The organism is Bradyrhizobium roseum, from assembly GCF_030413175.1.
Lineage (GTDB): Bacteria > Pseudomonadota > Alphaproteobacteria > Rhizobiales > Xanthobacteraceae > Bradyrhizobium > Bradyrhizobium roseum.
The window spans coordinates 3,677,624-3,788,922 of record NZ_CP129212.1; the positions used below are offsets into that span (position 1 = coordinate 3,677,624).

A 111,299-nucleotide genomic window follows, 5' to 3' on the forward strand; every position below is an offset into this window, starting at 1 on the left:
ATCGTCAAATCGAGTCAAATTCGAAAGCTCGGCGGCACGCGCTTCGAGCGCAACCATTAACGATCTGTTGTCGATGTTGTAGCCGAACTGGTCGAGGCCGATCTCGTCGGAGGTAAAGCGCACTTCGGGCGCGCGGATTAGCCGGCCGGTATCGTCGACCAGCCGCATGGTCCGCAGGGCGGCGGCCTTGTCGTGGCAGAGGGGCCAGACGTCGAGGCGTTCCAGCAGATCGGTCGAGGCGCCCAGCAGCGCCGTGGTGCGGTTGTCGGCATAGGGGGCGCGGCGGGCGAGCAGGGCGGTTTTCGCGCCGGTCACAGCCAGCGCGACAGCAGCGGTCAGCCCAGCCGGGCCGCCACCGATCACGGCGGCGTCATAAATCTGCGATGCATTGTCCATACCGGACAATTGACGGTTAGGCCGGCATTTTCAAGCCATTAACCGGCCAAAAAGTTTCCACGCAATCGCGCGGCCGAACGCCGCAAGCGGCGGTATGCAAATCGCGGCGATTCCTGATAGCAAAGCCGGAGCAATGGACCAGACCACCGCACCAGAATCTCTCCCGGCGACCATCCGCGCGCGGACCGCCGCCTTCGCCGTCCATATCTTCACGGCGATGGGGGCCGGCATCGCGCTGCTGGCGATGCTGGAGGCGGTGCGCGAGCACTGGGCCAGCATGTTCGGCTGGCTCGGCATCGCCCTGATCGTGGATGCAATCGACGGTCCGCTGGCACGCCGGCTGGACGTCGTGCGGCTGCAGCCGAACTGGTCCGGCGATACGCTCGATCTCGTCGTTGATTTCCTGACCTATGTGTTCGTTCCGGCCTATGCGATTACCGCCAGCGGGCTGTTGCTGCCGCTGGCGGCGCCGCTGCTCGGCATCGGCATCATGGTATCGGGCGCGCTGTATTTTGCCGACCGGCGCATGAAGGCGTCCGACAATCATTTCCGCGGGTTTCCTGCGCTGTGGAACGCCGCCGCGTTCTATCTGTTCCTGCTGCACCTGCCGCCGGTTCTGTCGACGCTCGGCATCGCCGTCCTGATTGCGCTGACGTTTGCGCCGTTTCATGTGCTACATCCGATCCGGGTGGTGCGTCTGCGCTGGCTGACGCTGTGGCTGATGGCCGTTGGCGCCGGGCTGGCGGTCTATACGCTGGTCCGCGACTTCAACGTCGGCGCGCCCGTGGTTGCCGGGCTTTGCGCGATTGCGCTTTATGTGATCGGAAGTGACGCGGTGATTCGCCAAATGAAGTCGTTCAGAGCATGATGGAATTATTGACAAGCCCCGAAGCCTGGGCGGCGCTGCTGACATTGACGGCGCTGGAAATCGTCCTCGGCATCGACAATGTGATCTTCATTTCGGTGATCGTCTCGCGCATCCCGCCGGAGCAGGCCAAGCGCGCGCGCCAGATCGGATTGCTGCTGGCGCTGGTGTTCCGCATCGTCTTGCTCAGCATGCTGGTGTGGCTGATTGGACTGACCGAGCCCGTCATCACCGTGAAGAACGTTGCGTTGTCATGGAGGGACATCATCCTGATCGGCGGCGGCGCGTTCCTGATCGCCAAGGCAACGCATGAAATTCATGGCGAGGTGGAAGCGCGTGAAGCTGGAACCGATTCCGGGACCGGCGCGGGGTCCAAGGCATTCTTCTGGGTGATCGTCCAGATCATCATCGTCGATCTGGTGTTTTCGCTGGACTCGATCATCACCGCGATCGGCATGGCGCAGGAGATCGAGATCATGGTCGCGGCCGTCGTGATCGCCTGTATCGTCATGTACGTCTCGTCGGGCCCGGTGGCCGCGTTCGTCGCCGATCACCCTACCACCAAGATGCTGGCGCTGGCCTTCCTGGTGCTGATCGGCATGGCGCTGGTGGCGGACGGATTCCAATTCCACATCCCGCGCGCCTATATCTACTTTGCCATGTTGTTTGCGGCGGCCGTCGAACTGTTCAATGTGCTCGCCGGGCGCAACCGCCGGAAGGCGGCCAAGTAGCCGGCTTCCGCCGATCAGTTGACAAGGCGGCGGCGATGGCTTTCGTTCGCAGCCAGATTGGGCGCCTGCAATACCAAGGGAGAGACTGTCATGACCAAGGCCGTGCGCGTGCACAAGGTGGGGGGTCCGGAAGCCCTGGTGTATGAGGATGTCGAGGTGGCCGCGCCGGGCCCGGGGGAGGTCCGCCTCCGCCAGCACGCCGTCGGCCTGAATTTCATCGACGTCTATTTCCGCACCGGCCTCTACAAGGCGCCGGGCCTGCCGTTCATCGCCGGCAATGAAGCCGCCGGGGAGGTCGTGGCCGTCGGCCCGGGCGTCACCAATTTCCATCCCGGCGACCGCGTCGCCTATTACTTCAACCTTGGCGGCTACGCCAGCGAGCGGGTGATCCCGGCCGACAAGCTGGTCAAGCTGCCCGACCACATCACCTACGAGCAGGGCGCCGTGCTGATGCTCAAGGGGCTGACGGTCTGGTACCTGCTGCACAAGACCTTCAAGGTCGAACCCGGCCACCGCGTGCTGATCCACGCCGCCGCCGGCGGCATCGGGCTGCTGGCCTGCCAGTGGGCCAAGGCGCTCGGCGCGCATGTCATCGGCACCGTAGGCTCCAAGGCCAAGGCCGATCTCGCGCTCTCCAACGGCTGCGACCACGTCATCCTCTACAACGAGGAAGACTTTGTCGCGCGGGTGAAACAGATCAGCCGCAATGAACTCTGCGACGTGGTCTATGACGGCGTCGGCAAGACCACGTTCCCGGGCTCGCTGTCGTGCCTGCGGCCCCGTGGCCTGTTCGTCAGTTTCGGCAACGCCTCCGGCCCGGTGCCGCCGTTTCCGCTCGCCGAACTCAACAACCACGGCTCGCTGTTCGCGACCCGGCCCAAGCTCAACGACTATGTGTCCACCCGCAAGGAACTGCTCGAAGGCGCCGACACGTTGTTTGCGGCTGTCATCAACGGCAAGCTGCACGTGCCGATCAACCACGCCTACGCGCTGAAGGATGCGGCGAAGGCGCATACGGAGCTGGAGAGCCGGATGACGACGGGGGCGGCGATCTTGCGGCCGTAGAGGCCTCTCCGTCATTCCGGGGCACGCGAAGCGTGAACCTCAGATGTGTAATTGTACATCGGGGAATCCATCGTGCGACTGGCCATGCCGGTAGTTGGATTCCGGGCCTGCGCCTATCGGCGCATCCCGGAATGACGACGAGAGAGGTTACGCCACCCGTCTTGCCGCACCGGCTTTTGCGGCAGTTCATTCGTTGTCCGCGTGTTCGCATCTCCTACACGAAACCGGTTCGGGCGCTTGAATGCGCGAGGCCGGTTGTCGAAGAATGCCCTTGCCATTCAAGCGGGGCCACCGCACTCTAGGGACACTTGGAAACCGAGAAACTTGGAAACCGAGAAACTTGGAAATCGAGAAACCTGGAAATCCGAGGACATCTGGAAAATGAATCAGCGCTAATCAACGGTCAGAGCACGGGCTTTCGGCCTTGTCACTGACCACTCTTCGGCCTGCTCTCGCAGAGCCCGCGTTGATTGATCGCGTCGATTTTTCCTCCTTCGGAGCTTCCCGTGTCTCACCCGCTGCTGACCGCGCCGATTGGCCGGAGCCTGCTGTTGTTGGCTGGCCCGACCACGGCGCTCATGCTCACGCAAGTCCTCGTTGCCATCGCCGACGGCATTTTTGTCGGCCGTTTGGGCACGGACGCACTGGCCGGCATGGCGTTGGTCATCCCGTTCGTCACCCTGATGTTCAACATCGCCAATGGCGGCATGGGCGGTGGGGTCGCCTCGGCGATCGCGCGCGCCCTTGGCGCGGGCCGGTCGGACGATGCGCAAGCGATCGTGCTGCACGCCTTGTTCCTGGCGGCCGCTTTGGGTGCGAGCTTTGCTGTGCTCGACTGGGTCTGCGCTGCGTGGCTGTTTCAACTGCTCGGCGGCAGCGGAGCTGCACTGGAGCGCGCGCTGTGCTTCAGTCACGTCATCTTCACCGGCGCGGCGGCGATCTGGGCAAGCGCGTTCAGTGCTGCGCTGTTGCGTGGCAGCGGTGACACGGCCACGCCGGCCCGCGTCGGCTTGCTCGCGTCGATCGCCTATGTTCCGCTATCGGGAATACTGACGCTCGGTATGGCCGGATGGCCGGGGTTGGGCGTCGCAGGTTCTGCTGTAGCGGCGCTTTGCGCGGCCACGGGAACGACCGTCTTCCAGGTCCGCGCCATCCGCGGTGGCCGGCTGGGCTTCGTTCCGAAGTGGGACGGCCTTCGTCTTCAATGGCGGATCTTCCGGGAAATATTGCGCGTCGGGGTATTGGGTTCGATGACGACGCTGATGGCTAACCTCACGGCGGTCTTGATGGTCGGATTTGCAGGACGCTTCGGCGTGGCTGCGCTTGCGGGTTATGGCATCGGCGCCCGGATGGAATATATGATTGCGCCGGTCGCATTCGGTATCGGCTCCGGCCTCACCACGCTGGTCGGCGTGGCAGGCGGCGCGGGAGCATGGCAACGCGCCATGAGGGTGGCCTGGATCGGAGGGCTGACCGCTTTCGCAGCCGTCGGTTTGATCGGCTGGTTGGTCGCCCTGTTTCCTGAGGCGTGGTCGAGGCTCTTCACCTCCGACGATCAGGTTGCCGAAGCCAGCATATCCTATATCCGTCACGTCGCACCATTTTATTGCCTGTTCGGCCTCGGCATCAGCCTCAACTTCGCAAGCCAGGGGGCGGGACGAATGACGGCACCGTTGATGGCGAGCTTCGCACGGATGATGACGGCAACGATCGTCGGCTGGATCGTGGTTGAGAAAACCGATCTTGGTCTCGACGGACTGTTCGGCGCCATTGCGCTTGGCATTGTCGTCTACGGTTGCTGGTTTGCTGCTTCTCTTCTCATCAGACCGTGGCGCGAGAAACCGCCGTCGAAACCCTCGAATGGCTGATCGTCGTAGCACGAGGTGGAGCTTTGATGGCCGTATGGACGGGCATCACGCCGATCAATCACGCCCATGCGCTGAAGGACGCGGCGAATACGCATACGGAGCGGGAGAGCCGGATGCCATTGGCGCGGCAATCTTGCGGCCGTAGAGGCCTCTCCGTCATTCCGGGGCACGCGAAGCGTGAACCTCAGATGTGCAGTTGCACATCGGGGGAACCATCGTGCGACTGGCTACGCCGCTAGTTGGATTCCGGGCCTGCGCCTATCGGCGCATCCCGGAATGACGACGAGAGAGGTTACGCCACCCGTCTTGCCGCACCCGCTTTCGCGGTAGCTCCGTCTCGGGCGGAACGATACCGGGACCGGCGCAGTCTTAAGCGGCAGCGGTTCCTCGCAATGCGCATAACCTCGCAAGCCGCGTCAAAAGCGCGTGCGTCAATGCGCGCGACAACAAAATCGCACCACGCGCGTAGAGTTTCGAGACTTGGAAGCCTCTGTTCCGCAATGCAATGAGGTGCATCATGAGCAGAGAGGCCGCGTTCAATATTTTCGCATGGGTGGTCGGGGCGGCGCTCCCCATCGCGCTCGCGATTGTTGCATTTTTTCTGAGCTAAGAGGGCTCCGCCGAGCCCTCCGTAGCAACACGATCACCGCACTCGAAAGCGCTGCCACAATCGTGGCGACGATCACGTCGAGCCATCCCGTGCCGGTACCGAACACGCCCACTAGACGTGATCGGGCATGAACTCCAACGGCTCCAATCCGTCATGACTTTCGTCATGGTCCCCGGCGTCATCCGCACCAGCCGCCAGTTGTAACGAAGCCGCGTATCCGGCCTCCGTCAGCTCAATCAGGCTGGTGTTACCACGTTGCGCGCATTCGATTATTTTGTTGGCGATCATCCGACGGGCACTGTGTTCTCCGCCTGTCGGAAGAAGCAAACACGCGCGCTCAAGAGCCTCTTGCATCCTCGCCATGGTCCGGCTGTCAAAGGCTTGGGTGATCATTTTCCTCCCCCTAACTATTCATCCTCCCGTCAAACCGCTGTCATGCTTGCGATCAAATGCGCCTTTTCTGAGCCTGGCTCTCTCCAACTTGAAAATAGATTCGATGCGGTCGATGACGCGCTCGGTTCGGAAAAATATTTCGCAGGCGCGAGAGGGAGCGCGCCTTCTTCGTGGTTGTCATCACATCTGATTCCTCAGACTTTACGGCCCGAGGAATTTCACCATCAGGATGTCGTCGTAGTAGCGACCGCCGTGTTTGAGCGCGTTGATCTGATGGCCGTACTCGATGAACCCTGCCTTGGCGTAGAGCCGGCGCGCGGCCTCGTTCTCGGTGACGACGGCGAGTTGAATTTGTTCGACATCATTTGAGGCGTGCGCGACGGCGGCCTCGATGAGGCGTTGGCCGATGCCGTACTGGCGGGCTTCACGTCGCACATACATGCCCCAGATCACGGCCTTGTGGCGCAGCTTGACTTCGGCATGCGCGCGCAGCCCGACGACGCCGACCAGCCTTTGCTCCAGCGATGCGCCGAAAATCCGCGACTGTACGATCAACTCCTTGAAACGATCCAGCGGGCTGTCTCGTTCATCCTCGAATGCCGAGGCGAATGCTTCCGGATGACAGCGCAGACCCTCAAGGCGGATGTCCCTGTAGGCCACGGCATCGGCGCTTGTAAGTCGTCTGATCTCTGGCTCAAGTCTGGTCACGTCCATCACTCCGTATGCGCGGGAAGGTTGCGATGACGCAGCCGATCCGGGGCGCGCGCACCGTGAGCCCGGAATCCATCGTGCGACAGGCTATGTGGTTAGTTGGATTCCGGGCCTGCGCCTGTCGGCGCATCCCGGAATGACGACGGAGGGACTACGCCACCCGTCTCGCCGCACCTGCCTTGACCAGGATTGCATCGAGGCAATCGATCATCAGCGAGATCTCCTCGCGCGTGACGTTGAGCGCGGGCATGAAGCGCAACGCGTCGGGCTGCGGCGCGTTGATGAGTACGCCGTCCGCCAGCGCTTCGGCCACGATCGCGGCGCCGATCGGCAGTTTGATGTCGAGCGCCAGCAACAGCCCGCGTCCGCGGACTTCGCCAAGGCCGTGCCGCGCCGACAGTTTCTGCAGCTCGCTTTCGAGGAACAGTCCGGTGTCGGCGACCGACTTCAGAAATTCCGGCTTCGCAATTTCGTCGAGCACGGCCAGTCCCGCCGCGCACATCAACGGATTGCCGTTGAACGTGCCGCCCTGGTCGCCGTGCTCGAAGCACGACGCCGCTTTGGTCGCTAGCAGGGCGGCCAGCGGCACGCCGCCGCCGATGCCCTTGCCGAGCGTCATGATGTCGGGCGCGATGCCGGCGTGTTCGTAAGCGAACAGCTTTCCGGTCCGGCCCATGCCGGTCTGGATCTCGTCGACGATCAGCAGCAGGCCGTGCTCTTTCGTCAGCGCGCGCAGCTCTTGCAGGAACGGATCGGTCGCGGGCCAGACGCCGGCTTCGCCCTGGATCGGCTCGAGCATCACCGCGACCGTGTTGCCCGAGATCAGCGCCTTCACCGAGTCCAGATCGTTCAGCCTGGCCTTCTTGAAGCCGGAGACTTTTGGCTCGAACAGCGGCTCGAACGCCTTCTTACCCGACGCGGCCATGGTGGCGAGCGTGCGGCCGTGAAAGCCGCCTTCGAAGGTGATGATTTCGAACGCGCCGTTCTTGAACTTCGCGCCGTATTTTCGCGCGAGCTTGATGGCGCCTTCATTGGCCTCCGCGCCGGAATTGGCGAAGAACACCTGGTCGAAGCAAGAGTTCTCGACCAGCGCTTGCGCCAGCTTGAGGCTGGGGCCGTTGTAGAAAGCGGGGCTCGGCGTCAGCAGCAGTTTCGACTGCGCGGCGAGCGCTTCGGCGACCACCGGGGGCGAATGGCCGAGCGCGTTGACGGCCCAGCCCTGCACGAAGTCGAGATAGCGCTTTCGCGTATCATCCCAAAGGTAGGAGCCGGCGCCGCGCACGAACACCACCGGCGGGCGGGCGGTGATCTCCATCAGCGCATTGAACGGATGGGTGGTGTCAGTCATGTCGATCTCCTCTGGTGGTGCTGGGTGAAAAGGGCAGGCCGAAACGCAAGAAGGCCGCACTTTTGAGGGTGCGGCCTTCTCGAAAACCTGGCTGAAACTTAAGCGATCAGCGTAGTCGTCGGACACGGCGCAGCCCATCGTCGCTGGTGCGACGACGCTGGCAGGCGCGGCGGATGGTCCGGTTCAGTTTCATGGCGGAGGGCCATACAGCCGAATGGCCGGCGGTGTCAAGCGGCAGCTCGAGAGAGGATTGCGCCATCACGCGACGCGGTGGCGCCGGAATTCTTCGGCGATGATCAAAACCCCGCGACGCTGCCGTGCAGGTCGTACTGATCCGCGCGCTCGATCTTCGCGGTGACGATCTCGCCGACCTTGAGCGGGCGGCGGCTGGAGAGATAGACCGCGCCGTCGATCTGCGGCGCGTCGGCCTTGGAGCGGCCTTTTGCGACTGTCGGCCCGACTTCGTCGACGATGACCTGCTGCCGCGTGCCGACCTTGCGCTTCAGGCGGCGCGCCGAGATTTTCTGCTGCCGCGCCATCAGCGCGTTCCAGCGTTCCTGCTTGACCTCGTCGGGCACGGGATTGCCGATCGCGTTCGATGACGCGCCGGCCACCGGCTCGTATTTGAAGCAGCCGAGGCGGTCAATCTCGGCTTCTTCAAGCCAGTCGAGCAGATAGGCAAAATCGGAGTCGGTTTCGCCGGGGAAGCCGACGATGAAAGTTGAGCGCAACGTGAGGTCCGGGCACTGCTCGCGCCACTGCTTGATGCGGCCCAGCGTCTTTTCCTGCGCAGCCGGACGCTTCATCGCCTTCAGCACGTCGGGGCTGGCGTGCTGGAAGGGGATGTCGAGATAGGGCAAAACCTTGCCTTCGGTCATCAGTCCGATGACTTCGTCGACATGCGGGTAGGGGTAGACATACTGCAGCCGCACCCATGCGCCGAGATCGCCGAGTTCTTTCGCGAGATCGTAGAACTTGGCGCGGACCTGGCGATCCTTCCACGGGCTGTCGGCATATTTGATGTCGACGCCATAGGCCGAGGTGTCCTGCGAAATGACAAGCAATTCCTTGACGCCGGCGGCGACCAGTTTTTCCGCCTCGCGCAGCACGTCGTTGGCCGGGCGCGAGACGAGATCGCCGCGCAGCGTTGGAATGATGCAGAAACTGCAGCGGTTGTTGCAGCCTTCGGAAATCTTCAAATAGGCATAGTGCCGCGGCGTCAGCTTGATGCCCTGCGGCGGCACCAGGTCGAGGTGCGGATTGTGCACCGGCGGCAGCGCGCGGTGCACGGCTTCCAGTACGCTCTCATATTGCTGCGGGCCCGTGATCGACAACACGCCGGGATAGGCCGCCTCGATCTGCTCGGGCTCCGCGCCCATGCAGCCAGTGACGATGACCTTGCCGTTCTCGGCCATCGCCTCGCCGATGGCGCCGAGCGATTCCTGCTTGGCGCTGTCGAGGAAGCCGCAGGTGTTGACGATGACGATATCGGCGCCGTCATGCTTGCGCGCCAACTCATACCCCTCGGCACGCAGCCGCGTGATGATGCGCTCGGAATCCACCAGCGCCTTGGGGCAGCCGAGGGATGTGAATGATATGCGCGGCGCTCGTTCCATGAATCTTTGCGTCTGAATTGAGGGGATATGCGATCCAAGGCCAAATAAGCCGACGTTGAGCACTGCGGCCTGTTCTGCCGGATTGATGCGCACGAACTAGTCCCAATTGCCCACAATTACAAGGCTTTGCCGGGGCTCCCGACGTGCTATGGATGCCGGGCTGGGCCAAGAGTTGATCGATGAGCGCTGAGTCGCCGAAAATCGTGATTGTCGACGAAAGCCCGATCCGGGCCGCCATCCTAGAAGAGGGGTTGCGGGAGGCGGGCTTTACCGGCGTCGTGCATATCAGCGAAATGCAGAACCTGTTGGCGCGGATTTACGCGCTCGATCCCGATGTGATCCTGATCGACCTGGAAAACCCCAGCCGCGACGTGCTGGAGCAGATGTTCCAGGTCAGCCGCGCGGTGCGGCGGCCGATCGCCATGTTCGTCGATCAGAGCGATGCGGCTTCGATCCAGGCCTCCGTCGAAGCCGGCGTCTCCGCCTATATCGTCGACGGGCTGAAGAAGGAGCGGATCAAGCCGATCCTCGACCTCTGCATCTCGCGCTTCAATGCGTTTTCGAAGCTGCAGGACGAGCTCGACCGCACCAAATCGGCGCTGGAGGAGCGCAAGGTGATCGACCGCGCCAAGGGAATTTTGATGAAGGCGAAGGGCTTCACCGAAGACGAGGCCTATGTCCTGATGCGCTCCACGGCGATGCGCGAGAAAAAGAAGATCGGCGAGATCGCGCAGTCGATTTTGACCGCGTCGGAGTTGCTGAAATGAGTACACCCTTACGTATCGGTTTCATCCCGCTGGTCGACGCCGCCGCGTTGATCGTCGCCGTCGACAAGGGGTTTACGCGCGCCGAAGGGCTCGACGTCACGCTGGTGCGCGAAGTGTCGTGGTCCAACGTGCGCGACAAGCTCAATATCGGCATGTTCGATGCGGCGCATCTGCTGGCACCGGTGGCGATCGCCTCCAGCCTCGGGCTCGGGCACGTCAAGGTGCCGATCGTGGCGCCGTTCAATCTGGGGCTCAATGGCAACGCGATCACGGTGTCGCCGGCGCTGCATGCGGCCATCATGTCCGAGATCGAGGGCGACGCGGTCGATCCGATGGCGACCGCGCTGGCGCTGGCGCGCGTCGTCGCCAACAGGAAAAAAGCGGGCGCCGAGCCGCTGACGTTCGGCATGACGTTCCCGTTCTCCACCCACAATTATCAGCTCCGGTTCTGGATGGCGGCGGGCGGGGTCGATCCGGACGAGGACGTGCGGCTCGTCGTGCTGCCGCCGCCCTACATGGTGGACAGCCTCGCCAACGGCCATGTCGATGCGTTCTGCGTCGGCGCGCCCTGGAATTCGGTCGCGGTCGATCTCGGCGTCGGCCACATCCTGCACTTTGTTTCGGACATCCTGGTGCGTGCGGCGGAGAAGGTGTTGGCGGTCCGGCAGAACTGGGCAGAGAAGAACGCGGACGTGGTGGCGGCGCTGGTGCGGGCGGCGTCCCATGCCGCCGACTATATCGAGGACCCGGCCAACCGCGCCGAGGCCGCGCAGGTGCTGGCGCGGCCGGACCGGATCGGCGTCGACGCCGAGGTGATCCAGCGGACGCTCGACGGCCGGCTGAAGGTGTCGCCCGACGGCCAGCGGCGCGAGAGCAACCGCTATCTCCTGGTCGGGCGCGAGGGCGCGGCGCGGCCTGATCCCGCCCAGGCCGCCTGGCTGTACGCCCAGATGGTGCGCTGGGGGCAGACGGCGATGCGGCCGGAGGCGCTCAAGACGGCGATGGGCGTGTTCCGGCCCGACCTCTACGATGCCGCCATGGGGCAGCAGGGCACTGCCGCCGGCGCTTCCGACGCCATCGGGGCCTTTGCCGGGCCGGCGTTCGATCCCGGCGATATCGAAGGCCATCTCGCGGCATTTGAGATCGGGCGCTGGAAGCCCTGAACGTTCGCGTGCCTAAATGTTGGGCGTGATGCTCTGGGTTCGCCTTGGAGCCAGCTTCGCAATTGCGAGGCATCTCTTTTAATCATTTGAAATAATTCGATAATTTGTCAAATCCGGCATGGCACGCAACTTGTATGTTGCAGTGCGGCTGGCCGTCATTGATGCCTGCTGGCCGCGATCCCTGATGGATTTCCGCAGCAACGAAGCTGTCCCCCGATTTCGTTGAAGCCACTCACGTGGCTGCAGGAGCTTCGTCGCGCCATGATGATCGAAACACTCAAAGTCGATTTTACCGACGAACAGAAGCGCTACCTCGAAGGGTTTACCACCGGCCTGCAGATCAGCCGGGTGGGGCGGGGACTCGGCGGTACCGGAAAGGCGAGCGCCGAACCGAGCGGGCCTGATGCCGCGCACATCAAGGCGCAGGACAAGGTCACGGCGTCAGGCAAGAAACTCGCCGACCAGGAAAAGTTCAAGCGCGAGGAGCATCCGTTCGATGCCTATGCGCGGCTGAAGCAGCAGGCGCTCGACAATGCGCCGCCGACCCCGGCCGACAATTTCCGCTGGCGCTACTACGGACTGTTCTACGTGGCGCCGGCGCAGGATTCCTACATGTGCCGGCTGCGCATCCCGAACGGCATTTTGAAGCACTGGCAGTTTTCGGGCCTCGCCGACCTCATCGACAAACTCTGCGGACCGTTCTGCCACGTCACCACGCGGGCGAATTTGCAGGTGCGGGAGATTCCACCGAAGCATGCGGTGGCGCTGATCGAGGGCATCCAGGATCTCGGCCTGTGCTCGCGCGGCGCCGGCGCCGACAACATCCGCAATGTCACGGGCACGCCGACGGCCGGGATCGATCCGCAGGAATTGCTGGATACCCGCGACTATGCGCGGGAGTGGCACCATCACATCCTCAATGATCGCTCGCTGACCGGGCTGCCGCGAAAATTCAACGTCGCCTTCGACGGCGCCGGCAAGATCGCGGTGCTGGAAGACACCAACGACATCGCGTTTTCCGCGGTCGAAGTGAAGGACGGGTTTGGCGCGGAGCCCGGCGTCTGGTTCCGCCTCGGCCTCGGCGGCATCACCGGCCACCGGGATTTTGCCAGATACGGCGACATCATCGTCAGGCCGGCGGACGCGACAAAAGTGTCGGACGCCATCGTCCGCGTCTTCATCGATCTCGGCGACCGCACCAACCGCAACAAGGCCCGGCTCAAATATGTGCTCGACGGCATGGGCCACGACAAATTCCTGGCGCTGGTCGAGGAGCGGCTCGGCAAACCTTTTACGCGCGTGCCGCCGGAAGCGTTTGCGCCGCGGCCGGCGTTCGACCGGATGGCGCATATCGGGGTGCACCAGCAGAAGCAGCCGGGATTGAACTGGATCGGCGTCTCGCTGCCGCTCGGCAAGGTGACCTGCGACCAGATGCGCGGACTCGCCAGGATCGCGCAGGATCTTGGTGACGGCGAACTCCGCCTGACGGTGTGGCAGAACCTGCTGATCCCCGGCGTGCGGGACGGCAACGTCGAACTGGCGATTGCTGCGATCCGGAAGATCGGGCTCGCGGTCGAGGCCTCGCAAATCCGCGCCGGCCTGATCGCCTGCACCGGCAACGCCGGCTGCCGCTTCGCGGCGTCGAATACAAAACTTCATGCGGCGCAGATCGGCGACTGGTGCGAGCCGCGCGTCGACATGGACACGCCGCTCAACATCCACGTCACCGGCTGTCACCATTCCTGCGCGCAGCACTATATCAGCGATATCGGCCTGATCGCGGCGAAGGTGGATGTCGGCGAGGATGTCGATCCGGTCGAGGGCTATCATCTGTTCACCGGCGGCGGTTTTGGGCCGGACGCGGATGTCGGGCAGGAGGTCTATCACGACCTCAAGGCGGAAGACGCGCCGCGGACGGTCGAGAAGCTGCTGAAAGCCTATCTCGCGCATCGCGTTTCGCCCGACGAAACCTTTTTGACCTTTGCGCGCCGCCATGATGGCGAGACCCTGCGCCGGCTCGCCGACAAGCAGATTTCGGAAGATCGGACGTCATCATGAACCAGATCACGCCGTCATCGAAGATCGAGATCATCCCTTCGAGCGCGCCATTTTCCGAGGCGCAGCGTTCCTGGCTGAACGGGTTCTTTGCCGGATTGCTGTCGGATGCGCCGACACCGCTGTCGGCGGAGCAGGGCGCCGCGGTCATGCAGGGCGCCGGCGATAGCGATGACGGCGAAGCGCCGTGGCATGACCAGACGATGCCGATCGCCGACCGCATGAAGCTTGCCGAAGGCCGCCCGTTGCGGCGGCGAATGATGGCGGCGATGGCGCAGCAGGATTGCGGCCAGTGCGGCTACGACTGCCACAACTATTCCGAAGCGATCGCCAGCAAGAGCGAGGCGCGGCTGAACCTGTGCGTTCCCGGCGGCAAGGAAACCGCGCGGATGCTGAAGTCGCTCTATGAGGAGATCGACAAGGCGCCGGCCGCACCGTCGTCGACGCCGGCCGCAACGCCGGCGCCGCCCGCCGTCGTGGCCGAGCCGGGCCGCTCGCGCGACAACCCGATCGCGGCAACCTTCCTGTCGCGCCGGCTGCTCAACAAGTCGGGTTCGGAAAAGGAGACCTGGCACATCGAGTTCGACCTGTCCGGCTGCGGGCTCGACTATGTCGTCGGCGATTCCTTCGGCATTTTTGCGCGTAACGATATCGGCCTGGTCGACCAGATCATCGCGCTGCTCGGCGCCTCCCACACCACCAGGGTGAACGGCAAGACGCTTCGCGAGGTCTTGATTGACGACGTCTCGCTGTCGCCGGCGCCGGACTCTCTGTTCGAGCTGATCTCCTTCATCACCGGCGGCGCCCAGCGTGAGAAGGCGAGGGCGCTGGCGCAGGGCGAGGATCCCGATGGCGACGCGGCGACGCTCGACGTGATGGCGGTACTGCAAAAATTCCCCGGCGCGCGTCCGCACCCGGAGGCGTTTGTCGAGGCGCTGGAGCCCTTGCAGCCGCGGCTCTATTCGATCTCGTCGTCGCACAACGCGACGCCCGGGCAACTGTCGTTGACGGTCGACTGCGTCCGCTATGTCGTCAACAAGCGCAAGCGATTAGGTTTGGCCTCCACCTTCCTTGCCGAACGCATCAAGCCCGGCGACGAACTGAAGGTCTATGTGCAGAAGGCGCACGGCTTCGCGCTGCCGGCCGACCCGAAAACGCCGATCATCATGATCGGGCCGGGCACCGGCATCGCGCCGTTCCGCGCCTTCCTGCTCGACCGCCGCGCCACCGGCGCGCCCGGCAAGAACTGGCTGTTCTTCGGCCATCAGCGCAGCGATTGCGATTTCTTCTATGCGGATGAACTGAACGCCATGAAGACGTCGGGCCTGCTGACGCGGCTGTCGCTGGCGTGGTCGCGCGACGGCGACAAGAAGTTCTACGTGCAGGACCGCATGCGCGAGGTCGGCCGCGAAGTGTGGACCTGGCTCGCCGAAGGCGCCAACCTCTACATCTGCGGCGACGCCAAGCGGATGGCCAAAGACGTCGAGCGTGCGCTGGTCGACATCGTCGCCAAGTTCGGCGCGCGATCGACCGACGAGGCGGTCAGTTTTGTGGCGGAACTGAAGAAGAAGGGCCGGTTCCAGCAGGACGTTTATTAGGCGGCGTGCCGCGGTGTACTTATGACCGCGGGCGGCGTCCTGTGACTGGTGACGACGTCCGCGCGCCATCGCGACCAAATTCGCGCGGCAGCGCCGTTTGATGCGATGGGCCTCAGCGGACTGTTGACCCCCATTCCAACTCACGCGTTTTCAACGCCTCAAAATATGCCTCCGACGGCGGGCGCGGCCCGGTCCGCAATGCCGCCACAAAGACGTCAGGCGGCTTGTAGGAATGCTTGTCGATGTAGTGATAGATCAGGCTCGGCGCAGCATAAGATTGTCCTGAAGGGCCGATCACTCTGATTTCCGAGTAGCCGAGCACTATCGTCTCGCCATTGCGCATCACGCGAAATCCTTCCGAGCTCCAATCTGAGCAAAACTCACAGGAGTGCAGACCCCGCGTCGCGTGTATCGCTACCTTGCAGTGCGCCCAAAGCAGATCGAGATCGCTCTGTAGAGCCTGTCCAGTTTGAAACGTGTGGCCGAGGGCCAACCAACCAACGTTTTGTGCGCCACGCACTACATCCCAATGTCCATATTGGTATGGAGAGAGATCGCGAAAGTAGGCCATCTAACGATGAGAACCACGCGGAGGCGACGTCGGCAAGGGCTCACAGGGACGGACATCAGTCAGTTAGTCGCGATGCTGAGTTGAGACCCACACGATGTTGTCTAGACTGCCCTTTAGGTTGTGCACCTATGAGCGCGGGCGGCGTCATGTGACGGGTGACGACGTCCGACTTGGCCCCATCGCGACCAAATTCGTGCGGCAGCGCCGATTGATGCGATGGACCAAAATGCGATATTGCCGTTCGCGCCGATGCGAAGGCCACCCGGCAGAACAATCGCTAGCTGGTCGTGCGCGAATAGCAGTTCTGCTTCCGATACTCGGCACGAGACATTTTCGGCCAATTTTCGTCGCGCGACGTGGGCATCGGGATGCACTCGGGTTGTCGCGAAGCTGGAAAAAATTGAAGCGTGGGGCCGGCAATATCAAACGCGCCGATGTATTTCCAGCCGACGCTTGATGCGTACGGAGATAGACTGTTCAGCTCGACCTTGCGCGGATCAATAACGTAGTCGGTTTCCATAGGACCTAGGACTGCGATATTGCGTTCAGCTGTTACATAGACGCTTGTTCGAGCGTTATGCACCCAATCAGATCCGCCTATCTGACTTCGTACAGACCTCTGTTGGGTTGAAACCGTCAGATATCTGCCGCTCTCCTGCGTTTCATCCCACACCCAATAGAAGTCTAGTTTGATAGTCGTGTTGAGTTCGGGAATAACAACGCTTGCCGAATAGGCTGGTGGACTAAATATGATTGAGAGGTGCAGGTAGGCGACCACGAACAGAGGAAGAGCAAGCAACCCAAGTGGAACGGCCAGCAACGCCAGGAATTTGCCTGACGTGACGAAATCGCGCTTGTAGACAATGGCCATCAGATGCCCCAATTTGCCAGCCGAAACGAAAAACTCTGGATTGCATAGCCCAACATACTCAACTTATGGCTTGGCAGATAGTGACAGTTAAGAAGCCTTTCGCCAGTCCACTATTCGCTCGCGATGTCGGGAGCTCTGACCTTATAGAATCGAAAGAGGGTGTTGACGCGGTCAAGCCTCATCGAAAGCCTGCACTGTGCAAGAATGGTCTTTTCACCACTTCCACCCAGCATGTCGGCGGATGCATGGGAGCATTCTGCTTCACGGTAAGTGATCCACGCACGTTCTGACGCCACTAACCGCCTTAGTAGCTCTTTGCGGTCCTCGATGTCATGTTCAGGATCTTCGGCCTTTTTGAGCTTCGCGACGATCTTGCCATACAGCGCGTTAAGCAGAGTATCAACGGCGCTATCGGCTTCGATCGCGCAAAGCATCTCGTTGATATTGCCGGGTTGAAGTTCCTTGCAATGATCGAGATGGGCTTGAATACGAGCAAGCGCCGGGTGTGGCGGGGTCCAGTCGGTCGTCAGCTTGTGCAGCAAGCGGTGCAAAACCGAGCAGGAACACAAGAGTAAAAAGGCCCATTCTTGGAGCAGAGCTGACCGCTGTGCTCATGGCAAGCAGCGATGCAGCAATCACGACCTCCCAGAAATTAATTGCGTACCCAAGCTGAGTATCGAGACTTTCGTTTGGTGTGGCAGCTTCAGCATCAACGGCCGCTCCGATGATCCAAAGCGACGCTGCAAATAGCCCGCCAATGGTCAATAGAGCGCCAAACAACCATTTGTAATCCGGCATCAACGCGACGAAGAAGGGTGATAGCAGCCCAATAACTAATGCTGCATTCGCAGCAACATTCGCAGACGGCATTCTGACTACCTCGTGAGCCCCGTATCCACGGCGGCAGCTTAAATGGACGCGCAGCGGTCGGTGCAAGTGCCTTTTCCGACAAAAATAGGCCAGTCGACCATTGGCGGAGTACGGCCTCGTCCTCCTTTGTGCGCATTTGTGCGGGGCGCAGTCGATCACGCGTCGTTCAAGTTTCTGCGTGTCAATGAGGTCCGCTGAGGGGCTAAAGCAGGCCCTAGTAGTCTGGAGTGAGCCGCATTATTTTCGAAGATCACAGTCGTTTTCCTAGTGAACACTTGCTGCTGATCCGCACCGACCGTTCAATGGATGCCGTGACATGAGAATGATCAAGGACTTCATCATAGTAACGTTCTTCGCGCTCTCGCCGATGGCTGCGCACGCAAGCGAATGCGATAAATTCAAAGCGATAATGATTCAAGATGCCGCCGAACGTCAGGAGCCATTGCCGAAATTTCAACCGACACGCGTGAAATCTCTGGAAGATGCCAGTAGTCAATCCTTTGAAATCGTGATGTTCGATGACGTGCGGGCGACATTCACATGCTGGTCTTATGACTGGCCAATGACGTTTATTGCCGAAGCGACAACCGCGGATCCGGAATCGATCTCACATGCAGCGTTGCTTGCTACAATGGGCTTTCGCAGTTTTTTTCCTGGAAGAGGTCGTCCAGCTTGGCAGGAAGCTATTGCGACGCGTGATCGACTTATTGAAGCAGCACGGTCATCTGATTCGAAAGCGTCAGAAATTCGTATCGCAGACGGTTGGGCGTCCTGTGCAATCAGTTCTGACGGAACGATGAAGTTTAAGATTTGGAGCGTAGGCTGAGCGCAGCCGAAAAGCGGCAACTGTCCGCTAAAGAGTCATAGCATAACCGGATGCTAACGTGTCCTGCCGTGAGTCCGCTTTGGCCCCAAGAGCCGGCATCATGACACCCATCTGCTTCTCGCCGATGCTGACCAGCATCATGTTCACCGAACGTCGAATATCGCCTCCACTTCGGCGGCCGCGTTTCTCGGCAGCAGGCACCCGATGGTCATCCGGGCGTGTCGGCCCTTGTCTCCCAGCGCCAGCACGAGAAGGTCCGATGCGCCATTCATGACCAGCGAGACGGAAGGAAATGGCGATGCCGCATTGACGCATCCGAACAGGCGCAGGCACTGCTCGATCCGCTCAAGACTTCCCAGGGCTAACTTGGCCTGAGCCAGAATATTCAGCGCGCAACAGCGGGCGGCGATCGTCGCATTCTCGACCGACACGTCCACGCCGACTTGACCGATATGCTGGCTCGCCACCTGGCCATCCGGCCCGTAGCAGAGCTGGCCGGCAATGAACAGCTGGTTGCCGCTGCGCGTGAAGGGAGCGTAATTGCCGGCCGGGACAATGGGTGGAGGCAGGACAAGACCGGCTGCATGCAAGCGTTGTTCGACGATATCCATCGCTGGTAGGGTCCTTTGTTGAGTCTCGATCGTCAGATGACTCCTGCGCTCGAAGATCGCAAACGATGTGTCGTCGGCCTACCGGTAGGAAAACTCATGCTAAGTCCGGCAAAACGGAAACTCCCACCCCTCAACGCCCTCCGCTTTTTTGAGGCGGCCGCGCGCCGCTGCAGCTTTGCAAGCGCAGCGGTCGAGCTTTGCGTCACGCCTGGTGCGGTGAGCCGACAGGTCCGGTCGCTGGAAGCCCATCTGGGTGTCAATTTATTCCGCAGGCACCCGCAGCATCTGGAGATCACGCCGGCAGGGGCAAAGCTGGCTGCGATTGCGCGCACGGCGCTTGATGCGATTGAGCGGGAGGCCCGGCGGTTCGAGAAGGAGCAGAACGAGGTACGTATCGGCGTATCGCCGAATTTGGCACGCGGTGGATGAGCTCTCGCCTTCGCGAATTTCGAGCCGATCAGCCGGCCATCCGTCTGGTCATCGAGGCCAGGGAGGAGCTATCCGATCTTTCTGCAGGCGATGTCGATTTCGTTGTGAGGTTTGGCGACGGCAACTGGCCCAGCGCGGCCACGGATCTGCTTTTTGGCGGGCCACTTGTTGCGGTGGTCAGCCCGCAGCTGGTTCGAGAGCATCGGCTCAATGGATCAAAGATCGTCCGCGAACTTCCTCTGATCCACGTCGAACGAACGGATGATTGGACCTCGTGGCTGGGCGCTGCCGGGATGCGAGCGGCAGGCGAACGCGCGGAGACCATTGTGAGCCACGCGCATCTCGCGGTGGAGGCTGCGATTCACGGCGCCGGCGTTGCACTGGTCCATTCGGCGCTCGTCGTCAGGGAATTATCCCAACGACACCTGCAGCTCGCATCGCCCTGCACGCTTTCCAGCGAGAAAGGCTATTGGTTGGCGAGATCGGCTCATCAGAAGCCCACGAAGGCCGCAAAGATCGTGATGGACTGGTTCCGCAAGCGTGCACAGCTCGAAGGCGTGACCCTGGGGCAGGCCGTGCCTTCCGCGAGGTAGTGGTGCAGTGCGTGGTTGGGATCGGACGTGCGACCGGCACCGAAACGGCGCGAATAAAATTCTCGCCTCTGTCGGCTGGAGAGAAATTTTTCTCTCAAAACCGTGCGACCGGAAGCGTCCGCATCGCTATTTTACCAGCCGCCTTGAATCCCGCCACAAACGATCTTCCATATGCAGCCCATGACGCGTTGGAGATCGATAATGCGCGAACTATCGGCGGAAGCCCGCCTGCACCTTCTTGCACGTTCGCGCCGCGCGAGCACGGGTTTTCACACCGCGGCGCTCTACAGCGCGTTCGCGCTCATTGCTGCCATCGTGTTCGGGACGCTCTCGGTTCATCCGTTTTAGGGGCTGATAGGGCGGGCAAAGGCGCAACGCGCCGTGCCCGCCATCTCGCAGCGAATTCGATGATGGATGGTGGGCACGTCGCTTCGCTCCTTTGCCCGCCTACCGATCAGATCTTCGTCTTGAATGGCGCCACCGTAATCCCTGCATCCCTCAGCGCCTCACGCACCTTACGCCCGATCTCGACCGCGCCCGGCGTATCGCCGTGAATGCAGACGGTATCCGTTCGCATCTTGATCACCTTGCCGGTCACGGACACCACCGCGCCGTCCTGTACCATCCGCACGACTCGGTCGGCGATCTCGCTGGCGTCGTGCAGCACGGCGCCCGGCTTCTTCCGCGACACCAGCAAGCCATCGTCGCCATAGGCGCGGTCGGCGAACACCTCGTGCACCATCGGCAGATTGGCGGCTTCGCCGGCCTGCACCAGTTTTGAATTGGCGAGCACGACAAAGATCAGGTTGGGATCGACGGCCTTGATGCCGTTGGCGATCGCGCGCGCGGTCACGTCGTCCTCGCAGGCGACATTGGAGATCGCGCCGTGCGCCTTGACATGGGTGACCTTGTAGCCGGCCGCGGTCGCAATCGCCTGCAGCGCGCCGATCTGGTAGGCGATCAAATTCTCGATCTCGGACGATGTGAGGCCCGGCATCGGCCGCCGGCCGAAGCCGTGGAGGTCGCGGTAGCCGGGATGCGCGCCGACGCTGACGCCGCGCGCCTTTGCCAGTTCGACCGTGTGGCGCATGATGTCGGGGTCGCCGGCATGAAAGCCGCAGGCGACGTTCACCGACGTCGCCAGTTCGATCATCGCGGCGTCATTGCCCATCTCCCACGCGCCAAATCCTTCGCCGAGATCGCAATTGAGGTCGATGGTTGCCATGTTGTTGGTCCGCTTCTCGTGGGTGGATCGACGTAATCAGTCCGGGCCGGCCAGCGCTTCGGCGTGCCAGGTTCCGGCATCGACGGCGCTGACGGCGTGGCCCGCGACATTGGCATCGTGCAGCGCATCGATATTGAGATCAACGCTTTCGATGGCGCGCAGCCGTTCGGGCAGGGTGCGCAGCAGCTCCGCAAATTTGCGCGCCTCTGCCTGGGCTTCCGCCATGCTGACGGCCGTGAAACGAAACGGCTGGCCGGCGGGGGTCTGCGCGAACCGGCCGAAATCGGCCGATATCACCGTTGCGATTTTTGGATAGCCGCCGCTGGTGCCGCGGTCCCGCATCAGCACGATCGGCTGGCCGTTGCCGGGCACCTGCAGGCTGCCGTCGACGGTGCCGTCGGATACGATGTTGTGGCCGTGCAGATGCTTGATCATGGGGCCTTCGAGCCGGTAGCCCATGCGGTCGCTGGTGGGCGAGATCTTCCATTCGCTGTCGACGAACAGCTTTTTGGTGTCCCCGGCGAACTCGTCGTCCTGCGGTCCCCAGACGATGCGGATCGGCGCCTCGCTCGCGGCCGGCAGTTCGATCCGCCGTTCCGGCGCGCCGCTGGCCGCCTTTACCTGCAACGCGTCACCGGATTGCAGCGGCCGCGGGTAGGGGCTGCCGAGCCCGGCGCGGGCATTGACGGCGAGGCTGCCGAACTTCGGCTCGCCTTCGATGCCGCCTTCAATCGCGAGATAGCTGAACGAGCCGCCGCGGGCGAAGCCGAGGGTGAGCGTCTCGCCCTCGGCCAGGGTTGCCGACATATCGGATGCTACGGTGCGGCCGGCGATATCGGCATTGCGCGACGCTCCCGCCATCGCGACGCGCACCGTGCCGCCGCGCGCGGTGAACTTTGCGCCGAACGGTCCGACTTCGACGACCGCCGTGAAGGGTTCATTGCCGACCAGCGTGTTGGCGGCCGCCAGCGCCAGCCGGTCCATCGCGCCGCTCGGCACCAGGCCGTAACGCTGCGAGCCCGGGCGTCCGCCGTCCTGCACCGAACTCGCCGGCCCGATCGAGTCAATGACGAGGGAACTCATGAGGCGATCTGCTCGGCGATGAATTCGCCCGCTTCGGCCGCGCGATCCTGGTCGGCGAAGGTCTTGGCATCGACCGGGGTGAAGGTGATGTTGTCGCCGGGCTCCAGCAGGAAGATCGGATCGCGATGAAGCTGATAGGTGCGGACGGCGGTTCGTCCCAGCAGGTGCCAGCCGCTCGGACCCGCGAGGCACTGGACGCCGGTCTGGACGCCGCCGATCGAAACCGTGCCGGCGGGCGTCAGCAATCGCGGGTTCTGCCGCCGCGGCATGTGCAGGGTTTCGGTCAGCCCGCTGAGGTAGGACCAGCCGGGGGTAAAGCCGATCATGGCGACCCGGTAGTCGCCGGCGACATGGCGCGCTACGATCTCTTCCGGCGTGATGTTGAGCGTCTTGGCGACGTCCTCGAGGTCGATGCCGTGCTCGCCGCCATAGCACACCGGAATCCGCCAGCGTCGTGTGTTGGTTGCTGCAGGCACCGGCCGCTGCGCGAGTGTGAGGATCTGACCGCCCAGCCGGTCGAAGTCGACTTGTACCGGATCGTAGTGAACCAACAGCGAGCGATAGGTCGGCACCGTCTCGGTGACGCCGGTCACCGGCTCGGCGGCCATGGCGCGGTCGAGCGCCAGCACCCGCCGGTTGGCGACATCGTCGATATTGCGACTGAATTCCACCGTGATGGCACTGTCGCCACTCGGCAAGAGGCGGGGCGGGGGGAACGTCGAGGTCATGGTTTCCGAACGGTCTCGTCGCTTTCGCTTTTGAGCATGATCTCACCGGAAAACCGGTGCCCACTTTTCCGGATCATGCTCGCCTGAAGCTGTAGCGTGTTTCGGCTGCGAGTGGAATTCGCCAGATGCGAAATTAATCAGCAAGTTCAATAAATTAATATGCATGCCCGCGATAAGGCATTGTGATCGAACGCCTTTCCGAGAGCCCTTGACGGACCACCCGCGCTTCGCAAGATGCGCGACTTCATCGATCATCCCTCCGGAGCCTGCATCCCAGATGTCCCTTTCCCCCGAAGCCGTCGCAACCCTGTCCGGCGTGTCCACCGCCACCATCACCACCGTTCTGCTCAAGAAGGGCCTGCGAAACGTCTGGATGCGCGGCACCAAGCCGCTGCGGCCGGGGCAGCCCAGGCTGGTCGGACCGGCTTTTACGCTGCGCTTCGTGCCGGCGCGCGAGGATCTCGCGACGCCGGAATCCTGGTCGTCGCCGATCTCGACCCGCACCGCGATCGAAGCCATGCCGAAGGGCTGCATCGCCGTGGTCGACGCCATGGGCGTCGCCGATGCCGGCATTTTCGGCGACATTCTCTGTGCGCGGATGGTCAAGCGCGGGGTGGCTGCGCTGATCTCTGACGGCGTCGTGCGCGACATCGAAGGCGTGCTCGGCACCCATCTTCCCGTCTGGTGCGATGGTTTTGCCGCCCCGCCCTCGGTGGCCGGGCTGACTTTCGTCGGTTGGGGCGAGCCGATCGGCTGCGGCGGGGTCGCGGTATTTCCGAACGACATCGTGGTCGCGGACCAGGATGGCGCCGTGCTGATCCCGCAGGCGATGCTCGATCACGTGCTGGCGGAAGGGCCGGAGCAGGAGCGGATGGAAGCCTGGATCGTCAACGAGGTGAACAACGGCGCAGCGTTGCCCGGCCTCTATCCGATGAACGCCGAGACCAAGGCGCGTTACGCGGCGACGAAGAAATAAGATCAGAAAAAGGAGACAACTCCATGGACATCCATCTCGCAGGCTCCCGGCCGACGCTTCGGGCGCCGGCTGAATATTTTACCGGCACGGTGCTGCAGGATCCGATCATCCAGACCGAGGCGCCGGCGCGGCTGGCCTCGACGCGCGTCTCCTTTGAGCCCGGTGCACGCACGGCCTGGCACACGCATCCGCTCGGCCAGACGCTCTACGTGATCTCGGGCGTCGGACGGGTGCAGACCAAGGGCGGCCCGATCAGGGAAATTCGCCCCGGTGACGTCGTCTGGATACCGCCCGGTGAAAAGCACTGGCATGGCGCGTCGCCGACCAATGCCATGACCCACATCGCCATGCAGGAGGCGGCCGACGGCAGCTATGTCACCTGGATGGAGCACGTGACAGACGCGGAATATTCGTCGAAGGTGGGTTAGGCCCGAACTCGTTTAGCCGCTTGTATGAAGCGCGTATCGACACGTGCCTCATTCATTCGCGGGTTACCGCATGCGCCAAGCGGCGGATCGCTGGGGCTGCAAAAATCACCACCGGCAGCATCAAGAGCCAGGAGACCAGCCAAGCCTGCAGCCAGTGCACGGTGAAGGAACCTGTTGCGCTGAAAGGCAGGCTGGCTATCGCGGCCGCGATGGCCGACGTCAGGCCGGACTGAATAACGCCAAAGACGAAGTGACTGTAGCGACGAGGTATTCCCAGCATCCTGCTCTTCCACGCTGCCTTACCGAGGCAGTGCAATTCACGTGCCCGTCTCGGTTCGGCTGCGGGTAAATTGCAGACGATCGTCGGGCCACAGCTAATTTAGATCCGCTGCGCCGTCCAGGTGCCCGAGCAAAGCGCGGCGCGCCAGGTGCCCGAACCGGAAGTGCCCGAGAGGCGGCCGGTGCCGACCGCACGCTTGACGCCGTTTGCCAGCGTGACGCTGATGTTGCCGGCGTCGGCGACGCGGCCGGATGCGGTGACGGCCACGCTGTTCGAGGCGACCTGACCATTGTTGATTTCGATCGAGACCGACGCGCCGCTGGGGCAGGCCGCGTTCGAGGAGACGATCTGGACATTCCAGTCACCGTCGAACGTCGCGGCGGCGGACGGTGCAGCGAAGCCCAGTGCGGCGGCAAACAGCGAAGCGGCGATCAGAGATTTTGAAGACGTGATCATGACGAGCCCCTTTTGGTTTGGACACGAACACGATCTCACAGCGGCGGCCGGGTCACCGTGACTGTTGTCACGCAAAAAAAGCCCCGCGTTTCCGCAGGGCTTTTGTTGAGCTCCCGGGAGTGCCCGGCGTCACACGCCGGTCAGTTGACGCGGGTCCAGGTCTGGCCGCCGCAGAACATGCCGCCAAAGGCGCAGCCCTGCACGCGCAGCGTATCGGTATTCTTCAGGGCGATCGTCGAATCGTAGGTGCTGCCGCTGTTCGGATCGAAGATCCGGCCGCTCCACTTGTCCTTGCCGGGCTTCATGTTGATCAGCACCTGCTCGCCGTTCTGGTTCGACTTCTTGTCGACCGCGTAGCCGCAGAGGTTGGAGCCGCATTCTTCGATTCTGACCTTGCCCTCCTTCTCTTCCGTCAGCCAGACGCCGAGCGGCGAGTTCGACGGCGAAACGGCTGAACTTGCGGGAGCGGCAGCCTGTTTCTGTGGCGGCGGAAGTGGCGCCGGCGCAGGTGCGGCGACGGCAGCTGGCGGCGGCGGGGCAGCCGGAACGGCTTGAGCAGGTGCAGGCGCCGGCGCCGGGGGTGGCGGCGCGATCACAATCGTTGTGGTGGGCTCGGGCGGAGCGGGGGCGGGAGGCGGCGGTGCCGGTGGGACAGCCGCCTGCTCGGCCGGTGCGGGAGCAGGAGCAGCTGGTGCAAGCGCTGCCGGCGCAGGGGCTGGCGCAGGCGGTGCGGCAGCCGGAGCTGCCGGCTCTGGCACGGCCTGCGGCGTGGACTTCGCCTGCTGCGGCGTCTTCCGGGCCGGACGATCGAGATCGCCTTCCTCGCCGCGCGGGCGTTTCGGTTTCTTGCCGGTGTTGTCGTAGACGCCGGGAATCTGAACCGTGCCGCGATCCGGATCGATCGTAATGGTGTGGCCACCATATTCGAACTTGTATTGCGCCTGCGCGGCGGTGAGGCTGCTCGCCAGCAACAGCACAGCGATAGCGAGACTCTTCTTCATTGCGACCTCCTGAGCAGGGAACCCCGGAAAGCTATTACGCAGCGATAGCTTCGCCCAACGTGATCCGGATCACTTTCAAAGTATGAGTCGTGTACTAGCGGCTCTGGGTTCAAACCCGATCGCGGCAGTTTAAATAGCACGCGCGGAGCGGTCAATTTACGGCGAAAACAGATGAAACTGCGAACTCAAGGCGCAGATCTTGGCGGTGCTTGATTTCGTGCTGGGGCTGCCGCGCGCCGACATCGATACCGGTGTCGATATCGCCAAGAAGGATTTGTTCGGGCCGCCGCGATAATGCGTCGGAGCGCGGCTACGCCGCTGCGCCGCGGCCGCTCATCTCGCTCTTCAGTTGCTCGAAGCGTCGGCGTGCGTCGCGTTCGCAATCGTCGACCATCTGGATCGCGGCCTCGCGCGACATCGGGCCTGAGACGACAGGCGCGGAATTTTCACCAATCGTCTCGTCGACATAATAGTCGCCATGGTCGAGGCGGACCGTCCATTTGAAACGGATCGCGGCCATCGGACCGGGACCATGCTTCGAGTAACCGTGTGCCTCGACCGGGGCAGGTGCTGTGGGAAGCGGCGGGGGGACCGCAGGCCGTTGCTCTGCAATCGCGGCTTTCTCGGAGTCGCGGCGGTTTTCCGGCGGCTCCAGAATGCTGGCGATGGTCGCCAGGGCATGGTCGGTCGGGTCGCCATAAGTCACGGTTCAGCCTCCGGATCGAGTTATGTCTTCCGGAATCGGTGTCCCACTTCCGCCCGGTGCACATTCTTCAGTGCCGATCCGGCCGCGCTTTGTCAAATCTTGGCGTTTTTGCGGCAGACGTTACGCACAGACCGGAGGTAATATGTTCCGCCAAGGGCGCTGCTGTTCGAGCTGGCCGGCGAGCCGGAACAGCGTCGCCTCATCGCCGAACCGGGCCGAGAACATCATGCCGAGCGGCAAGCCCGCCTTGTTCCAGGCCAGCGGCACCGACATCGCCGGCTGCCCGGACATGTTGAACATGGACGTCCCCGGCATGTAGCGGCGCAGGATCGGGGCGATGTGCGACAGGTCTTCCGACATGGTGTCGAGCTCGCCAATTCGCAGCGGCGGCGCGCACAAGGTCGGACACAGGAAAACGTCGCAGCTTTCGAAGAACGTCGCCAGCGCGCGCGAAATCTGGAACGCGGCGAGCTGGGCGGCGACATAGTCGGTCGCGCTGGTCTTTGCCGCGTTGTGCGCGCTCGCCAGCGTCAGTCTTTCGAAATCGTTCTGGGTCGCGGCGCGGCCGAGCCGCTGTTCGATCAGCCGCACCGTGAGCGCCGTGTTGGCGCCGACGATGGTGGCCATGACTGCGGCCGGGTCGGCGGCAAGCACTGGCGCCCGTTCCTCGACGTGATGGCCGAGCTCCGCCAGCAGGCCTGCGATCTCGCGCACGGCCGCCGCGATTTCCGGATCGATGGCGTCGCCATAGGGCGATTTGTCGGTGAAGGCGATGCGGAGTTTTCCGGGGTCGCGGCTGACTTCCTGCGCAAACGGCCGTTGCGGCGGCGGCGCCACATAGGGGCTCGACGGCTCCGGGCCGTGGATCGCGTCCATCATGACGGCGCTGTCGCGCACGCTGATGCTGACAACATGGCCGCAGGAGAAGCCGCCCCAGCCTTCGCCGCGATCGGGGCCGAGCGGATTGCGCGCCCGGGTCGGCTTCAGGCCGAACACGCCGCAGGCGGAGGCAGGGATCCGGATCGAGCCGCCGCCGTCGCTGGCATGTGCGACGGGAAGGATGCGGGCGGCCACCGCCGCGGCCGCGCCGCCCGATGACCCGCCGGAAGAATGCGCGAGATTCCAGGGATTGCGGGTCGGCCCGTGCAGCCGAGACTCCGTCGTCGGCATCAGGCCGAATTCCGGACTGGCGCTCTTGCCGAAGATCGCGAGACCTGCGTCGAGGAAGCGTTGCGAGAGCGTGCCGGTGTGGTCGGCGACAAAATCCTTCAGGACGCTAGCGCCCGACGTCGTGCGCGTGCCCTCCAGGAGATCGAGGTCCTTCAGCAGGAACGGCACGCCGCTGAAGGGGCCGTCGGGCAGGCCGCGCGCAACCTGGCGTTCGGCATGGTCGTAATGCTTGACGACGACCGCGTTGATCTGCGGATCGACCTTTGCGGTGCGGGCGATGGCCTCGTCGAGCAGCTCTTTGGCGGTGATGTCCTTGTTCCGAACCAGCTCCGCCAGGCCGACCGCGTCATAGTTGCCGTATTCCCTGAAGGCCATGCGGATACCTCATTTGCCGGCCGGTCCGTGGACCGGCCGCGCAGGGTCGTGACAGACCGATTTTAGCCGAGCACGTCCTGGTTGATCACGTTCTGCCGCAGCGGATCGCCATCGAGCACGCTGAGAATATTGCGGGCGGTCTGCTCGCTCATGCGGTCCACGGCTTCCACCGTGACACCGGCCACATGCGGCGCCGTGATGACGTTGGGGAGCGAGAGCAGCGCCTGGCCGGCCGGCGGGGGTTCCTGCTCGAAGACGTCGAGGCCGGCGCCGGCGAGCTTGCCCGAGGTCAGCGCCGTGTACAACGCGGCTTCGTCAACGATGCCGCCGCGCGCGGTGTTGACCAGGAAGGCTTTCGGCTTCATGCGCTTGAGCCTGTCGGCATTGAACATGCCGATCGTCTCCGGATTTTTCGGGCAGTGGATGCTGACGAAGTCGGCGCGCGGCAGGGCAGCATCGAGGTCAGCGACCGGCTCGCAGCCGGCAGCCTTGATGTCGGCGGCCGGCTTGTAGGGGTCGAAGATCAGCACGTTCATTTCCATCGCCAGGCAGCGCTTGGCAGTGCGGCTGCCGATGCGGCCGAAGCCCACGATCAAAATCGTCTTGCCGTAGAGGTCGAAGGGCAGCATGCCGAGCCGCTCGGGCCAGCGGTTGTCGCGGACCAGCGCATGCATTTCAGTGGCGCGCTTGGCGAGCGTCAGCATCATGAACAGCGCGCATTCGGCCACTGACGGCGAGTTGGCCGTGCCCGCGACCATCAGCGGCACCTTGCGGCGGCTGAGCGCCGGGACGTCGACGGCGTCGAAGCCGACGCCGATCCGGGTTACCACCTGCATGTCCTGGGAGGACTCAAGCTCGGGATCGCCAAAACGGGTGCCGCCGAGGGCGACGCCGTGCACCGGCGCATGTTCCTTGAGCTTGGCGTTGAAATCCGCCTGCGAGATCATGTTGGGAAATTCGATCAGGTCGATGTCGTCCCGCGCGTTGAGCAGCGCGCGGCCCTGCTGCGACATCGATTCCGTGATGAAGATTTTCTTCTTGTTGGTAGCCATTTCCTGCCCTTGGGTCTCACAATGGCGCCGTCAAAGGACGGCGCCCGAGGCCTCATTTAGCAGGTGCATGTTATTGAGGTCCACAGCCAATCGGAGCGGGCCGCCATCCTGCGCGCCGGCATTGGGATTGACCCGGCCGCATACCTGCGTGCCCTCCATGGTGAAATAGATCAGCGTCTCCATTCCCATCGGCTCGGTGACGTCGAGCACGGTGTCGAAGGTCTCCACGCCGGGCTCCGCATGCTGCTTGGCCTCGGTGATATGCTCCGGCCGCAGCCCGAGCAGCAGCTTGTCGGATCGCGGGACGTTCTGGTAGCGGGCGGCGCGGGCCGGCGGCAACGGGAAGACGATGCGGTCGGTCAGGCGGACATGCAGCTTGCCGGCAATTTCCTCCAGCCGGCACGGGATGAAATTCATCGCCGGCGAGCCGATGAAGCTGGCGACGAATTTCGTCGCGGGCTTGTGGTAAAGCTCGTTCGGCGTGCCGATCTGCTCGATCCGGCCGTGGTTCATCACCACCACGCGGTCGGCCAGCGTCATCGCCTCGACCTGGTCGTGGGTGACGTAGACCGTCGTGGTGCGGACCTTCTGGTGAACCTTCTTGATCTCGATCCGCATCTGCACGCGCAGCTTGGCGTCGAGGTTGGACAGCGGCTCGTCGAACAGAAACACTTTCGGGTTGCGCACGATGGCGCGGCCCATCGCGACGCGCTGGCGCTGGCCGCCGGACAACTGCTTCGGCTTGCGGTCGATCAGCTCGACGATATCGAGCATGCGCGCAGCTTCGTCGACGCGGCTCTTGATCTCGGCCTTGGGGTAGCGCTTCAGACGCAGTCCGAACGACATGTTCTCGGCGACCGTCATGTGCGGATAGAGCGCGTAGTTCTGGAACACCATCGCGATATCGCGATCCTTCGGCGGCACGTCGTTGATGACGTCGCCGCCGATCATGATGTCGCCGTCGGAAATGTCCTCCAGGCCGGCGATCATCCGCAGCGTGGTCGACTTGCCGCAACCCGACGGCCCGACCAGCACGACGAACTCATGGTCGGCGATGTCGAGATCGATGCCGCGCACCGCCTCGACCTCGTCATAACGCTTCACCACCTTGCGCAACGTCACGTCAGCCATGAGATCAACCCTTTGTCGCGCCGGCGGTCAGGCCGGCAATGTAATAATCCATCAGGAAAGCGTAGATGATGAGGGGCGGCGCCGCGCCGAGCAGGGCGCCGGTCATGATCTGACCCCAGGCAAACACGTCGCCCTTGATGAGGGTCGTGATGATGCCGACCGGCAGCACCAGCTGGTCGATCGACGTCGTGAACACCAGCGGATAGAGGAATTGCGCCCACGACACCGTGAAGGCGAAGATGGTCGCGGCGATGATGCCGGGGAAGGCGACCGGAATGAATATCCGCGTCAGCGTCTGGAACCATGAAGCGCCGTCGATTACGGCGGCTTCATCGAGCTCCTTCGGGATGGAGGCGAAATAGCCGATCATGATCCAGGTGCAGAACGGCACCGTCAGCGTCGGGTAGACAATCAGCAACACATACCATCGGTTGATCAGCTGAATTCCGGTGAACTCGCCGAAGGCCGCGAACATCTTGAACAGCGGCAGGAACAGCAGCGTCTCCGGGATCAGGTAGGTCAGGAAAACGCCGGTGGCGAGGGTCGCCGACCCCCAGAACCGCATCCGAGCCAGCGCGAAAGCCGCGGGGACGCTGATCAGCATCGTGATCGTCACGACGAAGATCGAGACCATCGCCGAGTTGAAGAAGAACCGCTGGAACTGGTTCGACGTGAGAATTTCGATGTAGTTCGAAAGCGTCGGGTTGAACACCCACCACGGATTGGTCGCCGCCGAGATTTCGGCACTGCTCTTGAGCGACGTGATCAGCATGTAGAGTGGCGGCAGCAGCGAAAACATCGCGAAGATGGTCAGGAAGAAATACGACCATTTCAGCGCCCAGGCGCGGTCGCGGCTCATGCTGCCGTACTTCACCTTGCGGGTCGGCGCGGCCTTGTCGATCGTCACGGTGCTCATCAGGCTTCGTTCCCGCGCTTGTTGATGTCCCGCAGAATGAAGACCGCGGCGATGGCCAGGATCGGTACCATGAACAGCGATACGCTGGCGCCCAGCGGAATGTCGCTGCCTTCGATGCCGACGCGGAACGCCCAGGTTGCGAAGATGTGCGTGTGGTCGAGCGGGCCGCCGGCGGTGAGAATGCGAACAATGTCGAAGTTCGCAAACGTGACGATCAGCGAGAACAGCGTGGTGATCGCGATGATGTTGCGCATCATCGGCAGCGTCACGTACCAGATTCGCTGCCACCAGTTGGCGCCGTCGATCGCGGCGGCTTCGTAGAGCTGGTCAGGCACGGATTTGAGCGCCGCCAGATACATGATCATGAAGAACGGCGCGCCGACCCAGATGTTGACCAGGATGACGGAGAACCGCGCCCAGGCGGCGTCACCGGTCCACGGGATCGGTCCGACGCCGAAGAACGACAGCGTATAGTTGAAGGCGCTGTAGGACGGATCGAACAGCCACAGCCAGGCCAGCGTGCTCATGGCGGGTGGGATGACCCACGGCACCAGCAGCATCCCGCGCCATTTACGCTGGCCCTTGGCCGGGATGTTGTGAACGAAATGCGCGACGACGAAGCCGATCAGCGCCTTGAACAGGACCGCCGTGATCGCGAAGATGCACGACTGCTTGACGACCAGCCAGAACGTCTCGCGCTTGAACAGGAACTCGAAATTGCCGAAGCCGACAAAGCGCGCCATCGATTTGTTGAGCGATGCCAAATGCAGCGAATAGAACGCCGGATAGACCACCAGAACTCCGACCAGGATGATCAGCGGCAGCGTCATCAGGAACGCCGCGGTCGATTTGCGCTTTAGCGCGCTCCGCAGGCTGGAGCGTTTGCGCCCTCCTGCAACCCCGACAACCCTGTTCGACTGAACTGCCACGTCGGCCATAGTGCTTCTTCCCTGCGAGTTTCATTTGTTCCGGGAAAGCAGGCGCTGCGCCGGCGACCCGGTGATCGGCATGAAAGCGGATAGCGCCGCCGCGGCCCTGCTTCCGGGCCGCGGCGGCGCGTATCCTCAGCTCCGCATGAAGCCTTCGAGCTCGCCCTCGGCCCAGGCCAACGTCTTCTCCATGGGCTCGCCCTGGTAGAAGCGCACGCACATCTTGGTCAGCGTGGCCTGCGTGTAGATCTGCTGGGCCACCTTCGGCGGAGCGGGCGACGCGGAGATCGACAGCACCTGGTGCTTGTGCGGGTTGGGGTAGTGATACAGCGTCCCCTTCGGCGGGCCTTCCTCGGCCCAGACCTTGAGCGTGGTGAGCTTCTCGAACGCCGGCAGGTCGTAGCCGCCGCTGGCCTTGACCATCTTCTCGACGGCATCGGGCTGCGACAGATGCATCAGCAGGCTCTTGGCCGCCTCCTTGTTCTTGGCGAACTTCCAGATGCTCCAGTAGTAGGGAAGGAAGGGGGCAAACCGTCCCTTCGGACCGACCGGGAAGCCGTGGGTCCAGCATTGCTCGGCGACTTGCGGCGCGTCGCGCTTGGCGACCGCCCAGGCGCTCGGCGGATTCATGATCAGGGCGCCACGACCCGACACCAGCCACTTGTTGTTGGAGGCGTCGTCCCAGGCCGGCGCGTCCGGCGGCAGGAACGCCATCAGCTTCTTGTAGTATTCGAGAACGGCACGGACATTGTCGTTCTTGACGACGACCTTGCCCTTGGCATCGACGACTTCGGCGCCGAAGGCGAGGAAGAACGCGCCGACGGTATCGACGTTATCGCTGGTCTCACCGAGACCGATGCCGAAAGGAACCCCGGCTTTGTGGCAGGCTTCCGCCGCCTTGAGGAAGGCGTCCGTGGTCCACGCGTCCGCCTTCGGAGCCTCTCCTGCCGGATACATCGCCTGCACATCGATGCCCGCATGTTTCTTCATCAGATCGATGCGCGAGCAGGGGCCCTTGATCTGGCTGCCGACGCAGGCGGGAACTCCCAGCCACTTGCCGTCGGCGACGCCGAGATACTTCACGGTGCCGTTGACGTCGCCGTTTTGCTTGATGATGGCTTCGACGATTTCGGTTACGGGCTCGATACTTTCGGCGAGTGAATGGGGCAACCACGTGTTCATCGCAATGATGTCGTGTCCCGACTTCGCCTGGGCCTCAGCCTGCGTCGTGAGCAAGAGCTTGTTGCCCTGGCTCGGGATGTAGTCGATCGAAACCTCGACCTTCTCCTTGGCGGCCCATTCATTGACGAGGTCGGTGGAGGCCTTGTTGGCGCCGGGCACCCAATGGTCCCAGAAGCCGATCGAGAGCTTGCCTGCAGCGTGGGCGCCGCGCACGTAAGGTGCGGTAACGAGCGCTGCGGAGGTCAGCGCAGTAGCAGCAACGAATTGTCGGCGAGAAAGATTCTTGCGTGACATATGGTGTTCCCTCTTTGCTTGCTTCTTGTTGTCGTCTTGGCGTTCCTCGTTTTATTTTTCTTGCTCTTGTTGGCGTTCACGTGATCGCGCAGATGTGGATGGCGCGCGTCCGCGAAGATTTGGTTGCGCAATCAGAACAGAATTGGATGCGTCTGTCGAGGAAGGACGCGTGCGACATTCTAGGACTAACGTTGCGTCGAAATTTCCAGCGCTCGGAATACAATGGTGCCTATCGATGCCGCATATTGCGTTGCACACGACACCGTCAACGCGAAGGGGCAGGGGATCGCTATCGTGACGCGCGTGTTCCTGGCCCACTGCCTTGAGGTTCTGGCCCGCGGCCACGCAGGGCACCGCGGCTGGACTTGCTCGTTGCGAAAACGATAGGATTCAGATTCGAGGACATCAATCCTAGCTGGCCAACACGGAGACCGACAATGACTAGCCCGACGTCCAAACTGCGCACGCATTGGAAAGTGTGCGCGGCCATGGGGTTGGCCGCCATCGTGCTTCTCAATGCGCCGCCTGCGAAAGCGCAGCTTGTTCAGGGCGTCGAGAAGGGCGTCCGTGAAGGCAACAAGGCCGCGGGCCCGGTCGGCGGCGTACTCGGCGGGGCGATCGGCGGCGTGGTGGGTGTCGTGACCGGCGTTACCGGCGTCTTCACCGGCGGCAACAATGACAACAGCAAGAGCGGCCAGGCGCCGGCGGCAAAGGACGCCAAACAGGGCGACGCTCCCAAACAGGGTGAGGCTTCCAAGCAGGGCGACACGGCGAAAGCGGCGAAGGGCAGCAAGGCGACCAAGACCGCCAAGCAGCAGCCACCGCCGCAGCCGGCTGTCCTCACCCAGCCCGGCGCTCCGCAGATGACGGCCGAGCAGATCGTCGCCACCAGCGATGCCAATATCGAGCGGATCAAGAAGGAGCTGAACCTCACGCCCGAGCAGGAGAAGCATTGGGCCGGGTTCAACAGTGCGATGCACTATCTCGGTCACAATGGCGCCGATCGCCTCAATCTGCGGGTGGCGCGCGCCAAGCGCGATCCCCCCGACGACATCATCGAGCAGATGCGCAATGAGGCACAATTTCTGAATGATCGCGCCGTCGATCAGCGCAATGTGGCGGACGCGGCCGAGCCGTTATTTGCGAGCCTGGACGACAAGCAAAAGGCCGTCTTCATTCAGGAAATGGTCAATCTGAGCCACGAGCGCGGGCTCGATTAGCGGCGCAACCTGGGGACGAATAGCCGGGTACGCATGCCCTGGGGTAGGTTGAAAGGCGTGGCACCCGGCTACTCTGCCGCAGCGGCGCGGCTGTTCCCAATCTCACTTGAATGATGATGAAACCCTGACGAACTCGCGCCTTACTGATGGCCGACTCGCGGCGTTGTCGGGAACTTCAATCTTTGATGGGTGGTGTTGCAGCTGCACATCAGGTGCGGGCAGACAAACGCCAAACGACAATCTGGCCAACAGGATGCGGCCGGATTCTCTGTGAACTCCGGGGGCGGCTGTCAGCTTTTCGGGAAGTTCAACTCGACGCCGACGCCATCCGGATCGTAGAGAAAAAACTGCGTATCGCCGGTGCGCGGCACGATGCTTTCGCGGAATTTGACGCCTTTCAAGTGCAGGCGCTTGCGCATGCCGTCGACATCGCTCGCGGCAAAGGCGATGTGGTCGAGCCGGCCGGTATCCTCGTACTTCTTCTCGGTGCCGCGGACCACGATGCCCTCGCGCGGCTTGCGTGTGCCCATCAGATGCACCGTGGCGGTGCCGCCCGAATAGAGCCAGTAGCCGGGGAAATCGAGCGGCGGGCGGTCGCCGTTTTCCAACCCGAGCACGTCGCAGTAGAAATCCTTGGTGCGCTCGAGGTCGGATGGTTCGATGGTGTAGTGCTGCAGCCCGCCAAGTGCCATGGTCGTTCTCTCCCTAGACAAAACTGAGATCGGCATCGACGCCCATCATCCAGGCGCCGACGGTTTCGAAATGCCTGAGCTGGCCCTGCAGTTGCTGCGTGACCGTGTGGATGTCGCGGAAACGGCGCTCCAGCGGGTGGTTCTCGAAGATCGCGGTGGCGCCGGCGGCGTTGTAGGCGAAGTCGACCGCCTCGCGCGCCTTGTGAATGGCGTGGGTCGACGCCATGCGGATATTCATGCGCTGCGCCACCGTGATGGTCGCGCCGGCGCGGAGGTCCTTCCAGATGTCGGCCATCGACTGCAGCATGTAGCAGCGCGCGGCGCGGAGGTTGACTTCCGCCTGCGCGAGGTTGGACTGAACCACGGCGTTGTCCCTCAGCGACTGTCGTGCGCCGCGCGGCACCTTGGTGCGCATGGTCTCGACGAAATTATCCAGCGCGGTGCGGGCGATGCCGCAGGCGACGCCGGCAAAACCCATCTGGTAGCAGGTGTGGTTGCTCATGCGGTAGAGCGGGCCGTGCTCGCGGCACTCGCGGTCGAACTCGCGGGTGATCGAATGGTCGGCGCGCACGAAGAAATCGTCGAGCGCGAACTGGTCGCTGGCGGTGCCGCGCAAGCCGACGGTGTTCCAGATGTCGGTCCACGCGACGTCCTCGGAACGCACCAGCATGGTGCGTTCGAGCGGAACGCCGCTGGCATCGCATTTGGGTGAACCGTCGGCTGCAAAAATCGGGCAGTGCGCGCCGAGCCAGGTGGCATGCCGGCCGCCGGAGGCAAAGGACCATACGCCGGTGACCCGGTAGCCGCCCTCGCATTCGACCGCGCGGACCCGGGGGCCGGGCCCCCATGCCAGCACCGCTCGCGGATCGCCGAAAATCGCCTGCGCCACCGGGAGGTCGAGATAGGCTGCCGACATCGCACATCCGCCGGCCTGGCTGAGGCACCAGGCGGTGGACGCATCTGCCTTGGCGATGGTCTCGATGACATGGAAAAAGGTGATGGGATCGGTTTCGATGCCGCTGGCCGAGCGCGGCAGCAACAAGCGAAACAATTGCGCATCGTGCAGCTTGTCGAGGAGATCGGGCGGCAGGCGGCGCGTGGTCTCGATGTCGCCGGAAGCGATGGCGACATCGGGAGAAATAGCCTCAGCCCGGGCGATCACCGCCCGGTCGCCGGCAAGATCGGCTGAATTTGCCATCGGAGTATTCAAGACCATGCCCACCGGTCCGTCCCGCCCCTGTGTTGTTCATTGGTAGAAAGGCTATCGCGCCATCGCGGGGATCGGCAAGTCCATGATGGCGCGGAGCACATCTGCGAACAAGCGAGCGGGACCGCCTCCGGGCGCGCCTATTGCGCTTTTCCCGCGCGTGAACTGACTTTGTTTAAGATTTTGTCTTAGCTTCGCGGCCCTGTCGGGGTGGGGCGAGTATGCAAGAAAAGCGAAAATATCCGCGAACGGAAATTGACGAGCCCGGCTTTGTCTCGTCGGGCGGTTCCGTCATGTCCTGCATGATCCGGAATATTTCACCTGAAGGCGCGGCGATCGACGTCGACAATCCGGCCTTTGTTCCGCAGCGCTTCCGCCTGGTCATGGCCAAAGACCGTTCTGTCGTGCACGAGTGCCGGGTCGCCTGGATCCAGAAAAGTCGTATTGGCTTGACCTTCGTGCAGACCGCGGATGCGCCCGAGAGCCCGCCGGCATCATAACCCGGAGGTCGTCACTCGATCCGCAGCTTGGCGTCGCGCACGACCTTGCCCCACTTGTCGATCTCCAGCGCGATACGCGCGCCGTATTGTTCCGGCGTGTTGGCCACCGGTTTGAAGCCGAGAACGGTGAGACGCTCCTTCACTTCCGGCTGGGCAACGATTTTGGCGATCTCGCGATAGAGCAGATCGACGATTTCCTTCGGCGTTCCGGCAGGCGCGACGATGCCCGTCAGCGTGTCGGCGTCCTGGTCCTTCACGCCCTGTTCGGTATAGGTCGGCACATCGGGCAGGCTGGCGGATCGTTCCGCCGACGCCAGGCCGAGGGCACGCAGTTGCCCGCTCTGCACGGCCGAAAGGGAAGATGGCAGGGCGGTGAATGCGATCGGCGTGTGGCCGCCGACCGTGGCCTGGACCGCCGGCCCGGCGCCCGTGAAAGGCACGTGCACCAGATCGAGTTTGAAGGCGAGGCGGAACAGCTCGCCGCCCAGATGCGGCGTCGATCCAACCCCCGGGCCGGCAAAGCTGTATTTGCCGGGGTTGTCCCTGATCAGCTGGACCAGCTCCGGCAGCGTCCTGGCCGGCACTTGCGGATTCACCACCACGATATTCGGCGAAGCCGCCACCAGCGTCACCGGCGCGAAATCCTTGACCGGATCGTACGGCACCTTGGCGTAGAGGCTGGGGTTGACGACGAAGCCGGTGCTGATCGCCATGATCGTGTAACCGTCGGGCGTCACGCGCGCGACCTGGCCGGCCGCGGTGTTGCCGCCGGCCCCGCCGATGTTTTCGACAAAGAATTGTTGTCCGAGATTATCGGTCAGCTTCTGGGCGACGATGCGGGCGATGGCGTCGGTCGGTCCGCCGGCGGGGAACCCGACCACGACACGCACCGGCCGGGCGGGGTAGTTTTCCGCCGCCGACGGCACCACACCGGACAGCAGCCATGCCGCTGCGAAGACCACGCGCAAAGCTGCGACCACGGCGCTCTCCCCATTATGTTTGTTGGGGTCATCATCGGCGAGGTGGCGGCGGCAGACAAGGGGTGATCGGAAGGGGCTGCGGCCGCTATTTCGCGAGCAACGGCAACAACCGCTCTTCCAGTTCCTCGAACGGCATCGAGCCCTGCAACCTCACGCCGTTGAGAAAGAAGGTCGGCGTCGACGTGACCTTCAATTGCTGGACGGCGTATTGCTGGTCGGCGGTCAACTTGTCGAACTGCGACTGGTCCTGTTCGCAGGTCGTGACATCCTGTTCGCTCATGCCATTTTGCCTGCCCACATAGAGCAGCGTATCCTTGGTCTGCGCCATCAAGCGATCCTGCAGCTTGAAGAGAAGCTCGACCGCGCCGAGGTATTTTTCGGGATCGCCATTGCCGATGCAGCGCGCCAGGATCGAGGCAGCGGCGGCCTTGATGTCGAGCGGAAATTCGCGAAACACGAAACGCACCTTGCCGGTGTCGATATATTTCGACCGCAACATCGGAAATACATTCTGGGCGAAGGCTGCGCAATGCGGGCAGCTCATCGACGAATATTCGGTGATCGTGACCGGCGCGTCCGGCGAGCCGATGGCGATGTCCGGCATCGACACCGGTTTGACGACGGCGGCGGGGCGATCGCACTTTGGGCGACGGCTGTGCGCGAAAAACCCGGCACTGCAAGGGCGAGCAAGACGGCGAAAGCAATACGGCGACGAACGTTCAACGGTTACTCCGAAATGAACTGGCGAGGGGCAAGGGGTAAGCGGGCCAGGGCACGCAAGTCATACTACCGATTTTACGAGCCAGAGGCTACCTGACCGGGTCACAACCGGAATTGGCCGCACGGCGTTGGCGAGCTGTGCTCGATCGATGCCAGTCGCCGCTGACGAAACGCGCCGTCAGCAAAAAATGCCCCGCGACGCGGTCATTGCGACCGGCGATGGCGGGGCAGTCTTAGGAGAAAACGGCGAGATCGCCGAATAATGATGCGGACATCGTCGTCCCACATCATGTGTATTCACGATCTCACCTGTTCGGCGTATCCGCATTGAGCTGGATCAAACAGAAAAACGCCGGACCTTGCCGCCATCCCATACGTACAGCCAGCGGTTCGCGTCCGGATCAGGACGCCACGCGGCTCCACGTATGCTTGCAGGGGGCGGCCGACTGGTCCGCCGGGTGTTCGAACTCGTGATGCCCGCTCAGGTGCATCACCTCGACGCAATCGGCATTCAGGCGCTCATTGTCGACCAATCGTTCTGCCAACACCAGCGCCTGCGATGGTCCGGTCGACTGGACGTCGATCTGGCGCTGCAGGCATTTAAAGCTGTGGCCATCGGAGTTGCAGAGATCCTTGTAGAAGGAGACGCGATAGTTGTTCATCTGGCCCTCCGTGCGTCCGGTGTTGCGGTCCAGTCTACCCTCAGGCGTCCATGTCCGCCAGCCGCTGGCGGTTGCGCAGCACGATTTGACGGGCGCTTGAGAATGCCAGAACGCCCTCGTCGCTGAGCAGGGAAAGCGCGCGCGAAACGGTCTCCAGCGTCAGGCCGAGATAGTCGCCGATGTCGCGGCGGCACATCGGGAGCGCCATCAGGCCTGCCTTGGTGAGCCGGCGGTCCATTTCCAGCAGGAAGGTCGCGACTTTTTCGATCGCGGTCTTGCGACCCAGAAGCAACATGTGGTCTTCGGCGTGCCGCAGGCCGCCGGCGGTCAAGGTCCAGAGGTTGTGGGCGACCTGGACGTTCGATGTCGCGGCGGCTTCGAGGCTGCGGCGTTTCACGAGGCGAACAGTCGTGTCGGCGATCGCTTCGGCGGTCAGGCGATGGGTTGCGCCTGCGTCGAGGCCGAACACGTCGCCGGGCAGATGGAATGCACCGATCTGACGCCGTCCGTCGTTGAGGAGCTTGTAGGTGCGGACCGCGCCGCGGACCACCTGGTAGACATACTCGCAAGGCTCGCCGTCACCGTAGATCTCCTCGTCCTTGCTGTAGGAGAACTCGCTGGCCACGACTCCCGCGCAGGCTGCGATCACGCTGAACTGGTCGACGGCCGGAACGGGCTCGGCGCGCGGCGCGCGAAAAGCCTGAGACGACGGAACTAGTGGGGAGGTGATCGTCTGGGCGAGCATTTTGCCATCTCCGTGGGTGCAGGATGGCTTCGATGTAGCCCGGGTTTTTGCGGCCCGATATCTGGGTCGATATCCTAAGGGCTGGCCCTTACGGGGTTTTACGGAGGTGACGTGCCGATATGTTTCAGGACGGAATTGTCGAATCGATCGCCTGTCGGACGCACTCGGTCAGCTTGTTTTCCAGATTGGGCTTCAAAAGCACCTGGCGCACGCCAATCGATCCTGCCTTGGCGGCGATTCTTTCGTCCGGATAGCCGGTGATCAGGATGATCGGGGTCGAAACCTCCAGCCTCCGCAGCCGGATGCTCAGTTCCAGACCGTCGAGTTCCGCCATCTTGTAATCAATGACCAGACAATCGGCGCTGTTTCGGGCGGAAGATCCCAGCAATGCGGCCCCGTTGCGGAACGTCCGAACCTCGAAGCCCTCGGTTTCCAGCAGAAAATGCAACGATGTGCGCACGTCGTGATCGTCATCGACGACGTAAACCATCGGCTTCCTCGGCGGTCCGATGCAGGCTTCATCGCAGGCGTAGGTTCGAGCGTGGGTCATCGCGACAAGGTATAAGCATATCGAGCCACCGAATTGACTTGGCTCAATCTTCGACGATGCCGGCCCTGATCGCAAACCGTACCAGTTCGGAAAGGTTGTCGGCCTGCATCTTGGTCATCACGTTGGCCCGGTAGACCTCCACCGTGCGGGGGCTGATATCGTATTCCCGGGCGATCGCCTTGTTCGACTGGCCCGTTACAAGCCCCTGCATCACCTGGCGTTCGCGCTGGGTCAGGCTGGCGACGCGAGCGGCCATATCGGCCGATAGCGCTTCGCTTTTCGCGCCGCTGTCGCGCTCCGCGAGCGCGGTCTCGATCATGCCGATCAGCCGGTCGTCCTCGAACGGCTTTTCGAGAAAATCGAGCGCGCCGAGCTTCATCGCCTCGACGGCGAGCGGCACGTCGCCATGTCCGGTCATGACGATCACCGGAAGCTTTCGCGGGCCGGAACGCAACTGCCGCAACAGTTCCATGCCGTCGATACCGGGCATGCGTACATCCGTGACGACACAGCCGGCTTGCAGGTTAGCCAGTTCGTCGAGGAATGCCTGGGCGGAATCGAACAGGCGCACGTCGAATCCGGCCGAGCCCAGCAGGAAATCCAGCGAGTCGCGCATCGCCGCGTCGTCGTCGATGACATAGACTTTAGCGCTCGGCATCGGTCATATCCTTGGCGGGAGCGGCGGCGGGCAGGGTGAAATGAAAGGTCGCGCCACCGGCGCCATTGGTTTCAGCCCACATCCGGCCGCCGTGGGATTCGATGATGGTGCGGCTGATGGAAAGGCCGACGCCCATGCCGGTTTCCTTGGTCGTGAAGAAGGGCTGGAACAGGTTCGCATGCGCATCGCCGGCAAAGCCGCTACCGGTGTCGGAAATTGCGATTTCGATCATGTCGTCGGTGGCCTTGGTGTTCGATGCGATCAACTCGCGGTGGGGCGAGACGGCCATGGCCTCCAGCGCATTGCGGAACAGGTTGACCAGCACCTGCTGGATCTGGACCCTGTCGGCCAGCACGAGGTCCGCTGCCGGGTCGAGGTTGAAGCGCAGAAACACGCCCTGCTCGCGGGCGCCGCTGAGCCCGAGCGCGCCGGCTTCCTCGATCATCTTCGACAGGCTTTCCACACGCTTCTCGGAGACGTCGCGGGCGACGAAGTCGCGCAATCGGCGGATGATGTCGCCGGCGCGGATCGCCTGCTCGGCGGCGCGATCGAGCGCCGCTTCGATCTTCGGCGCGTTGGCATCGGTTGAACTGGCCAGCAGGCGGCGCGATCCCTTCATGTAGTTGCTGATGGCCGACAGCGGCTGGTTGAGTTCGTGGGCCAGCGCCGAAGCCATCTCGCCCATAGCGGTCAAACGCGAGACGTGGACCAGTTCGGACTGTAGCTCCTGCAGCCGGGCCTGGGTTTGCTGCTGCTCGGTGAGATCGCGGACGAAGCCGGTGAAGAAGGGTTTTCCGTCTGAACTCATCTCGCCGATGGTGAGGTGCATCGGAAATGTCGTGCCGTCCCTGCGCATGCCGGTGACGATGCGCCCGATGCCGATGATGCGCCGTTCGCCTGTCTTCAGATAGCGAGCGATGTAGCCGTCATGACGGCTGCGATCCGGCTCCGGCATCAGTTCGCTGATGTTCTTCCCGATCGCCTCCGCTTCGGAGTAGCCGAACTGCCGTTCGGCGGCGCTGGAGAAGAACTGCATGCTGCCATGCTCGTCGATGACGATCATCGCGTCCGGGATGGTGTCCAGGATCGAGCGAAAGTGCCGCTCGCGCGTCCTCACCGTGTCCTCGAGCCGCTTCTCGCGATTGATGTCGATCACGATGCCGCCGAGCCGGGCGGGGACGCCGTCGGGGCCGTTGATGGTGGTACCCACCGCACGCAGCCAGTGCCCTTCGTCCGAACCCCGGCGTACCCGGTACTGAGCGTCGTAGTTGCACCCGGTATCGATCGATTGCTGGATGGCCCGTGCCGTACGGTCGCGATCCTGCGGATCGAGCAGGGAGAGAAACAGATCGTAGTCGACGGATGTGTCCTGCCCGACGCCGAAGAGCTCCCGTGCGCCGTTGGACCAGTTCAATTTTCCGGTCGACAGCTCGAGATCCCAGGCACCGACGCCCGACCCCTCGGCACCGCTGCGTGCGTTCTGGTCAAGCGGATTCTGATTTCGAAAGGGGCGGTCGGGGTCGATCATGTTTCGCCTTGAAGGCAACTCCTACTTCTCAGATACCGCATTACAGAGAGCCTGTGAAATCGCCGTGGAATTAAATTTCATGTTCCCCACATCCATATGAATCATTTCAGCTTTTCTGATGTTGCAGCGCCGGGACGGCGGCGGCGTGGGCTCGGTTCCGAGCCCCTCCGGCGGCAATGCGGGATTTTGATCTAGGTCAGCTTCGACGCAGGACGTGCGTCTAGGATGGCGCCGTGCGGACGAGTCCCAGATGCGGAGGCTCGCCCCAAGGCGCGGAGCAGGTGATGAACTACAAAACCGTCATGGTCGGCCTGGCGCTGGACCGGCCCAATAATGCCTGCCTGCGGGTGGCCGGCGATCTCGCCGAGCGGTTCGGCGCGCGGATCATCGGCGCGGCCGCTTCGGATCTCCGGCCGCCGATGTATTTCGCCGAGGGCGCGGTTGCGCAAAACCTGCTCGACGAGGAGGCCGCGGCTGTCGAGCGGAGGATGTCGGAGCTCGAAGCCGAGTTTCGCGCGGCGGTGGAGAAGCGCGCCACGGCGGTGGAGTGGCGGTCCGCCCGGGCGTTGCCGGTGCCCCACATGCTGCGGCAGGCGAGAGCCGCCGATATCGTTGTGGTCGGCGCCCGTCCGGAAGCTCTGGTCGATCCTTGCGCAGCGCCGGACCCGAGCGATCTACTGATGCAGCTCGGCCGGCCGCTGGTCGTGGTGCCTCAAGCGGCGGAATGGCTTGATCTGAGAAGCGTTCTGATCGCCTGGAAGGACGGGCGCGAGGCCCGCCGGGCCGCGTTCGACGCGCTGCCGATTCTGGCCGTCGCAACGGAAGTCACGGTTACGGAAATCCCCGAGCAGGACGGCCGTCGCGCGGATGCGCTGGCGCATGTCGCCGACGTGGCGGCCTGGCTGCGAGGCCATGGCATCGCGGCCAACACCGTGGTTCCCGAACAGGCCGGCGGGGCGACCGCTCAGATCGAGAGCATTGCCGCCCATGTCGGGGCCGGCGTGGTGATCGCCGGCGCCTATGGCCACTCCCGATTGCGCGAATGGGTGCTTGGCGGCGTGACGCGCCACCTCGCAACCGAGTCGCGTCGTTGCGCGTTCCTGTCCCGTTAAGCTGCAATGGCGAGGACCCCCCGTGCATAAATTTCTCGAAGCCAGCGCCGGGCAATACATGACGCGACAGGTGAAGACAGTCACGCGCGACACCACGATGCGCGACCTGCACAAGATGTTCGAGGCCGATAATTTCAACTGCTATCCGGTGCGCGAAGGCGACGACATCGTCGGCGTGGTCAGCAACTTCGACTTCCTGAAATGCTTTGCGTTCAATCCGCACCGGATGGTCCCGGCGTATGATGATCTGTTGTCGCGGACCGTGGCGGACGTAATGACGCCGGAATTCATTTACGTCGATCCGACGACGAAGCTGACGCGGGTTCTGCAGCTGATGGTGGATCACCGGATGAAGAGCGTTCCCGTGCTCGACGCCACGCAGCGGCTGGCCGGCATCATCGCGCGCGAGGACATCATGCGTGCGCTGACCGACAGCGCGCGCGGATAGGCCGCTCCTGCCCGGATCATGATGCGATCAAATCGCGTCATGATCTCTTCACGTTGTTCTCTGATTTGAGCATGATCTTCTCGGCAAACCGGTACGAGCGTGCCCGGATCTCAGGCTCTAACCGGCTTTCGCCAGCTCGGCGTCTTCGGGCGATTCCAGGTACATTCCGGACATGGTATCGACCCAGCACAGATGGTCGTGGATCTTCTTGACCCCGGCGACGTTCTGCGCGGCCACCATCGACGCCTGCCGCGATCCTTCATCCGTGATCACGCCGCTGAGATGGACGATGCCGTCGCGCACGATGACGTTGAGCCCGAACGGGCTCCAGTCGTTCTTCTCGATCGCGGCGATGATGCGGCGACGGATGTGGTCATCGTCGGCGGTCGGGTCGGGCACGTCGCGGGCCAGGCCGGCAACGGCCTGCAGCAAATTGGCGCGAGAGACGATCCCGACCAGCTTGCCGTCCTTGATCACCGGCAGGCGCTTGACGTGATTGGTCTCCATGGCCTTCACGATCTCTTCCAGGGTCGTGTCTTCGGCGATCGTGATCGGATCGGCGGTCATGACCTCTGAAACCTTGCGGCCGTTCTCGCGGACGTAATCGGTGGCGGCCGCACCGGTGCCCAGCAGGAATTTCAGCCAGCGGCCACGCTTGCGCTGCGTGCCGATTTCGCTGCGTCGAATAAAGTCTCCCTCCGAGACGACGCCAACCAGCTTGCCGGCCGCATCGACCACCGGAAGCCCGCTGACGTGGCGTTGCAGCATGATGTTGGCGGCTTCGAGAATGGTGGCATCCGGCGCGACGGTAGCAACCGAATGGGTCATGATCTGATGGGCGCGCATGGCGAACTCCTGTGCGGCGTCTGCCGGAGCGCTGCGACGGTGCAGCGCCCCGGCCATTCCGTTCAAGCGGCGGATTTGATTTCGATCTGCTTGGTCTGCTTCGGCGCCGGCTTCGGCACGGTGACCTTCAGCACCCCGTTGGCGATTTCGGCCGAAATGTCCTCGACCTTGACGCCGGCAGGGAGTTCGACCGAGCGCGAAAACGAGCCATAGTTGCGCTCGACGAGATGATAGTTCTTGTTCTTCTCCTCGCGCTCGTTCTTCTTCTCGCCGCGTATGGTAAGGAGATTGTCTGCGACGTTGAGCTCGACGTCCTTCTTCTCGAGTCCCGGAAGCTCGGCGGTTATTTCGATCGCCTTGTCGGTTTCGCTGATATCCATGCTCGGCATCGCCGCGGTGGCAAAGCCCGGGATATTGCGCGTGACGCCTTCGAACAGCCGGTCGATTTCCTGCTGGAGCAGCGAGAACGGGTTGATTTCGCGGCGGGCGACCGCACCCTGGGTTCCAACGGGGATCACGGATTTGGCATTCATGATGGACCTCCTCGTAAGCCATACTGGCTGGTGAATATTAAGAGGCTCCGGCCCTTGATCCTTTGACGGGGATCAAACCTCCGGCGCATCGCTGCGGATAGGTTGCACACGCTTGCGTGAGGACGGCTGACGAGATGCACGCCATGGTTCTTGCTGCGCCCGGCGCGCCGCTCCGGTTTGAGGCCCGTGACAATCCGGTTCCGGCGCCAGGAGAAGTGCGCGTCAAGGTTGCCGCCTGCGGCGTGTGCCGGACCGATCTGCATGTCGTGGACGGCGAGTTGCCCGACATTGCCTATCCGATCGTGCCGGGTCACGAAGTGGTCGGCCGGGTGGAGGCGCTTGGGCCCGGTGTTGCCTCGCTTCGCCTCGGCGAGCGGGTGGGGGTTCCCTGGCTCGGCCATACCTGCGGCGATTGCGCCTATTGCCGGAACGAGCGAGAAAACCTCTGCGACCACCCTCGCTTCACCGGTTACACGCGCGATGGCGGGTTCGCCACGCATCTGGTCGCCGACGCGCGCTATTGCTTTCCGCTCGGCGAAGCCGGTGACGATGTCGCGATCGCACCCTTGCTCTGCGCCGGTCTCATCGGTTGGCGTTCGCTTGTGATGGCGGGCGAAGGAGAGCGCCTTGGCATCTTCGGCTTCGGCGCGGCCGGCCATATCATCGCGCAGGTCGCCCGCTGGCAGGGGCGCAGCGTCTACGCTTTCACCCGCAAGGGCGATGTCGAGGCGCAGCGCCTCGCAACATCGCTCGGCGCGGAGTGGGCCGGGGCCTCCGAAGACACGCCACCGGCGCCGCTCGACGCCGCGATCATCTTCGCTCCCGTCGGTGATCTCGTTCCATTGGCGCTACGCGCCGTACGCAAGGGCGGCCGGGTGGTCTGCGCCGGCATTCACATGTCGGATATTCCCACGTTCCCCTACCACATCCTGTGGGGAGAGCGGCAGCTGCTGTCGGTCGCCAATTTGACGCGCGGCGACGGGATCGCGTTCTTCGACGTCGCGGCGCGAGCAGGGATCAGGACACACACCAGTGCGTTTCCGTTGCGTGAGGCCAACGACGTGCTTGCGAAACTGCGCGCCGGTCAGATCACCGGCGCCGCCGTGCTGTTGCCATGAGCGATGAAAAATCGGCGGCCGAGGGGGACCTGCAGCGGCAGGTGCTCGATTTCCTGGATCGCTCCAGCTTCGGTCCGGCGGGCGGCGGCAAGCGGATCGATACCCATGCCTCGATGGTGTTTCTCGGCGCTGATCGGGTCCTGAAGGTCAAGCGGGCCTGCCGCCTGCCGTTCCTCGATTACTCAACGCTGGAGAAGCGCAAACGGGCCTGTGAGGAGGAACTGAAGGTCAACGCGCCGAATGCGCCCGAACTCTACCGGCGCGTCGTCGCCATCACGCGCAACGCCGATGGGACCTTCGAAATCGACGGGAAGGGTACGCCCGCCGAATGGGCGGTCGAGATGACGCGGTTCGATGACACCCAGGCGCTCGACCGTGTCGCGGCGGGGAAAGCGATCGACCCGGCGCTGGCGACGGCGATAGCCGATGCGATCCGGCGATGCCACGACCGCGCGCCGCGGGCGGACGGCGAGAGTTGGCTTGCCTCCATTCCCCCCATCATCGAACGCAACAGCGCAAAGTTTCGTACCGTGCAGCGACTGGATCCCGCGGCCATCGATCGACTCGATGCCGCCAGCCGCGATGCCGCGACGGCATTGCGGCCGTTGCTTCGACAGCGTGCCGAGCAGGGCTACGTGCGCCGCTGTCACGGCGATCTGCATCTTGCCAACATTGCGCTGGTCGACGGCCGGCCGCTGCTGTTCGATGCCATCGAATTCGATCCCGTCATCGCGACGACGGACGTGTTGTACGATCTTGCCTTTACGCTGATGGATCTGCTCCATTTCAACCAGGCCGCGGCGGCGAACGAGGTGTTCAATCTCTACCTTGCCGGAACAGGGGATGCAGGTCGCGACGGTCTCCGACTGCTGCCGTTGTTCCTGTCGATGCGGGCGGCGATCCGCGCGCATGTCCTGTTCATGAAGAGCGAGCAGGCCGTCGGGAGCGACGCGGTCTGGCAGGAAGCAAAGCGCTATTTCGATCTGGCGGGACGCCTGATCGCGCCCGAGCCGCCCGTGCTGGTCGCGATCGGCGGTTTGTCCGGAACGGGGAAATCGGTGCTCGCGCGAGGGCTGGCGGGTCTGATCGCGCCTCCGCCCGGCGCGGTCATTGTCCGCTCGGATGTCGTCCGCAAGCACCTGTTCGGCGTCGATGAAACCACAGCGCTGCCCGAAAGCGCCTATCGGCCCGACGTCACGGCGCGTGTCTACGGAATGCTTTCGAGCGAAGCTCGGCGCCTGCTGGCACAAGGCTGTTCGGTGGTGCTCGATGCGGCCTATCTGCAGGCGGCAGAACGGGCGGAAATCGCTGTTCTTGCAGGCACTTGCGGCATTCGCTTCATCGGCCTGTTCCTGACCGCCGATCTCGCCACGCGACTGGCGCGGATCGCGCAGCGCCAGGGCGATGCGTCCGATGCAACGGGCGATGTTGCCCGGAAGCAGGAGACTTTCGCGATCGGCGCGGTAGACTGGCACATCATCGATGCCTCGGGGACGCCGGAGCAGTCGCTCCGCAACGCCCGTGCTTCTGTTTGCGGTGCCGGATGAACCTTGATGAAAGCAAACCCAGGCGGAGTCCGCGGCCGGCGCAAGGCCGTTGAAGCGGCGGGCCTCGATTGTGCCGCCGCATTCCAGAAAATGGCCCTCGACGCCGTTAGCGCCATCAAGGCCCATCACGCGGGCGCGTGCGGCGGGGATGCCGAGGCGGTTCATCAGATCCGGGTCGCAATCACGCGGTTGCGTGCCGCCGTGGCGTTTTTCGCGCCGATCGTGGCCGATGCGGAATGGCTGCGCCTGAAGCGACAGATCGCCTGGCTGAACGGACCGCTCGGCAATGCCCGCGACAGTGACGTCGTCCTGGATTATGTGCGCCGGAAACGATACCGGGCATGGGCGCAGGCCATGACCGGCGAGTCATTCGAACAGCGACAGGCGCGGGATCATCGCCGCCTGGTGCGCTGCCTGCGTTCGGCACGGACAGAGCGCCTGATCGCGGCCATGGCGCGCTGGGCCAGGCAAGGCGCGTGGCTGAAGGCTTACAAGCAACGCAAGGACGCGGAAGCCCTGCCGTCCTATTGTGCGGGCGAACTCCACCGCTGGCACGCACGGCTTGTCCGCAAGGGCAAACGCCTGGATGATTTGGGAGCGGAACGCCGTCACCGGCTGCGGATCCAGGCCAAGCGATTCCGCTACATGATTGAAGCGCTGACGGAAACCGTTCCGCTGTGGAGCCACGGCAAATGCCGTCATCTGCACCGGCCGGCCAAGCGATTGCAGCGCGCCTTGGGCGACATGCGCGACCTCGAACGCCTGTCCGACCTTGCTGGTAACGGCAAGCGGCCACCGGGCTATCGTCATCAAAGGAAAAAGCTGCTCGAAGCCGCGATCGCGGCTTATCGCGATCTCAGGTACGCCGAGCTCGCCGTTGCCCGGTAATCGTTTGAACTTGACATGCGTCAACTTCAGCCGTCCGGCCGCCCTGTACCTTCGCGACACCAACTCAAGACGGGGAACGCAAGTCCCCGCAACTACGTGGGAGTCGGGCGATGTTCAGGAACATTCTGGTTCATATACCCTCCGAGCGGCCGGTCCGGCCGGTTGTCGATGTCGCTGTCGCGCTGACCATGGCGCGGCGGTCGCATCTCGACGCCGTCGCCATCGGCTATGAATCGATGGGCGCCGCCGGCATGATCGTCGAGGGTGGCGGGGCCGCGGTTGCCGCCGTGATGGGCGCGGAGCAGGAACGCGCCCAGGAGAGGGCTGACGCCGCGATCGCGGTGTTCGAAACCGAGGCCAAGCTCGCCAAGATCGCCTACGGCACGCGGACGCTCGCGTGCATTCCCGCCGAGGCCGGTCAAACCGTCGCCGCGCTCTCCCGGCTTTACGACATGACCATCGTGCTGCAGCCGGATGGCGCCCGCGCCAGCTACGACAACGAGATTCCCCAGCACATCCTGTTCAATTCCGGCGGGCCGATGCTGATGGTTCCCTATATCCATAAAGGACCGCTGGACGCGCACCATGTCGGCATCGCCTGGGACGGCAGCCGCCTCGCAGCGCGCGCGGTGCGCGACGCGATACCGTTCCTGATGGGCGCGAACGCCGTGACCATCATCACGATCAACGAGGAGGCCAGCGAGGCGTCTTCCGACCAGCTTGCAGCACATCTGGGACGGCGCGGCATTGCGGCCAGGCTGCAGCGGCTGACTGCGGATCGCGGCAACGTTCAGGGCGCCATCCTGTCGATCGCGGCCGAGAACAATATGGGCCTGCTCGTGATGGGCGGATATGGCCATTCGCGGCTGCAGGAGCGAATCCTGGGCGGTGTTACCCGGAGCATGTTCGACAGTTTGACCGTGCCGGTGCTGATGTCGCACTGAGCGACCATCGGCGTGGCGTCGGGTTGATGCACCTCAATGCCCGGCCTCGGGCCGGCGGATATGCTGTTGGCAGGAATTCAGAGATGGGAGATCGTCATGTCAGAGCTGTCTGAGCGGGCCGATTCCGATTCCTCTTCGGGAGGCCTCAAAGGCGAAGCCGAAGCCACCAGACTGAACCAGAGCGCGCTGGATTTCATGCTTGGCGCCCAGAGGATATTGTTCGAGGAGATGGTATTCTTCGGCGACGAGATGATGGAGCGGACGCGGACCGAAACGCACCTGTTCTCGGAGTTCGTCACGAAGATGGCAGGCGCGCATTCGGTAAAGGACGTCAGGACGATGTGCCAGGAATGCGGCCAGCATCAGCTCGACTTCATCCGCCGCGACACCGAACGGCTGTTCAGGCACGGCGAGCGAATGATTGCGGCCACCTCGAACCTGATCGGCAACCGCGGCGTGCCGAACTGACCGGCCGGACCGCATGCAGAAGAAATCGCCCCTCCCATCGGCGCAAGTTGCCGTCGCGCCGATCCGTCACTCTGACGCGGGCCCCGGCGACGACCGGCAGGCCGTCTCGCTGGTGTTACCGCAGGCACCATCCCCTACGAAGGGCGTCGGAGACGTCGAAACCTATCGGGCCGACCGGACGCTGCATGCCATGCTGGCTCGCCTCAGCGGCGGCATTTCACCGACCGCGTTGTTGCTGGCCTATACGGACTGGCTGTCGCACCTGGCGGCTTCCCCGCAGCGTCGGCTCGAAATCGCGCAGGAAGGCCTGATCGACGCTGGGCGCTTCGTTGATGCCGCGCGGCGGTTCTTCACGCCCGGGCAGGGGCCATGGTCGGTGATCAAGCCGCAACCCCAGGACAAACGTTTCGGACGACCGGAATGGGAACTGCCGCCGTTCAATCTGATGGCGCAGGCCTTTCTGCTCGGCGAGCAGTGGTGGCACAACGCGGCCACCGGCGTGCGGGGCGTGGCGAAACAGAATGAGGCGATCGTCGAGTTTTCGATCCGGCAGATGCTGGACGTGATGTCGCCTTCGAATTTTGCGGTGACCAACCCGGAGGTGCTGCGCAAAACGTTCGAGACCGGTGGCGACAATTTTATCCGCGGCTGGCGAAATTTTTGCAGCGACTGGGCTCGCGCGGCGTCGGCGGGTCTTGGCCCGGTCGCGACCGGCGATTTCGTGGTCGGCAAGACCGTCGCCACCTCGCCCGGCAAGGTCGTGTTCCGCAACGAACTGATCGAACTGATCCAGTACGCACCGACCACCGAAAAGGTCCATCCGGAGCCTATTCTGATCGTGCCGGCCTGGATCATGAAATACTACATTCTCGATCTGTCGCCACAGAACTCGCTGGTCAAATATCTCACCGGGGAAGGTTTTACCGTCTTCATGATATCATGGCGCAACCCCGATGCCGCCGACCGCGAGATCGCCTTTGACGATTATCGAAGGCTTGGGGTCGCTGCAGCGCTCGACACGATCGGTGCCGTCGTGCCTGACCGTCAGGTGCATGCGCTGGGCTATTGCCTGGGCGGCACGCTGTTGTCGATCGCCGCGGCCACCATGGCCCGCGACGGCGACAAACGCCTGAAGTCGATCAGCCTGCTGGCAGCGCAAACCGATTTCACCGAGGCCGGCGAACTGACGTTGTTCATCAACGAAAGCCAGGTGGCGTTTCTCGAAGACATGATGTGGGAGCGGGGCGTGCTCGATACCACGCAGATGGCGGGCGCGTTTCAGCTGCTGCGCTCCAACGACCTGATCTGGTCGCGGCTGACCCGCGACTATCTGATGGGCGAACGGGCCGCGCCGAGCGATCTGATGGCCTGGAATGCCGATGCCACCCGCCTGCCATACCGGATGCATTCGGAGTATTTGCGCAAGCTTTTCCTCAACAACGACCTTGCCGGCGGACGATATCTCGTCGAGGGCAAGCCGATATCGTTGTCGGATATTCATATCCCGATGTTCGTCGTCGGCACGCTCCGCGACCACGTCGCGCCGTGGAAATCCGTCTACAAGCTCCATTATCAGGTCGATGCCGATGTGACCTTCGTTCTCGCCAGCGGCGGCCACAATGCCGGTATCGTGGCGCCGCCCGGCGAACCCGGGCATACCTACCGGATCAAGACGGAGGTCGCGCACGCCACCTATACTGGTCCTGATGAATGGCTGAACACGGTTCCATCCGTCGACGGTTCCTGGTGGCCGGAGTGGACGAAGTGGCTGTCCGCCCTGTCCGGCGAGGCATCGGCGCCGCCCCGGATGGGAGCCGACGCGAGCAAGATTTTGGCCGATGCACCCGGCGACTATGTTCGCCACTGATCCCGGCGGCTAAGGCAAGTCCGCTGATCTACTGGCGGACGGGGCAGGTCGAAATGCCGAGAACGGTGTAGAGCGGGCAGCTCCCGAAGAAGGCCGTCACGAGCGGCACCACGCCGATCAACCCGATCCAGTGCCAGCCCTGGATGGCCAAGCCGTCCTGTAAAGCGTAGGCTATCAACGCCAAGCCCAGGATGATCCGTACATATTGATCCAGTTTTCCAATATTGACCGGCATGGCAAGCTCCTCGCGCGAATGCGCCAAGGCAAGCGTTTCATGCGATGCCGCTGTTGGCTTTGATCTGTCTCAACAAGCAGTTGGCGGCGAAAGTTAAAGGAGGCGCCGGCAGAGTTGTCATCGGACCGAAACAGCGTCCGCGGTAAAATGCCCCGCCACGAACACATTGCGCGCCATACGTCGTTCTGCGGGGCGTTGCTACTCACCGGATACAAAGACCGATGTCCACCTATCGCCTAAAAAATCTGCTTGCGCCGCATTCCGTCGCGTTGATCGGGGCCAGTCCGCGCCACGGCTCGGTCGGCCGCGCCATCCTCGACAACATTCGCAAGGCCCAGTTCAAGGGCCAGTTCGGTCTGGTCAACCCGCGCTATCACGAGATCGACGGTGTTGCGACGGCCGGAAGCATCGCAAAGCTGGGTTTTGCGCCTGAACTCGTTGTTCTCACCGCGCCGGCGACCGTCATTCCGGGTCTGATCGATGAGGCCGGCCGGCGCGGCGCGGTCGGCGCCGTCATCGTGAGTTCCGGGCTCGGCCACGGTCCGGGATCGCTGGCCGACGACGCGGAGCGGGCTGCGCGAAAATACGGCATGCGGCTGATAGGCCCGAATTGCCTGGGTATCATGATGCCGGGCGTCAGCCTCAATGCGAGCTTTTCCGCGCATATGCCGGCGGCAGGAAACCTGGCGCTGATCTCGCAGTCCGGCGCCATTGCCGCCGGCATGGTGGATTGGGCAGCCCAGCGCTCCGTCGGCTTCTCCGGCATCGTCTCGATCGGCGACCAGCTCGATGTCGATATCGCCGACCTGCTCGATTACTTCGCGCTCGACGAAAAGACCCAGGCGATCTTGCTCTATATCGAGGCGATCAAGGATGCCCGCAAATTCATGTCGGCAGCGCGCGCCGCCGCCAGGATCAAGCCGGTGGTGGTCGTCAAGTCGGGCCGGATGGCGCAGGGCGCGCGGGCGGCCGCCACCCATACCGGTGCGCTCGCCGGGTCCGACGCCGTCTACGACGCCGCCTTCCAGCGTGCCGGAATCCTTCGCGTGTCGGATTTGCGCGAACTGTTCGACTGCGCCGAGACGCTCGGGCGGGTCAAATCGCCGCCCGGCAAGCGGCTTGCGATCCTGACCAACGGCGGCGGCATCGGGGTGCTCGCGATCGACCGGCTGGTCGAGCTCGGCGGCATTCCAGCCGAACTTTCTCCCGCGACGCGCAAGAAGCTCGATACGCTGCTGCCGCCGACATGGTCGAAGGCGAATCCGGTCGATATCATCGGCGATGCCGATATGGCACGCTATGCGGCGGCGCTCGAAGTACTATTGGCAGACCCCGGCAACGATGCCGTCCTGGTGATGAACGTTCAGACCGCGCTCGCGCGCGCCGACGATATTGCTACGGCGGTCATCGGCGTGGTCGCAAAGTATCGCGCCGAGCATCGGATGTCGCCGAAGGCCGTGCTTGCGGTTTGGGTCGGGGCGGATCAGTCGATCAGCGACCTGCTGAGCGGCGCCGGAATTCCGAACTACCAGACCGGGGGCGATGCCGTCCTCGGCTTCATGCATCTGGTTCGACATCGCGAGGCGGTCGCGGCACTGGCGCAGGTTCCGCCCGCGATGCCGAGCGACTTCGCGCCCGATGTCGAAGCCGCGCGAGGGATCGTAGCCGCAGCGCTTGCCGACGGACGTCCTTGGCTCGATCCGATCGAGGTCAAGCGGCTGTTCGACGCCTACGACATCGCTGCCGTGCCGACCTTTGCAGCTGCCGATGCCGACGAGGCGGTCGCCCATGCCAACGCCATCTTCGCGCAGGGCAACACCGTCGTGCTCAAGATCATGTCGCGCGATATCGTGCACAAATCCGATGTCGGAGGCGTGATCCTCAATCTCACCAGTGCCGACGCCGTGCGCCAGGCGACCGCCGAGATTCTCGCGCGGGCAAGATCGCTGCGGCCGGAGGCCCGGATTACCGGCGTGATGGTGCAGGCGATGGTGGTGCGGGCGAAGTCCCGCGAACTCATTCTCGGCCTTGCCGACGATCCGACCTTCGGCACCGTCGTCGTGTTCGGCCGCGGCGGCACCGCGGTCGAGATCATCAACGACAAGGCGCTGGCGCTGCCGCCGCTCGACCTGCAACTGGCGCGCAGTTTGATCGAGCGCACCCGCGTCTCGCGGCTGTTGCGCGCCTATCGCGACGTGCCGGCGGTAAAGCAGGACGCCGTCGCGATGGTCCTGGTCAAGCTGGCGCAGATGGCCGCCGATATTCCCGACATCCGCGGCCTCGATATCAATCCGCTGCTGGCCGACGAGGCCGGCGTGCTAGCCGTCGATGCGCGCGTCGTGGTCGGGCGCGTCGAGCGCAAGTTTCGCGGTTCCGGTCCGGCGAATTTCGCGGTGCGGCCCTATCCCACGCAATGGCAGCGTCATCTCGAGGTCAAGGACGGCTGGCGCGTCTTCGTCCGCCCGATCCGGCCCGAGGATGAGCCGTTGATCCATGAGATGCTGAAGCACGTCACCATGCAGGATCTGCGGCTGCGGTTCTTCGCGCCGATGAAGGAATTTTCCCACGAATTCATCGCCCGCCTGACCCAGCTCGACTATGCCCGGGCGATGGCCTTCGTCGCGTTCGACGAGACGAGCAACGATCCGGTCGGCGTGGTTCGAATCCATTCCGATTCGATCTACGAGAGCGGCGAATATGCCATCCTGTTGCGCTCCGACCTCAAGGGCAGGGGACTGGGCTGGGCATTGATGCAGATGATCATCGAATATGCCAAATCCGAGGGGCTGAAAGCCATTTCAGGCGATGTGCTGGCCGACAACAGCGTGATGCTGGCCATGTGCCGCAACCTCGGCTTCGAGGTGAAGCCGGATCCGCAGGAGCACGACATCTGCTGTGTGAGACTGACGCTGTAAGCGCCTGTTTTGTAATTCTATTCCTCGAGCGCCCGGCGCAGCCGCCGGATGATGACGCCGCGCGCACGGTCGTCGGCCGCGGCATCGATGCGCTCGTTGATGTCCAGCACCAGCTTCGACATGTCATTGTGCCAGTCGAGCGCAACCACCGCCTCCGGCGCCAGCCGTCGCCGGCGGCCGGCATCGAGCGGCGTCGGTACGGCCGCTGACAGCTCGTAGATGTCGTCGAGCAGCGGCTGAAACACCCGAGCCGCCGGAATGATCCGTTCGGAGATGCGTTCAGCGAGGCCGGCAATTGCAGGTTCCTCGCCATGGACCAGAAACAGCCCGCGCTGAATGGGGCGACGCGCGGCGATCCATCGCGCCAGTTCGGACCCGTCGGCATGGCCGGAATAATCGTCGATGCTGCGGATGGTCGCGGCCACCTTGATCTCGGTGCCCTGGATACGAACCGCCTTGGCGCCGTCGACGAGAAACCGGCCCAGCGTTCCCTGTGCCTGGAAACCGACCAGCAGCACGGTGGCCTTGGTGTTCCACAGCCAATTTCTGAGATGGTGCCGGATGCGCCCGGCATCGCACATGCCGCTGGCGGCAATGATGATGTGGAAGCCGGTCAGCCGGGCGATCCGCTTGCTTTCTTCGACCGTTTCGGTGAACCGCAGCTGTGGAGAGTTCAACAGCCGGCTGACGTCCACCTCGGGATCGAGGCTTGCGGCGTGCTTGCGGAATACCTCGGTCGCGCGGATCGCCAGGGGTGAATCGAGGAAGACCGGCGCCGCCGGGATCGCGCCGCGGTCCATCAGTTCGACCAGGTCAACGATCAGTTCCTGGGTGCGCTCCACCGCAAAGGCGGGAATGATCAGCGCGCCCTTGCGGCCTGCCGCATCGCAGACCTCCGCGGCCAGCCGGGCGCGGCGCACATCCGGCGACGTCGCAGCACGATCGCGGTCGCCATAGGTCGATTCCGAAATCACGTAATCGAAGCCGGAGGGGGCCTCGGGGTCCGGCTGGAGCAGTTTGGCGTCGGGCCCGATATCGCCGGACGCGAGAATGCGCAGCGGCTTTTCCGTCCCGCCGCGATCGGCGCATTCGATTTCGATCGAGGCCGAGCCCAGCAGATGCCCGGCATTCCAGTAGCGTGCGCGCACGCCCGGAACAACATCGACCCAGCTTTCGTAATCGACCGGAACAAACGATTGCAGGGCGGCGATGGCGTCGCCCTGGGTATAGATTGGGGTAACCTCGTCGCGGCCACGCGCGGCGTTGCGCCGGTTCAGCGCTGCGACCTCCGATTCCTGAATGCTGCCGGCGTCGGGTAGCATGTAAGAGCAGAGATCGACGGTACCGCGTGTCGCCAGGATGCGGCCGGTGAATCCGTGCCGCACGAGCTTGGGCAACAGGCCGCTGTGATCGATATGCGCATGGGTAAGCAGCACGGCATCGATATCGGCGGGGCGAAAGGGAAAAGCGCCGTAGTTCAGCGCTTTCAGGGTTTTCTGTCCCTGAAACAGCCCGCAATCGACCAGGAAACGCCCGGTACCCGTCTCGAAGAGATAGCACGAACCCGTGACGGTGCGCGACGCGCCGCAGAACCGGATGGTTACGCCCATGGTCATGGCTCCGTTAACTCGCCTTTCAACGCGTCGAAGAACAGTTCGTCGAGCGCGATGGCATTGGTGAAATGCGACACGCTGTGTGTCGAGCGGATCGAGCGAACCCGTGCCGAACGCATTTCGGGGTGGGCGGACTCCGGAAACAGGGCATGGGTCACGACGGCGTCGATGGCCGTCGCGCCGGCGGCGGTCAGCGCCCTGGCGCAGGCGATGATCGTGCCCCCGGACGAGACGATATCGTCGACGATCAGGGCGGGGTGGCCTGTAATGCACGCCCTGTCCGGAAATTCGATCGCGACCGAGCGGTCGCCGCGCCGGATCTTCGTTGCAACGGTATGGCGCAGGTGGAGCCGGCCGGCGAGGTCGCTGACCCAGGGGAGCGATTCCGCATCCGGTCCGACCACAACGGTGTCCGGACCGAGCCCGGAATTTTGCAGCGCATCGGCTATCGCCGGCATGGCGGAGAGATTGTCGGATTGGATGCCGGGAAAGACCGACGCGATGTCGGGCGTGCGATGCAGGTGTGCGTCGACGGTGACGACGCGGTCGAAGCATCGCGCCAGCATTCGGCCGACCACCTGCTGGCTGATGGCTTCGCCCGCGGTAAACGCTGTGTCTTGCCGCATGTAGCAGAGATACGGCGCGACGAGCACCAGACGCCTGGCGCCGCCGCGCCGCAGCGCTTCGGCCGCGAACATCAGCGCGATCAGTTTGTCGTTCGGATGGTTCATCGAGGCGTAGACGATCGTCGTGGCCGGCGCCGGACCGACCGTCACCCGCGTTTCACCATCGGGAAAGGCATGGACGGCGATTTCGTGAAACGGCACGCCGAGCCGGGCGGCGAGGGCGGCTGCGTCGCGCGCGGAGGACGGCAGGCCCTGAACGGCCACGCTCAAGGCGCGGTCTCGACAGCAAGCCCCTGCCGCGCGCCGACGACATACCCGCTGTTGCGGGTGGCAGCCGCTACGGCAAGATCGAGCTCGCTCTGGTCATAGGCGTGAATCCGATAGAGCGGCTGGCCCTTTTCGACGCGATCGCCGATTTTGCGAAACAGCCTGATGCCCGCGCCTTTGTCGATCGGCGCGCCCGCCGTTCGCGCCAGACGGTTTAGCTGCAGGCAATCGATTTCAGAGATCGCGCCGTCATCGGCGGCCTGGACGTCGAAGCTCAGCCTGCCAACGTCGTTGCGGCATGTCGAAGGCCCCTGCGCGTCGATGATCTCCTGCATCTTTTTCAAGGCCGCGCCGCCGTCGAGCAGTTCGCGGGCGCGAGCATAGCCCGCGCCGCCGCGCAGTTGCGGGTCGTATTCGAGCAGATGCGCGGCGAGCCGCAGCGATTTTTCCCGCAGGTCCGCCGGCGCGTCCGTCTCGTTGGCCAGCACGGCCATCACGTCGGCGGCCTCCAGTACCGGACCGATGCCGTTGCCGATCGGCTGGCGGCCGTCGGTCGTGATCACCTCGACGGCAATGCCGAACTGGTCGCCGACGAACTCGAAGAGCTTGCGCAGCCGCATCGCCTCCGTGGCATTGGCGAGTTTCGCCGTCGGGCCGACCGGCAGGTCGATCAGGAGACGGGTCGAGCCGGCGGCGAGTTTCTTCGACATGATCGAGGCGACCATCTGCTCGCCGGTGTCGATGCAGAGCTGGCGCTCGACGGAGATCAGAATATCGTCCGCCGGCGACAGGTTGACGTGACCGCCCCAAACCAGGCAGCCGCGGCATGCCGCGACCACCTCCTTCATCTCGTCGACGGAAACGTCGACTCGCGCCAGGACTTCCATCGTGTCGGCCGTCCCGGCCGGAGACGTGATGGCGCGCGAGGACGTCTTCGGGATGGTGAGGCCATGGGCGGCGACGATCGGCACCACGATCATGGAGGTGCGGTTTCCCGGAATGCCGCCGATGCAATGCTTGTCGACGACGAGGGGGCTCGGCCATTTCAGTTGCGTGCCGGCGACGGACATCGCGCGAACCAAGGCGAGCAGTTCTCGGCTGGTCATGAAGCTCGCCGAACTGATCAGGAACGCGGCCACCTCCATGTCCGAATAGCGGTAATGCGTCAGATCCCTGATGATGGCATCGATTTCGGCCGGCTCGAACGCGCGGCCCTGAATTTTGCCACGGACGGCATCGAGACTTTCAGGAGCGGCGGCGGGACTGACCGTCACCAGACTGCCGATCGGTTCGGCGAAACGACGGAACGCCGGTTCGGAGAGCCCGATCTCGTCGGACCCGACCAGGCCGTCGTCGTCCGTGATCAGGAGGGTGGCCAGCACCACCTTCGAGCCGCGCCGCAGCTCGACCCGGCTGAATCCCCGAAAGATCTCCGGCCGCAGCGCGCTCGAATGACGCGAAATCACCACCACATTTTCGCGTCCGGTGTCGAGACTGACGCGCCGGACTCTCAGTGGCGGGCGGGAATCATCCCGCTTGTCGTTTGGGGCCATCTGATTGTCCTGCGAAATCCGACGCAGCCCTCAATGGGAGAACAGGATCGGCAGCGGTGGCTTTGACAGCAGGCTCTTGGTGGCGCCGCCGAGGATGAACTCGCGCCAGCGTGGTTGGCCATAGGCGCCCATCACGAGAACGTCGACCTGTTGTGCCGCGGTGTAGTCTTCGAGCACTTCGCCGATCGACCGGCCGTCGGCGTCGACCTTGTCGAGCACCACGTCGATGCCGTGGCGCGCCAGGTTTTTCGCCAGCGCTTCGGCCGAATGCCTGCTGTCCAGTTTCTTTTCGTTGACGACGGTGACGATCCGCACCTTTCCGGCCTTTTCGAGCAGCGGCATGGCATCGGAGATCGCGCGGGCCGCAGCACGGCTGAAGTCCCAGGCGACGGCGACGGTGCCGAGCTGGAACGGGCGCGCGCGCGGCTTCTCGGGCAGGATCAAGGTCGGCCGTCCCGATCCGAAGATGACGGCTTCCGCATACCACTGGTCGTAGCTGTCCGGCACCGGCACGATGGTGAGATCGCGGAGCCGCGCGTGCTCGACCAGGAGATCCGGCACCGCAAAAGTCGGGCATTTTTCCAGTTGGGTTTCGTGCAGTATCCCGGCCTTGTTGGCGGCGGTGTCGAAAGCCGCCAGCATTGCCTTGGCGTTGTTGCGGCTCTTCTCCGCCTCACCGGCGATCATGCCGGGAATATTGGCCATCGCGCCGGAGAGGAAGTGTCCGGGCACTTCCACATGCACCTCGCAGGCCACCGCCGCCAGATGTGCGCCGAAAGCGGCCGCGATTGCGACCGCATTCTCGGCAACCGTCGTCGGGGTGGGATCGGGGTAACTTGTCAGTGTCAGCAGAATGTCTTTGAACGCCATGGAGGCTCTCCTTGTTTCGGAATTAATCTAGCGTCAGGACGGGGTCGGGGTTTGATCCACCGCAAGCGGGTCACTTCGTCGCGTGGGCGGCTGCCGCCGCGGTCGCAGCAGCGGTTTGAGCATTTCCAGAGCGAGCAGTGAGACGAAGCCTGCGCCCAGAGTCAGGGCAAGATCGTTGGCGTGGAGCGGGCCGAAGCCGAAAAGCTGGTTCACCGCCGGCCACAGCAAAGTGACGGCCAGGATGATGGTGACCGCGGCGAGCACCGCGACCAGCGCCCGGTTCGGACGCTGCAGGGCGGCGAGCGGCGACGCGCTGAAGGAGCGATTGACCAGAATCAGGCTGACGATGACGATGATGAGCGAAAAGAACGTCAGCGCCCGCACTTCCGGAACGGGCATGCTCCAGTTCAGCGCCGCGACGTAAATGGCGGCGACCACCGCAAACGCCAGCAGCCCCTGTAACAGGCTCCAGGTGACCAGCGCCCGCGAGAACAGCGGCTCATCGGGAGCGCGCGGCGGACGCCGCATGACATCGTCCTCCTCGGTCTCGGCCTCGAACACCAGCGAGCAGACGGGATCGATCACCATTTCCAGCAAGGCGATATGGATCGGGCCGAACAACAACGGCGTGCCCAAGACCAAGGGCAGCAGCGCCAGGCCCGCGATGGGGACGTGAACAGCAAAGATGAAGCTCATCGCCTTGCGCAGATTGTCGTAGATGCGGCGTCCGAGGCGGATCGATTTGACGATCGAGCCGAAATCGTCGTCGAGCAGCACGATGGCGGACGCTTCGCGCGCCACGTCGGTGCCGCGCCCGCCCATGGCGATCCCGATATGCGCTGATTTCAGCGAGGGAGCGTCGTTGACACCATCGCCGGTCATGGCGACGATTTCGCCATTGGCCTTGTAGGCGTTGACGATGCGCAGCTTCTGGTTTGGCGAGATCCGCGCGAACACAACGGCCCTTTGCACCAGGCTGGCCAGCTCCGCCTCGCCCAATCGTTCGAGCTGTTCGCCGGTCACGAGTTCGCCGTGTCCGAGCCCGGCCTGCTGGGCGATCGCGTTGGCGGTTGCCGGATAGTCGCCGGTGATCATGACGGCCTTGATGCCGGCGGTCCGGCATTCGTGGACCGCCTCGACGACGGTGGCGCGCAGCGGGTCGGCGAGGCCAACCAGCCCCATGAATTCGAAGTCCAGTTCGCGCGGCGATGCCGGCCAGGACGTCCTAGCAAGACGGGCACGGGCCACGCCAAGCACGCGCAAGCCGGCAGAGGCCATCGCGTCGATCGATTGCGTCAGCGCCGCACGCTCCGCAGTTTTCAGCCGGCAAAGACCAGCGATCGCCTCCGGGGCGCCCTTGGCGGCGACAAGGTGCTCCCGCCGGTCGTCGCTGGTCTGCCAGATGTGGGTGACGGCGAGGAGATCGGGCCGAAGACCATAGGCATGCACAAGCTTCCAGTGCGGATGCCGGTATGCGGCCTCGGTCGTCCGCTCGCGCGCCAGGCTATGGAACGCCCGTTCCATCGGATCGAACGGCTCGGCTGCGCTGGCAAGCAGACCGAATTCGATCAAGTCGTGGAATCGCGCGGGCATCGCCGTGTCTTGCGGTGGGCGGAAGACGGTTCCGTCCATCAGCCGCAGTTCGATGATGGTCATCCGGTTTTCGGTCAGGGTGCCGGTCTTGTCGGTGCACAGCACGGTGGCGGAACCCAGCGTCTCGATCGCCGCCGCGCGCCGCGTCAGGACGCGGGCCAGCGAAATGCGCCAGGCGCCCATTGCCATGAATACGGTCAACACGACCGGAAACTCCTCCGGCAGCATCGACATGCCCAGTGCGATCCCGGCCAGCACCGCGTCCAGCCATCCGCCGCGCATAAAGCCATAGAGCAGGACTGCGAGCACACAGACCGCACCACCGATAACGGCAAACAGCCGGACGACGCGCCGCGTCTGCACCTGCAGCCGCGGCGGCTCGGTTTCGAGGCTGGCGAGCGACTGGCCAATCTGGCCGATCTCGCTTTGCGCGCCAATGGCGAAGACTTCCGCCAGTCCCGCGCCTCGCACCACCAGCGAGCCGGAGAAGATTTGCGGCAGGTCGTCGCCGCCTGGGCGCTGCGGTCGGGCCTCGCCGCGGTCATCCCAGGCGACCTTGCGCACCGGCACCGATTCCCCGGTCAGGGTGGATTCGTCGGCCTGCAGATCCGTACACTGCAAGAGAATGGCGTCGGCAGGCACCCGGTCGCCCTCGGAGAGAACGATGAGGTCGCCCCGCACGACGTCGCGACCGGCGATGCGCTTGCGTTCGCCGTCGCGAATGACGAGCGCGCGGGGACTGGTGAGGTCGCGCAACGCCTCCAGCACCCGCTCGGTCCGCGTCTCCTGCACGACGGTGATCAGGATCGACATGGTCGCAAAGGCGAGCAGGATGAAGGCTTCCTTGAGGTCGCCGAGCGCCAAATAGACGCCGCCGCCGACCAGCAGCAGCGCCAGCATGGGCTCGCGCAGCACCTCTATCGCGATCCGAAGCGGCGTGCGCCGATCCGCTTGCGGAAGTTCGTTATGTCCATCCGCGCGAAGCCGTGCCGCCGCATCGGCTTCGGTGAGACCGGAAAATGGTGTCACGGTTCAAAGATACGATACCGACGTCACCCGGTAGGTGTGCATCTTGCCGCCTTCGTTGATCGAGACATACTCGCCGACCAGGAAGCGTTCGTCTGCGAAGTGATAGCCGACCTCGTCGGGCAGGCTGCTGTCGCCGTCGTCATAGCGGAAGGCCCAGCCGCCGCCGGGACGGTGCACCAGGTGACCGCGCTGGTCCTGCTGGTCCGGACGCTGGCGCACGACACGGCAGGCATCGCGATGCTCGCGCCATAACGCGGCATCGATGCGATCCTCGGCGTCGAGCGGTGCCACGATGATATAGGCCACCTCGTCATCGCCGTCGGGATGACCGGGCTCCCGGGCCAGCGCCAGGCGGAATTGGCGGAATTGCACGGGCAGGGACGCGTTCAGGATCGGTTTGATCTGGGGCTTGGCTCTGGCATTGGACATTTCTTATCGCTCCTTGGCTCTCCAGGATGAGGCGGTTGCCACGATCAACCCGGCTCGGCGGGGGATTTCGCTGCGGTTGCGCTGGATTTCTTCAGGCTCCTGACGATGATCGTGATCAGCGGCACCAGCACCAGCGGCAGCACGCTGTTCAGGGGGTGCTGCACCATGCCGGTGAACTGCGACTGCAGCGCGCGGGCCTCGCCCTGCAGGGCCTCGACCGCGGAGCCGTGAATCTCGGTGGCGAGTTCGAGTTCACGACCGGCTGGCGGCCGGCCCCCGATCACGAACAGGACGGCTGCGATGACGAAATTGGCAGCGCCGAGGATGGCGGCGGCCGAAATAGCGCTCCAGATCTGCACCAATGCGAAATAGGCCGACAATTCCAGCATCAGCAATCCGAACGCCGCGATCAGCGCCGCAAATGCGCGCAAGCCCAGCCCGACCAGCATGTGCCGCATCCGGATTTCGGCGATGATGCGGTCGGTGCGCCACAACGCGCGCAGGTGCTTGATGACGTTCTCGCTGTTCAAGTCAATGTCTCCTCAGCATAAAGCCGACGGCAATCCCGAGCGCAAAGGCAGAGGCGATCGCCACGAGCGGTCGCTCGGCGACCAACCGCTCGACATGCTCCTCTTCCTCGCTCAAGGTGTCCCCGAGATCGCTCAGGGTCGCCTTGATTTGTTCGACGAACGCTTCGGATTTGTCTTTGGCGGCGTTGAATACGTCGTCGGCTGGCGCATGTAGGAGGCGCGAAATCTCGCCTTTCAGCGCCAGCAGTTCGTCACTCAGTTCGCTGGATTTGAACATTGCGTCCGCCTTGCTTTCCTCGTGGTTCAAATTGTAGGCGAGACGCAAAAGCGCCACTTGATTTGGGTCAATTGCTTAGCCGCATCTGGCGCCTTGAGGCAGGTCAACATGGGCGTTTCGCCTCCAGCCTAGAGAAATCCCATCCGATTGAAGGAACACCATTTTGGCGACGGCACCTCTGCTAACCGCGACGTCATCGGGCGATGCGCTCGAACTACGTCCAGCCGGCTCCTGGACGGCTTCGAATGCGACAACATTGGAGCGGCTTGCCGACGATGTCGCGCCACAGGTCGATCGCGCCGCCGCCGTCAAGGTCGACATGACGGGGGTACGCGAACTCGACACCCTCGGCGCCTGGCTGCTGGAAAAGATGTCTCGGCGAGCCACCTCGGCCGGCCGCCGCGCCGATGTCGTCGGCGTTGCCGACAATTACGTCGGCCTGATCGACGAGGTTCGCCAGGTCAACCGGCAGACGCCGGCGCCGGCGTTGGCGCGCAATCCCGTCGTGGCGAAGCTCAGCGATATCGGCCGCGCCACCATCGGCTCCAGGGAAGACATCGCGGCGTTCCTGCAGATGCTGGGCGCGGTGTGCTTCGCCATTCTCGGCGTCCTGCGCCGGCCGCGTTCACTGCGGCTGACCTCGCTCACCTACCAGCTCTATCGTGTCGGCTGGCAGGCGATCCCCATCGTCGTGCTGATCACGTTCCTGATCGGCGCCATTATCGCCCAGCAGGGCATCTTCCATTTCCGCAAATTCGGCGCAGACTCCTATGTCGTCGACATGGTCGGCATTCTCGTGCTGCGCGAACTCGGCGTTCTGATCGTTGCCATCATGGTGGCGGGCCGCTCCGGCAGCGCCTACACGGCCGAACTCGGTTCGATGAAGATGCGCGAGGAGATCGACGCACTGTCGACCATGGGGCTGGACCCGACCGAAGTCTTGATGCTGCCGCGGATCCTGGCACTGATCTGCGCGCTGCCGATCCTCTCCTTCATCGGGGCGATGGCAGCACTCTACGGCGGCGGCCTGGTCGCGTGGTTCTATGGCGGCATGGGGCCGGCGATCTTTCTGGCGCGGTTGCATGACGCCGTCTCCGTTACCCATTTCGAGGTCGGCATCATCAAGGCGCCATTCATGGCGCTGGTGATTGGTGTCGTCGCCTGCAGCGAGGGCCTGCGCGTCAAAGGCAGCGCCGAGTCGCTCGGAAAGCAGACCACCACCTCGGTCGTGAAATCGATCTTCCTGGTGATCGTGCTGGACGGGCTGTTCGCGGTGTTCTTCGCCTCGATCGGAATGTAGCGATGCAGCAGGCCGCTGAACCCTTTGCCATTCGCGTCCGCGATCTCGTGGTCGGCTTCGGCCGTCGCATCGTGATCGACCATCTCGCGCTGGACGTCCGACGCGGCGAAGTTTTAGGACTCGTCGGCGCCTCAGGCGGCGGTAAATCGGTCCTGATGCGGACCATCATCGGGCTGATCCCGCGACAGGGCGGCGAGATCGAGGTGATGGGCTCACCGATCAACGGTGACCGCACCACCCGCAGCGCCGCCGGGAGGTGGGGCATCCTGTTCCAGCAGGGCGCGCTGTTCTCGTCGCTCACGGCACGGCAGAACATCCAGTTTCCGTTGCGCGAGAACCTTAAATTGTCGGATGCGCTGATGGACGAGATCGCAACCGCCAAGCTCGAAATGGTAGGGCTCAAGCCGGAAGACGGCGACAAATTTCCCTCCGAACTGTCCGGTGGCATGACCAAGCGCGTGGCGCTGGCGCGTGCGCTCGCGCTGGATCCGGCCATCGTGTTTCTCGACGAGCCGACCTCGGGGCTCGATCCGATCGCCGCCGGCGATTTCGACGCCTTGATCAAGACGCTGCAGAAGACGCTGGGGCTGACCGTGTTCATGGTCACCCATGACCTCGCCAGCCTCAATACGGTCTGCGACCGTGTCGCGGCGCTGGCCGACGGCAAGATCGTCGCGATCGGGCCGATGCGCGAGCTGCTTCAATCCGGGCATCCCTGGGTGCGGGCCTATTTTCACGGCAAGCGCTCCCAGATGCTGCAACCCAAAGCGAGTTAAAGATGGAAACGCGTGCTCCCTTCGTCATTGTCGGCGCCTTTGTGCTGGCGGCCATCGTGGCCGTGTTCGGCTTTGTCTATTGGCTGCAGAACACCGGCGGCCTTGGCCCGCGCACCAGCTATCGCGTGCAGTTCGAGGGCTCGGTGCCGGGGTTGCTGGTCGGCGCGGCCGTGCTGTTCAATGGCATCCGGGTCGGCGAGGTGACCGATCTCGGCCTGGCGCCCGGCAATCCGCGCGGCGTCAATGCGACCATCTCGGTCGCCGCGACGACGCCGGTGCGCGCGGATACCAAGGTCGGTCTCGAATTCCAGGGCCTGACCGGCGTGCCGGTGGTCGCGCTCGAAGGCGGTACGCAGGTCGCGCAAACCGGCGAGGTAAAGACGCTGATCGCCGAGCCCGGCGCGGGGCAGGGGATGACGCAGGCTGCGCGTGATGCGCTGCGCAAGGTCGACACGGTGTTGTCGGAAAATTCGGGGGCGCTGAAGGACACGATCGGAAATCTCAAGGTCTTTTCCGAAGGCCTGGCGCGCAACACCGGCAAGCTCGACGGCATCGTCGCCGGCCTCGAACGCATGACGGGGGTCACCAGCCCGCCGCCAAAGATCACCTACGATCTGCGCGCGCTGCAGAGCGCTGGAGCGCCGGGCAAGACGATCGGCGTGCAATGGGCGATACCGGAACCGACGGCGGTCGCGATGCTGGAAACGCAGCGATTCCTGTTTTCGCCGGCGCAGGAATATCCGGGATTTGCGGAGGCAATGTGGGCCGATGCGCTGCCCAAGCTGATCCAGGCGCGCCTGATCGAGAGTTTTGAGAATTACGACATCGCACACGCGCCGCTGCGCGCGCCCGATATCGGGCAGACTGAATTCCAGTTGCTGATCGATGTCAGGCAGTTCCGCATCGCCGTCGAGTCCGGGCCGGCAGCCGAGATCGGCTTGTCCGCCCGGATCGTTGACAAGAACGGCAAGATCGTCGCCTCGCGCCTGTTCGAAGAACGTGAGAAATTCGCGAACATCGTTCCGTCCGAAGCGGTCACCGCGTTCAGCGAAGCATTCGGCCGGATCGCAAAGAACGTGATCGGCTGGACCGTGCAATCGAACTAGGCGAGGCAGAGGCTGCCTGGCCACTCCGGGCCGGGCTGCTCGAGCTCCGACTATTCGAGCGTCTTTAGATACGCCAGCAGATCGCCGATCTGGTCCGGGCCTAGCTGGAACGCCGGCATCGTGGGGTGCCCGGTGTAGATGCCTTCGGCCAGCGCCTCGCCGATGGTTTCGATCGGGTAGCGCTTGTGCAGCGTCCGGAACGGAGGTGCGATCTTGAGCGGGCTTGCCGAAACCTTGTCGATCGAGTGGCACTTCGCGCAGTTGTTCAGCGCAAAAGTCTTGCCGCGCTGCTCCTGGGGCGAGGCGGCGGCGGCGGCCGTCAGGGTGAGGAGCGTGAACGCCAGCGGCAGCACAATTCGTCCAGTCATTGCAGCTTAAACTCCGTGGAAATTCGGCTATGCAGCCCCGCGTCAATCTGACGGTTTAATCGCCGCCTAGTTTGATGTGGATCAATCGGCGGGCGGTGGATCCGCTAGAATGAAATATATCTCCGGCTGGTCCGCCATGGCCGGAGAATCGCGTCAATCCGGCGCTTGAACGGGTAGGGGTAATGATACGAACCATCTCTCCGAATCGGGCAAGTTTCGGGCGCTGTTCCGCCTGTACCGTGCGGTCGCTCAGCATCTGCGGGGCGCTCGACCAGGCCGACCTTGCGGAGTTCGAACGGATCGCGCGCCAGGTGCATTTTGCGCCCAACGAAGCGCTGTTCTCGGTGGGGCAGGTCGCAAATTCGGTGCACAGCCTGACCTCGGGCGTCGCGCGCCTCTACAAGCTCTTGCCGGACGGGCGGCGTCAGGTGATCGGCTTTGCGCTGCCGGGCGACTTCCTCGGCACGGCGCCGGCCGACCGCTTCAGCTTTTCTGCGGACGCCATTGATTCTGTGACAGCCTGCCGTCTCTCCAGGGAAGCGTTCACGCACTTCATCGAGCACAGGCCGCATTTCCTGATTCGGATCAACGAGTTCGCGGCACGGGAGCTGACCATGGCGCAGGAGCAGATGCTGCTGCTGGGCCGGCGCACGGCAGAAGAGAAGGTCGCATCCTTCCTCCTCAACTGGCGGCAGCGCCTGGCCCAGATCGGCGACGAGCAGCCGACCATTTCGCTTCCGATGAGCCGGCAGGACATCGCGGATTATCTCGGGCTGACGATCGAAACCGTCAGCCGGACGCTGACCCGGTTCGAGCGTGAAAAGATGCTGATCATCGTCACGGGTGGCGTTCGTCTCCTGGACCCGGATCGGGCTGCGGCCATGGCCGCGGCATAAGATCCGATATCGGCCGTGGGAAATCCCGCGTGAGCGGTGGCGCCTTTTTGATCCATATCAAAGTACCGAATGGGGGCCTTAGGCATGTTTTCTTCCCCAACAACGGAGGATCAGCCCCATGCCAACCGAGTCCTTGCTTGTCACCGTCGGCGTCGTCGCGATGTTCGTGGTCTTTGCCGTGGTCCTGTACTGGGGTGACCGGCAGACTCGACCGAACCAGCTTGCCGGCTCGGATCATGGCAGGCGCCGCGCGTTTTGACCGGCCGGTCCGCCCGGACGGAGCCATTCACCGGGTGAGCGAGGCGAGAACCGCCAGCCGCTCCGATGATCCCGATCTCGCTTGATATGCGTCAATACACCGGGCGCTGGTCCGCGCTTTGGTTGCACCACACGCCTGCGAGGTCTTGTTTTGATGATGTCCGCCGATACGGAAAGACTGACTGCCGCCATCGGTCGCGGATGGCGGGCAATCGCCGGCAGGTTCGGGCACATCGCCACGTCTCATCCGGAATTTTACGGGTGTGCGAATCGACGGGAAGATTCGTCGCATAGCGGAAACGCGCGGCTGAACGAGCCCGATGCATCTGCCGAATCCGCCGCGTCACTGCAGGCGCGGCTGCCGATCGGCCCGTCCTGCTGCTGAAGCCATTGCAACGGCGATACATCTTCATTCTTTCCTATTGGGCAACGGCAGGAAATTGACCTCGATCAATTTCTCCCTCGCGAAGCTGTGATCAGTAAGCTTCGCATCCGCACAAGAGAATCTCATCCATGACCCAATCCCTAACCGCAAAAAAGATGACGCACGGCGAAGCCGGTCTGGTGCTGGTCTTTTCGCTATCCGCGTTTCTGTGTCTGTTCGCTGCGGCTAACGCGCTGGACACGGCGTTTGCCTTTCACGCCTTGCTGTTCAGCGCCGCCAGTCTCGCGTCGATCATTGTCATCGGCAACCGCTACTTCGCGCGTACGTCGCTGCCGCCGCAGGAGATCAACGGCCGCCCCAACTACAATATGGGCCCGATCAAGTTCGCGGCCGTGATGTCGGTGATCTGGGGCATCGCCGGCTTTGCCGTCGGACTGCTGATCGCCTCGCAGCTGGCGTGGCCCGCGCTCAACCTGGATTTGCCGTGGACCAGTTTTGGCCGGCTGCGGCCGCTGCACACCTCGGCGGTGATCTTCGCCTTCGGCGGCAACGTATTGATCGCGACGTCCTTCTATGTCGTGCAGAAGACCTGCCGCACGAGGCTGGCGGGCGATCTCGCGCCCTGGTTCGTCGTCGTCGGCTACAATTTCTTCATCCTGATCGCCGGCACCGGCTATCTGCTCGGCGTCACCCAGTCCAAGGAATATGCCGAACCGGAATGGTACGCCGATCTGTGGCTGACCATCGTCTGGGTGATGTATCTGCTGGTCTTCCTGATGACCCTCGTGAAGCGAAAAGAGCCGCATATCTTCGTCGCCAACTGGTTCTATCTCGCCTTCATCGTCACCATTGCCGTGCTGCATCTCGGCAACAATCCGGCGCTGCCGGTCTCGGTGTTCGGCTCGAAATCCTACGTCGCCTGGGGTGGGGTGCAGGACGCCATGTTCCAGTGGTGGTACGGCCACAACGCGGTCGGCTTCTTTCTGACCGCCGGCTTCCTCGCCATCATGTATTACTTCATTCCCAAGCGCGCCGAGCGGCCAATCTATTCCTACCGCCTGTCGATCATCCACTTCTGGGCGCTGATCTTCCTCTACATCTGGGCCGGCCCGCACCATCTGCACTACACGGCGCTGCCGGACTGGGCGCAGACGCTCGGCATGACATTCTCGATCATGCTGTGGATGCCGTCATGGGGTGGGATGATCAACGGCCTGATGACGCTGTCGGGCGCCTGGGACAAGCTTCGTACCGATCCCGTGCTGCGCATGCTGGTCGTTTCCGTCGCCTTCTACGGCATGTCGACTTTCGAAGGTCCGATGATGTCGATCAAGGTCGTGAATTCGCTCAGCCACTACACTGACTGGACCATCGGCCATGTGCACTCGGGCGCGCTGGGCTGGGTAGGCTTCGTCTCCTTCGGCGCGTTGTACTGCCTCGTCCCGTGGCTTTGGGAACGCAAGGGGCTCTACAGCCTGAAGCTGGTCAACTGGCATTTCTGGACCGCCACGATCGGCATCGTGCTGTACATCTCGGCGATGTGGGTGTCGGGAATTCTGCAGGGCCTGATGTGGCGCGCCTACACCTCGCTCGGCTTCCTCGAATATTCCTTCATCGAAACCGTGGAGGCGATGCATCCCTTCTACATCATTCGCGCGGCGGGCGGAGGACTGTTCCTGATCGGATCGTTGATCATGGCCTATAATCTCTGGATGACGGTGCGCGCCGGCGAAGCGGAAGTGCAGTCGCCCGTGGCCCTCCAGCCGGCGGAATGAGGAGCGCACACATGTCTTTCTGGACACGACACCAAATCTTCGAAAAGAACTCGATCGTCCTGATCGCGGGCATCCTCGTTGTGATCGCGATCGGTGGCCTCGTCGAAATCACGCCGCTGTTCTATCTCAAGAGCACGATCGAGAAGGTCGACGGCGTCAGGCCGTACACGCCGCTCGAGCTTGCCGGGCGCAACGTCTATGTCCGCGAGGGCTGCTACCTGTGCCACTCGCAGATGGTCCGGCCGCTGCGCGACGAAGTCGAACGCTACGGACACTACTCGCTCGCAGCCGAGAGCATGTACGACCATCCCTTCCAGTGGGGGTCCAAGCGCACCGGTCCGGACCTGGCGCGCGTCGGCGGCAAGTATTCCGACGAATGGCATGTCACGCACCTGAACAATCCGCGCGCGATCGTACCGCAATCGGTCATGCCGGGTTACGCCTTCCTGTCACGGACCGACGTCGACGAAACCAGCCTCGCGGCCCATCTGCGCACCAACCGCATCGTCGGCGTGCCCTATTCGGACGAGCAGATCGCCAACGCCGTCGCCGATCTCAAGGCGCAGGCCGATCCGGACAACGCCGGCGTGGACGCGTTCACCAAGCGCTATCCCAAGGCGGTCGCCCGCAATTTCGACGGCAAGGGCGGCGCTCCGACCGAGATGGATGCGCTGGTCGCCTACCTGCAGATGCTCGGCACGCTGGTCGACTTCAAGCTTTACAACGAAAAAGCCAATCTTCGCTGAGAAGGCACAACGATGAAAGCAATTCTCACAGTCCACAACATCGCTTCCGACCTCGTTACGTCGGTCTGGACGCCGATCTTCGTCGGGATCTTCATCGCGGTGGTGACCTACGCCCTTTGGCCGCGCAACCAGGCTGCCTTCGACGAAGCGGCCAAAATGCCCTTGCGCGAGGAGTAAGCCTGACATGACCGAACACAGCGATATCGATCACGTTTCCGGAAGGTCGACCACCGGTCACCAGTGGGACGGCATCAAGGAACTCAACACGCCGCTCCCGCGCTGGTGGGTGATCACCTTCTACCTGACCATCGTCTGGGCGATCGGCTACTGGATCGTGTACCCGGCCTGGCCGCTGCTCCGCAGCCATACGACCGGCATCTGGAACTACTCCACGCGCGCCGAGGTCGCCAACGAACTCGCCAACCTGGAAAAGATCCGCGGTGACAAGATGGTGGCGCTCGGCGCCGCTCCGCTGGAGGAGATCGAGAAGAATCCCGCCCTGTTGGCGCTGGCCCGCGCCCGCGGCAAGACGGTGTTCGGCGACAATTGCGCGCCCTGCCACGGCAGCGGCGGCGCCGGCGCCAAGGGCTATCCCAACCTGAACGACGACGAATGGGTGTGGGGCGGCAGCCTTGACCAGATCATGCAGACGATCCAGTTCGGCGTTCGCTCGGGGCACGCGAAAGCGCATGAGGGGGCCATGCTGGCGTTCGGCAAGGACGGTATCCTCAAGAAGGACCAGATCGTCACCGTCGCCAACTACGTGCGGTCGCTATCCGGCCTGTCGACGGCGGCGGGATATGACGCGGCGGCCGGCAAGAAGATCTTTGCCGAAAACTGCACATCGTGCCACGGCGACAACGCCAAGGGAAATCAGGAACTCGGCGCGCCCGATTTGACCGACAAGATCTGGCTCTTCGGTTCGGACGAGGCGACGCTGGTTGAGACCATCAGCAACGGCCGTGCCGGCGTGATGCCTGCCTGGGTCGACCGGCTCGATCCTTCCACGATCAAGGCGCTGACGGTCTATGTCCACTCGCTCGGCGGAGGCAAATAGCCACCAGGGCGGGGCAGGCGTCCTTCCTCTTTGAGGTGGATCAAACGGCTTCTCAAAGCTCGGCCTACAGTGAACTTCCGAGAAGAGATCAGCCCTGCGATGAACCAGCCCGTGAACCCGACCGACCTGCAGCTTGACGACGATGGGCCGCTGTATGCGGCCCAGAAGAAGGTCTATCCGCAGAGCGTATCCGGAACCTTCCGCCGGACCAAATGGGGGCTGATGGCGTTCTGCCTCGGCGTCTATTACCTGTTGCCGTTCGTGCGCTGGAATCGCGGCCTCGGCGCGCCGGATCAGGCGGTGCTGATCGATCTGCCGAACAGCCGGTTCTATTTCTTCTTCATCGAGCTCTGGCCGCAGGAAGTCTACTACTTTACCGGCCTGTTGATCGTCGCCGCGCTGACGCTGTTCCTGATGAACGCCGTCGGCGGCCGCATCTGGTGCGGCTACCTCTGCCCGCAGACGGTCTGGACCGACCTGTTCTACGCCGTCGAGCGCCTGATCGAGGGTGATCGCCGCGAACGGATGCGGAAGGATGCCGCCAAGGGCACGATGAAGCTCGAACGCTTCGCCGAAATCCTGCTGAAACACTCGATCTGGCTGATGATCGCCTGGTGGACCGGCGGCGCCTGGGTGCTGTATTTCAATGACGCACCGACGCTGGTGAAGCAGCTCGTCACCTTCCAGGCGCCGATGATTGCCTATATCTGGATCGGCATCCTGACGGCGACGACCTACCTCCTCGCCGGCTGGATGCGGGAGCAGGTCTGCGTCTACATGTGCCCGTGGCCGCGGATTCAGGCCGCGCTGACCGACGAATGGGCGCTCAACGTCACCTACAAATACGATCGCGGCGAAGCCCGCACGTCGCTGAAGAAGGCCAACGAGCTGCGCGCGTTGGGCCAGCCGGTCGGCGACTGCATCGATTGCTATCAGTGTGTCGCCGTGTGCCCTACCGGCATCGATATCCGCAACGGATCGCAACTCGACTGCATCCAGTGCGGCCTGTGCATCGACGCCTGCGACACCGTGATGAACAAGATCGGCCGGGAAACCAGGCTGATCGGCTACGACAACGACATCAACATCCACCGCCGCGCGGCCGGCAAGCCGCCGATCTACCGCATCGTGCGGCCGCGCACCGTCACCTATGCGGTGATGATTGCCGCCGTTGGTGCGATCATGCTGTATGCGATGCTGACGCGGACGCTGCTCGACATCAACGTGCTGCATGACCGCAATCCGGTCGCGGTAAAACTTGCCGACGGATCGATCCGCAATGCCTATACCGCCCGTCTCCTGAACAAGCGCGGTTTCGACCGGGTCATCGCAATCGACGTCGACGGTCCGGTCAACGCCGCGCTGCATGTCGTCGGCGCCGATTCCGTGACGCAGGACCGGCCGATGATCGTGCTGGCGCGCGACACCACCACCGAATTGCGGCTGCTGGTGACGGCGCCCGCGGAGAGCAATCCCGCCAAATCGATACCGGTGCGCTTCCGCGTCACCGATATCGGTCTCGGCGAGGTTGCCAGCGTCACCGATCATTTCGTGGCGCCATGACAGGGGCGAGGAAGTTCACATGAGCCAGAAACGCGCGATACGACCGATCACCGGACGCATGGTGTTCTTCATGGTGGCGGCGTTCTTCGCCGTCGTGATCGGGGTCAACCTCGTCATGATGCGCCTGGCGATCCAGACCCTGCCGGGCACCGAAGTCGACAGCGCCTACAGCGCCAGCCTCGCCTATGCCAAGGAGATCGCCACCGCCCGCGACCAGAGCGCACGCAACTGGAAGGTCGATGCCCACGTCGAACGCAGCGGGCAGGGCGGCGCCATGTTGCAGGTCGAGGTGCGCGACAGTGCCGGTCAGCCGATGTCCGGGCTGACGTTCCAGGGCCGGTTCGAGCGACCGACGGATCGCCGCGCCGACCGGCCGGTCGCACTCGCGGAAACGGGGATCGGCATCTATCGCGGCAGCGCGGAGACGGTCGCGCCGGGCCAATGGGATCTGGTGCTCGAAGGCGTTGCCGCGGGGCAGCGGCTGTTCCTGTCGAAGAACCGCGTCGTGTTGAACTAGAGCCTGATCCGGAACAGCGGGAACCGTTTGCCCGAAGCGATCATGCTCAAACAGAAGAAGGCCAGATCATGCAGGCGGCGCGAGACTTTTCACATTACGTCCGGCATCTCGACTCCGGGCTGTCGCATATCGACCTGGCGGTCGAGGGCGTCAGCTGCGCCGGCTGCATGTCGAAGATCGAGCGCGGACTTTCGGCGCTGCCCGATGTGACGCTGGCCCGCGTCAACCTGACCGACCGCCGGGTGGCGCTGGAGTGGAAACAAGGCACGCTGGACCCGGCGCGGTTCATCGACCGCCTGGCGGAGCTCGGCTACAAGGCCTATCCTTTCGAGCCGGTTCGTGCCGAAGCGGATGAGACCGCGCAGGCAAGCTTCCTGCTGCGCTGTCTCGGCGTCGCCGCCTTTGCCGCGATGAACGTCATGATGCTGTCGATCCCGGTGTGGTCGGGCAATGTCGGCGACATGATCCCGGAGCAGCGCGATTTCTTCCACTGGCTGTCGGCGCTGATCGCCTTGCCGGCGGCGGCCTATTCCGGGCAGCCGTTCTTCAAGTCGGCCTGGCGCGCCTTGCGGGCGCGCGCCACCAACATGGACGTGCCGATCTCGATCGGCATCGTGCTGGCGCTCGGCATGTCGGTGGCCGAGACGATCAACCACGCCGAACATGCCTATTTCGATGCCGCGCTGATGCTGCTCGCCTTCCTGCTGGCCGGTCGCTACCTCGACCAGAGCATGCGCCGCAAGACCCGCGCGGTGGCCGGCAACCTCGCCGCGCTCAAGGGAGAAACCGCGACGAAATTCATCGGTGGCGACGAAATTAGCGTCGTGCCGATCGCGGCGATCGCTGCCGGCGACATCGTGCTGCTGCGTCCGGGCGAGCGTTGTTCTGTCGACGGCGCCGTGATCGAGGGGCACTCCAAGATCGACCAGAGCCTGATCACCGGCGAGACATTGCCGGCGAAGGCGGGGCCGGGGACTCTGGTCTATGCCGGCACGCTCAATTTGTCGGGCACCTTGCGGGTGCTTGTATCGTCGGCGTCCGAAGGCACGCTGCTGGCGGAAATCAGCCGGCTGCTCGACAACGCCGTACAGGCGCGCTCCCGCTACGTTCAACTCGCCGACCGTGCCTCGCGGCTCTATGCCCCCGTGGTGCATGCGGCGGCGCTGCTCACCATGCTGGGCTGGGCGGCGGCCGGCGCGAGCTGGCACGACGCCATCGTCACCGCGATCGCCGTGCTCATCATCACCTGCCCCTGTGCGCTCGGGCTGGCGATCCCCGCGGTGCAGACCGTGGTTGCCGGCGCCATGTTCCGGACCGGCGTGCTGCTCAATTCCGGCGATGCCATCGAGCGGCTGGCGGAAATCGACCGTGTCGTGTTCGACAAGACCGGCACGCTGACCTTGCCGGAGCTCGACGTCACCAATGCGGCCGACATTCCGAGCGACATGTTCGAACTTGCCGGGCGGCTGGCGCTGGCCAGCCATCATCCGGTCGCCGCCGCCGTGGCGCGGGCCTCCGGTGCAAAGACGCCGTTGGCCGACATCGAGGAGATCGCGGGCGAGGGCGTGAAGGGCGTCGTCGACGGAATCGAGGTGCGGTTGGGCCGGCCGTCGTTCTGCGATGCGGACCAGATCGCCCAACACATCCTTGGCAGCGATCCCGAGGCTTCGGTGGTCGCGTTCCGTCATGGCGAAACGCGGCATGTGTTTGCGGTGCGGCAGCGTCTGCGCGCCGATGCGGCCGGCGCCATCGCCACGCTTCGCAAGGCCGGCATCGAGGTCGAGATCTTGTCGGGCGACCGCGAGGAAGCGGTACGCCATGCCGCCGAGACGCTCGGGGTCCGTGAATGGCGCGCGGGCGTCACGCCGGCCGACAAGATCGCCCGCATCGAGAATTTGAAGCGGCAGGGTTTCAAGGTGCTGATGGCCGGCGACGGCATGAACGACGCGCCGGCGCTGGCCGCCGCCCACGTCTCGATGTCGCCGGTCAGCGCCACCCATCTGAGCCAGGCGACCGCCGACCTGGTGTTCCTCGGCGACCGCCTCGCGCCGGTCGTCACCGCGATCGGATTTGCGCGAAAAGCGCTGCGGCTTATGCGGCAGAACCTGTGGCTGGCCGCGGGCTACAATCTCCTGGCCGTGCCGCTTGCGATCGCAGGCCTGGCGACGCCGCTGGTCGCCGCCGCCGCGATGTCCGGTTCGTCGCTGCTGGTGATCCTGAACGCATTGCGTGCCCATCGCGGCACGCGGGAGCTTGGCTGATGGAAGTCCTGGTCTTCCTCGTACCCTTGGCACTCGCGCTCGGCGGCCTCGGGCTGATCGGCTTTCTCTGGTCGCTCAAGAACGGCCAGTATGACGACCTTGAAGGGGCGGGCTGGCGCGCCATCGCCGATGACGAGCCCGCTTCCTCAAATTCTCCCCCGGGTCGCCTGGAGCCGGACATACGGACGCCATAGGGTTCCAATACCCAGTTCCCTGTGAGACGGCGTTGCGCCGGGAACCCGCTTGGGATCGAGCGTGGTTGCGATGCAAAAACTGTTTTGCTTTCAACCAGAACGAATCTGGGCGAAGTTTAACAAGCGACATTTCATCGGGGACGCGCATGGATGTTGTGGAGTTCATCATCTACGGGGCGCTGTCGCTCTGGGGCCCGCCGATGCTGTTGACGGCGTACCTGCTGTCGCCAATCAAGTCGAAGCAATGAAGTGACGGCCGTGGGTGGTAGTGGCATTGAAGCTGCCCACTCAACCTAGCTCAATCGTCGAGGCCGTTTCGAGGTGACTCCGGTTTGACGCCGAACGCGCCAACTTCCGCCAAGAATCAGACCCAGCCTGAACACGCCATTTTCGGGAGCGAGCCCCGTGGTGGTGATGGCCCGGCGCATGTCGTCCGGAACCTGTCGTGCGCCGGGCCGACAAAATTGGTGCGATCGACCGCTCGGTCTGACGCGCGCCGCCAAAGCCGCTTCTTCATCGCAGCCAAGGGCCGCCAATAGAAAGAGCCGCCCGGGCGGTCACCGGACGGCTCATTTCCGCAACTGCCGGTTCGCGACCGGTTCCATTGCCTGATTTCGGCGAGGCCGCGCGCTGGCTCCGGCCTCTAATCGTTCGGGTATTTTGCCCCGCGCGACTGACCACGATAGTAATCGATAAAATTTTAACGGCAATCGAAACGGAGAATTAAGGTTACCAGGGCGCCGGACTAAGGGTGGGGACTCGCAGGCGCAACGAACATCGTGCCCAACCCGCAACCGGCTTTATCGCTCGACACCTGTCGCCAGCAGATCTGACGTTGCAGGTCACGTGACTCCGCGAGCAAAACCCGCCGGCGCATGTGTGCGGCTGAAAGTGCGTTGGAAACGACAATATCCGACTCAAGACGCGACCGATGCGCGCGAAGAAACTGCGATATTTCATCACCAGCAGGCGGTGAATGGCGATCCGGTCAACGCCGGGCGCATCATTGCAAAGTGCGGACGTGTCGGCTGATTGGCCTGATACGGCTGGCGGACAGGGAGCGATAAAGACGCCGTGAAATGGCGTCATCTGATTTCCTGCCTGGAATGTTTGCCCACGACCCGTCCGTGGGTATGCCGTCGCAAGCTCTTGGATCGTCGCGGTGCTCACGACAGTAATCCGACAAGCGCGCCAAGTTTAGCTTTGCTCCGCCCATGATCAGCGCCACAGCGCCGCCGAACGAATAGCCCATCATCCCGACCCGCTTGGAATCTATGTGAGCGGAAAAACGCTCGTCTGAAATTGACCCTTAAGAAAGAGGCGACCCGACCGCCGGGCTTCAACAGCCTGCAGCAGCAGGACCGCTTCGATGCCTTTGTCCGCGAGTTCAATACGGAAAGACCGCACGAGGCGCTCGACATGAAGTGCCCTGCCGAGTTCTACACCGCCTCAACGCGCGTCTATGCCGGCTCGCCAGACCTGACCTACCCCTTCCACGATCGTGACGTCGTCGTTACCGCTTGCGGGCGGCTCTGCCTGCATCGCAAGAGGATCAACATCTCAACCGTGCTGGCCGGACAGAAGCTCGGCATCAAGGAAGTCGACGAGGGCATTTGGCTCATCAGCTTCATGCACTACGATCTGGGATACTTCGACCTGGAGCAAAAGACCTTGCAACCCCTCGATAACCCATTCGGCCCGAAGCCCGTCACCGATGTCCCCGGTACGACATCGCCGCTCTGACCGAGAGGCACTCTTGCTCATTGTTGGCATGGCGGCCATTTGCTTGGCCGCGCTGAACGGTCACCCCCCGAAGCCCGAAGGGGCGCGCCTTCGGCGCGCGGGGTTGACGGCGAACGCGCGTGCCGAGCAATAACGGGCCCGCGCCATGAAAGCGTGTGGAGTGACCCTGCAACCCTCGACAACCCGTTCGGCACGAGGTTGTCACCCATGTCTCAGGTACGACCTGTTACCTATGTGTCCGGGCTGGACAGGGATTTTCTGGCGGAAGGGGTGGGATTCGAACCCACGGTACCCTTGCAGGCACGCCGGTTTTCAAGACCGGTGCCTTAAACCACTCGGCCACCCTTCCAGCTCAGGAACTTCAGTCGGTTAGCGTAGCGCTCGTCTGAACGCAATGCGAACGTGGCCCCGACGGCAACATCTCATCGTTTTTGGGGAAGCTCGCCGGGCTATCGCCGGCCGCTGATCGGCATCTTCGTCCACGTGACGGGGAGGGGGCACAGTCCGAATCATCCCGGCACAGCGCCGCAGACAACAGCAGAAACCTCGTTAGCCGAACGCCACTGCCAGCAGACTCGAACACAGCAACACGAGGCTGGCCGTGGTCAGGGCAAGAAATCCGTTGGAGACAATGTCGTGGCTGCGCATGTTACACCTACCACCGAAATGCTCGTCCGAATTCATTAAAGCTTTCGGAATCATTGGCCGGAACTGCCAATCTTATTTCGCTGCAAGCTCTCTGGGCGCCCGAGGCAATTCCCGACCGCCAGCCGTTCAAACCTCAAGCCCTGGAACGATAGCCTTCAAATGCATGAGCCAGGAAAATGCCCGCGCTCACCAGGCCCATCAATGTTGTAACCGTCTCGATCATCGCACAAATCCTTTGCGCCCCCGCGCAATCCACAGAACGACTACAGCCTTGCACAGTCAAAAAGATTCAAAGGCCGGAATCGAGATCGGCCATGAGTGATGATTTGCTGCAACAGATTTGCGGATACACCGTGTATCGCCCCGTAGTTCAACGGGGCTCATGGCAACCATTCGTTCACCACGCGGGTGCAGATCGTTCACGATGCAACGTCGCTCCCCATTTCCGCCGTGTTCCGGTTGCGATATCTTCACGACGTGATGCGGGTGGGGCCGCATCGGTGGGGTAAAGGCCGTAATGCTTCGACGTAGGCAGCCGGCCGCTGAACATGGTAATTGGGGACGATGGGGAATCGACGGACCATAACGATCGTCCTTGCGGCGCGTGCAACCGCTACCGTTGCAACTTGCCTGCTGCTCGCCAACTGCGCCTCGTCGGAAAAATTCGCCAGCCGAGTCGATCCCAAATACGGCGTCTCCTCGAGCCCCCGCGTGGTGGCGCTTGGCGAGAACGTTCCGAAGGGGGGCGGGACCTACCGTATCGGCAAGCCCTACACCGTCGCCGGCCGGGTCTATGTGCCGGAAGAAGACCCTAACTACCGCGCCGAGGGCATGGCCTCCTGGTATGGCGATGATTTTCATGGCCGGCTGACCGCCAATGGCGAGATCTTCGACATGACCTCGCTCACCGCCGCCCATCCGACCCTGCCGATCCCGAGCTACGCCCGCGTCACCAATGTGAAGAACGGCAAGTCGCTGATCGTACGGGTCAACGACCGCGGCCCCTACCATGGCAACCGCCTGATCGACGTTTCGAACAAGGCCGCGGAACTCCTTGAATTCAAAGCAAATGGCGTCGCCAAGGTCCGCGTCGAGTATGTCGGCCGGGCGCCGCTGGAGGGTTCCGACGACCGCCAGCTGCTGGCCACGCTGCGCACCGGCGAGCCGGCGCCGTCGCCATCCACGGTCCGGGTCGCTTCGGCTCAGCCGTTTGTGCCCGAAATGCCGTCGTCCGTGGGCCGCATCCGGGGCGAGGTTCCAATGCCGGAGGGCCGGCCCTACAACCTCGGCAACGGCTCGGCCGACTACGCCTCGATCCATGCGACCTCGGAAATGTCGGCCTCCAGCCGTTCACGGGGACGCGCCGCGCAAAATCCCCGCGCTGTGTCCTACGAGAACGACGCCAGCTATGCCCCGAGCCAGGCTTATCTGCCGGTCGGTCCGCGGGGACAAAGCGAGGTCCTCAGCGGACGCGGGCTGTACTAGCCGCCAAGCCCCAGATCGTCGTTTTTCTCGTCATGCCCGGAACAAGCTCGGACATGACGGAGAATTAGCCCCTCAGGAACGCGATCAGGGCGGCGTTGACCTCGTCGGGGCGCTCCTGCTGGATCCAGTGGCCGGCCCCGTCGACAATGAGCTTCTGCCGCAAATTGGGCAGCACGCGCTCCATTTCGTTGACCAGTTTGGCGCCGATCAGCCCGGTAATGACGCCATCCTTCGATCCCGCAATGAAAAGGGACGGCTGGTGGATCTGCGCACCCTGCCATGGCGCGGTCAGTTCCCAGTTGCGGTCGATGTTGCGATACCAGTTCAGCCCGCCGCGGAAGCCGGACTTTTGATAGATGGTCGTGAAATAGGCCAGATCAGACTCGGTCAGCCAGGCCGGCAACGGCCTGGTCGGATCCGCGCCCGCGAGGAAGCCGCCCTCGTTCACGAATTGATGGGCGACCGGGTCGGAGAAGCCGCGCCCGGCCAGCACGGTTCGCATGGTGGCGGCGACATCGCGCTCGAATTCAGCCTCGGCCACTCCCGGCGGCTGGAAGTACTGCCAGTAGAAATTGGTGATGCCGTTGTTCCGCAGGGTTTCCAGCGGCAGGCCGCGGCCGCGGGAAGGAGGGGGAACGCTGAGGCCCGCGACCCTGGTGAAGATATCCGGCCGGAACATCGCCGCGTGCCAGGCGACCGGCGCGCCCCAGTCGTGGCCGATGATGACCGCTTGCTTTTCGCCAAGCGCCGCCACCAGGGCGACCATGTCGCCGACATTGTGGAAGAGGGTGTAGGCGGCCACATCCGCCGGCGCGCTGGTCCGGCCGAAACCGCGCATGTCGGGGGCGACGACATGGAAGCCGGCGGCCGCGATCGCCGAAATCTGATGCCGCCAGGAATAGGACAGTTCGGGCCAGCCGTGGCAGAGCAACACCAGCGGGCCCTGTCCTTCTTCGACGACAAAGAACTCCAGCCCGTTGGCGGAAATGGTCCGTGAGGATGACATCGCGTTTCCGCCCTGTTTTACGTGTTTTGTCGACAAGGTTTGCAGCACTACCACGATACGTTCCTTCGTCCGGCGCCGCAATCCGATCGACCCCGGGACAATCCAAAGCCCCGTGTTGTTTGCGAGACTCCCAGCTGTTAGAACGCAGGAATTCAGGACATCGCCGATGGCAGCCGAGACTTCCGTTTCCCGCACATCCGCCGCCGCGGCCTTCATCCCGTGGCGCGGTCTATTGGCCGCCGCGGTCGCGCTCGCAGTGGGTTGGGGCGGGATCGTCTATGCCGCCAACAACAGCGTGCAGGGCGCGCCGAAGAAGGAAGACGGCGGCTTTGACGGCGATGCGCCGACGGCCATCCTGATCGAGGCATCGAGCGGCAGCGTGCTGTTCGAGAAGAACGCCGACGAATTGCGGGCACCGTCCAGCATGCTGAAGCTGATGACGGTCGAGGTGGTCTTCAACGCCATCAGGGAAGGCAAGGTCAAGCTGACGGACGAGTACCGCATCAGCGAGAACGCCTGGCGCAAGGGCGGCGCGCCGGCCGGCGGCTCGACGATGTTCGCCATCCTCAACAGCAAGGTGCCGGTGGACGACCTCCTGAAGGGCGCCATCATCCAGAGCGGCAATGATTCCTGCATCGCGCTGGCCGAGGGCATGGCCGGCAACGAACGGATCTTTGCCGCCGACTTCATGACCAAGCGGGCGCGCGAACTGGGCATGACGAAGTCGACCTTCGGCAATTCCAACGGCCTGCCGGACCCTGCCAACCGGATGACGGTGCGCGAACTGGGAAAGCTCGCCCGCCACCTGATCCTGACCTATCCGGACATGTACAAGCTGTTCGGCGAACGGGAATTCATCTGGAACAAGATCCGGCAGCAGAACCGCAATCCGCTATTGAACTCGCTCACCGGCGCCGACGGGCTGAAGACCGGCTACACCAAGGAGGGCGGCTACGGCATGGTCGGCTCTGCCGTGCAGAACGACACGCGGCTGATCGTCGTCATCAACGGCCTGGAAGACCCCGACGATCGCGCCTCCGAAGCCAAGAAGATGCTGGAATGGGGCTTTCGCAATTTCGAGACGCGCACCCTGTTCGCGGCCAACCAGCAGGTCGGCTACGCCAAAGTGTTCGGCGGCGAAAGCCGCTCGGTGAAGCTGGCCAGCCCCCAGCCGATCAAGGTGATGGTGCCCAAGAACGGCAGCGAGAAGCTGATCGCGCGCATCGTCTATAACGGTCCGGTGAAGGCGCCGGTGCAGGCCGGCCAGCCGGTGGGGCACGTCAAGGTGTGGCGCGGGGCCAATATCGCGGTAGAGGCGCCGGTCTATGCCGCCGAGGCGGTCGGCACCGGCTCGACCATGCGCCGCGCGATCGATGGCGCCAGCGAACTCGTCATCGGCATGTTCCGCGCGAGCGCGGAGAAGCTCTGAGCATGAACCAGCAAGCGCCGCGGCGGCCTTCCGGACGCGGAAAATTCATCACGTTCGAAGGCGGTGAGGGGTCCGGAAAGTCCACCCAGATCAAGAAGCTCGCCGAGCGCCTGGGGACGGCGAAGCGGCGCGTCATCGTTACCCGCGAACCCGGCGGGTCACCGGGTGCCGAGATCATGCGACACCTCGTGCTGTCCGGAATGGGAAAGCTGCTGGGACCGGAGGCGGAGACGTTGCTGTTCGCTGCCGCCCGCGACGATCACGTTCGCACCGTGATCCAGCCCGCATTGAGCCAGGGAACATGGGTGTTGTGCGACCGCTTCTCGGATTCGACCCGCGCCTACCAGGGCCGCCTGGGGCAGGTCGCGCCGGGCGTGCTCAACGCCATGCAGCGCGTCACGATCGGCGATCTCAGGCCGGACCTGACCGTCATTCTCGACATCCCGGTCGAAGTCGGCCTGCAGCGCGCGGCGGCCCGCCGCGGCAGCGGCGCTCCGGACCGGTTCGAGTCGGAAGACCTGCAATTCCATCAAGAGCTGCGCGATGCCTACCGGCAGATCGCCGCCGAGGACCCGCAGCGCTGCGTGCTGATCGACGCCAACGCCGATGCCGATGCGGTCGCTGCCCGCGTCTGGACGGCATTGCGCGATCGTGTGCTCGCGGTCCCGAGCCCGGCGGGGACCGCATGAGCGCGCGCAAGGTCGAGCAGGAAACGGCGGTCAGGCACGCCAGAGAAACGGCCGATCTGTTCGGCCACCGCGAGGCCGAGACAGCATTGCTCCATGCCTATCGCAGCGGGCGAATTCCGCACGCCTGGCTGATCGGCGGCCCGCAAGGCATAGGCAAGGCGACGCTGGCCTATCGCATGGCTCGCTTCGTGCTCGCGCATGCCAATCCCATGTCGCCTGTGGTGCAGCGCGCCGAGACGCTGGCGCTCGATTCGGGCGATCCCGTTGCGCGCCAGGTCACCGCGGGCGCACATGGCGGATTGCTGGTGCTGGAGCGAGGCTTGAACGATCGCGGTGTGATGCGGACGGTGATCACCGTCGACGAGACGCGGGAGACGATTTCGTTTTTCGGCTCGACCGCGGCGGTGGACGGCTGGCGCGTCTGCATCGTCGACACCGTCGACGAACTCAACCCGAATGCCGCCAACGCGCTGCTCAAGATCCTCGAAGAGCCGCCGCAGAAATCGCTGTTTCTGCTGGTCAGCCATTCGCCGGCGCGGGCCTTGCCGACGATCCTGTCGCGCTGCCGCAAGCTGCCGCTGCGACCGCTCGCGACCGACGACGTCGTTCGCGCGGCCTCGGCAGCCGCGGGCATCGCGCCTGATGATCCGGCGCTGGCCGAGGCGGCCGACGCCTCGGAGGGTAGCGTGTCCCGCGCGCTGACCTTGCTCGGCGGCGACGCGCTGAAGCTGCAGCAGAAGACCGCGGCGCTGCTGGCGACGCTGCCGCAGGTCGATCCGCGCGAGCTGCACGCGCTGGGCGAGGCGCTCGGCACCAGCGACCGGGTGGCGCTGGCGGCGTTCGTCGACGGCATCGATCGCTGGATCGGCGAAAAGCTGCGGACCGGCGACGCCAACGCCAACCTGCCCCGCCTTGCACGGCTCGCTGAGGTATGGGAAAAGATCGTCCGCGCCGCGCGCGACACCGAATCCTATAATCTGGACCGAAAACCTCTGGTTTTCTCGGTGTTTGGCATGCTCGCGGAAGCGACGCGGTAACGCTCAATCCGACAATTGTCCCTGATATCGTTGCGTTGAAAAGGAATTCGTGGTGGCGAAGGCTGGAAAGAAAGCGTCGAAAAAGAAGGCGAAGAAGGCCCGCAAGTCGCCGCCCGTACGCGCGAGCAAGAAGGCCGCCAAGAAGTCCGGCAAGAAGCGCGCCGTCAAAAAGGGCGCAGCCAAGAGAGTCGTGAAGAAGGCCAAGAAGGCGCCGAAGAAAGCCGCCGGCAAGGTCGCGAAAAAGTCTGCCAAGAAGGCCGCCAAGAAAGTAACTCCGAAGGCCGCCAAAGAGCCGGCAAACAAATCCGCGCGCAAGACGAAGAAGCCGCAGCCGGCCCCCCCGCAAGAAGCGAGCCCGGTCGTATGGGCCATCGCGGCGGCCGTCGACCGCGCAAGACCGGCCACACCGCCTGCAAAACCCGCTCCCGCGGTGCCGCCGGTCGTCGCCGCCGAGCGCAACACCTATTACATCACGACCGCGATCGCCTATCCCAATGGCGTCCCGCACATCGGCCACGCCTATGAGGCGATTGCGACCGATGCGCTGGCGCGGTTTCAGCGGCTCAACGGCAAGGATGTGTTCTTCCTGACCGGCACCGACGAGCACGGCCTGAAGATGGTGCAGACCGCCGAGAGCGAGGGATTGGCCGTCGCCGAACTCGCCGCGCGCAACGCCGGCCGGTTCCGGGAGATGGACGAGCGGCTGAATGTGTCGTTCGACCGTTTCATCCGCACCACGGAGCCTGATCATCACCGTTCGGTCCAGGCGGTCTGGGACCGGATGCAGCAGAATGGCGACATCTATATCGACACCTATGCCGGCTGGTATTCGGTGCGTGACGAGGCCTACTACGCCGAAGAGGAAACCGTCGTCGGCGACGACCAAGTGCGCCGCGGGCCGCAGGGTTCGCCGGTCGAGTGGGTCGAGGAGAAGAGCTACTTCTTCAAGCTGTCCGCCTATCAGGACCGCTTGCTGGCGCTGTACGAGAGCCAGCCGGACTTCATCGGCCCGGATTCGCGCCGTAACGAAGTCATCAGCTTCGTGAAGGGCGGCCTGAAAGACCTCTCGATTTCGCGCACGACGTTCGACTGGGGCGTCAAGGTGCCGAACGATCCTGAACACGTGATGTATGTCTGGGTCGACGCGCTGACCAACTACATCACCGGCGTCGGCTTTCCCGACGAGAGCGCGGACAAATGGCGCTACTGGCCGGCGGACGTGCACATCATCGGCAAGGACATCATCCGCTTCCACGCGGTGTACTGGCCGGCGTTTTTGATGTCGGCCGGCATCCCCGTGCAGAAGCGGGTCTATGCGCACGGTTTCCTGTTCAACAGGGGCGAGAAGATGTCGAAGTCGGTCGGCAACGTCGTCGATCCCTTCAATCTCGCCGACCAGTATGGCGTCGACCAGGTGCGCTATTTCTTCCTGCGCGAGGTGCCGTTCGGTCAGGACGGCAACTACAACCATGAAGCCATCGTCGCGCGGATCAACGCCGACCTTGCCAACGGTCTCGGCAATCTGGCGCAACGTTCGCTGTCGATGATCGCCAAGCAGCTGGGCGGCGTGCTGCCGGAGCCGGGCGAGTTCACCGCCAACGACAAGGAGATGCTGGCGGAAGCGGACGCCATGCTGGCCGCGTCGCGGACGGCGATGGCGAGCCAGCAGATCCATCAATGGCTGAACGTGATTTGGTCCGTAGTCGCGGAGGCCGACCGCTATTTCGCGGGCGAGGCACCTTGGGCACTGGCCAAGACCGATCCGGCGCGGCAGAAGACCGTGCTGTATGTGACCACGGAAGTCGTGCGGCAGATCGCGATCCTGACCCAGCCGGCGATGCCGGAGGCCTCAGCCAAGCTGCTCGACAGCCTCGGTATCCCTGAGGACGCGCGCGACTTTGCTGCGCTCGGCAAGCGCATCGCGCCCGGCGTGACCTTGCCGCCGCCGGTCGGCGTATTCCCGCGCTATGTCGAACCAAAGATGGATTGAGCCGTTTGCCAGCCATGCTCGTCGATAGTCATTGCCACCTCGACTTTCCGGATTTTGGCGAGGATCTGGACGCGCTGGTCGCGCGCGCCGAGACCGCCGGCGTTGGACGTATGGTCACCATCTCGACCCGGGTGCGGCGGCTCGGCGGGCTGCTCGCGATCGCCGAGCGGTTTCCCAACGTCTATTGCTCGGTCGGCACCCACCCCCATCACGCCGATGAGGAAGACGGCATCTTGGCCGATGAACTGATCGAGCGGACAAAACACCCGAAAGTCGTGGCGCTTGGCGAGGCGGGACTGGATTATTTCTACCAGCATGGCTCGCGCGAAGCGCAGGAGCGCGGCTTTCGTGCCCATATCGCTGCAGCCCGGGCCACGGATCTGCCGCTGGTGATCCATACCCGCGAGGCGGATGTCGACTGCGGCCGCATCCTCGAAGACGAAGTGGCGAAGGGGCCGTTCCGCGCGGTGCTGCATTGCTACACCGGCGGGCGCGACCTTGCGATGAAGGCGATCGATCTCGGCCTGTCGATCTCGTTCACCGGCATCCTGACGTTCAAGAAGTCGGAAGCCTTGCGCGAACTCGCCGCCGAGCTGCCGGCCGATCGCATCATGGTCGAAACCGACGCGCCCTATCTCGCGCCGGGAAAATTTCGCGGCAAGCGCAACGAACCGTCTTACGTGCTCGAGGTCGCCAAGGTGCTGGCGCAGACGCGCGGCGTCTCGCTGGAGGAAATCTCGCGGCAGACCACGGAAAATTTCTTCCGGCTGTTTTCAAAAGTGCCGGCGCCGAAGGTCGCGGCATGACGGTAACGCTGACGATCCTCGGCTGCGGCTCCTCGGCCGGCGTGCCACGGCCGGCGCTCGGTTGGGGCGCCTGCGATCCCGGCAATCCAAAGAACCGCCGCCGCCGCTGCTCGATGATGGTGGAGCGCACCGGTGCGCACGGCACCACGCGGATCGTGATCGACACCTCGCCCGACCTGCGCGAGCAGTTGCTCGACGCCGAGGTCGACCATATCGATGCGGTTTTCCTGACCCATGAGCATGCCGACCAGACCCACGGCATCGACGATCTGCGTTCGGTCGTCATGCACCAGCGCCGGCGTATCCCGGTCTATTTCAACCAGTCGACCGCCAAGGACATCATGGCGCGGTTCTCCTACTGCTTCATCTCGCCGGAGGGCAGCGACTATCCGCCGATCCTGACGCGACATTCGATCGAGGCCGGCGAGAGCCAGGAGATCGAAGGGAAGGGTGGGCCGGTGAAGCTTTCCGCGTTCCTGGTCCATCATGGCAATATCCCTGCGCTCGGTTTCCGTGTCGGCAACGCCGCCTATACGCCCGACCTGCACGACATTCCCGAGGAGAGCTGGCCGGCGCTCGAAAATCTCGACCTCTGGATCGTCGACGGGTTGCGCTACGCCGGCCATCCCAGCCATTTCAGCGTGAGCGATGCGCTGTCATGGATCGAGCGCTTCAAGCCCAAGCGCGCCGTCATCACCAACATGCACTCCGACCTCGATTACGAGGTGCTGCGCCAGAGCCTGCCGGCCGGCGTAATCCCGGCTTACGACGGCATCCGGCTGGATCTGCCTTAAGGTCCGCAGCGCGGGATCTCGGCCACCACGGCGGCGTTCGTCACGATCGAGCGCAGGTCGACGTCGCGGGCCAGCGCCACATAATCCTTGGTCTCGGCCGTTCTCAGATATGTGCTGAAATAGATCGGACCGTCCGGCAGTTCGCCGACCTTGCACGCTTGCGGCCTTACCGAAATCGAGATCGAGCCTTTCTGACCCGAACTCTTCTTGGCGATCAGCTCGGCACGAAAAGCTGTCAGGCGAGCGAGGTCGGCATCATCGATGCGATAGGCGAAGATGTGACTGCCGGCGCTGGCCTCGCGCGTCAGCTCCGCGGGTTCGGGGATTTCGCGCAGCATGAAGTCGCGGGCTTCTTCAGGCGCGCGTCCGACCTGCACGGCGATCCGCAGTGCGACGCCTCTTGGCTGGGCCCGCAGGGCGCGCGGCAGCTTGATCGCGGCGCGCAATTGCGCGGGGTCCGAGGTCTCGAAATCGACCCGGGCGAGTTTGACCATCGAGGTGACCGGCATATGGCTGCAGCCAGACATCGCCCCCATCAGAAGGACGAGCAGCAAGTAGTGCAGGAGACGTCTGGAGTTCATTCTTGGCAACCTTCTTGACGATGATTAATTAACGTAATACGATAATTATATCTCGCGTCAATAGGATTGAACCGATGACCGCATTCGAACGTCCCGATCGTCTCCGCCGCTTTTCCAAGGCCATGGCGATGCTGACCACGCTCGGCATGTTGCTGATCGCCGCCGCCATGATCGCGGTATTCTTCATTCCCGACTGGACGCGAAACCTCCTGCTGGCGCGGCTGGGCCAGGCCGGGCAGGGCTTGTCATTGTCCACGGGACACCTGACCGCCGCTGCGGCCATCACCGCCGTTCCGGTCGGCGTGTTGCTGTTCGGCCTGTGGCAGGTACGTGCGCTATTCCTCAAATTTGCCGATGGGCAGGTGTTCACACTGGCAAGCGCGCGCCTGCTGCGCCATTTCGCCGGCTCCGTGCTGGCGCAGGCCATTCTCGGGCCGGTCTCGTCGACCGCGCTGATGCTCGCCTTCACGCTGAACAATCCGTCGGGCACTCGCCAGCTCGTCATCACCCTGTCGTCTCACGACTATCTGGCGCTGATCGTTGGCGGTGTCCTGCTCGCGGTGTCCTCGGTGATGGTGGAAGCCACCCGCATCGCCGACGAAAACGCATCCTTCGTCTGAGGGCAATGGCGATGCCGATCACCGTCAATCTCGACGTCATGCTGGCGCGGCGAAAGATGCGTTCGAAGGAACTCGCCGAGCGCATCGGGATCACCGAACAGAACGTCTCGCTGCTGAAATCGGGCAAGGTCAAGGGCGTCCGCTTCGACACGCTGGCGCTGATCTGCGAAGCGCTGGACTGCCAGCCCGGCGACATCCTCGAATACCGCGATGATGACGCGGCCAACGAACCTGCCCGCCGCGCACGCGGCTGACTGAATCAGGCGGAGGAACTTTAATGATCGGCCTGTTCTTTGAAGTTCAGACAAAGCCCGGACATCGCGAGCAATATCTCGATCTCGCGGCCGGGCTGAAACCCGACCTCGAGGCGATCGGCGGCTGCCGCTTCATCGAACGCTTCAGGAGTTTGACGCGGGCGGACCTGCTGCTGTCCTATCAGATTTGGCAGGACGAGGGGGCGCTGACGGCGTGGCGCGCCCATGCTCACCATCATGATGTCCAGACCGTCGGCCGCGAGCGGGTGTTTTCGGATTATCGCATCCGTGTGGCGCAGGTCATTCACGAACAACGGCCCGGACAATCGGCCTGGCAGCCCGAGCGGCGCACACCCTACAACGATCCCGCGCGGCGCAAGCCGACCTACATGCTCGCTTCGGAATCAAAGCAGGCCACGCTGGCGGTGGAAACCGACTGGCGCCGCGACGCTTTTGCGAGCGTTTACCGCGACGGGCATTTTGCGCATCTGGTCGATCTGCCAGATGAGTGGGTCGGCATCGAATTCGGCCCGAGTCTGTTTGCCGATCCGACGGTAGAATATTTTCGAGTGTTCGAAGTGATGCGCGATTACGGGATGTTCGAGCGCACCGAAGCGCCGCAATATTATCCGCCGGTGGGATAAGCTTCGTAGGGTGGGCACGCTGCGCTTTGCCCACCCTACTCAAGCTACGCCGTAATTGCTTTCGCCGAATCCACCTGCTCGCGCAGCATGAATTTCTGGATCTTGCCGGTGGACGTCTTCGGGATGGCGCCGAACACGACCGCCTTCGGCGTCTTGAAACCGGACATGTGGCTGCGGCAGAAGGCGATGATCTCGGCTTCCGTCGCCTTGACGCCTTCCTTCAGCTCGACGAAGGCGCAGGGGACTTCGCCCCATTTGCTATCGGGTTTTGCCACCACGGCGGCGAACAGCACGGCGGGATGCTTGTAGAGGATGTCCTCGACCTCGACGGAAGAGATGTTCTCGCCGCCGGATATGATGATGTCCTTGGAGCGGTCCTTGATGATGACGTAGCCATCCGCGTCGAGCACGCCGAGATCGCCGGTGTGAAACCAGCCGCCGGCGAACGCTTCCTGCGTGGCCTTCTCGTTCTTCAGGTAGCCCTTCATCACGATATTGCCGCGGAACATCACCTCGCCGATGGTCTCTCCGTCGCGCGGCACTTCCTGCATGGTCTCGGGGTTCAACACGGTAACGGCTTCTTCCAGCGGGTAGGGCACCCCCTGGCGGCGTTTCAGTTGCGCGCGCTGGTCGGCGGGCAGTTCGTCCCAGCCCGGCTGCTCGGCGCAGACGGAGGCGGGGCCATAGACCTCGGTCAGGCCGTAGACATGGGTCAGCTTGATGCCGATGCTTTCGGCGCCCTCGAGCACGGCGACCGGCGGTGCAGCGCCCGCGATCAATCCTACCACGGGGCGCGCGGCCTTGCCCTTCGGGGCGCCCGGCGCGTTGATCAGCGTGTTGTAGACGATCGGCGCGCCGCACATGTGGGTGACGCCGTGCTTGGGGATCAGCTCGAAGATCTTGGCCGGATCGACCTTGCGCAGGCAGACATTGATGCCGGCCGCAGCGGCCATCGTCCACGGAAAGCACCAGCCGTTGCAGTGGAACATCGGCAGCGTCCAGAGATACACCGGATGCTGGCCCAGATTGCCGGCCAGAATGTTGCTGACGGCGTTGAGATACGCGCCGCGGTGATGAGTCACGACGCCCTTGGGATTGCCCGTGGTGCCCGAGGTATAGCTCAGCGCGATCGCATCCCATTCGTCGCTGGGCCGCTTTGCGACGAAAGCCGGATCGCCTGCGGCGACCGCCGCCTCATATTCGATTTCGCCGATCCGCTTGCCGCCCGCAAACGCCGCGTCGTCGACGTCGACGACATAAGGCTTCGGTCCCTTCATCAGCGTCAGCGCTTCCGCGATCACGCCGGAAAACTCGGGATCGACCAGAATGATCTTCGCGCCGCCATGGTCGAGCTGAAAGGCGATCGAGGGCGCGTCGAGCCGGATGTTCAGCGCGTTCAGCACCGCGCCCGCCATCGGGACCGCAAAGTGCACCTCGTTCATGGCGGGGATGTTCGGCAGCATCGCCGCGACCGTGTCGCCGGTGCCGATGCCGCGGCCGGCGAGCCAGGACGCAAAGCGCTTGCAGCGCTCGTGGGTCTGCGCCCAGGTGAAAATGCGGCCTTCGTAGACGGTGCTGACGTGATCGGGATAGACGGCGGCGCTGCGCGCCAGAAAGCTGAGCGGCGTCAGCGGCACGTAGTTCGCCGGCGTCTTGTCCAATCCGATCGAATACTGGTTCTGGGCTGCGCTCATTGGCTCTGTCCCATCTTAAAAGTTTACAGGAACCCGATGGAAATCCACGGGAAGATCGCCACGATAATCAGGCCGACCATCAGTGCGAGCAGGTAGCCCCAGATTGGCCGGATGCCTTCCGCCGGGTCAACGCGACCGATGGCGCAGGCGGCATAATAGCCCACTCCGAACGGCGGCGCGAACAGTCCGATGCCCATCGCGAGGATGACGATCATCGCATAGTGAACCTCATGGACGCCCACGGCGCGGGCGATCGGAAACAGCAGCGGCCCGAACAGCACGATCGCCGGGATGCCCTCGAGCACGCTGCCGAGGATCACGAACGCCACGATCGACACCGCGATGAACGTCGCCGAACCGCCGGGCAGGCCAGTCATGGCGGCCGCCAGCGTCCGCGAGAAGCCGGATTGCGTGAGCCCCCAGGCCATGCCGGTGGCGCAGCCGATGATCAGCAGGATCGCGCCCGACAGGCACGCGGTCTCGACCAACATTGGCACGATCCGCCGCCAGTCGAAATTGCGGTAGATCAACAGGCCGTAAATCAGGTAGCCGACGATGAAGGCATAGACGATGCCGATGGTGGAGACTTCCGTGGCGGTCGCAATGCCCTCGACCACGGCGTAGCGGATCACGAACGGCAGCGCGATGGCGGGCAGGGCAATGGCGAGGGCGCGGACGATCTCGCCGCCGCTGGCGCGCGTGACGTGCCGCAGGTCCTCGTCGCGGTAACGCCACCACACCAGCGCCGACAGCGTGAGCGCCAGCACGACGCCCGGCAGCAGGCCGCCGGTGAACAGCGCCGCGATCGAAACGCCGGTGACCGAACCGATGGTGATCAGGACGAGGCTCGGCGGAATGGTCTCGGTCTGCGCGCCGGTGGCGGAGAGCAGGGCGACCAGATCGCCCGGCTTGGCGCCCCGCGCCTTCATTTCCGGAAACAGCACCGGCGCCACGGCCGCCATGTCGGCTGCCTTGGAGCCCGAAATGCCCGACACCAGGTACATCGCGCCGACCAGCACGTAATGCAACCCGCCGCGAACGTGCCCTAAGAGGCTCGCCAGGAACGCCACCATGGCGCGCGCCATGCCGGTCATTTCGATCAGCAGCCCCAGGAAGACGAACAGCGGTACCGACAGCAGGATCAGGTGGCTCATGCCCTCGTCCATGCGGCCGACCAGCACCATCAGCGGCGTGCCTGTCGTCAGCGCGAGATAGCCGTAGGTCGCGAGCCCGAAACCGAAGGCGATCGGCACGCCGGCGAACACGCAAAAGCCGGCGACGCCGACAAAGAAGATGATCAGGTTGAGATTGCCGAGCGGTTTTAGCGAGCCTCTCACAAGCCAGAAAACCGCGATGACCAGCGCGACCGACAGGATCGCCGCCGCCAGCGTCCGGACGTTGCCGGATCGCGCCAGCCGCAGCAGCGCAAACATCGCCATCAGCGCAATGCCGACCGGCAGCGCCGCGGCGCGCCAGATATTGGCGATCTGCAGCGCCGGCGTGGTGATATAGCTTTCCTCGTAGGCGTATTCGTAGGCCGGCCAGGCGATCAGGATGAGGAATGCCAGCGCGGCCGAGGTCGCCACCAAATCGAGATAGGCGCGCATGGCCGGTTTGGCGCTGGCGACCACCGCCGTCATCCGCATGTGCTCGGCGCGGCGGAATGCGACCGCGGCGCCCAGCATGGCGAGCCACAGGAACAGGATCGAGGCCAGTTCGTCCGACCAGATCAGCGGCCGGTGCAGCGCATAGCGCGCCACCACGCCGGCAAACAGGATGACGATCTCGGCTATGACCAGGAGCGCGGCCGGAATCTCGACCAGCATTCCCAGCGCGTGTTCAATCGATGCAAGAGCAGATCGGCGGCGAGGGGGCTGACCCACCTCGCCGCCAACGGCTTCACTCAAACCGGCATGAGCCACGACGGCCCCTCAGACGTTACAAGGCGTTACGACAAGATCTTACGACAGCTTCCCGACGGACTTTTCGAGCAGCTCCCAGGCCTGGTCGCCGTATTTGCCCTTCCATTCCGCGTAGAAGCCGGCGGAGCGGAGTTTTTCGCGGAAAGGCGTCACGTTCGGCTGGTTGAAGGTAAGGCCCTTGCCGGCCAGTTCCTGCTGCAGTCCGGCATTCAGTTTCGCGACGTCCTCGCGCTCCTTGACGCCGGCCGCGTTGATGTTTCTGGCGACGATCGTCCGGACATCCTCTGGCAGCTTCTCCCAGGCGCGGCGGTTCGCCAGGAACCAGAAGCCGTCCCACATGTGGTTGGTCAGCGAGCAGAATTTCTGCACTTCATACAGCTTCGCCGTCGAGATGATCGCCAGCGGATTCTCCTGGCCCTCGACGATCTTGGTCTGCAGCGCGGAGTAAACTTCGCTGAAATTGATCGAGGCGGGGGCTGCATCGAACGCCTTGAACATCGAGGTCCAGAGCGGCGACACCGGCACGCGGATCTTGAAGCCCTTGAGGTCGTCAGGGCCGTTGATCGGCTTGCTCGAAGACGTGGTCTGGCGGAAGCCGTTGTCCCAGATCTTGTCCATCACCACGAGGTTCGCCTTGGTGATCTCGCCGCGGATATGGGCGCCCAGGCCGCCGTCCATGGCCTTCCAGACCGTCTCGTAGTCCGGGAACGCAAAACCGATGCCGCTGATGGAGGCCGCCGGCACCAGCGTCGCCAGGATCAGCCCGGACAGCGTGAAGAATTCGACGCCGCCCGAACGGATCTGGCTCAGCATGTCGGTATCGGAACCGAGCTGGTTGTTCGGGAAAATCTGCAGGTCGAACCGGCCATTGGTCTCAGCCTTGATCGCCGCCGCCATTTCCTTGGCGCGAGCGTTCATCGGATGGCCGTCCGGAAGATTGTTGGCGTACTTGTAGGTAAATTCGGCAGTCTGGGCCCGCGCCACCAGTGGCGCGCCAATGCCGCCCAGCACCGCGGACGCCGCGGATGCCTTCAACAGCGTGCGTCGTGAAAAACTCATTGGGCTTCTCCCTTGAGGGTTGTTGTTCTTGGCTGATCCAATATCGCGAACCATCCGCATACCCGCGCGCTTATTGCAGTGTCCGCAGGCGGCGGCAACAGGAGGCTTTGGGCATCAGGATTGACGTGGGAATGGCGTGGGATTGCCCGAGCGAAACCAACGCCGCTATAGCCGCCGGGCTGGCCTGATTTGCCAGAATGTTGGGCCAAATATCTGATCCAATTAGAGATAAATATATTCCATAATATACCTTATGCGAATCGTTGATGTGCGGACTGGGGCACATGAGATTGCGCCCTGCAGCTTCCAGCAACCCGAAAACCCAGGCGGCGGCGCTTGGATGCGCGGTGTCAGAGCAGAAATGAAAGCGCCGCCTCACATCGCTCTTCAAGCTTGAGCGCCAGCAGGTCGTCGGCCCGTGTCTTGCCGATGTTGACCGCAGCGATCGGGATACCGCGCTGTGCGGCTGCCAAAGCAAAGCGATAGCCGGAATAGACCATCAAGGACGAGCCGACGATCAGCATGGCGTCGGCGGCTTCCAGCTGCCGCTGCGCCTCGGTGACTTGATGGCGCGGAACGTTCTCGCCGTAGAATACGACGTCGGGCTTGAGGACGCCGCCGCAGGATCGGCAAGGCGGCACGACAAAGGCCGAGAAATCCAGTCCGTCGAGATCGGCGTCGCCGTCCGGCAGCGCTGCGGCATCCAGCCGAGCCCATGGCGCATTGAGGCGGATCAACTCGTCCTGAAAGTCGACGCGCCGGGTCGTGGTTGAGCAAGCCATGCACCGGACGAGATCCAGTCGCCCGTGAAGGTCGATGACCTCCCTGCTTCCGGCGGCCTGGTGCAGTCGGTCGACATTCTGGGTGAGGAGTAGTTGGCACCGGCCGTTGGCTTCCAGCCGGGCCAGGGCATGATGCGCGTCGTTAGGTTGGGCTTGCCCGAACCGCCGCCATCCAACCATGCTTCGCGCCCAGTACCGCTGGCGCGTCGTCTCGTCGGCGATGAACGCCTGGAATCGAACCGGCTGCGTTCGCTTCCAGTTGCCGTCGCCATCGCGATAATCGGGGATGCCCGAATGAGTGCTGCAGCCCGCCCCGGTCAGGACAAAGAGCTTTTGATGCTTTTCAACGAAATTCTTGAGTGCGGGATTTGCCATGCCTGACCGCATCTAATTCGCCTGTGGCCGTGATGCCAGTGGCGCCCGCGGCGTGGTCGACGCGCGAACGTCAGAGGCGCCGACGTAATCCCACCTGGCCCTGTTCCTCGGAACTGACGCCAGCGTCATACGGCCTGAGCTCGACGGCAGCGGCCGCCAGGCGCCGGTACAGGTCGCGCCGTCGCGCCAGCGGCCACCAGTCGTAGAGAAAGATCTCGAGCGGCCGCCAGTTCGCGACCCAGCCGAGGATCAGCAGGCTTTCTTCGACCAGCCGCTGGACCGGATTTGCAAGCACGTATCCGGCGGCAAATCGCGCGGCGACGAAGCATGCGACGAGGATTGGAATTCCGATCGCTAGCGAGCGTCGGCCGATCCGGAACAGCTCATTGAGGTCGTTCTGGACGGCAACAGCCCGGCCCTCGAAATAGTGATGAAATGCCGCGTTCAGTTCGGCGGAATTCGCAGCGCGCGCATCGCCTTCCCGGACATGGACGGCAATCCTGATCGGACGCTTGTCGGGCAGTTCGCGGGCCCAGCCGACGATGTATTCTTCGGCCTCCTGATCGAGATCCTTTTCCCAGAACGGAAATGGATCGAGCGTATGAAAAAGCTGGGCCAGCCGATCGACGCGGATTTCGATCAGATGCTCCGCATCTTGCGTTGCCATGGCGTCGTGATTCCGGACATGCGGCCTGCCCCGCAAGCCGCATTTCTGAACCCATCTCGGCCCGCCGACTTGCGCCAGGTCAAGGCCGCCTGGGCGCCGATCAGGCCTTTTCCACCTCTCCGCCCGCATCCAGCCAGCCCTTGAAGCCGCCGAGGTTGCGGACGTTGGAATAACCCATGTCCTTGAGGGTCTTGCCGACGAGTGCTGAGCGTCCGCCGGAAGCACAATAGGCGATCACGGTCTTGGCGCGGTCGAAGGCTGCGTCATGCATCGCCGAGGCCGGATCGGCGCGAAACTCGACAAGGCCACGCGGGACGGCAAGCGCGCCCGGGACCTTTCCCGAAGTCGCCACTTCTGCAGGCTCGCGAACGTCAAGAAACAGGACGTCGGGCCTGCCCAGCAATCCCTTGGCTTCGTCCGGGCTGATGCGCGGCACGGCGGCCTCTGCTTCGGCCAGCATCGCTTGTACTGTTTTCATGTTGTTTCCTTCATGGTTCGCCACGGCGGGCACATCCTCATCTAGGTCGCGATCGCGGCGATGCAAAGCCAAATCGGCCGCTGGTCGCAATTGCCGCAACGATCTATGGCACTCTGGCCTTGATTTCGATCAAGTGAACTCCTTGAGGACTGCGCTATTCTTTCGTGATGCAAATTCTCAATTCCCCCGCGCGGTACGGCGCGATTGCGCAGTCACTACACTGGAGCGTGGTGTTGCTGGTCCTGCTTGCGTGGGGATTGGGGGTTGTGGGTGACGAGGTTCCGAAAGGCACTGCGGAAGCCGCTGTCTTGTTCGTACACATGTCCGCCGGGCTGCTGGTCGTGTTCCTCACGATGATGCGCTTGTTGTGGCGCCTCGCCGATCCGTCTCCGCAACCGGAAAGAACTGAGTTCGGCAACTTTGCCTTCGCAGGGTGGATAGGCCTGGGGGCCAAACTGGCACATCTCGGGCTATATGTGTTGCTGGTCGCGGTCCCCCTCCTCGGCATCGCCGTTGAATTTGCGCGCGGCAAAGGGTTGCCTGTCTTCGGACTGTTCGAAATCGCTACGCCATGGCCGGCTGACCGGGCCCTGGCACGAAATCTCAAGGGCATCCATGAACTGCTGGCCCACGGGCTGATGGCTCTAGCCGGCCTGCACGCGGTGTCGGCACTGATCCACCACTGGATCTTCCACGACAACACCTTGGTTCGAATGCTGCCGGGATCGCGGGGCCGATAACGAGCGCATCGCCTCCGGCGACACCGCATTGATCCCGTCGCCGCAGTCGAAACGCACCACCGGGCGATGCGGCCTCCCTGCCCTTTGATTTCCCGAAACCTCAGCTCAGACAGAGAGCACGTGCCACGGCGGCTCGGGCGGGACGAAGTGCAAAAAAAAGAATGGGATTGAAGAGTGCGCGCGTTAACTAAACAACGCTGCTCTTGCTCAAGTAATATACGCAAAACATAGTTTCGATCAAGAATTGTTCTTTCGTTCTTCCTTCGCCAGTTTCCCGAAACCAAACGGTTCTCGCATCTATTCGAATGCCCTCCGAGCAGTGCGACGTCGTCGCGCTGGAACGAGGACGCATGTCCTCCAGGCACAAGGTGGTGATTTCATGAACGAACGACAGCCAAGCCGGACCGCTCTCGGCGCAGCAGGATATCGTGCAGCCCATCAGCAATTGGACGGCGGTGCGGTGTTCTTCGACCCCTTCGCCCTCACCATTCTCGGTGACGGTGCCGACGCCATCATCGCGGGGTTATCCGCCGACCCGGCTCAGCAGCGCACACGCATCTTCATGGCGGCGCGCAGCCGTTTCGCCGAGGATTGTCTTGGCGCAGCCGTTTCGCGCGGTGTGCGGCAAGCGGTGGTTCTCGGAGCCGGCTTCGATACATTTGCGCTGCGCAATCCCTATTCGGACCTGGGGTTGCGGGTTTTTGAGGTCGACCATGCCGCGACCCAGGCCTGGAAACGCAGGCGCCTGTCAGAGGTCGGCCTCGCCATTCCGGCGTCGTTGACCTTCGCGGCCATCGACTTCGAAACCGATGATCTCGGTCACGGGCTCCGTGACGCCGGCTTCGATCCGGATCGTCCCGCGTTCTTCATCTGGCTTGGCGTCGTACCCTATCTTGGTCGAGCAGCCATCGCGGCCACGTTGCGCTACATCGCCAGTGTCCCGAAATCCGAGGTGGTGTTCGATTACAGCGAGCCTCTGGAGAACTACCCTCCGGAGTGGCGAGCCACGATCGTTGAACTCGCGGCCTTCACGGCCGCAATCGGCGAACCCTGGCTTAGTCATTTCGATCCCGACGAGATCGCGCAGGAGCTTCGTGGGCACGGCTTCGGGGAGCTCGAGGACGTCGGGATGTCTGAGGTGGCCGTACGCTATCTGGGGGCGCCCGCCGGCGGCCCCGAGGTTGGTGCCGGGCCGCATGTGATCCGCGCAGCCCGTACGCCGTGATCGTCGGGTCGAAGGCCCGGTGCGCTCAACAACCGGCGCACCGGGCAAGCCGGCATCGATCTACCTTCCCCTGAACTTCGGCTTGCGCCGTTCCAGGAACGCGGCGACCCCCTCCTTGTGATCCTCGCTCATGCTCGCCAGCGCAAACTGGTCGACGTCCATGTGGCTGGCGAGATCGTCGAGTGCATGCGCCAGGCGGTTGACCGTCAGCTTGGTCATCGCGACCGAGAGCGGCGGCTGGGCGGCCACCTTGGCGGCGAGCGCCATCGCGGCGTCGAAGGCCTTGCCGGGGTCGGCTACCTCCTCCACCAGACGCCATTCGTAGGCCTCGGCGGCGGTGATGCGCTGATCGGCAAGGATCACGGCCTGCTTGGTGCGCGCCGGTCCCATTAGATGCAGCATGCGCGGCACGCTCTGCCAGCTCATGTTCATGCCGAGCCCGATTTCGGGTACCCGCATGTGAGCGTCTTTCGCCATCACCCGAAAATCCAGCGCGACCGCCAGCGCGACGCCGCCGCCGACGCAAAAGCCTTCGATGGCGCCGATGGTGATCTGCTCCATTTCCTGCCATGCCCGCGTCATCCGCGGCCCGAGTTTCAGGTGGCGGCGGAGCGCGCCGAGGTCCATGGATTTGCGGGAGCGGCCCTCGGGGTCCTTCAAATCGAAACCCGCGCTGAACGATTTTGGGCCGCCGGTCAGCACCACGACCGAGGTCGTATCGTCATCCTCAAAATTTCGCGCCGCATCCGTGAGCTGGCGCATCGCTTCCGGCGACATCGCGTTGACGCCATCGCCGCGGTCGAAGCGAACCACCGCAATGCGGCCGTCCGGGCCAAGACCCGTCTCAATCTTTACGAATTCTGCCAACGCACGGCCCCCCTCTCCCTGCCCTTTGATTTCATCGAACCTTAGCTCAGAAACCGGCCGGCTTGGGAAGCGCTTAAAGATGGCCCGTACGGTGCTGCTCAGGCCTGCTGTCGGGCACCGGGAAACGGATCGTCGTGCCGAGCGTGATCCAGTTGGCGTTTTCGCCCGTGATATTGCGGCCGTAGATCAGGTCGACCGAGAAAATCTCGTTGGGCCGGTAGCGCACGCCGGTCTGAAACCGCGGCTGGACCACGCGCGGCGTATCCGATTGGCCCGCCTGGCCAAAGGCTTCAATGGTCCACTGCAAGGTTTCCGTGAACTTCCAGTCGAAGCCGATGCCGTAGAGCAGATAGTGTCGATCGACGCTGCGGTCCCACAGCCAGCCGCCGTTGAAATTGAGGCGCGTGTTTTCGCCGAGCCGGAACGTCGCTGGCACGACCGCAAAGGCGGTCAGGTTTTCGCCGGTCAAGACATCGAAGGCGCCGCCGGCGTAAAGCGAAAAGCCGAGCCTGCCGATGCCGGTCGGCGCGATGTTCATCTTGGCTTTCGGCGAGAACGTATTGCTCCACTCCCCGTCGCTGCGCGCACGGTTCATGTTCATGCTGAGTTCAACCGGCTGAAACAGGTTGACCACGCAGGACGGGTTTGCCACGGCCGAGAAATCGGTATTGGAGGCGGCCGACAACCAGCTTTCGATCTTGCACGATGCTGCTTCGCCAATGTCGGCAGCATCGACCGCATAGGCGCCGTTGGCCGCCCGCGCCTCGCCGGCCGGCAACCAGGCGGAAATCGCCGCCGCGACCGCTATGGCCGTGCACCCTGCCCTGATCCCCATCGGCAAATGCTAGCAGAGTCTCCGCCTCGACATATCAGGGATTTTGCGCCTATCCTGACGCCATGAGCGACCATGATCACGACCACCACGACCATCATCACCACGACCACGGTCACGACCATTCCGAACTGTCGGAGACCGAACTGCGCGTGCGTGCGCTGGAAACGATCCTGACCGAGAAGGGCTATGTCGATCCGGCGGCGCTGGATGCCATCATCCAGGCCTACGAAACCCGGATCGGCCCGCATAATGGCGCGCAGGTCGTCGCCAAGGCCTGGACCGACCCCGCCTTCAGGCAGGCCCTGCTCGCCGACGCCAGTGCGGCGGTGAGCACGCTCGGCCATGTCAGCCGGGTCGGCGACCACCTCGTCGCGGTCGAGAACACGCCGCAGCGCCACAACATGGTCGTTTGTACGCTATGCTCCTGCTATCCCTGGGAAATGCTGGGTCTTCCCCCGGTCTGGTACAAGGCCGCGCCCTATCGCTCCCGCGCGGTCAAGGATCCGCGCGGCGTGCTGGCCGATTTCGGCGTCAGCCTGCCGAAGGAAACCGAAATCAGGGTGTGGGATTCGACCGCCGAGACCCGCTTCCTGGTGCTGCCGATGCGGCCCGAGGGCACCGACGGATGGAGCGAGCAGCAGCTGGCCGAACTCGTCACGCGCGATTCCATGATCGGGACAGGTTTCCCGAAAACGCCGGGAGCGCCATCGTGAACGGCGTCCACGACATGGGCGGCATGGACGGCTTTGGCAAGGTCGAGCCCGAGCCGAACGAGCCGATGTTCCATACCGAATGGGAAGCGCGCGTGCTGGCCATGGTGCGGGCGATGGGCGCCGCCGGCGCCTTCAACATCGACACATCGCGCTTCTATCGCGAGATGCTGCCGCCGCACGTCTATCTTTCCAGCTCCTACTACAAGAAATGGTTCCTCGGTCTCGAGGATATGCTGGTCGACAAGGGGTTCATCGCTGCTGAAGAGGTTGCAGCCGGGCACGCATCGAAGCCGCCGAAAATGCTCAAGCACGGCAAGTTCGCGCTGGTCGATGTTGAACGCGTGATGGTGCGCGGAAAGTTCGGCCGCCCGGCTCCCGCCGCCCCAAAATTCAAGGCAGGCGCTCGTGTGCGCGCCAAGAACATTCATCCGGCGACGCACACGCGGCTGCCGCGCTATGTGCGCGGCCATGTCGGCGTGATCGAGCGCGACCATGGCTGTCATGTATTTCCGGATACGGCCGCGATGGAAGCCGGCGAGGATCCGCAATGGCTCTACACCGTCGTGTTCGAGGGCGCCGAGTTATGGGGCCCGGACGCCGATCCGACGGTGAAGATCTCCGTTGACGCGTTTGAACCCTATCTGGAGCCGGTGTGATGGATACCGCTGCCGCCGCGCGCGCGACCGCCGCCGTGCCGGGCATTCCGCGTGACGATTCCGGCCCGGTGTTTCGCGAACCCTGGGAGGCGCAGGCGTTTGCGATGGCGCTGGCCTTGCACGAGCGCGGCCTGTTCAGCTGGACCGAGTGGGCTGCAGCCCTCGCCGACCATATCAAGCGCGCCCAGGCTGCGGGCGATCCGGACACCGGCGAGACCTATTACCGGCATTGGCTGGCGACGCTGGAGCATCTGGTGGCGACCAAGGGCGTTGCAAGCATCGAAACGCTGCACCGCTACCGCGATGCCTGGGACCACGCCGCCGACCGCACGCCGCATGGCATGCCGATCGAACTGAGGCCGGCGGATTTCCGTTAAGGCTGCGCCGCGTATTCCCGCCAGCCCTTCGCGCGCAATGCGCAGGCGGGACACTCGCCGCAACCATAACCCCATTCATGCTGCGCGCCGCGCTCGCCGAGGTAACAGGTGTGGGAGTGCTCGCGGATCAGGTCGACCAGCCCTGCCCCGCCCAGATCATGCGCCAGCTTCCAGGTGGAGGCCTTGTCGAGCCACATCAGCGGCGTGTGCAATTCAAAGTTTTTCGCCATGCCGAGATTGAGCGCGGACTGCAGCGCCTGGATGGTTTCGTCGCGGCAATCCGGATAGCCGGAATAGTCGGTCTCGCACATGCCGCCGATGATGTGGCGGATACCGCGCCGGTACGCCAGCGCTGCCGCAAACGTGAGGAACACCAAGTTGCGGCCGGGTACGAACGTATTGGGCAGGCCGTCCGCACCCATTTCGATGGCGACGTCGCGGGTCAGCGCGGTGTCGGAAATCTCCGCCAGTGTCGGGATTTCCAGCGTATGGCTGTCGCCGAGTCTTGCCGCCCAATCCGGCCGCAGCGATCGGATGCCCGACAATAGCCGGTCGCGGCATTCAAGCTCGATGGCGTGACGCTGGCCGTAGCTGAAGCCGAGCATTTCGACCCGCGCAAAGCGCTGCAGCGCCCAGGCGAGACAGGTGGTGGAATCCTGCCCGCCGGAAAACAGCACCAGCGCCGTCTCGGAGGATGAGTGGTCGTTCATGACAGGCCATTAGCATTCCCGCGTCTTGCGGCCAACCGGTGGAAATTGCCGGATTCTGCCCCGTTCCGCTGGGATCGCCGCGCCGCTTGCGGCATAAAGCGCGTGTCCTTCCCGGCAACGGAATTCCCATGACCCCTTCCCGCGACATTTCACGGCTGCTCGAAATCATGGCGGCGCTGCGCACGCCCGTCACCGGCTGCCCATGGGACCTCGAGCAGAATTTTGCGACGATCGTGCCCTACACGATCGAGGAGGCCTATGAGGTGGCCGACGCGATCTCGCGTGGCGATCTTGATGATCTGCGCGAGGAACTCGGCGACCTGCTGCTGCAGGTCGTCTATCACGCCCGCATGGCGGAAGAACAAAACGCCTTTGCGTTCGGCGACGTGGTCGAGGCGATCACGACGAAGATGATCCGCCGCCACCCGCATGTGTTCGCCGACAAGGACGGCCATATCGCTCCCGCCGGCGTCAAGAGCGCCTGGGAACGCATCAAGGCCGAGGAAAAGGCCGAGCGCGCTGCACGGCGACCGTCGGAAGGAACCGCGCACAAATCGCTGCTGTCTGGGATCAAGGCCGGCCAGCCGGCACTGACGCGGGCGATGGAATTGCAGCGCAAGGCCTCCGCCGTTGGTTTCGACTGGAACGATCCCCGCGCGGTGCTGGCTAAAATTCGCGAAGAGGCCGACGAGATCGAAGCGGCGCTGGAGGGCGGCAGTGCGGACGAACTCGCCGAGGAGACCGGCGATCTCCTGTTCGCGCTGGTCAACCTCGCTCGCCATGTCGGCGCCGATCCGGAAAGCGCGCTGCGCAGTACCAACGCCAAGTTTGAACGGCGTTTTGCTTTTATCGAGCGCGCGCTAGAGGCGGGGGGCCGGACACTGGAACAGGCATCACTAGACGAGATGGACGGGCTGTGGAATGCGGCGAAGGATGAGGAGAAGCCGGTGTCAGAGCGACGCAAGTAAGCGCACCGCTAATTTAGTGTGAATGTCTCTTGAGATGAGTTTGAACGGCTAACTTTACTCTTGCTCGGCTGCAATCAGAAGGCGGAGCCATTCTGCGAACGAGTTGGCGATAAATGCCGGGGTCTGATCCGGACCCAACTCATGGTTCCAGAAGACGATGCGATGCTCATCGTCAACAACATCCCGGGCATCGAGACAGTGTTGGTTTCCAAAGCCATCATTGTAGAAGGTGACGAGATGTCGCGGCAGCGGCGGAGACATTTCGGTACGCTCGCTCAGCGTCATTTCTTTCAGCTGCCGCCACGACTCGATTCTTGCGCCAAGGCCATAGATATCGTTCGAGCCAACGCTGAGCCAACCATACGTTTGAAGGTAATCGAAAAAACCTCCAACGAAACGAACGCCTAGTTCGCGCTCGCAATCGGCTATCTCTCCAACCATCGCCCCTGGACCGTGCTCAATGTCACCTTGGAAGTCCTGTAATATTGGGCGGATCACATCTGAAGACATGGCTCAGTTCCAATCCGGGGCGAGAGTGGCTTACGCGGAGAGGCGCGGCACCGCATCGAACCTTGACACCACGATATCGCGCTTGGTCTCGTCCACCCGCACCGTCATGTCGAAACGGCCGTCATGGAGCTCCTTGTTCAGCACTTCGGCATTGCGATGCAGCCAGCTGATGCCGGCGCCGTCGGCCGCGTCGATCGACAGATCGAGGGTCGTGCGCGTCGCTGCCAGCCGATCCTCGATCGCGGTCAACAGTTCGTCGACGCCCTCCCCAGATACGGCTGACACCAGGAAACATGGCCGCTCCGGCGGACGGCGCGCGGCGATGTTGCGCAGGTTTTCGCGCTCTTCGGGGTCGAAGCGGTCGATCTTGTTCCAGACTTCGAGGACGCCCGCACCGGCGTCGGGGTCGATGCCGAGCTGGCGCAGCACGGTGTCGACGTCGCGCTCCTGCGCCTCTGCGTCCTCGTGCGAGATGTCGCGGACGTGGAGGATGATGTCGGCCTCCAGCACCTCTTCCAGCGTGGCGCGAAACGCGGCGACGAGCTGTGTCGGCAGGTTGGAAATGAATCCGACGGTATCCGACAGCATCGCCTTGCCGCCATGCGGCAGGCTCAGTGCGCGCAGCGTCGGGTCCAGCGTCGCGAACAGCATGTCGGCGGCCTGCACGCCGGCGCGCGTCAGCCGGTTGAACAGCGTCGATTTGCCGGCGTTGGTATAGCCGACCAGCGCCACCACACGGTACGGCACGCGCTGGCGGCCGGCGCGGTGCAGCCGCCGCGTCGCCTGCACCTTCTTGAGTTCGTTCTCCAGCCGCGTGATGCGATCACCGATCAGGCGGCGGTCGGCCTCGATCTGGGTTTCGCCGGGACCGCCCATGAAGCCAAAGCCGCCGCGCTGACGTTCGAGATGCGTCCATGACCGCACCAGCCGGCTGCGCTGGTAGTTGAGATGCGCGAGTTCGACCTGCAGCGATCCTTCCTTGGTCTTGGCGCGGCGGCCGAAGATTTCCAGGATCAGTCCGGTGCGGTCGAGCACCTTGGTGTTCCACGCCTTCTCGAGGTTGCGCTGCTGGATCGGCGACAGCGCGCAATCCATCACCACGAGCTCGACGTCGTGGCCCGTGATCAGGCCGGAGATTTCCTCGACCTTGCCCTTGCCGAGATAGGTCGCAGGCCTGATCTGGCTGATGGGTGCGAGCAGCGCCTCGACGACCGTGAGGTCGATCGCGCGCGCTAAACCCGTGGCTTCTTCGAGCCGGGCTTCGGAATCGCGGGCGACATCGCTCGCTTGCGCCTCGGCGTCGCCGCGACGCATGCGCAAATACGGGCCGATGACGATCACCCGCCCGCTTTGCTTTTCCTCCGCCGACCGCGGACGGTCGGCGTTCCCTTCACGGTTGAGGGGTTCCAATCAGTTCACTCTCAAGCCGGAGCATCCTCGCCGCCTTCGAACAACTGAATCGGTGCGCCAGGCATGATGGTCGAGATCGCATGCTTATAGACAAGTTGCGAATGACCGTCGCGCCGGAGCAACAAGCAGAAGTTGTCAAACCAGGTAACAATCCCCTGCAGTTTTACTCCGTTGACCAGAAAGATCGTCAGTGGCGTTTTCGTTTTGCGAACATGATTCAGGAAGGTGTCTTGTAGGTTTTGTGCGCGGTCTGCCGCCATTGTTTTTATCCCGCTTGTGTTTCTTTTTGTTTCAGCCGGCTGTTACTCTCTCACGGAGCCTGCCCCCGACTCGCCGGCTTTCCCTGAGATCCCCCTCTGGTCGGCTCGGCAAGGCGATTAGAGGGCAGGCGCGGTTTTTAGGCAAGCCGGTTCGGGCCCCGCAGCGCCAGAACCCAGTGGCAATTCTCTGTAAATGCACGGAAATAGATAAATATTCCAAAGCAATTGCATGGATCGGCTCAAAGCGTGAGCGTTTTGCTGCCGGCCAACGAAGATAAGGACTTGTGATTCATCCAATCTTCAACCGACCCCAAGTGCCTTGAGCTTGCGGTGCAGCGCCGAACGCTCCATCCCGACGAATTCGGCGGTGCGCGAAATGTTGCCCGAGAACCGGCTGATCTGGGCGATCAGGTAGTCCCGCTCGAACACTTCGCGCGCCTCCCGCAGCGGCAGCCCCATGATGTGCTCGCCATTGTTGCTGGTCGGCATTGCCGGTACCATGGAACCGACGTCCTGCGGCAGCATGTCGGCGGTGATGATCGCTTCCGGACCGCCGCCCGCCAAAATCATCACGCGCTCGACATTGTTGCGGAGCTGGCGGACGTTGCCGGGCCATACGTGAGACTGCAGCACCGCCATCGCATCCTGGCCGATCTGGCGCTTCGGCAGGCCGGTCGCCGCCGATATCTGGTCCATGAAATAGTCGATCAGTTCGGGGATATCCTCGCGGCGCTCCGACAGCGGCGGGACGCGGATCGGCACCACCGAGAGCCGGTGGTAGAGATCCTCGCGAAAACGGCCTTCGGCGATCTCCTCCTCCAGGTTACGCGCCGTCGAGGAGATGATGCGGACATCGACGTGGATCTTGGCGGTGCCGCCCGAGCGCTGAAAGGTCTGATCGACCAGCACGCGCAGAATCTTGTTCTGGGTCTCGCGCGGCATGTCGGCGATCTCGTCGATGAACAGCGTGCCGCCATGGGCCTCTTCCAGCGCGCCCGGCTTGCGGGCCTGCTCGCCGTTCGACTGCTCGATGCCGAACAGCTCGACCTCCATCCGCTCCGGCGTGATAGCCGCCGCGTTGATGACGACGAACGGCCCCTCCGCGCGGCCTGACGCATTGTGCAGGGTGCGCGCGGCGAGTTCCTTGCCCGCGCCGGAGGGACCGACGATCAGGATGCGGCTGTTGGCCTTGGCTGCCCGGTCGATGGTCTGGCGCAACTGATTCATGCAGGCGGAGCGGCCAGTGAGAACGCTCGCGGTGGGCGCCAGTTGCTTGAGTTCCTTGACTTCGCGCTTGAGGCGCGAGGTTTCCAGCGCCCGCGTCGCCACCAGGATCAGGCGATCGGACTTGAACGGCTTTTCGATGAAGTCGTAGGCGCCGCGCTTGATCGCGGCGACCGCAGTCTCGATGTTGCCGTGGCCGGAGATCATCACGACGGGAACCTCGGCGTGCTCCTTCTTGATCTGCTCGAGCAATTGCAGGCCGTCGAGCTTGGAGCCCTGCAGCCAGATATCCAGAAACACCAGATGCGGGCGGCGGCTGGAAATCTCAGCCAGCGCCGAATCGCTGTCGCGCGCGGTCCGCGTGCTGAAGCCTTCGTCGTCCAGGATGCCCGCAACGAGGTCGCGAATATCGGCCTCGTCATCGACAATCAGAATGTCACTGGCCATGGGTTACACCTGTCTTGTCAGCTGCCTGTCGCGGCTTCGGTTTTTGCTCGGTCATTGGTCGCGGCCGCAGCCTCACTGGTTTCGCCTGACGGCGGTTTTGTTTCGTTTGGATGCGGCTTTTCGTCCGCGCCCGGCTTCACTTCTGCCTTCGGCGCATGACCCGACACGGCGAATCGCAGCCGCATCCACGCGCCGCGCTGCCCTGGCCGGAAATCCGATGCGTCCTTCAGTTCAATCCGCCCGCCATGGTCTTCCAGCACGCGGCCGACGATGGCGAGTCCGAGGCCGGTGCCCTTCTGGCGCGTGGTCACATAAGGCTCCAGAAGCCGCGCACGGCTGGTTTTGGGCAGACCGATGCCGTTGTCGACCACGTCGATCAGGATGTCGTCGTTTTCGCGCGTGGCGACCACGTCGATGCGGCCCCTGCCGAGCTCCTCCGGCGGCACCTGCTCGATCGCCTCGGTCGCGTTCTTGATGATGTTGGTGAGCGCCTGCGAAATCAGCCGGCGGTCGAACTGCGCCCGCATCGGGTCCTGCTTAATGTCCGCCTCGATATCGAGGTCGGGGTGTCCGACCTTCATCAGGAACACCGCCTGGCGCACGGTATCTGCGACATCCTCGCCTTCCATGACCGGCTTTGGCATCCGTGCGAAACGCGAGAATTCATCAACCATCCGCCTGATGTCGTCGACCTGCCGTACGATGGTGTCGGTGCACTGTTCGAAGATGCCCTTGTCTTCGATGATGACCTTGCCGAATTTGCGGCGGATTCGTTCGGCCGAGAGCTGGATCGGCGTCAGCGGGTTCTTGATTTCATGGGCGATGCGGCGCGCGACGTCGCCCCATGCCGATGTCCGCTGCGCCGAGACGAGCTCCGTGATGTCGTCGAGTGTGATGATGTAGCTGTCGCGCGACTGGCTGGTCTGCTCGGCACTGACGCGGACCGACAGATTGCGCTCGTGGCCGTCGCGCATGATCGTGATCTGGCCCTGCACCAGCCGCTGCGTGCCCTCGCGCGCGGTCTTCATCATGTCGTCGAGTTCGGGCAGCACGTCCGACAGCGGATGATCCAGCGTCTCCGACTCGGCGTGGCCGATCAGCTTCTCCGCGGAGCGGTTCAAAATGCCGACGCTGCCGGATGCGTCGACGCCGATGATGCCGGCGCTGGCCGAAGACAGCACCGCCTCGATGAATCGCCGCCGGCTGTCGATCAAGTCCGAGGCGCTGACCAGCTCGTCACGCTGGGTGCGCAACTCGGCCGTCATCTTATTGAAGGTTTCGCCGAGCTGCGCGAGGTCGCCCTCCGACTTGTGCACCGGCACCTGGACGTGCAGATCGCCGGTCGAAACGATGTTGGCCGCGCTCATCAGGTTGCGGATCGGCGACACCAGCC

Annotated in this window: 113 protein-coding genes, 1 tRNA gene and 1 pseudogene (2 of these 115 running past the window's edge); 55 read left to right on the plus strand and 60 right to left on the minus strand. The window is 63.6% G+C overall.

The genetic code is table 11. The annotated features are described in order from the left end of the window. Positions 1-396 carry the beginning of a UbiH/UbiF family hydroxylase gene (locus tag QUH67_RS17635; protein WP_300940057.1) on the minus strand. It extends 795 nt beyond the left edge of the window, so 396 of the gene's 1,191 nt are visible here — the first part of the coding sequence; it begins with the start codon at positions 394-396; the stop codon falls past the left edge of the window. A gap of 133 nt (positions 397-529) precedes the next feature. Between QUH67_RS17635 and pcsA the strand changes: the two genes are divergently transcribed. The 4 genes from pcsA (at position 530) to QUH67_RS17655 (ending at position 4,925) form a co-directional block, all read left to right on the plus strand. Beyond that, the gene (pcsA, locus tag QUH67_RS17640) at positions 530-1,264 is read left to right on the plus strand and encodes a phosphatidylcholine synthase (protein ID WP_300940058.1); all 735 of its coding nucleotides are present in this window, start codon (positions 530-532) and stop codon (positions 1,262-1,264) included. Further along, positions 1,261-1,992, plus strand: coding sequence for a TerC family protein (locus QUH67_RS17645; RefSeq protein WP_300940059.1), 732 nt, complete (start codon positions 1,261-1,263; stop codon positions 1,990-1,992). Before pcsA ends, QUH67_RS17645 begins: the two co-directional genes overlap by 4 nt. Positions 1,993-2,082: 90 nt before the next feature. Further along, positions 2,083-3,057, plus strand: coding sequence for a quinone oxidoreductase family protein (locus QUH67_RS17650; protein WP_300940060.1), 975 nt, complete (start codon positions 2,083-2,085; stop codon positions 3,055-3,057). Positions 3,058-3,563: 506 nt separating this feature from the next. After that, positions 3,564-4,925: an MATE family efflux transporter gene (locus QUH67_RS17655; RefSeq protein WP_300940061.1), complete on the plus strand. Its 1,362-nt coding sequence runs from the start codon at positions 3,564-3,566 to the stop codon at positions 4,923-4,925. Positions 4,926-5,646: 721 nt separating this feature from the next. Here the strand turns inward: QUH67_RS17655 and QUH67_RS17660 are convergent. The 4 genes from QUH67_RS17660 to rimO form a co-directional block, all read right to left on the minus strand. Beyond that, positions 5,647-5,928, minus strand: coding sequence for a hypothetical protein (locus QUH67_RS17660; protein WP_300940062.1), 282 nt, complete (start codon positions 5,926-5,928; stop codon positions 5,647-5,649). A gap of 201 nt (positions 5,929-6,129) precedes the next feature. After that, positions 6,130-6,636 (minus strand): GNAT family N-acetyltransferase, encoded by a 507-nt coding sequence (locus QUH67_RS17665; RefSeq protein WP_407080331.1) that lies wholly within the window; start codon positions 6,634-6,636, stop codon positions 6,130-6,132. A 154-nt stretch (positions 6,637-6,790) separates the two neighbouring features. Continuing rightward, on the minus strand, positions 6,791-7,987 hold the full coding sequence (locus QUH67_RS17670) for an acetylornithine transaminase (RefSeq protein WP_300940064.1): 1,197 nt from the start codon (positions 7,985-7,987) through the stop codon (positions 6,791-6,793). 296 nt (positions 7,988-8,283) lie between these two features. After that, the gene (gene rimO, locus QUH67_RS17675) at positions 8,284-9,603 is read right to left on the minus strand and encodes a 30S ribosomal protein S12 methylthiotransferase RimO (protein ID WP_300940065.1); all 1,320 of its coding nucleotides are present in this window, start codon (positions 9,601-9,603) and stop codon (positions 8,284-8,286) included. 179 nt (positions 9,604-9,782) lie between these two features. Here rimO and QUH67_RS17680 point away from each other — a divergent pair, with 179 nt between their 5' ends. The 4 genes from QUH67_RS17680 to QUH67_RS17695 all read left to right on the plus strand — a co-directional run bounded on the left by QUH67_RS17680 (position 9,783) and on the right by QUH67_RS17695 (position 15,186). Continuing rightward, positions 9,783-10,370 (plus strand): ANTAR domain-containing response regulator, encoded by a 588-nt coding sequence (locus tag QUH67_RS17680; protein ID WP_300940066.1) that lies wholly within the window; start codon positions 9,783-9,785, stop codon positions 10,368-10,370. After that, positions 10,367-11,533 (plus strand): CmpA/NrtA family ABC transporter substrate-binding protein, encoded by a 1,167-nt coding sequence (locus QUH67_RS17685; protein ID WP_300940067.1) that lies wholly within the window; start codon positions 10,367-10,369, stop codon positions 11,531-11,533. Before QUH67_RS17680 ends, QUH67_RS17685 begins: the two co-directional genes overlap by 4 nt. Before the next feature lie 261 nt (positions 11,534-11,794). Continuing rightward, positions 11,795-13,591, plus strand: a complete 1,797-nt coding sequence (locus tag QUH67_RS17690; RefSeq protein ID WP_300940068.1) for a NirA family protein — start codon at positions 11,795-11,797, stop codon at positions 13,589-13,591. Then, on the plus strand, positions 13,588-15,186 hold the full coding sequence (locus QUH67_RS17695) for a sulfite reductase subunit alpha (RefSeq protein ID WP_300940069.1): 1,599 nt from the start codon (positions 13,588-13,590) through the stop codon (positions 15,184-15,186). Before QUH67_RS17690 ends, QUH67_RS17695 begins: the two co-directional genes overlap by 4 nt. A gap of 112 nt (positions 15,187-15,298) precedes the next feature. On the opposite strand, the gene QUH67_RS35090 is transcribed toward QUH67_RS17695, so the two are convergent. From QUH67_RS35090 to QUH67_RS17710, 3 genes are all read right to left on the minus strand, one after another. After that, a complete protein-coding gene (locus tag QUH67_RS35090) occupies positions 15,299-15,757 on the minus strand; it encodes a DUF7919 family protein (RefSeq protein WP_455423964.1) in 459 nt (152 codons plus the stop codon). A 277-nt stretch (positions 15,758-16,034) separates the two neighbouring features. Next, positions 16,035-16,628: a hypothetical protein gene (locus tag QUH67_RS17705; protein ID WP_300940071.1), complete on the minus strand. Its 594-nt coding sequence runs from the start codon at positions 16,626-16,628 to the stop codon at positions 16,035-16,037. A 110-nt stretch (positions 16,629-16,738) separates the two neighbouring features. Further along, entirely contained in the window at positions 16,739-17,170 is a 432-nt protein-coding gene (locus tag QUH67_RS17710) for a lysozyme inhibitor LprI family protein (RefSeq protein WP_300940072.1), read from the minus strand. A gap of 644 nt (positions 17,171-17,814) precedes the next feature. On the opposite strand from QUH67_RS17710, the gene QUH67_RS17715 reads away from it, so the two are divergent. Further along, on the plus strand, positions 17,815-18,324 hold the full coding sequence (locus QUH67_RS17715; RefSeq protein ID WP_300940073.1) for a hypothetical protein: 510 nt from the start codon (positions 17,815-17,817) through the stop codon (positions 18,322-18,324). A 143-nt stretch (positions 18,325-18,467) separates the two neighbouring features. On the opposite strand, the gene QUH67_RS17720 is transcribed toward QUH67_RS17715, so the two are convergent. Beyond that, positions 18,468-18,935: a RidA family protein gene (locus QUH67_RS17720; RefSeq protein WP_300940074.1), complete on the minus strand. Its 468-nt coding sequence runs from the start codon at positions 18,933-18,935 to the stop codon at positions 18,468-18,470. 36 nt (positions 18,936-18,971) lie between these two features. Between QUH67_RS17720 and QUH67_RS17725 the strand changes: the two genes are divergently transcribed. The 3 genes from QUH67_RS17725 (at position 18,972) to QUH67_RS17735 (ending at position 20,305) form a co-directional block, all read left to right on the plus strand. After that, positions 18,972-19,364: a LysR family transcriptional regulator gene (locus QUH67_RS17725; protein ID WP_300940075.1), complete on the plus strand. Its 393-nt coding sequence runs from the start codon at positions 18,972-18,974 to the stop codon at positions 19,362-19,364. Continuing rightward, entirely contained in the window at positions 19,361-19,957 is a 597-nt protein-coding gene (locus QUH67_RS17730; RefSeq protein WP_300940076.1) for a LysR substrate-binding domain-containing protein, read from the plus strand. Before QUH67_RS17725 ends, QUH67_RS17730 begins: the two co-directional genes overlap by 4 nt. Positions 19,958-20,158: 201 nt before the next feature. Next, complete coding sequence (locus tag QUH67_RS17735; RefSeq protein WP_300940077.1) at positions 20,159-20,305, plus strand: hypothetical protein; 147 nt, start codon at positions 20,159-20,161, stop codon at positions 20,303-20,305. A gap of 106 nt (positions 20,306-20,411) precedes the next feature. Here the strand turns inward: QUH67_RS17735 and QUH67_RS17740 are convergent, their stop codons facing one another. Genes QUH67_RS17740 through pxpB form a run of 3 tightly spaced genes read right to left on the minus strand, consistent with a single transcriptional unit; the run spans position 20,412 to position 22,993 of the window. Further along, the gene (locus tag QUH67_RS17740) at positions 20,412-21,182 is read right to left on the minus strand and encodes a LamB/YcsF family protein (RefSeq protein WP_300940078.1); all 771 of its coding nucleotides are present in this window, start codon (positions 21,180-21,182) and stop codon (positions 20,412-20,414) included. 36 nt (positions 21,183-21,218) lie between these two features. Next, a complete protein-coding gene (locus tag QUH67_RS17745; RefSeq protein ID WP_300940079.1) occupies positions 21,219-22,265 on the minus strand; it encodes a 5-oxoprolinase subunit C family protein in 1,047 nt (348 codons plus the stop codon). Then, positions 22,262-22,993: a 5-oxoprolinase subunit PxpB gene (gene pxpB, locus QUH67_RS17750; protein ID WP_300940080.1), complete on the minus strand. Its 732-nt coding sequence runs from the start codon at positions 22,991-22,993 to the stop codon at positions 22,262-22,264. Before pxpB ends, QUH67_RS17745 begins: the two co-directional genes overlap by 4 nt. A gap of 277 nt (positions 22,994-23,270) precedes the next feature. On the opposite strand from pxpB, the gene QUH67_RS17755 reads away from it, so the two are divergent. Together QUH67_RS17755 and QUH67_RS17760 are read left to right on the plus strand one after the other, a co-directional pair. Beyond that, positions 23,271-23,969 (plus strand): ribonuclease activity regulator RraA, encoded by a 699-nt coding sequence (locus tag QUH67_RS17755; RefSeq protein ID WP_300940081.1) that lies wholly within the window; start codon positions 23,271-23,273, stop codon positions 23,967-23,969. 23 nt (positions 23,970-23,992) lie between these two features. Beyond that, positions 23,993-24,397 carry a (R)-mandelonitrile lyase gene (locus QUH67_RS17760; protein WP_300940082.1) on the plus strand — a complete coding sequence of 135 codons (405 nt, stop codon included), beginning with the start codon at positions 23,993-23,995 and terminating at the stop codon, positions 24,395-24,397. A 52-nt stretch (positions 24,398-24,449) separates the two neighbouring features. Here QUH67_RS17760 and QUH67_RS17765 read toward each other — a convergent pair whose 3' ends face one another. The 10 genes from QUH67_RS17765 to QUH67_RS17810 form a co-directional block, all read right to left on the minus strand. Beyond that, the gene (locus tag QUH67_RS17765; protein ID WP_300940083.1) at positions 24,450-24,677 is read right to left on the minus strand and encodes a DUF2798 domain-containing protein; all 228 of its coding nucleotides are present in this window, start codon (positions 24,675-24,677) and stop codon (positions 24,450-24,452) included. A gap of 99 nt (positions 24,678-24,776) precedes the next feature. Then, complete coding sequence (locus tag QUH67_RS17770) at positions 24,777-25,133, minus strand: hypothetical protein (protein ID WP_300940084.1); 357 nt, start codon at positions 25,131-25,133, stop codon at positions 24,777-24,779. Between the two features lie 140 nt (positions 25,134-25,273). Beyond that, entirely contained in the window at positions 25,274-26,134 is an 861-nt protein-coding gene (locus tag QUH67_RS17775; RefSeq protein WP_300940085.1) for a DUF2147 domain-containing protein, read from the minus strand. Between the two features lie 310 nt (positions 26,135-26,444). Beyond that, complete coding sequence (locus QUH67_RS17780; RefSeq protein WP_300940086.1) at positions 26,445-26,840, minus strand: hypothetical protein; 396 nt, start codon at positions 26,838-26,840, stop codon at positions 26,445-26,447. 120 nt (positions 26,841-26,960) lie between these two features. Then, the gene (locus QUH67_RS17785; RefSeq protein WP_300940087.1) at positions 26,961-28,385 is read right to left on the minus strand and encodes an amidase; all 1,425 of its coding nucleotides are present in this window, start codon (positions 28,383-28,385) and stop codon (positions 26,961-26,963) included. Positions 28,386-28,447: 62 nt separating this feature from the next. Then, on the minus strand, positions 28,448-29,437 hold the full coding sequence (locus QUH67_RS17790; protein ID WP_300940088.1) for a hydroxyacid dehydrogenase: 990 nt from the start codon (positions 29,435-29,437) through the stop codon (positions 28,448-28,450). A 30-nt stretch (positions 29,438-29,467) separates the two neighbouring features. After that, positions 29,468-30,568 (minus strand): ABC transporter ATP-binding protein, encoded by a 1,101-nt coding sequence (locus QUH67_RS17795; protein ID WP_300940089.1) that lies wholly within the window; start codon positions 30,566-30,568, stop codon positions 29,468-29,470. A 4-nt stretch (positions 30,569-30,572) separates the two neighbouring features. After that, entirely contained in the window at positions 30,573-31,484 is a 912-nt protein-coding gene (locus tag QUH67_RS17800; RefSeq protein ID WP_300940090.1) for a carbohydrate ABC transporter permease, read from the minus strand. Beyond that, positions 31,484-32,422, minus strand: coding sequence for a carbohydrate ABC transporter permease (locus QUH67_RS17805; protein ID WP_300940091.1), 939 nt, complete (start codon positions 32,420-32,422; stop codon positions 31,484-31,486). The genes QUH67_RS17800 and QUH67_RS17805 overlap by 1 nt, the downstream gene beginning before the upstream one ends. A 126-nt stretch (positions 32,423-32,548) precedes the next feature. Then, the gene (locus tag QUH67_RS17810; protein WP_300940092.1) at positions 32,549-33,889 is read right to left on the minus strand and encodes an ABC transporter substrate-binding protein; all 1,341 of its coding nucleotides are present in this window, start codon (positions 33,887-33,889) and stop codon (positions 32,549-32,551) included. A gap of 437 nt (positions 33,890-34,326) precedes the next feature. On the opposite strand from QUH67_RS17810, the gene QUH67_RS17815 reads away from it, so the two are divergent. After that, on the plus strand, positions 34,327-35,109 hold the full coding sequence (locus tag QUH67_RS17815; protein WP_407080332.1) for a Spy/CpxP family protein refolding chaperone: 783 nt from the start codon (positions 34,327-34,329) through the stop codon (positions 35,107-35,109). Positions 35,110-35,399: 290 nt separating this feature from the next. Here QUH67_RS17815 and QUH67_RS17820 read toward each other — a convergent pair whose 3' ends face one another. Continuing rightward, positions 35,400-35,801: a VOC family protein gene (locus tag QUH67_RS17820; RefSeq protein ID WP_300940093.1), complete on the minus strand. Its 402-nt coding sequence runs from the start codon at positions 35,799-35,801 to the stop codon at positions 35,400-35,402. 13 nt (positions 35,802-35,814) lie between these two features. Beyond that, a complete protein-coding gene (locus QUH67_RS17825; protein ID WP_300940094.1) occupies positions 35,815-36,999 on the minus strand; it encodes an acyl-CoA dehydrogenase family protein in 1,185 nt (394 codons plus the stop codon). Positions 37,000-37,229: 230 nt separating this feature from the next. Between QUH67_RS17825 and QUH67_RS17830 the strand changes: the two genes are divergently transcribed. Next, positions 37,230-37,508, plus strand: a complete 279-nt coding sequence (locus QUH67_RS17830; protein WP_300940095.1) for a PilZ domain-containing protein — start codon at positions 37,230-37,232, stop codon at positions 37,506-37,508. Positions 37,509-37,519: 11 nt separating this feature from the next. On the opposite strand, the gene QUH67_RS17835 is transcribed toward QUH67_RS17830, so the two are convergent. From QUH67_RS17835 to fixL, 7 genes are all read right to left on the minus strand, one after another. After that, positions 37,520-38,488, minus strand: a complete 969-nt coding sequence (locus tag QUH67_RS17835; RefSeq protein WP_300940096.1) for a Bug family tripartite tricarboxylate transporter substrate binding protein — start codon at positions 38,486-38,488, stop codon at positions 37,520-37,522. An 85-nt stretch (positions 38,489-38,573) separates the two neighbouring features. Continuing rightward, complete coding sequence (locus QUH67_RS17840; protein ID WP_300940097.1) at positions 38,574-39,092, minus strand: DsbA family protein; 519 nt, start codon at positions 39,090-39,092, stop codon at positions 38,574-38,576. A 517-nt stretch (positions 39,093-39,609) separates the two neighbouring features. Then, entirely contained in the window at positions 39,610-39,870 is a 261-nt protein-coding gene (locus QUH67_RS17845) for a hypothetical protein (RefSeq protein ID WP_300940098.1), read from the minus strand. A 40-nt stretch (positions 39,871-39,910) separates the two neighbouring features. Beyond that, positions 39,911-40,615: a helix-turn-helix domain-containing protein gene (locus QUH67_RS17850; protein WP_300940099.1), complete on the minus strand. Its 705-nt coding sequence runs from the start codon at positions 40,613-40,615 to the stop codon at positions 39,911-39,913. Positions 40,616-40,739: 124 nt separating this feature from the next. After that, entirely contained in the window at positions 40,740-41,105 is a 366-nt protein-coding gene (locus tag QUH67_RS17855; RefSeq protein WP_300940100.1) for a response regulator, read from the minus strand. Between the two features lie 103 nt (positions 41,106-41,208). Then, on the minus strand, positions 41,209-41,823 hold the full coding sequence (gene fixJ / locus QUH67_RS17860) for a response regulator FixJ (protein WP_300940101.1): 615 nt from the start codon (positions 41,821-41,823) through the stop codon (positions 41,209-41,211). Beyond that, complete coding sequence (gene fixL, locus QUH67_RS17865) at positions 41,810-43,351, minus strand: sensor protein FixL (protein ID WP_300940102.1); 1,542 nt, start codon at positions 43,349-43,351, stop codon at positions 41,810-41,812. The genes fixJ and fixL overlap by 14 nt, the downstream gene beginning before the upstream one ends. A 284-nt stretch (positions 43,352-43,635) precedes the next feature. Between fixL and QUH67_RS17870 the strand changes: the two genes are divergently transcribed. Together QUH67_RS17870 and QUH67_RS17875 are read left to right on the plus strand one after the other, a co-directional pair. Next, positions 43,636-44,463 (plus strand): universal stress protein, encoded by an 828-nt coding sequence (locus tag QUH67_RS17870; RefSeq protein WP_300940103.1) that lies wholly within the window; start codon positions 43,636-43,638, stop codon positions 44,461-44,463. 22 nt (positions 44,464-44,485) lie between these two features. Further along, positions 44,486-44,911: a CBS domain-containing protein gene (locus QUH67_RS17875; protein ID WP_300940104.1), complete on the plus strand. Its 426-nt coding sequence runs from the start codon at positions 44,486-44,488 to the stop codon at positions 44,909-44,911. A 117-nt stretch (positions 44,912-45,028) separates the two neighbouring features. Here QUH67_RS17875 and QUH67_RS17880 read toward each other — a convergent pair whose 3' ends face one another. Beyond that, on the minus strand, positions 45,029-45,757 hold the full coding sequence (locus QUH67_RS17880) for a CBS domain-containing protein (protein WP_300940105.1): 729 nt from the start codon (positions 45,755-45,757) through the stop codon (positions 45,029-45,031). Between the two features lie 62 nt (positions 45,758-45,819). Then, entirely contained in the window at positions 45,820-46,290 is a 471-nt protein-coding gene (locus QUH67_RS17885; RefSeq protein WP_300940106.1) for an Hsp20/alpha crystallin family protein, read from the minus strand. 134 nt (positions 46,291-46,424) lie between these two features. Here QUH67_RS17885 and QUH67_RS17890 point away from each other — a divergent pair, with 134 nt between their 5' ends. The 6 genes from QUH67_RS17890 to QUH67_RS17915 all read left to right on the plus strand — a co-directional run bounded on the left by QUH67_RS17890 (position 46,425) and on the right by QUH67_RS17915 (position 53,122). Next, complete coding sequence (locus QUH67_RS17890) at positions 46,425-47,408, plus strand: zinc-dependent alcohol dehydrogenase family protein (RefSeq protein ID WP_300940107.1); 984 nt, start codon at positions 46,425-46,427, stop codon at positions 47,406-47,408. Continuing rightward, positions 47,405-48,955 (plus strand): bifunctional aminoglycoside phosphotransferase/ATP-binding protein, encoded by a 1,551-nt coding sequence (locus QUH67_RS17895; RefSeq protein WP_300940108.1) that lies wholly within the window; start codon positions 47,405-47,407, stop codon positions 48,953-48,955. Before QUH67_RS17890 ends, QUH67_RS17895 begins: the two co-directional genes overlap by 4 nt. Before the next feature lie 90 nt (positions 48,956-49,045). Beyond that, positions 49,046-49,843, plus strand: coding sequence for a CHAD domain-containing protein (locus tag QUH67_RS17900; RefSeq protein ID WP_300940109.1), 798 nt, complete (start codon positions 49,046-49,048; stop codon positions 49,841-49,843). A gap of 110 nt (positions 49,844-49,953) precedes the next feature. Beyond that, positions 49,954-50,787 carry a universal stress protein gene (locus QUH67_RS17905; RefSeq protein ID WP_300940110.1) on the plus strand — a complete coding sequence of 278 codons (834 nt, stop codon included), beginning with the start codon at positions 49,954-49,956 and terminating at the stop codon, positions 50,785-50,787. A 96-nt stretch (positions 50,788-50,883) separates the two neighbouring features. Then, a complete protein-coding gene (locus QUH67_RS17910; RefSeq protein ID WP_300940111.1) occupies positions 50,884-51,255 on the plus strand; it encodes a hypothetical protein in 372 nt (123 codons plus the stop codon). A gap of 13 nt (positions 51,256-51,268) precedes the next feature. Beyond that, a complete protein-coding gene (locus QUH67_RS17915; protein ID WP_300940112.1) occupies positions 51,269-53,122 on the plus strand; it encodes a PHA/PHB synthase family protein in 1,854 nt (617 codons plus the stop codon). 28 nt (positions 53,123-53,150) lie between these two features. Here QUH67_RS17915 and QUH67_RS17920 read toward each other — a convergent pair whose 3' ends face one another. Further along, entirely contained in the window at positions 53,151-53,357 is a 207-nt protein-coding gene (locus QUH67_RS17920; RefSeq protein WP_300940113.1) for a YgaP family membrane protein, read from the minus strand. A gap of 221 nt (positions 53,358-53,578) precedes the next feature. Here QUH67_RS17920 and QUH67_RS17925 point away from each other — a divergent pair, with 221 nt between their 5' ends. Continuing rightward, positions 53,579-56,272, plus strand: coding sequence for a bifunctional acetate--CoA ligase family protein/GNAT family N-acetyltransferase (locus QUH67_RS17925; protein ID WP_300940114.1), 2,694 nt, complete (start codon positions 53,579-53,581; stop codon positions 56,270-56,272). A gap of 17 nt (positions 56,273-56,289) precedes the next feature. On the opposite strand, the gene QUH67_RS17930 is transcribed toward QUH67_RS17925, so the two are convergent. From QUH67_RS17930 to QUH67_RS17965, 8 genes are read right to left on the minus strand one after another with little or no spacing between them, the layout of a single operon-like run. Further along, positions 56,290-57,882 carry an MBL fold metallo-hydrolase gene (locus QUH67_RS17930; RefSeq protein ID WP_300940115.1) on the minus strand — a complete coding sequence of 531 codons (1,593 nt, stop codon included), beginning with the start codon at positions 57,880-57,882 and terminating at the stop codon, positions 56,290-56,292. Positions 57,883-57,884: 2 nt separating this feature from the next. Continuing rightward, the gene (locus QUH67_RS17935; protein WP_300940116.1) at positions 57,885-58,781 is read right to left on the minus strand and encodes a ribose-phosphate diphosphokinase; all 897 of its coding nucleotides are present in this window, start codon (positions 58,779-58,781) and stop codon (positions 57,885-57,887) included. After that, complete coding sequence (locus QUH67_RS17940) at positions 58,778-60,331, minus strand: thymidine phosphorylase family protein (RefSeq protein WP_300940117.1); 1,554 nt, start codon at positions 60,329-60,331, stop codon at positions 58,778-58,780. Before QUH67_RS17940 ends, QUH67_RS17935 begins: the two co-directional genes overlap by 4 nt. A gap of 30 nt (positions 60,332-60,361) precedes the next feature. Beyond that, positions 60,362-61,201, minus strand: a complete 840-nt coding sequence (locus tag QUH67_RS17945) for a universal stress protein (RefSeq protein WP_300940118.1) — start codon at positions 61,199-61,201, stop codon at positions 60,362-60,364. Between the two features lie 33 nt (positions 61,202-61,234). Beyond that, positions 61,235-63,823 carry a cation-translocating P-type ATPase gene (locus QUH67_RS17950; RefSeq protein ID WP_300940119.1) on the minus strand — a complete coding sequence of 863 codons (2,589 nt, stop codon included), beginning with the start codon at positions 63,821-63,823 and terminating at the stop codon, positions 61,235-61,237. 3 nt (positions 63,824-63,826) lie between these two features. After that, positions 63,827-64,252 carry a hypothetical protein gene (locus tag QUH67_RS17955; protein WP_300940120.1) on the minus strand — a complete coding sequence of 142 codons (426 nt, stop codon included), beginning with the start codon at positions 64,250-64,252 and terminating at the stop codon, positions 63,827-63,829. Between the two features lie 44 nt (positions 64,253-64,296). Beyond that, complete coding sequence (locus QUH67_RS17960) at positions 64,297-64,782, minus strand: phage holin family protein (protein WP_300940121.1); 486 nt, start codon at positions 64,780-64,782, stop codon at positions 64,297-64,299. Between the two features lies 1 nt (position 64,783). Then, positions 64,784-65,059, minus strand: a complete 276-nt coding sequence (locus QUH67_RS17965; RefSeq protein ID WP_300940122.1) for a hypothetical protein — start codon at positions 65,057-65,059, stop codon at positions 64,784-64,786. 163 nt (positions 65,060-65,222) lie between these two features. Here QUH67_RS17965 and QUH67_RS17970 point away from each other — a divergent pair, with 163 nt between their 5' ends. The 3 genes from QUH67_RS17970 to QUH67_RS17980 are packed head-to-tail and all read left to right on the plus strand — an operon-like array spanning position 65,223 to position 68,241. Further along, positions 65,223-66,359 (plus strand): ABC transporter permease, encoded by a 1,137-nt coding sequence (locus tag QUH67_RS17970; protein ID WP_300940123.1) that lies wholly within the window; start codon positions 65,223-65,225, stop codon positions 66,357-66,359. A gap of 2 nt (positions 66,360-66,361) precedes the next feature. After that, entirely contained in the window at positions 66,362-67,135 is a 774-nt protein-coding gene (locus tag QUH67_RS17975) for an ABC transporter ATP-binding protein (protein ID WP_300940124.1), read from the plus strand. 2 nt (positions 67,136-67,137) lie between these two features. After that, on the plus strand, positions 67,138-68,241 hold the full coding sequence (locus QUH67_RS17980) for an ABC-type transport auxiliary lipoprotein family protein (RefSeq protein ID WP_300940125.1): 1,104 nt from the start codon (positions 67,138-67,140) through the stop codon (positions 68,239-68,241). Positions 68,242-68,291: 50 nt separating this feature from the next. Here the strand turns inward: QUH67_RS17980 and QUH67_RS17985 are convergent, their stop codons facing one another. Then, positions 68,292-68,609: a c-type cytochrome gene (locus QUH67_RS17985; protein WP_300940126.1), complete on the minus strand. Its 318-nt coding sequence runs from the start codon at positions 68,607-68,609 to the stop codon at positions 68,292-68,294. A 182-nt stretch (positions 68,610-68,791) separates the two neighbouring features. Between QUH67_RS17985 and QUH67_RS17990 the strand changes: the two genes are divergently transcribed. The 11 genes and pseudogenes from QUH67_RS17990 to QUH67_RS18040 all read left to right on the plus strand — a co-directional run. Continuing rightward, entirely contained in the window at positions 68,792-69,505 is a 714-nt protein-coding gene (locus tag QUH67_RS17990) for a Crp/Fnr family transcriptional regulator (RefSeq protein WP_300940127.1), read from the plus strand. A gap of 118 nt (positions 69,506-69,623) precedes the next feature. Further along, a complete protein-coding gene (locus QUH67_RS17995) occupies positions 69,624-69,764 on the plus strand; it encodes a hypothetical protein (protein ID WP_300940128.1) in 141 nt (46 codons plus the stop codon). 539 nt (positions 69,765-70,303) lie between these two features. Beyond that, positions 70,304-71,923, plus strand: a complete 1,620-nt coding sequence (gene ccoN, locus QUH67_RS18000; protein WP_407080464.1) for a cytochrome-c oxidase, cbb3-type subunit I — start codon at positions 70,304-70,306, stop codon at positions 71,921-71,923. Positions 71,924-71,934: 11 nt separating this feature from the next. Beyond that, positions 71,935-72,669: a cytochrome-c oxidase, cbb3-type subunit II gene (gene ccoO / locus QUH67_RS18005; RefSeq protein WP_300940130.1), complete on the plus strand. Its 735-nt coding sequence runs from the start codon at positions 71,935-71,937 to the stop codon at positions 72,667-72,669. Between the two features lie 12 nt (positions 72,670-72,681). Beyond that, the gene (locus QUH67_RS18010; RefSeq protein WP_300940131.1) at positions 72,682-72,846 is read left to right on the plus strand and encodes a cbb3-type cytochrome oxidase subunit 3; all 165 of its coding nucleotides are present in this window, start codon (positions 72,682-72,684) and stop codon (positions 72,844-72,846) included. A 7-nt stretch (positions 72,847-72,853) separates the two neighbouring features. Beyond that, positions 72,854-73,726 (plus strand): cytochrome-c oxidase, cbb3-type subunit III, encoded by an 873-nt coding sequence (gene ccoP / locus QUH67_RS18015; protein ID WP_300940132.1) that lies wholly within the window; start codon positions 72,854-72,856, stop codon positions 73,724-73,726. A gap of 99 nt (positions 73,727-73,825) precedes the next feature. After that, positions 73,826-75,289, plus strand: a complete 1,464-nt coding sequence (gene ccoG / locus QUH67_RS18020; RefSeq protein WP_300940133.1) for a cytochrome c oxidase accessory protein CcoG — start codon at positions 73,826-73,828, stop codon at positions 75,287-75,289. 19 nt (positions 75,290-75,308) lie between these two features. Then, positions 75,309-75,806, plus strand: coding sequence for a FixH family protein (locus QUH67_RS18025; RefSeq protein ID WP_300940134.1), 498 nt, complete (start codon positions 75,309-75,311; stop codon positions 75,804-75,806). Positions 75,807-75,874: 68 nt separating this feature from the next. Continuing rightward, positions 75,875-78,067: a heavy metal translocating P-type ATPase gene (locus tag QUH67_RS18030; RefSeq protein WP_300940135.1), complete on the plus strand. Its 2,193-nt coding sequence runs from the start codon at positions 75,875-75,877 to the stop codon at positions 78,065-78,067. Beyond that, on the plus strand, positions 78,067-78,261 hold the full coding sequence (gene ccoS, locus QUH67_RS18035; protein ID WP_300940136.1) for a cbb3-type cytochrome oxidase assembly protein CcoS: 195 nt from the start codon (positions 78,067-78,069) through the stop codon (positions 78,259-78,261). Before QUH67_RS18030 ends, ccoS begins: the two co-directional genes overlap by 1 nt. Positions 78,262-79,554: 1,293 nt before the next feature. Next, a pseudogene (locus QUH67_RS18040) lies at positions 79,555-80,004 on the plus strand (integrase core domain-containing protein); the annotation flags it as partial. A 259-nt stretch (positions 80,005-80,263) separates the two neighbouring features. Here the strand turns inward: QUH67_RS18040 and QUH67_RS18045 are convergent. Then, a tRNA-Ser gene (locus tag QUH67_RS18045) sits at positions 80,264-80,353 on the minus strand. An 863-nt stretch (positions 80,354-81,216) separates the two neighbouring features. On the opposite strand from QUH67_RS18045, the gene QUH67_RS18050 reads away from it, so the two are divergent. Further along, positions 81,217-82,137, plus strand: coding sequence for a septal ring lytic transglycosylase RlpA family protein (locus QUH67_RS18050; RefSeq protein WP_300940137.1), 921 nt, complete (start codon positions 81,217-81,219; stop codon positions 82,135-82,137). A 64-nt stretch (positions 82,138-82,201) separates the two neighbouring features. On the opposite strand, the gene QUH67_RS18055 is transcribed toward QUH67_RS18050, so the two are convergent. Then, on the minus strand, positions 82,202-83,143 hold the full coding sequence (locus QUH67_RS18055) for an alpha/beta fold hydrolase (protein ID WP_300940138.1): 942 nt from the start codon (positions 83,141-83,143) through the stop codon (positions 82,202-82,204). 166 nt (positions 83,144-83,309) lie between these two features. Between QUH67_RS18055 and QUH67_RS18060 the strand changes: the two genes are divergently transcribed. The 6 genes from QUH67_RS18060 to QUH67_RS18085 are packed head-to-tail and all read left to right on the plus strand — an operon-like array spanning position 83,310 to position 89,888. Beyond that, positions 83,310-84,572 carry a D-alanyl-D-alanine carboxypeptidase family protein gene (locus QUH67_RS18060; protein ID WP_300940139.1) on the plus strand — a complete coding sequence of 421 codons (1,263 nt, stop codon included), beginning with the start codon at positions 83,310-83,312 and terminating at the stop codon, positions 84,570-84,572. 2 nt (positions 84,573-84,574) lie between these two features. Further along, positions 84,575-85,261, plus strand: a complete 687-nt coding sequence (gene tmk, locus QUH67_RS18065; RefSeq protein WP_300940140.1) for a dTMP kinase — start codon at positions 84,575-84,577, stop codon at positions 85,259-85,261. Continuing rightward, positions 85,258-86,298, plus strand: coding sequence for a DNA polymerase III subunit delta' (locus tag QUH67_RS18070; RefSeq protein ID WP_300940141.1), 1,041 nt, complete (start codon positions 85,258-85,260; stop codon positions 86,296-86,298). Before tmk ends, QUH67_RS18070 begins: the two co-directional genes overlap by 4 nt. A 52-nt stretch (positions 86,299-86,350) precedes the next feature. Continuing rightward, positions 86,351-88,288: a methionine--tRNA ligase gene (gene metG / locus QUH67_RS18075; RefSeq protein ID WP_300940142.1), complete on the plus strand. Its 1,938-nt coding sequence runs from the start codon at positions 86,351-86,353 to the stop codon at positions 88,286-88,288. A 14-nt stretch (positions 88,289-88,302) separates the two neighbouring features. Further along, entirely contained in the window at positions 88,303-89,094 is a 792-nt protein-coding gene (locus QUH67_RS18080; RefSeq protein ID WP_300948085.1) for a TatD family hydrolase, read from the plus strand. Continuing rightward, positions 89,091-89,888 (plus strand): MBL fold metallo-hydrolase, encoded by a 798-nt coding sequence (locus QUH67_RS18085; protein WP_300940143.1) that lies wholly within the window; start codon positions 89,091-89,093, stop codon positions 89,886-89,888. The genes QUH67_RS18080 and QUH67_RS18085 overlap by 4 nt, the downstream gene beginning before the upstream one ends. On the opposite strand, the gene QUH67_RS18090 is transcribed toward QUH67_RS18085, so the two are convergent. Continuing rightward, a complete protein-coding gene (locus QUH67_RS18090; RefSeq protein WP_300940144.1) occupies positions 89,885-90,469 on the minus strand; it encodes a hypothetical protein in 585 nt (194 codons plus the stop codon). The two genes, QUH67_RS18085 and QUH67_RS18090, sit on opposite strands and share 4 nt — an antisense overlap. A gap of 74 nt (positions 90,470-90,543) precedes the next feature. Here QUH67_RS18090 and QUH67_RS18095 point away from each other — a divergent pair, with 74 nt between their 5' ends. The 3 genes from QUH67_RS18095 to QUH67_RS18105 are packed head-to-tail and all read left to right on the plus strand — an operon-like array spanning position 90,544 to position 91,987. Next, a complete protein-coding gene (locus QUH67_RS18095; RefSeq protein ID WP_300940145.1) occupies positions 90,544-91,089 on the plus strand; it encodes a DUF2975 domain-containing protein in 546 nt (181 codons plus the stop codon). A gap of 11 nt (positions 91,090-91,100) precedes the next feature. Next, entirely contained in the window at positions 91,101-91,343 is a 243-nt protein-coding gene (locus QUH67_RS18100) for a helix-turn-helix domain-containing protein (protein WP_300940146.1), read from the plus strand. A 23-nt stretch (positions 91,344-91,366) separates the two neighbouring features. Continuing rightward, complete coding sequence (locus QUH67_RS18105) at positions 91,367-91,987, plus strand: antibiotic biosynthesis monooxygenase family protein (protein WP_300940147.1); 621 nt, start codon at positions 91,367-91,369, stop codon at positions 91,985-91,987. A gap of 44 nt (positions 91,988-92,031) precedes the next feature. Here QUH67_RS18105 and QUH67_RS18110 read toward each other — a convergent pair whose 3' ends face one another. The 6 genes from QUH67_RS18110 to QUH67_RS18135 all read right to left on the minus strand — a co-directional run bounded on the left by QUH67_RS18110 (position 92,032) and on the right by QUH67_RS18135 (position 98,964). Beyond that, complete coding sequence (locus tag QUH67_RS18110) at positions 92,032-93,681, minus strand: acyl-CoA synthetase (RefSeq protein ID WP_300940148.1); 1,650 nt, start codon at positions 93,679-93,681, stop codon at positions 92,032-92,034. Between the two features lie 23 nt (positions 93,682-93,704). Then, positions 93,705-95,603 (minus strand): TRAP transporter large permease, encoded by a 1,899-nt coding sequence (locus QUH67_RS18115; RefSeq protein WP_300940149.1) that lies wholly within the window; start codon positions 95,601-95,603, stop codon positions 93,705-93,707. A gap of 39 nt (positions 95,604-95,642) precedes the next feature. Next, positions 95,643-96,662 carry a TRAP transporter substrate-binding protein gene (locus QUH67_RS18120; protein WP_300940150.1) on the minus strand — a complete coding sequence of 340 codons (1,020 nt, stop codon included), beginning with the start codon at positions 96,660-96,662 and terminating at the stop codon, positions 95,643-95,645. A gap of 350 nt (positions 96,663-97,012) precedes the next feature. Beyond that, positions 97,013-97,819 carry an NAD-dependent protein deacetylase gene (locus QUH67_RS18125; RefSeq protein WP_300940151.1) on the minus strand — a complete coding sequence of 269 codons (807 nt, stop codon included), beginning with the start codon at positions 97,817-97,819 and terminating at the stop codon, positions 97,013-97,015. A gap of 70 nt (positions 97,820-97,889) precedes the next feature. After that, complete coding sequence (locus QUH67_RS18130; protein ID WP_300940152.1) at positions 97,890-98,486, minus strand: hypothetical protein; 597 nt, start codon at positions 98,484-98,486, stop codon at positions 97,890-97,892. Between the two features lie 100 nt (positions 98,487-98,586). Continuing rightward, entirely contained in the window at positions 98,587-98,964 is a 378-nt protein-coding gene (locus tag QUH67_RS18135) for a rhodanese-like domain-containing protein (RefSeq protein WP_300940153.1), read from the minus strand. A 167-nt stretch (positions 98,965-99,131) separates the two neighbouring features. On the opposite strand from QUH67_RS18135, the gene QUH67_RS18140 reads away from it, so the two are divergent. Then, positions 99,132-99,704: a cytochrome b gene (locus tag QUH67_RS18140; protein ID WP_300948086.1), complete on the plus strand. Its 573-nt coding sequence runs from the start codon at positions 99,132-99,134 to the stop codon at positions 99,702-99,704. A gap of 379 nt (positions 99,705-100,083) precedes the next feature. Then, positions 100,084-100,929, plus strand: a complete 846-nt coding sequence (locus tag QUH67_RS18145; RefSeq protein WP_300940154.1) for a class I SAM-dependent methyltransferase — start codon at positions 100,084-100,086, stop codon at positions 100,927-100,929. A gap of 60 nt (positions 100,930-100,989) precedes the next feature. On the opposite strand, the gene QUH67_RS18150 is transcribed toward QUH67_RS18145, so the two are convergent. Further along, positions 100,990-101,796, minus strand: a complete 807-nt coding sequence (locus QUH67_RS18150) for an enoyl-CoA hydratase/isomerase family protein (RefSeq protein WP_300940155.1) — start codon at positions 101,794-101,796, stop codon at positions 100,990-100,992. A gap of 73 nt (positions 101,797-101,869) precedes the next feature. After that, positions 101,870-102,631 (minus strand): hypothetical protein, encoded by a 762-nt coding sequence (locus QUH67_RS18155; RefSeq protein WP_300940156.1) that lies wholly within the window; start codon positions 102,629-102,631, stop codon positions 101,870-101,872. 62 nt (positions 102,632-102,693) lie between these two features. Between QUH67_RS18155 and nthA the strand changes: the two genes are divergently transcribed. The 3 genes from nthA to QUH67_RS18170 are packed head-to-tail and all read left to right on the plus strand — an operon-like array spanning position 102,694 to position 104,377. Next, positions 102,694-103,344, plus strand: coding sequence for a nitrile hydratase subunit alpha (gene nthA, locus QUH67_RS18160; RefSeq protein WP_300940157.1), 651 nt, complete (start codon positions 102,694-102,696; stop codon positions 103,342-103,344). Further along, a complete protein-coding gene (gene nthB / locus QUH67_RS18165) occupies positions 103,341-104,000 on the plus strand; it encodes a nitrile hydratase subunit beta (protein WP_300940158.1) in 660 nt (219 codons plus the stop codon). Before nthA ends, nthB begins: the two co-directional genes overlap by 4 nt. Beyond that, the gene (locus tag QUH67_RS18170; RefSeq protein WP_300940159.1) at positions 104,000-104,377 is read left to right on the plus strand and encodes a nitrile hydratase accessory protein; all 378 of its coding nucleotides are present in this window, start codon (positions 104,000-104,002) and stop codon (positions 104,375-104,377) included. The genes nthB and QUH67_RS18170 overlap by 1 nt, the downstream gene beginning before the upstream one ends. Here the strand turns inward: QUH67_RS18170 and queC are convergent. Then, complete coding sequence (gene queC, locus QUH67_RS18175; protein ID WP_300940160.1) at positions 104,374-105,087, minus strand: 7-cyano-7-deazaguanine synthase QueC; 714 nt, start codon at positions 105,085-105,087, stop codon at positions 104,374-104,376. The genes QUH67_RS18170 and queC overlap by 4 nt on opposite strands. A gap of 128 nt (positions 105,088-105,215) precedes the next feature. On the opposite strand from queC, the gene mazG reads away from it, so the two are divergent. Next, a complete protein-coding gene (gene mazG, locus QUH67_RS18180; RefSeq protein ID WP_300940161.1) occupies positions 105,216-106,055 on the plus strand; it encodes a nucleoside triphosphate pyrophosphohydrolase in 840 nt (279 codons plus the stop codon). Between the two features lie 54 nt (positions 106,056-106,109). On the opposite strand, the gene QUH67_RS18185 is transcribed toward mazG, so the two are convergent. The 5 genes from QUH67_RS18185 to QUH67_RS18205 all read right to left on the minus strand — a co-directional run. Further along, complete coding sequence (locus QUH67_RS18185; RefSeq protein WP_300940162.1) at positions 106,110-106,565, minus strand: SMI1/KNR4 family protein; 456 nt, start codon at positions 106,563-106,565, stop codon at positions 106,110-106,112. A gap of 30 nt (positions 106,566-106,595) precedes the next feature. After that, positions 106,596-107,975, minus strand: coding sequence for a GTPase HflX (hflX, locus tag QUH67_RS18190; RefSeq protein WP_300940163.1), 1,380 nt, complete (start codon positions 107,973-107,975; stop codon positions 106,596-106,598). 11 nt (positions 107,976-107,986) lie between these two features. Then, positions 107,987-108,235, minus strand: a complete 249-nt coding sequence (gene hfq / locus QUH67_RS18195; protein ID WP_006020546.1) for an RNA chaperone Hfq — start codon at positions 108,233-108,235, stop codon at positions 107,987-107,989. A gap of 300 nt (positions 108,236-108,535) precedes the next feature. After that, positions 108,536-109,906 (minus strand): nitrogen assimilation response regulator NtrX, encoded by a 1,371-nt coding sequence (gene ntrX / locus QUH67_RS18200; protein ID WP_300940164.1) that lies wholly within the window; start codon positions 109,904-109,906, stop codon positions 108,536-108,538. Positions 109,907-109,923: 17 nt separating this feature from the next. After that, positions 109,924-111,299: the 3' portion of a sensor histidine kinase NtrY-like gene (locus tag QUH67_RS18205; protein ID WP_300940165.1), read on the minus strand. 973 nt of this gene lie beyond the right edge of the window; 1,376 of the gene's 2,349 nt are visible here — the last part of the coding sequence; its start codon lies beyond the right edge, outside the window; it ends in the stop codon at positions 109,924-109,926.

Bases quoted from the DNA above. Each gene is read 5' to 3' on its own strand.
- QUH67_RS18125 (WP_300940151.1), bottom strand. From the start codon at position 97,819: ATGGCAAATCCCGCACTCAAGAATTTCGTTGAAAAGCATCAAAAGCTC.
- QUH67_RS17645 (WP_300940059.1), top strand. From the start codon at position 1,261: ATGATGGAATTATTGACAAGCCCCGAAGCCTGGGCGGCGCTGCTGACA.
- QUH67_RS17660 (WP_300940062.1), bottom strand. From the start codon at position 5,928: ATGATCACCCAAGCCTTTGACAGCCGGACCATGGCGAGGATGCAAGAG.
- QUH67_RS17830 (WP_300940095.1), top strand. From the start codon at position 37,230: ATGCAAGAAAAGCGAAAATATCCGCGAACGGAAATTGACGAGCCCGGC.
- QUH67_RS18080 (WP_300948085.1), top strand. From the start codon at position 88,303: ATGCTCGTCGATAGTCATTGCCACCTCGACTTTCCGGATTTTGGCGAG.
- ccoN (WP_407080464.1), top strand. From the start codon at position 70,304: ATGACGCACGGCGAAGCCGGTCTGGTGCTGGTCTTTTCGCTATCCGCG.
- QUH67_RS17920 (WP_300940113.1), bottom strand. From the start codon at position 53,357: ATGCCGGTCAATATTGGAAAACTGGATCAATATGTACGGATCATCCTG.
- QUH67_RS17945 (WP_300940118.1), bottom strand. From the start codon at position 61,201: ATGGCGTTCAAAGACATTCTGCTGACACTGACAAGTTACCCCGATCCC.
- QUH67_RS17685 (WP_300940067.1), top strand. From the start codon at position 10,367: ATGAGTACACCCTTACGTATCGGTTTCATCCCGCTGGTCGACGCCGCC.
- pxpB (WP_300940080.1), bottom strand. From the start codon at position 22,993: ATGACCTCGACGTTCCCCCCGCCCCGCCTCTTGCCGAGTGGCGACAGT.
- QUH67_RS17650 (WP_300940060.1), top strand. From the start codon at position 2,083: ATGACCAAGGCCGTGCGCGTGCACAAGGTGGGGGGTCCGGAAGCCCTG.
- QUH67_RS17800 (WP_300940090.1), bottom strand. From the start codon at position 31,484: ATGAGCACCGTGACGATCGACAAGGCCGCGCCGACCCGCAAGGTGAAG.
- fixJ (WP_300940101.1), bottom strand. From the start codon at position 41,823: ATGCCGAGCGCTAAAGTCTATGTCATCGACGACGACGCGGCGATGCGC.
- QUH67_RS17880 (WP_300940105.1), bottom strand. From the start codon at position 45,757: ATGCGCGCCCATCAGATCATGACCCATTCGGTTGCTACCGTCGCGCCG.
- QUH67_RS17965 (WP_300940122.1), bottom strand. From the start codon at position 65,059: ATGTTCAAATCCAGCGAACTGAGTGACGAACTGCTGGCGCTGAAAGGC.
- QUH67_RS18095 (WP_300940145.1), top strand. From the start codon at position 90,544: ATGACCGCATTCGAACGTCCCGATCGTCTCCGCCGCTTTTCCAAGGCC.
- QUH67_RS17815 (WP_407080332.1), top strand. From the start codon at position 34,327: ATGACTAGCCCGACGTCCAAACTGCGCACGCATTGGAAAGTGTGCGCG.
- QUH67_RS17760 (WP_300940082.1), top strand. From the start codon at position 23,993: ATGGACATCCATCTCGCAGGCTCCCGGCCGACGCTTCGGGCGCCGGCT.
- QUH67_RS18155 (WP_300940156.1), bottom strand. From the start codon at position 102,631: ATGGGGATCAGGGCAGGGTGCACGGCCATAGCGGTCGCGGCGGCGATT.
- QUH67_RS18030 (WP_300940135.1), top strand. From the start codon at position 75,875: ATGCAGGCGGCGCGAGACTTTTCACATTACGTCCGGCATCTCGACTCC.
- QUH67_RS17900 (WP_300940109.1), top strand. From the start codon at position 49,046: ATGGCCCTCGACGCCGTTAGCGCCATCAAGGCCCATCACGCGGGCGCG.
- QUH67_RS17705 (WP_300940071.1), bottom strand. From the start codon at position 16,628: ATGGCCATTGTCTACAAGCGCGATTTCGTCACGTCAGGCAAATTCCTG.
- QUH67_RS17845 (WP_300940098.1), bottom strand. From the start codon at position 39,870: ATGAACAACTATCGCGTCTCCTTCTACAAGGATCTCTGCAACTCCGAT.
- QUH67_RS17785 (WP_300940087.1), bottom strand. From the start codon at position 28,385: ATGGCCTTCAGGGAATACGGCAACTATGACGCGGTCGGCCTGGCGGAG.
- ccoS (WP_300940136.1), top strand. From the start codon at position 78,067: ATGGAAGTCCTGGTCTTCCTCGTACCCTTGGCACTCGCGCTCGGCGGC.
- QUH67_RS17990 (WP_300940127.1), top strand. From the start codon at position 68,792: ATGATACGAACCATCTCTCCGAATCGGGCAAGTTTCGGGCGCTGTTCC.
- QUH67_RS18090 (WP_300940144.1), bottom strand. From the start codon at position 90,469: ATGAACTCCAGACGTCTCCTGCACTACTTGCTGCTCGTCCTTCTGATG.
- QUH67_RS18100 (WP_300940146.1), top strand. From the start codon at position 91,101: ATGCCGATCACCGTCAATCTCGACGTCATGCTGGCGCGGCGAAAGATG.
- QUH67_RS17925 (WP_300940114.1), top strand. From the start codon at position 53,579: ATGTCCACCTATCGCCTAAAAAATCTGCTTGCGCCGCATTCCGTCGCG.
- QUH67_RS17790 (WP_300940088.1), bottom strand. From the start codon at position 29,437: ATGGCTACCAACAAGAAGAAAATCTTCATCACGGAATCGATGTCGCAG.
- QUH67_RS35090 (WP_455423964.1), bottom strand. From the start codon at position 15,757: ATGGCCTACTTTCGCGATCTCTCTCCATACCAATATGGACATTGGGAT.
- QUH67_RS17940 (WP_300940117.1), bottom strand. From the start codon at position 60,331: ATGGCCCCAAACGACAAGCGGGATGATTCCCGCCCGCCACTGAGAGTC.
- QUH67_RS17805 (WP_300940091.1), bottom strand. From the start codon at position 32,422: ATGGCCGACGTGGCAGTTCAGTCGAACAGGGTTGTCGGGGTTGCAGGA.
- QUH67_RS17690 (WP_300940068.1), top strand. From the start codon at position 11,795: ATGATGATCGAAACACTCAAAGTCGATTTTACCGACGAACAGAAGCGC.
- QUH67_RS17725 (WP_300940075.1), top strand. From the start codon at position 18,972: ATGACTCCTGCGCTCGAAGATCGCAAACGATGTGTCGTCGGCCTACCG.
- rimO (WP_300940065.1), bottom strand. From the start codon at position 9,603: ATGGAACGAGCGCCGCGCATATCATTCACATCCCTCGGCTGCCCCAAG.
- QUH67_RS18060 (WP_300940139.1), top strand. From the start codon at position 83,310: ATGGCAGCCGAGACTTCCGTTTCCCGCACATCCGCCGCCGCGGCCTTC.
- QUH67_RS17995 (WP_300940128.1), top strand. From the start codon at position 69,624: ATGCCAACCGAGTCCTTGCTTGTCACCGTCGGCGTCGTCGCGATGTTC.
- QUH67_RS18170 (WP_300940159.1), top strand. From the start codon at position 104,000: ATGGATACCGCTGCCGCCGCGCGCGCGACCGCCGCCGTGCCGGGCATT.
- QUH67_RS17850 (WP_300940099.1), bottom strand. From the start codon at position 40,615: ATGCTCGCCCAGACGATCACCTCCCCACTAGTTCCGTCGTCTCAGGCT.
- QUH67_RS18120 (WP_300940150.1), bottom strand. From the start codon at position 96,662: ATGAGTTTTTCACGACGCACGCTGTTGAAGGCATCCGCGGCGTCCGCG.
- QUH67_RS18130 (WP_300940152.1), bottom strand. From the start codon at position 98,486: ATGGCAACGCAAGATGCGGAGCATCTGATCGAAATCCGCGTCGATCGG.
- QUH67_RS17735 (WP_300940077.1), top strand. From the start codon at position 20,159: ATGCGCGAACTATCGGCGGAAGCCCGCCTGCACCTTCTTGCACGTTCG.
- QUH67_RS17770 (WP_300940084.1), bottom strand. From the start codon at position 25,133: ATGATCACGTCTTCAAAATCTCTGATCGCCGCTTCGCTGTTTGCCGCC.
- queC (WP_300940160.1), bottom strand. From the start codon at position 105,087: ATGAACGACCACTCATCCTCCGAGACGGCGCTGGTGCTGTTTTCCGGC.
- fixL (WP_300940102.1), bottom strand. From the start codon at position 43,351: ATGATCGACCCCGACCGCCCCTTTCGAAATCAGAATCCGCTTGACCAG.
- tmk (WP_300940140.1), top strand. From the start codon at position 84,575: ATGAACCAGCAAGCGCCGCGGCGGCCTTCCGGACGCGGAAAATTCATC.
- QUH67_RS17825 (WP_300940094.1), bottom strand. From the start codon at position 36,999: ATGGCAAATTCAGCCGATCTTGCCGGCGACCGGGCGGTGATCGCCCGG.
- QUH67_RS17670 (WP_300940064.1), bottom strand. From the start codon at position 7,987: ATGACTGACACCACCCATCCGTTCAATGCGCTGATGGAGATCACCGCC.
- QUH67_RS17810 (WP_300940092.1), bottom strand. From the start codon at position 33,889: ATGTCACGCAAGAATCTTTCTCGCCGACAATTCGTTGCTGCTACTGCG.
- mazG (WP_300940161.1), top strand. From the start codon at position 105,216: ATGACCCCTTCCCGCGACATTTCACGGCTGCTCGAAATCATGGCGGCG.
- pcsA (WP_300940058.1), top strand. From the start codon at position 530: ATGGACCAGACCACCGCACCAGAATCTCTCCCGGCGACCATCCGCGCG.
- QUH67_RS17955 (WP_300940120.1), bottom strand. From the start codon at position 64,252: ATGTCCAATGCCAGAGCCAAGCCCCAGATCAAACCGATCCTGAACGCG.
- QUH67_RS17755 (WP_300940081.1), top strand. From the start codon at position 23,271: ATGTCCCTTTCCCCCGAAGCCGTCGCAACCCTGTCCGGCGTGTCCACC.
- QUH67_RS17885 (WP_300940106.1), bottom strand. From the start codon at position 46,290: ATGAATGCCAAATCCGTGATCCCCGTTGGAACCCAGGGTGCGGTCGCC.
- ccoG (WP_300940133.1), top strand. From the start codon at position 73,826: ATGAACCAGCCCGTGAACCCGACCGACCTGCAGCTTGACGACGATGGG.
- QUH67_RS17840 (WP_300940097.1), bottom strand. From the start codon at position 39,092: ATGCCGGACATCGCCATCGGCTCGCCGGACGCGCCGGTCACGATCACC.
- QUH67_RS17910 (WP_300940111.1), top strand. From the start codon at position 50,884: ATGTCAGAGCTGTCTGAGCGGGCCGATTCCGATTCCTCTTCGGGAGGC.
- QUH67_RS18085 (WP_300940143.1), top strand. From the start codon at position 89,091: ATGACGGTAACGCTGACGATCCTCGGCTGCGGCTCCTCGGCCGGCGTG.
- QUH67_RS17720 (WP_300940074.1), bottom strand. From the start codon at position 18,935: ATGGATATCGTCGAACAACGCTTGCATGCAGCCGGTCTTGTCCTGCCT.
- QUH67_RS17795 (WP_300940089.1), bottom strand. From the start codon at position 30,568: ATGGCTGACGTGACGTTGCGCAAGGTGGTGAAGCGTTATGACGAGGTC.
- QUH67_RS18110 (WP_300940148.1), bottom strand. From the start codon at position 93,681: ATGAGCGCAGCCCAGAACCAGTATTCGATCGGATTGGACAAGACGCCG.
- QUH67_RS17890 (WP_300940107.1), top strand. From the start codon at position 46,425: ATGCACGCCATGGTTCTTGCTGCGCCCGGCGCGCCGCTCCGGTTTGAG.
- QUH67_RS17745 (WP_300940079.1), bottom strand. From the start codon at position 22,265: ATGAGTTCCCTCGTCATTGACTCGATCGGGCCGGCGAGTTCGGTGCAG.
- QUH67_RS17915 (WP_300940112.1), top strand. From the start codon at position 51,269: ATGCAGAAGAAATCGCCCCTCCCATCGGCGCAAGTTGCCGTCGCGCCG.
- nthA (WP_300940157.1), top strand. From the start codon at position 102,694: ATGAGCGACCATGATCACGACCACCACGACCATCATCACCACGACCAC.
- QUH67_RS17820 (WP_300940093.1), bottom strand. From the start codon at position 35,801: ATGGCACTTGGCGGGCTGCAGCACTACACCATCGAACCATCCGACCTC.
- QUH67_RS17870 (WP_300940103.1), top strand. From the start codon at position 43,636: ATGAACTACAAAACCGTCATGGTCGGCCTGGCGCTGGACCGGCCCAAT.
- QUH67_RS18055 (WP_300940138.1), bottom strand. From the start codon at position 83,143: ATGTCATCCTCACGGACCATTTCCGCCAACGGGCTGGAGTTCTTTGTC.
- QUH67_RS17740 (WP_300940078.1), bottom strand. From the start codon at position 21,182: ATGGCAACCATCGACCTCAATTGCGATCTCGGCGAAGGATTTGGCGCG.
- QUH67_RS18140 (WP_300948086.1), top strand. From the start codon at position 99,132: ATGCAAATTCTCAATTCCCCCGCGCGGTACGGCGCGATTGCGCAGTCA.
- QUH67_RS17730 (WP_300940076.1), top strand. From the start codon at position 19,361: ATGAGCTCTCGCCTTCGCGAATTTCGAGCCGATCAGCCGGCCATCCGT.
- QUH67_RS18135 (WP_300940153.1), bottom strand. From the start codon at position 98,964: ATGAAAACAGTACAAGCGATGCTGGCCGAAGCAGAGGCCGCCGTGCCG.
- QUH67_RS17905 (WP_300940110.1), top strand. From the start codon at position 49,954: ATGTTCAGGAACATTCTGGTTCATATACCCTCCGAGCGGCCGGTCCGG.
- QUH67_RS18070 (WP_300940141.1), top strand. From the start codon at position 85,258: ATGAGCGCGCGCAAGGTCGAGCAGGAAACGGCGGTCAGGCACGCCAGA.
- QUH67_RS18010 (WP_300940131.1), top strand. From the start codon at position 72,682: ATGAAAGCAATTCTCACAGTCCACAACATCGCTTCCGACCTCGTTACG.
- ccoO (WP_300940130.1), top strand. From the start codon at position 71,935: ATGTCTTTCTGGACACGACACCAAATCTTCGAAAAGAACTCGATCGTC.
- QUH67_RS18145 (WP_300940154.1), top strand. From the start codon at position 100,084: ATGAACGAACGACAGCCAAGCCGGACCGCTCTCGGCGCAGCAGGATAT.
- QUH67_RS17765 (WP_300940083.1), bottom strand. From the start codon at position 24,677: ATGCTGGGAATACCTCGTCGCTACAGTCACTTCGTCTTTGGCGTTATT.
- hfq (WP_006020546.1), bottom strand. From the start codon at position 108,235: ATGGCGGCAGACCGCGCACAAAACCTACAAGACACCTTCCTGAATCAT.
- QUH67_RS17855 (WP_300940100.1), bottom strand. From the start codon at position 41,105: ATGGTTTACGTCGTCGATGACGATCACGACGTGCGCACATCGTTGCAT.
- QUH67_RS17715 (WP_300940073.1), top strand. From the start codon at position 17,815: ATGAGAATGATCAAGGACTTCATCATAGTAACGTTCTTCGCGCTCTCG.
- QUH67_RS17895 (WP_300940108.1), top strand. From the start codon at position 47,405: ATGAGCGATGAAAAATCGGCGGCCGAGGGGGACCTGCAGCGGCAGGTG.
- QUH67_RS17775 (WP_300940085.1), bottom strand. From the start codon at position 26,134: ATGAAGAAGAGTCTCGCTATCGCTGTGCTGTTGCTGGCGAGCAGCCTC.
- QUH67_RS17985 (WP_300940126.1), bottom strand. From the start codon at position 68,609: ATGACTGGACGAATTGTGCTGCCGCTGGCGTTCACGCTCCTCACCCTG.
- QUH67_RS18050 (WP_300940137.1), top strand. From the start codon at position 81,217: ATGGGGAATCGACGGACCATAACGATCGTCCTTGCGGCGCGTGCAACC.
- ntrX (WP_300940164.1), bottom strand. From the start codon at position 109,906: ATGGCCAGTGACATTCTGATTGTCGATGACGAGGCCGATATTCGCGAC.
- QUH67_RS17680 (WP_300940066.1), top strand. From the start codon at position 9,783: ATGAGCGCTGAGTCGCCGAAAATCGTGATTGTCGACGAAAGCCCGATC.
- ccoP (WP_300940132.1), top strand. From the start codon at position 72,854: ATGACCGAACACAGCGATATCGATCACGTTTCCGGAAGGTCGACCACC.
- QUH67_RS18185 (WP_300940162.1), bottom strand. From the start codon at position 106,565: ATGTCTTCAGATGTGATCCGCCCAATATTACAGGACTTCCAAGGTGAC.
- QUH67_RS18105 (WP_300940147.1), top strand. From the start codon at position 91,367: ATGATCGGCCTGTTCTTTGAAGTTCAGACAAAGCCCGGACATCGCGAG.
- QUH67_RS17695 (WP_300940069.1), top strand. From the start codon at position 13,588: ATGAACCAGATCACGCCGTCATCGAAGATCGAGATCATCCCTTCGAGC.
- QUH67_RS18025 (WP_300940134.1), top strand. From the start codon at position 75,309: ATGAGCCAGAAACGCGCGATACGACCGATCACCGGACGCATGGTGTTC.
- QUH67_RS17975 (WP_300940124.1), top strand. From the start codon at position 66,362: ATGCAGCAGGCCGCTGAACCCTTTGCCATTCGCGTCCGCGATCTCGTG.
- QUH67_RS17980 (WP_300940125.1), top strand. From the start codon at position 67,138: ATGGAAACGCGTGCTCCCTTCGTCATTGTCGGCGCCTTTGTGCTGGCG.
- QUH67_RS17930 (WP_300940115.1), bottom strand. From the start codon at position 57,882: ATGGGCGTAACCATCCGGTTCTGCGGCGCGTCGCGCACCGTCACGGGT.